96 protein-coding genes, 2 tRNA genes, 1 pseudogene and 1 riboswitch are annotated in these 107,125 nt (G+C 39.6%); of the genes and pseudogenes, 19 read left to right on the forward strand and 80 right to left on the reverse strand.

Annotation, left to right across the window (positions count from 1 at the left end; all coding sequences use genetic code 11):
- Positions 1–79: 79 nt before the first annotated feature.
- The 3 genes from E7L28_RS06030 (at position 80) to E7L28_RS06040 (ending at position 1,252) form a co-directional block, all read left to right on the forward strand.
- Positions 80–154, forward strand: a tRNA-Glu gene (locus E7L28_RS06030).
- Positions 155–158: 4 nt separating this feature from the next.
- Positions 159–234: transfer RNA gene (locus E7L28_RS06035), tRNA-Val, on the forward strand.
- A gap of 109 nt (positions 235–343) precedes the next feature.
- On the forward strand, positions 344–1,252 hold the full coding sequence (locus E7L28_RS06040; protein ID WP_105087017.1) for a hypothetical protein: 909 nt from the start codon (positions 344–346) through the stop codon (positions 1,250–1,252).
- Between the two features lie 47 nt (positions 1,253–1,299).
- Here E7L28_RS06040 and atpC read toward each other — a convergent pair whose 3' ends face one another.
- From atpC to E7L28_RS06120, 16 genes are all read right to left on the reverse strand, one after another.
- Positions 1,300–1,707, reverse strand: a complete 408-nt coding sequence (gene atpC / locus E7L28_RS06045; RefSeq protein ID WP_024060190.1) for an ATP synthase F1 subunit epsilon — start codon at positions 1,705–1,707, stop codon at positions 1,300–1,302.
- A gap of 3 nt (positions 1,708–1,710) precedes the next feature.
- Positions 1,711–3,135 (reverse strand): F0F1 ATP synthase subunit beta, encoded by a 1,425-nt coding sequence (gene atpD / locus E7L28_RS06050; protein WP_316711529.1) that lies wholly within the window; start codon positions 3,133–3,135, stop codon positions 1,711–1,713.
- Between the two features lie 18 nt (positions 3,136–3,153).
- Entirely contained in the window at positions 3,154–4,008 is an 855-nt protein-coding gene (gene atpG, locus E7L28_RS06055) for an ATP synthase F1 subunit gamma (RefSeq protein WP_004697537.1), read from the reverse strand.
- A gap of 3 nt (positions 4,009–4,011) precedes the next feature.
- Positions 4,012–5,550: a F0F1 ATP synthase subunit alpha gene (atpA, locus tag E7L28_RS06060; RefSeq protein WP_004697546.1), complete on the reverse strand. Its 1,539-nt coding sequence runs from the start codon at positions 5,548–5,550 to the stop codon at positions 4,012–4,014.
- A 16-nt stretch (positions 5,551–5,566) separates the two neighbouring features.
- Positions 5,567–6,118 carry an ATP synthase F1 subunit delta gene (gene atpH / locus E7L28_RS06065; RefSeq protein WP_021148537.1) on the reverse strand — a complete coding sequence of 184 codons (552 nt, stop codon included), beginning with the start codon at positions 6,116–6,118 and terminating at the stop codon, positions 5,567–5,569.
- A 4-nt stretch (positions 6,119–6,122) separates the two neighbouring features.
- Positions 6,123–6,620 (reverse strand): F0F1 ATP synthase subunit B, encoded by a 498-nt coding sequence (atpF, locus tag E7L28_RS06070; protein WP_012864787.1) that lies wholly within the window; start codon positions 6,618–6,620, stop codon positions 6,123–6,125.
- Positions 6,621–6,638: 18 nt separating this feature from the next.
- Complete coding sequence (gene atpE / locus E7L28_RS06075; RefSeq protein ID WP_004695064.1) at positions 6,639–6,866, reverse strand: F0F1 ATP synthase subunit C; 228 nt, start codon at positions 6,864–6,866, stop codon at positions 6,639–6,641.
- Between the two features lie 23 nt (positions 6,867–6,889).
- Entirely contained in the window at positions 6,890–7,564 is a 675-nt protein-coding gene (atpB, locus tag E7L28_RS06080; protein ID WP_004695063.1) for a F0F1 ATP synthase subunit A, read from the reverse strand.
- Between the two features lie 200 nt (positions 7,565–7,764).
- A complete protein-coding gene (locus E7L28_RS06085) occupies positions 7,765–8,001 on the reverse strand; it encodes a hypothetical protein (RefSeq protein ID WP_042986657.1) in 237 nt (78 codons plus the stop codon).
- A gap of 142 nt (positions 8,002–8,143) precedes the next feature.
- Positions 8,144–8,338: an AtpZ/AtpI family protein gene (locus E7L28_RS06090; RefSeq protein ID WP_012864790.1), complete on the reverse strand. Its 195-nt coding sequence runs from the start codon at positions 8,336–8,338 to the stop codon at positions 8,144–8,146.
- A 1-nt stretch (position 8,339) separates the two neighbouring features.
- Positions 8,340–9,482, reverse strand: coding sequence for a non-hydrolyzing UDP-N-acetylglucosamine 2-epimerase (wecB, locus tag E7L28_RS06095; RefSeq protein WP_021148539.1), 1,143 nt, complete (start codon positions 9,480–9,482; stop codon positions 8,340–8,342).
- A 57-nt stretch (positions 9,483–9,539) separates the two neighbouring features.
- Positions 9,540–10,691, reverse strand: a complete 1,152-nt coding sequence (locus E7L28_RS06100; protein WP_156697260.1) for a glycosyltransferase family 4 protein — start codon at positions 10,689–10,691, stop codon at positions 9,540–9,542.
- Between the two features lie 34 nt (positions 10,692–10,725).
- Positions 10,726–12,084 carry a PFL family protein gene (locus E7L28_RS06105; protein ID WP_004695059.1) on the reverse strand — a complete coding sequence of 453 codons (1,359 nt, stop codon included), beginning with the start codon at positions 12,082–12,084 and terminating at the stop codon, positions 10,726–10,728.
- Positions 12,085–12,093: 9 nt separating this feature from the next.
- The gene (locus tag E7L28_RS06110; RefSeq protein ID WP_156697261.1) at positions 12,094–12,369 is read right to left on the reverse strand and encodes an ACT domain-containing protein; all 276 of its coding nucleotides are present in this window, start codon (positions 12,367–12,369) and stop codon (positions 12,094–12,096) included.
- Between the two features lie 134 nt (positions 12,370–12,503).
- Positions 12,504–14,141, reverse strand: coding sequence for a phosphoglucomutase (locus E7L28_RS06115; protein ID WP_316711531.1), 1,638 nt, complete (start codon positions 14,139–14,141; stop codon positions 12,504–12,506).
- A 164-nt stretch (positions 14,142–14,305) separates the two neighbouring features.
- Complete coding sequence (locus E7L28_RS06120; protein ID WP_156697263.1) at positions 14,306–15,256, reverse strand: YitT family protein; 951 nt, start codon at positions 15,254–15,256, stop codon at positions 14,306–14,308.
- Between the two features lie 205 nt (positions 15,257–15,461).
- Between E7L28_RS06120 and ispE the strand changes: the two genes are divergently transcribed.
- The 4 genes from ispE to E7L28_RS06140 all read left to right on the forward strand — a co-directional run bounded on the left by ispE (position 15,462) and on the right by E7L28_RS06140 (position 20,273).
- Positions 15,462–16,358, forward strand: coding sequence for a 4-(cytidine 5'-diphospho)-2-C-methyl-D-erythritol kinase (gene ispE, locus E7L28_RS06125; protein WP_316711533.1), 897 nt, complete (start codon positions 15,462–15,464; stop codon positions 16,356–16,358).
- A complete protein-coding gene (locus E7L28_RS06130) occupies positions 16,355–17,047 on the forward strand; it encodes a GntR family transcriptional regulator (protein ID WP_004697535.1) in 693 nt (230 codons plus the stop codon). The genes ispE and E7L28_RS06130 overlap by 4 nt, the downstream gene beginning before the upstream one ends.
- Positions 17,048–17,186: 139 nt before the next feature.
- Positions 17,187–18,647 (forward strand): alanine/glycine:cation symporter family protein, encoded by a 1,461-nt coding sequence (locus tag E7L28_RS06135; protein ID WP_077707638.1) that lies wholly within the window; start codon positions 17,187–17,189, stop codon positions 18,645–18,647.
- A gap of 369 nt (positions 18,648–19,016) precedes the next feature.
- Positions 19,017–20,273 (forward strand): Glu/Leu/Phe/Val family dehydrogenase, encoded by a 1,257-nt coding sequence (locus tag E7L28_RS06140; protein ID WP_004695052.1) that lies wholly within the window; start codon positions 19,017–19,019, stop codon positions 20,271–20,273.
- Between the two features lie 170 nt (positions 20,274–20,443).
- Here E7L28_RS06140 and E7L28_RS06145 read toward each other — a convergent pair whose 3' ends face one another.
- From E7L28_RS06145 to E7L28_RS06175, 7 genes are all read right to left on the reverse strand, one after another.
- Positions 20,444–20,935 (reverse strand): QueT transporter family protein, encoded by a 492-nt coding sequence (locus tag E7L28_RS06145; RefSeq protein ID WP_105087027.1) that lies wholly within the window; start codon positions 20,933–20,935, stop codon positions 20,444–20,446.
- A 471-nt stretch (positions 20,936–21,406) separates the two neighbouring features.
- Positions 21,407–22,096 (reverse strand): 7-cyano-7-deazaguanine synthase QueC, encoded by a 690-nt coding sequence (gene queC / locus E7L28_RS06150; RefSeq protein WP_008602419.1) that lies wholly within the window; start codon positions 22,094–22,096, stop codon positions 21,407–21,409.
- Positions 22,097–22,164: 68 nt separating this feature from the next.
- Positions 22,165–22,920 carry an exodeoxyribonuclease III gene (locus E7L28_RS06155; RefSeq protein WP_101928473.1) on the reverse strand — a complete coding sequence of 252 codons (756 nt, stop codon included), beginning with the start codon at positions 22,918–22,920 and terminating at the stop codon, positions 22,165–22,167.
- A gap of 137 nt (positions 22,921–23,057) precedes the next feature.
- Positions 23,058–23,285 carry a hypothetical protein gene (locus tag E7L28_RS06160; protein ID WP_008602417.1) on the reverse strand — a complete coding sequence of 76 codons (228 nt, stop codon included), beginning with the start codon at positions 23,283–23,285 and terminating at the stop codon, positions 23,058–23,060.
- Between the two features lie 13 nt (positions 23,286–23,298).
- The gene (locus tag E7L28_RS06165) at positions 23,299–24,117 is read right to left on the reverse strand and encodes a sulfurtransferase (protein ID WP_316711536.1); all 819 of its coding nucleotides are present in this window, start codon (positions 24,115–24,117) and stop codon (positions 23,299–23,301) included.
- A 186-nt stretch (positions 24,118–24,303) separates the two neighbouring features.
- Positions 24,304–24,708, reverse strand: coding sequence for a (deoxy)nucleoside triphosphate pyrophosphohydrolase (locus E7L28_RS06170; protein WP_316691994.1), 405 nt, complete (start codon positions 24,706–24,708; stop codon positions 24,304–24,306).
- An 8-nt stretch (positions 24,709–24,716) separates the two neighbouring features.
- Positions 24,717–27,620: a DEAD/DEAH box helicase gene (locus tag E7L28_RS06175; protein WP_316691993.1), complete on the reverse strand. Its 2,904-nt coding sequence runs from the start codon at positions 27,618–27,620 to the stop codon at positions 24,717–24,719.
- Between the two features lie 314 nt (positions 27,621–27,934).
- Here E7L28_RS06175 and E7L28_RS06180 point away from each other — a divergent pair, with 314 nt between their 5' ends.
- Positions 27,935–28,864 carry a DUF3829 domain-containing protein gene (locus tag E7L28_RS06180; RefSeq protein ID WP_004695044.1) on the forward strand — a complete coding sequence of 310 codons (930 nt, stop codon included), beginning with the start codon at positions 27,935–27,937 and terminating at the stop codon, positions 28,862–28,864.
- Between the two features lie 67 nt (positions 28,865–28,931).
- Here the strand turns inward: E7L28_RS06180 and E7L28_RS06185 are convergent, their stop codons facing one another.
- The 10 genes from E7L28_RS06185 to E7L28_RS06230 form a co-directional block, all read right to left on the reverse strand.
- Positions 28,932–30,485, reverse strand: coding sequence for an ABC transporter substrate-binding protein (locus E7L28_RS06185; RefSeq protein ID WP_105087030.1), 1,554 nt, complete (start codon positions 30,483–30,485; stop codon positions 28,932–28,934).
- A gap of 386 nt (positions 30,486–30,871) precedes the next feature.
- Positions 30,872–31,687 (reverse strand): ABC transporter ATP-binding protein, encoded by an 816-nt coding sequence (locus E7L28_RS06190; protein WP_024061594.1) that lies wholly within the window; start codon positions 31,685–31,687, stop codon positions 30,872–30,874.
- Entirely contained in the window at positions 31,680–32,477 is a 798-nt protein-coding gene (locus E7L28_RS06195) for an ABC transporter ATP-binding protein (RefSeq protein WP_024061595.1), read from the reverse strand. Before E7L28_RS06195 ends, E7L28_RS06190 begins: the two co-directional genes overlap by 8 nt.
- A gap of 12 nt (positions 32,478–32,489) precedes the next feature.
- A complete protein-coding gene (locus E7L28_RS06200; RefSeq protein WP_024061596.1) occupies positions 32,490–34,058 on the reverse strand; it encodes an ABC transporter substrate-binding protein in 1,569 nt (522 codons plus the stop codon).
- Between the two features lie 153 nt (positions 34,059–34,211).
- Complete coding sequence (nikC, locus tag E7L28_RS06205; protein WP_316073229.1) at positions 34,212–35,033, reverse strand: nickel transporter permease; 822 nt, start codon at positions 35,031–35,033, stop codon at positions 34,212–34,214.
- A complete protein-coding gene (gene nikB / locus E7L28_RS06210) occupies positions 35,033–35,971 on the reverse strand; it encodes a nickel ABC transporter permease (RefSeq protein ID WP_004697516.1) in 939 nt (312 codons plus the stop codon). Before nikB ends, nikC begins: the two co-directional genes overlap by 1 nt.
- Before the next feature lie 144 nt (positions 35,972–36,115).
- Positions 36,116–36,300: riboswitch (cobalamin riboswitch) on the reverse strand.
- Positions 36,301–36,704: 404 nt separating this feature from the next.
- Positions 36,705–38,036: a putrescine-ornithine antiporter gene (gene potE, locus E7L28_RS06215; protein ID WP_004695037.1), complete on the reverse strand. Its 1,332-nt coding sequence runs from the start codon at positions 38,034–38,036 to the stop codon at positions 36,705–36,707.
- A gap of 590 nt (positions 38,037–38,626) precedes the next feature.
- The gene (gene argH / locus E7L28_RS06220; protein ID WP_316711537.1) at positions 38,627–40,054 is read right to left on the reverse strand and encodes an argininosuccinate lyase; all 1,428 of its coding nucleotides are present in this window, start codon (positions 40,052–40,054) and stop codon (positions 38,627–38,629) included.
- Positions 40,054–41,265 carry an argininosuccinate synthase gene (locus E7L28_RS06225; RefSeq protein ID WP_004697508.1) on the reverse strand — a complete coding sequence of 404 codons (1,212 nt, stop codon included), beginning with the start codon at positions 41,263–41,265 and terminating at the stop codon, positions 40,054–40,056. Before E7L28_RS06225 ends, argH begins: the two co-directional genes overlap by 1 nt.
- Positions 41,266–41,517: 252 nt before the next feature.
- The gene (locus E7L28_RS06230; protein WP_077707647.1) at positions 41,518–42,324 is read right to left on the reverse strand and encodes a transglycosylase domain-containing protein; all 807 of its coding nucleotides are present in this window, start codon (positions 42,322–42,324) and stop codon (positions 41,518–41,520) included.
- Between the two features lie 331 nt (positions 42,325–42,655).
- Between E7L28_RS06230 and E7L28_RS06235 the strand changes: the two genes are divergently transcribed.
- Positions 42,656–42,934: a metal-sensing transcriptional repressor gene (locus E7L28_RS06235; RefSeq protein ID WP_004695033.1), complete on the forward strand. Its 279-nt coding sequence runs from the start codon at positions 42,656–42,658 to the stop codon at positions 42,932–42,934.
- Between the two features lie 93 nt (positions 42,935–43,027).
- Here the strand turns inward: E7L28_RS06235 and E7L28_RS06240 are convergent, their stop codons facing one another.
- Together E7L28_RS06240 and ptsP are read right to left on the reverse strand one after the other, a co-directional pair.
- On the reverse strand, positions 43,028–43,288 hold the full coding sequence (locus E7L28_RS06240) for an HPr family phosphocarrier protein (RefSeq protein ID WP_004695032.1): 261 nt from the start codon (positions 43,286–43,288) through the stop codon (positions 43,028–43,030).
- A 136-nt stretch (positions 43,289–43,424) separates the two neighbouring features.
- Complete coding sequence (gene ptsP, locus E7L28_RS06245; RefSeq protein ID WP_316711538.1) at positions 43,425–45,152, reverse strand: phosphoenolpyruvate--protein phosphotransferase; 1,728 nt, start codon at positions 45,150–45,152, stop codon at positions 43,425–43,427.
- A 318-nt stretch (positions 45,153–45,470) separates the two neighbouring features.
- On the opposite strand from ptsP, the gene dapF reads away from it, so the two are divergent.
- The 5 genes from dapF to E7L28_RS06270 all read left to right on the forward strand — a co-directional run bounded on the left by dapF (position 45,471) and on the right by E7L28_RS06270 (position 54,868).
- Positions 45,471–46,304, forward strand: a complete 834-nt coding sequence (dapF, locus tag E7L28_RS06250; protein ID WP_004695030.1) for a diaminopimelate epimerase — start codon at positions 45,471–45,473, stop codon at positions 46,302–46,304.
- Between the two features lies 1 nt (position 46,305).
- The gene (locus tag E7L28_RS06255; RefSeq protein ID WP_270278933.1) at positions 46,306–47,703 is read left to right on the forward strand and encodes a Na+/H+ antiporter NhaC family protein; all 1,398 of its coding nucleotides are present in this window, start codon (positions 46,306–46,308) and stop codon (positions 47,701–47,703) included.
- 28 nt (positions 47,704–47,731) lie between these two features.
- Complete coding sequence (gene pfkB / locus E7L28_RS06260) at positions 47,732–48,646, forward strand: 1-phosphofructokinase (protein ID WP_101928485.1); 915 nt, start codon at positions 47,732–47,734, stop codon at positions 48,644–48,646.
- Between the two features lie 33 nt (positions 48,647–48,679).
- Positions 48,680–50,674, forward strand: a complete 1,995-nt coding sequence (locus tag E7L28_RS06265) for a PTS fructose transporter subunit IIABC (protein WP_316603828.1) — start codon at positions 48,680–48,682, stop codon at positions 50,672–50,674.
- A 447-nt stretch (positions 50,675–51,121) separates the two neighbouring features.
- Positions 51,122–54,868 (forward strand): subtype B tannase, encoded by a 3,747-nt coding sequence (locus E7L28_RS06270; protein WP_316692248.1) that lies wholly within the window; start codon positions 51,122–51,124, stop codon positions 54,866–54,868.
- A gap of 275 nt (positions 54,869–55,143) precedes the next feature.
- Here E7L28_RS06270 and cysK read toward each other — a convergent pair whose 3' ends face one another.
- The 15 genes from cysK to E7L28_RS06345 form a co-directional block, all read right to left on the reverse strand.
- Positions 55,144–56,079: a cysteine synthase A gene (gene cysK, locus E7L28_RS06275; RefSeq protein ID WP_012864824.1), complete on the reverse strand. Its 936-nt coding sequence runs from the start codon at positions 56,077–56,079 to the stop codon at positions 55,144–55,146.
- Positions 56,080–56,094: 15 nt separating this feature from the next.
- Positions 56,095–56,544: an RrF2 family transcriptional regulator gene (locus tag E7L28_RS06280; RefSeq protein ID WP_316603829.1), complete on the reverse strand. Its 450-nt coding sequence runs from the start codon at positions 56,542–56,544 to the stop codon at positions 56,095–56,097.
- Between the two features lie 482 nt (positions 56,545–57,026).
- A complete protein-coding gene (gene ahpC, locus E7L28_RS06285) occupies positions 57,027–57,590 on the reverse strand; it encodes an alkyl hydroperoxide reductase subunit C (RefSeq protein WP_004695016.1) in 564 nt (187 codons plus the stop codon).
- Positions 57,591–57,778: 188 nt separating this feature from the next.
- On the reverse strand, positions 57,779–57,994 hold the full coding sequence (locus tag E7L28_RS06290) for a hypothetical protein (RefSeq protein ID WP_060919048.1): 216 nt from the start codon (positions 57,992–57,994) through the stop codon (positions 57,779–57,781).
- 9 nt (positions 57,995–58,003) lie between these two features.
- Complete coding sequence (locus tag E7L28_RS06295) at positions 58,004–59,614, reverse strand: CTP synthase (protein ID WP_004695015.1); 1,611 nt, start codon at positions 59,612–59,614, stop codon at positions 58,004–58,006.
- A gap of 15 nt (positions 59,615–59,629) precedes the next feature.
- A complete protein-coding gene (gene argS / locus E7L28_RS06300) occupies positions 59,630–61,363 on the reverse strand; it encodes an arginine--tRNA ligase (RefSeq protein WP_024061367.1) in 1,734 nt (577 codons plus the stop codon).
- Positions 61,329–61,787, reverse strand: a complete 459-nt coding sequence (locus E7L28_RS06305) for a YwiB family protein (RefSeq protein ID WP_004695011.1) — start codon at positions 61,785–61,787, stop codon at positions 61,329–61,331. Before E7L28_RS06305 ends, argS begins: the two co-directional genes overlap by 35 nt.
- 51 nt (positions 61,788–61,838) lie before the next feature.
- A complete protein-coding gene (locus E7L28_RS06310; RefSeq protein WP_060919148.1) occupies positions 61,839–62,090 on the reverse strand; it encodes a GIY-YIG nuclease family protein in 252 nt (83 codons plus the stop codon).
- A gap of 124 nt (positions 62,091–62,214) precedes the next feature.
- Positions 62,215–62,856 (reverse strand): peptidylprolyl isomerase, encoded by a 642-nt coding sequence (locus tag E7L28_RS06315; RefSeq protein WP_004695007.1) that lies wholly within the window; start codon positions 62,854–62,856, stop codon positions 62,215–62,217.
- 213 nt (positions 62,857–63,069) lie between these two features.
- A complete protein-coding gene (locus E7L28_RS06320) occupies positions 63,070–63,978 on the reverse strand; it encodes a DUF3829 domain-containing protein (RefSeq protein WP_024061364.1) in 909 nt (302 codons plus the stop codon).
- Positions 63,979–64,114: 136 nt separating this feature from the next.
- The gene (locus E7L28_RS06325) at positions 64,115–64,891 is read right to left on the reverse strand and encodes an HAD family hydrolase (protein ID WP_004695003.1); all 777 of its coding nucleotides are present in this window, start codon (positions 64,889–64,891) and stop codon (positions 64,115–64,117) included.
- Positions 64,892–64,899: 8 nt separating this feature from the next.
- On the reverse strand, positions 64,900–65,136 hold the full coding sequence (locus E7L28_RS06330; RefSeq protein ID WP_004698254.1) for a DUF1653 domain-containing protein: 237 nt from the start codon (positions 65,134–65,136) through the stop codon (positions 64,900–64,902).
- A gap of 44 nt (positions 65,137–65,180) precedes the next feature.
- The gene (locus tag E7L28_RS06335) at positions 65,181–66,254 is read right to left on the reverse strand and encodes an iron-containing alcohol dehydrogenase family protein (protein WP_008602376.1); all 1,074 of its coding nucleotides are present in this window, start codon (positions 66,252–66,254) and stop codon (positions 65,181–65,183) included.
- Between the two features lie 149 nt (positions 66,255–66,403).
- The gene (gene brnQ, locus E7L28_RS06340) at positions 66,404–67,735 is read right to left on the reverse strand and encodes a branched-chain amino acid transport system II carrier protein (protein WP_008602374.1); all 1,332 of its coding nucleotides are present in this window, start codon (positions 67,733–67,735) and stop codon (positions 66,404–66,406) included.
- A gap of 210 nt (positions 67,736–67,945) precedes the next feature.
- Positions 67,946–69,949: a molybdopterin-containing oxidoreductase family protein gene (locus E7L28_RS06345; RefSeq protein ID WP_316692179.1), complete on the reverse strand. Its 2,004-nt coding sequence runs from the start codon at positions 69,947–69,949 to the stop codon at positions 67,946–67,948.
- Positions 69,950–70,529: 580 nt separating this feature from the next.
- Between E7L28_RS06345 and E7L28_RS06350 the strand changes: the two genes are divergently transcribed.
- Together E7L28_RS06350 and E7L28_RS06355 are read left to right on the forward strand one after the other, a co-directional pair.
- Positions 70,530–71,669, forward strand: a complete 1,140-nt coding sequence (locus E7L28_RS06350; RefSeq protein ID WP_004698291.1) for an Ldh family oxidoreductase — start codon at positions 70,530–70,532, stop codon at positions 71,667–71,669.
- A gap of 295 nt (positions 71,670–71,964) precedes the next feature.
- Positions 71,965–73,602, forward strand: coding sequence for an L-lactate permease (locus E7L28_RS06355; protein ID WP_008602367.1), 1,638 nt, complete (start codon positions 71,965–71,967; stop codon positions 73,600–73,602).
- Between the two features lie 144 nt (positions 73,603–73,746).
- Here the strand turns inward: E7L28_RS06355 and E7L28_RS06360 are convergent, their stop codons facing one another.
- Entirely contained in the window at positions 73,747–74,007 is a 261-nt protein-coding gene (locus tag E7L28_RS06360) for a PepSY domain-containing protein (protein ID WP_316708913.1), read from the reverse strand.
- A 243-nt stretch (positions 74,008–74,250) separates the two neighbouring features.
- Here E7L28_RS06360 and E7L28_RS06365 point away from each other — a divergent pair, with 243 nt between their 5' ends.
- Entirely contained in the window at positions 74,251–75,438 is a 1,188-nt protein-coding gene (locus E7L28_RS06365; RefSeq protein ID WP_004698123.1) for a multidrug effflux MFS transporter, read from the forward strand.
- 709 nt (positions 75,439–76,147) lie between these two features.
- Here E7L28_RS06365 and E7L28_RS06370 read toward each other — a convergent pair.
- From E7L28_RS06370 to pduB (E7L28_RS06475), 22 genes are all read right to left on the reverse strand, one after another.
- Positions 76,148–80,404, reverse strand: a complete 4,257-nt coding sequence (locus E7L28_RS06370; RefSeq protein WP_316691753.1) for an acyl-CoA dehydratase activase-related protein — start codon at positions 80,402–80,404, stop codon at positions 76,148–76,150.
- A gap of 470 nt (positions 80,405–80,874) precedes the next feature.
- Complete coding sequence (locus E7L28_RS06375; protein ID WP_316603834.1) at positions 80,875–81,993, reverse strand: 1-propanol dehydrogenase PduQ; 1,119 nt, start codon at positions 81,991–81,993, stop codon at positions 80,875–80,877.
- An 11-nt stretch (positions 81,994–82,004) separates the two neighbouring features.
- Positions 82,005–83,438 carry an aldehyde dehydrogenase family protein gene (locus E7L28_RS06380; protein ID WP_269450558.1) on the reverse strand — a complete coding sequence of 478 codons (1,434 nt, stop codon included), beginning with the start codon at positions 83,436–83,438 and terminating at the stop codon, positions 82,005–82,007.
- A 128-nt stretch (positions 83,439–83,566) separates the two neighbouring features.
- Positions 83,567–83,833, reverse strand: coding sequence for a EutN/CcmL family microcompartment protein (locus tag E7L28_RS06385; protein WP_024066335.1), 267 nt, complete (start codon positions 83,831–83,833; stop codon positions 83,567–83,569).
- Positions 83,820–84,311 carry a PduM family microcompartment protein gene (pduM, locus tag E7L28_RS06390; RefSeq protein WP_024066334.1) on the reverse strand — a complete coding sequence of 164 codons (492 nt, stop codon included), beginning with the start codon at positions 84,309–84,311 and terminating at the stop codon, positions 83,820–83,822. Before pduM ends, E7L28_RS06385 begins: the two co-directional genes overlap by 14 nt.
- Before the next feature lies 1 nt (position 84,312).
- A complete protein-coding gene (eutJ, locus tag E7L28_RS06395; protein ID WP_316055629.1) occupies positions 84,313–85,152 on the reverse strand; it encodes an ethanolamine utilization protein EutJ in 840 nt (279 codons plus the stop codon).
- A gap of 10 nt (positions 85,153–85,162) precedes the next feature.
- Entirely contained in the window at positions 85,163–85,783 is a 621-nt protein-coding gene (gene pduL, locus E7L28_RS06400) for a phosphate propanoyltransferase (RefSeq protein WP_316055468.1), read from the reverse strand.
- Between the two features lie 6 nt (positions 85,784–85,789).
- Entirely contained in the window at positions 85,790–86,065 is a 276-nt protein-coding gene (pduA, locus tag E7L28_RS06405) for a propanediol utilization microcompartment protein PduA (RefSeq protein WP_005385294.1), read from the reverse strand.
- A 26-nt stretch (positions 86,066–86,091) separates the two neighbouring features.
- Positions 86,092–86,535, reverse strand: a complete 444-nt coding sequence (locus tag E7L28_RS06410) for a BMC domain-containing protein (protein ID WP_316055469.1) — start codon at positions 86,533–86,535, stop codon at positions 86,092–86,094.
- 139 nt (positions 86,536–86,674) lie between these two features.
- Complete coding sequence (gene pduB / locus E7L28_RS06415) at positions 86,675–87,517, reverse strand: propanediol utilization microcompartment protein PduB (RefSeq protein WP_178885595.1); 843 nt, start codon at positions 87,515–87,517, stop codon at positions 86,675–86,677.
- A 2-nt stretch (positions 87,518–87,519) separates the two neighbouring features.
- Positions 87,520–87,801 (reverse strand): propanediol utilization microcompartment protein PduA, encoded by a 282-nt coding sequence (pduA, locus tag E7L28_RS06420; protein ID WP_008602344.1) that lies wholly within the window; start codon positions 87,799–87,801, stop codon positions 87,520–87,522.
- 44 nt (positions 87,802–87,845) lie between these two features.
- On the reverse strand, positions 87,846–88,853 hold the full coding sequence (locus E7L28_RS06425) for a nicotinate-nucleotide--dimethylbenzimidazole phosphoribosyltransferase (protein ID WP_119208955.1): 1,008 nt from the start codon (positions 88,851–88,853) through the stop codon (positions 87,846–87,848).
- Positions 88,854–88,871: 18 nt separating this feature from the next.
- Complete coding sequence (locus E7L28_RS06430; RefSeq protein WP_129823408.1) at positions 88,872–89,312, reverse strand: EutP/PduV family microcompartment system protein; 441 nt, start codon at positions 89,310–89,312, stop codon at positions 88,872–88,874.
- A 13-nt stretch (positions 89,313–89,325) separates the two neighbouring features.
- The gene (gene eutS / locus E7L28_RS06435; protein ID WP_038117203.1) at positions 89,326–89,688 is read right to left on the reverse strand and encodes an ethanolamine utilization microcompartment protein EutS; all 363 of its coding nucleotides are present in this window, start codon (positions 89,686–89,688) and stop codon (positions 89,326–89,328) included.
- A gap of 85 nt (positions 89,689–89,773) precedes the next feature.
- Positions 89,774–90,496 (reverse strand): MIP/aquaporin family protein, encoded by a 723-nt coding sequence (locus E7L28_RS06440; RefSeq protein ID WP_316603835.1) that lies wholly within the window; start codon positions 90,494–90,496, stop codon positions 89,774–89,776.
- A gap of 10 nt (positions 90,497–90,506) precedes the next feature.
- On the reverse strand, positions 90,507–91,562 hold the full coding sequence (locus E7L28_RS06445) for a cob(I)yrinic acid a,c-diamide adenosyltransferase (protein ID WP_316603836.1): 1,056 nt from the start codon (positions 91,560–91,562) through the stop codon (positions 90,507–90,509).
- A gap of 27 nt (positions 91,563–91,589) precedes the next feature.
- The gene (locus E7L28_RS06450; protein WP_119206722.1) at positions 91,590–91,964 is read right to left on the reverse strand and encodes a glycerol dehydratase reactivase beta/small subunit family protein; all 375 of its coding nucleotides are present in this window, start codon (positions 91,962–91,964) and stop codon (positions 91,590–91,592) included.
- On the reverse strand, positions 91,961–93,787 hold the full coding sequence (locus tag E7L28_RS06455; protein ID WP_316711539.1) for a diol dehydratase reactivase subunit alpha: 1,827 nt from the start codon (positions 93,785–93,787) through the stop codon (positions 91,961–91,963). Before E7L28_RS06455 ends, E7L28_RS06450 begins: the two co-directional genes overlap by 4 nt.
- Before the next feature lie 18 nt (positions 93,788–93,805).
- On the reverse strand, positions 93,806–94,342 hold the full coding sequence (locus E7L28_RS06460; RefSeq protein WP_316603837.1) for a diol dehydratase small subunit: 537 nt from the start codon (positions 94,340–94,342) through the stop codon (positions 93,806–93,808).
- A gap of 11 nt (positions 94,343–94,353) precedes the next feature.
- Positions 94,354–95,052 carry a propanediol/glycerol family dehydratase medium subunit gene (locus E7L28_RS06465; protein WP_265137864.1) on the reverse strand — a complete coding sequence of 233 codons (699 nt, stop codon included), beginning with the start codon at positions 95,050–95,052 and terminating at the stop codon, positions 94,354–94,356.
- 9 nt (positions 95,053–95,061) lie between these two features.
- Positions 95,062–96,723 carry a propanediol/glycerol family dehydratase large subunit gene (locus E7L28_RS06470; protein ID WP_316603838.1) on the reverse strand — a complete coding sequence of 554 codons (1,662 nt, stop codon included), beginning with the start codon at positions 96,721–96,723 and terminating at the stop codon, positions 95,062–95,064.
- 21 nt (positions 96,724–96,744) lie between these two features.
- Complete coding sequence (gene pduB, locus E7L28_RS06475) at positions 96,745–97,446, reverse strand: propanediol utilization microcompartment protein PduB (protein ID WP_038124004.1); 702 nt, start codon at positions 97,444–97,446, stop codon at positions 96,745–96,747.
- 489 nt (positions 97,447–97,935) lie between these two features.
- Here pduB (E7L28_RS06475) and E7L28_RS06480 point away from each other — a divergent pair, with 489 nt between their 5' ends.
- Positions 97,936–98,826: a PocR ligand-binding domain-containing protein gene (locus E7L28_RS06480; RefSeq protein WP_316603839.1), complete on the forward strand. Its 891-nt coding sequence runs from the start codon at positions 97,936–97,938 to the stop codon at positions 98,824–98,826.
- A gap of 138 nt (positions 98,827–98,964) precedes the next feature.
- Here E7L28_RS06480 and fucO read toward each other — a convergent pair whose 3' ends face one another.
- The 6 genes from fucO to E7L28_RS06510 all read right to left on the reverse strand — a co-directional run bounded on the left by fucO (position 98,965) and on the right by E7L28_RS06510 (position 105,829).
- Complete coding sequence (gene fucO / locus E7L28_RS06485; RefSeq protein WP_316603840.1) at positions 98,965–100,116, reverse strand: lactaldehyde reductase; 1,152 nt, start codon at positions 100,114–100,116, stop codon at positions 98,965–98,967.
- Between the two features lie 18 nt (positions 100,117–100,134).
- Entirely contained in the window at positions 100,135–101,028 is an 894-nt protein-coding gene (locus E7L28_RS06490) for a dihydrodipicolinate synthase family protein (RefSeq protein WP_316603841.1), read from the reverse strand.
- 15 nt (positions 101,029–101,043) lie between these two features.
- Positions 101,044–102,156 (reverse strand): L-rhamnose mutarotase, encoded by a 1,113-nt coding sequence (locus E7L28_RS06495; RefSeq protein WP_316603842.1) that lies wholly within the window; start codon positions 102,154–102,156, stop codon positions 101,044–101,046.
- A gap of 63 nt (positions 102,157–102,219) precedes the next feature.
- Positions 102,220–103,470, reverse strand: coding sequence for an L-fucose:H+ symporter permease (gene fucP / locus E7L28_RS06500; protein ID WP_316603843.1), 1,251 nt, complete (start codon positions 103,468–103,470; stop codon positions 102,220–102,222).
- A 25-nt stretch (positions 103,471–103,495) separates the two neighbouring features.
- Entirely contained in the window at positions 103,496–104,275 is a 780-nt protein-coding gene (locus E7L28_RS06505; RefSeq protein WP_270278957.1) for an SDR family oxidoreductase, read from the reverse strand.
- A gap of 36 nt (positions 104,276–104,311) precedes the next feature.
- Positions 104,312–105,829, reverse strand: coding sequence for a UxaA family hydrolase (locus E7L28_RS06510; RefSeq protein ID WP_316603844.1), 1,518 nt, complete (start codon positions 105,827–105,829; stop codon positions 104,312–104,314).
- A gap of 305 nt (positions 105,830–106,134) precedes the next feature.
- Here E7L28_RS06510 and E7L28_RS06515 point away from each other — a divergent pair, with 305 nt between their 5' ends.
- Positions 106,135–106,896 (forward strand): IclR family transcriptional regulator, encoded by a 762-nt coding sequence (locus tag E7L28_RS06515; RefSeq protein ID WP_316603845.1) that lies wholly within the window; start codon positions 106,135–106,137, stop codon positions 106,894–106,896.
- A gap of 146 nt (positions 106,897–107,042) precedes the next feature.
- On the opposite strand, the pseudogene E7L28_RS09840 reads toward E7L28_RS06515, so the two are convergent.
- Positions 107,043–107,125, reverse strand: a pseudogene (locus E7L28_RS09840) (IS200/IS605 family transposase); the annotation flags it as partial.

Below are 107,125 nucleotides of genomic sequence, written 5' to 3' on the forward strand. Positions count from 1 at the left end.
CCTCGATAGCTCAGTCGGTAGAGCAATCGGCTGTTAACCGATCGGTCGTAGGTTCGAGTCCTACTCGAGGAGCCATTTTGGCCCGTTGGTCAAGCGGTTAAGACACCGCCCTTTCACGGCGGTATCCCGGGTTCGATTCCCGGACGGGTCACCACCATGGACGATTAGCTCAGCTGGGAGAGCGCCTGCCTTACAAGCAGGATGTCGGCAGTTCGATCCTGTCATCGTCCACCAGACTAAAGAAGCAAGCTATTAAGCTTGCTTCTTTTTTTTGTATATATGATATAATAATATAAATTGTATAATTTGTAATTTTAAAAGAGTTTTATTAAGAGGAGGAATTATGTTACATAACTTCGGACTCTATAAACGTCCACTACTTACAGTACTTGCTGTACTACTCACAACTGCATTTACAACAGCCAGTGCCGCTATGATCGATTTGAGTCAATTAACACCAAATACAACACAACCTGTAGCTCTTAGCACTATACAAAGTAGCACAAGTAATGAAGCTCCTACATTAGCCCCTGAAACGAATATGGAGCCTGTCATAAAAGTGGCTGCAACACCAACATCTACACCGATTTCTGGAGCTCCGGAAAAAGCCACAATTAATACTTCTAGTACAAGTCATGATGGACACTTAGAAAACTTTCCGAGCCGTAAAGTTACTATTGTTGTACCAGCAAATTTGCGCAATGAAAACACAGCTCAATTTGGTCGCTACATGACAGATCGCTTATCAAATACACTTAAATATCCTTACTATGATACAACCATCGTAAGTACTAACACACCAACTGCAGAAATTAAAGCCGCTGATCTTGCTCAAATTGCAGAGGCCCAAAATTCTGAAATCGTTATTATGCCTGTACCATTACAAGACGTATATGTACAAGTTAATACTATTAATAGCCCAGATCCGTATAATAAGGATAATCATGAAATTTATATCGCCGCAAAGGTTAATGCCCTTTTATACTATTATGATGTAAACGATAAGATAATCCATACTGTTCGTACGGGCTTCAACCAAACTGATGACTCTTTGACTATGCCAACACATAAATCAGTTTGGAACAAAGTTATGACTATATTACTTGATAAATTACCATACAAACGAATTCCAACAGACCGTGACCGTTACCAAGCACCTGGTATCAATTCTGAGGCACCTGTTGTACTAGATTTTCAAGTAGAACAACCTAAGAATACTGCATACTCCTTAAAAGGTGTGAGCGTTTTATAATCAAAATTAGAAAGATAAAAAGGCTAGCCAGCTGGCTAGCCTTTTTCTTATAACATTTTTGTAACATGCAAGCGCAATAAGGCACGTTGCAATGCTGCTTCCGCTCTTTCTACATCAATATCAGGTGTAGGATTTGATAACCGACCTTCAGCACGCTCTTTAGCTCGACGAGCACGTTCCACATCAATGGATGTTGGATCTTGACAGTCAGGGGTTACAATACTCACCTTATTATGTTCAATTTCACAGAAGCCCCCAAATACAGCATATTCACGAGATGTTCCATCTGGTTGATCAATGCGTAAAGGTGCCAAGTCTAATGCGATAATCATAGGTGCATGGTTTGGCAAAATACCAAAAGCACCATCGATAGCTTTACCTACAAAGAATGTAGATTTGCCTTCGAATACAATCGCATCAGGTGTAATTATCTGTAGGGTCATAGGTTCCGCCATGGATTATTCCCCCTTCTCTTGCATTTCCTTTGCTTTTTGAACGGCTTCATCTATGGTACCAACCATGTAGAATGCACCTTCTGGCAATTCATCATGTTTACCATCCAAGATTTCTCTGAAGCCTCTCAATGTTTCGGACAATGGCACATATTTACCAGGAGAACCGGTAAATACTTCTGCTACGAAGAATGGTTGACTCAAGAAACGTTGAATCTTACGAGCGCGAGATACAGTGAGTTTATCTTCGTCAGACAATTCTTCCATACCGAGGATTGCGATAATATCTTGAAGATCGCGATATTTTTGCAATACTTCTTGTACTCCACGAGCTACTGTGTAGTGCTCTTCACCAAGTACATGTGGGTCCAAAATACGGCTTGTAGAGTCCAGAGGATCCACCGCTGGATAGATACCAAGTTCCGCAATGGAACGAGACAATACTGTTGTCGCATCCAAGTGAGCGAATGTCGCTGCTGGAGCCGGGTCAGTCAAGTCATCGGCAGGTACATATACAGCTTGTACGGAGGTAATAGAGCCTTCTTTTGTAGATGTAATACGCTCTTGCAATGCCCCTACGTCATTAGCCAATGTAGGTTGGTAACCTACGGCAGATGGCATACGACCTAAGAGGGCGGATACTTCGGACCCCGCTTGAATAAAGCGGAAGATGTTATCAATGAACAAGAGCACGTCTTGTTTTTTCACATCACGGAAGTATTCAGCCATTGTAAGACCAGTAAGACCTACGCGCATACGAGCCCCTGGTGGCTCATTCATTTGTCCATATACGAGGGCTGTTTTATTGATAACGCCAGACTCTTTCATTTCGTTCCACAAGTCATTACCTTCACGAGTACGTTCCCCTACACCGGAGAATACGGAATAGCCGCCGTGCTCTGTAGCAACATTGTGAATCAATTCCATAATCAATACGGTTTTACCTACACCGGCACCACCGAAAAGACCGATTTTACCACCTTTTACGTATGGAGCGATAAGGTCAACGACCTTAATACCTGTTTCCAAGATTTGTGTATCTGGAGAAAGGTCATCAAATTTAGGTGCTGGACGGTGAATAGGCCATTTTTCATCAGCCACAACTGGAGCTGGATCATGGTCTACAGTTTCACCAAGTACGTTAAAGATACGACCCAATACGCCTTCCCCTACAGGAACGGAAATTGGAGCACCAGTATCTTCTGCTTCCATATTACGTGTCATACCGTCAGTAGAACTCATGGCAACGCAACGAACTGTATCGTCGCCTAAGTGTTGCATAACCTCTACTACGATTTTTTGTCTATCGTGTGCCTTGTGGTCATGGTAGATGTGGATGGCGTTGTAGATAGCTGGTAAATGACCAGCATCAAAGCGCACGTCTACAACTGGGCCGATGACCTGCACAACTTTACCAATATTATTACTCATCGACAGATGTCTCCTTATCTATTGCAAGGCATTAGCGCCACCAACGATTTCAGAAATTTCGTTTGTAATGCTAGATTGACGCAACTTGTTATATTCAAGGCCTAAGGACTCAATGAGTTCCCCTGCATTATCTGTAGCCGATGTCATGGCCGTCATACGAGCACCCAATTCACTAGCTGCAGATTGCAACAATCCATTATAAACTGTAATTTCTAAGTATTTTGGCAGCAACGCCTCCAAGACGGATACGGCGGACGGCATAAAATCATACTCTTCGCCTTTTACCTCATCTTGTGGTTGCTCTATTGGCAACAAGCGCTCAGCCTGTGCAATTTGCGTCATAGAATTTACAAAACGTGTATAGATCATGATGACTTCGTCTACTTCATGACGTTCATATAGTGAAAGTGCTTCATGCATGATGGCACGCGCATGTTCATAGGACGGTTTATCAGAAAAGCCCGCATAGGACTTATCGATGCGAATACCTCTAGATTTCATGCTATCTCTAGGCTTTCTGCCTGCCGTGATAACACGGTATGTATCAGGAGATTTACCATGTAATTGTTCCATAGCAAATTTCAACACATTAGACGAAAATGCCCCTGCAAGACCTTTATCTGCACCTACTACAATATAGCAAGTGCGCTCTACAGGTCGCACATCTAAGAGAGGACTTTCAAAGCCTTCTAAATCACTATTAGACATATGACGCAAGATTTGCCCTATCTTTTCTGCGTAAGGACGAGTAGCTTCCGCTTTTGTTTGTGCCCTACGAAGACGAGCAGAAGCTACCATCTTCATCGCTTTTGTAATTTGTTGCGTATTGGTAACACTTTTTATGCGTTTTCGCAAATCTTGTGCACTAGCCATACATTACGCCTCCTTACGAGACACTAATGTATGTGTAGAGCCAAATGCTTCAACACATTCTGGGATTGCTTGCTTCAATAGATTTTCAGTTTCTTCGTCAATTTTCTTAGACGTTTCAATGTTAGTGATGATTTCAGGGTAATTTGCTTTTACATAACGTAAAAGTTCAGCTTCAAAGGACAATACATCTGCCACTTGAATATCTGCTAAGTACCCTTTAGTACCAGCGTAAAGGTTGATAACCATTTCCGCTACACTCATAGGCTCATATTGACCTTGTTTTAACATTTCAGTTAAGCGTTCACCACGATCAAGTTGAGCGCGTGTAGCCGCATCAAGGTCGGAACCAAACTGAGCGAAAGCAGCCAACTCACGATATTGAGCAAGGTCCAAACGCAATTGGCCCGCCACTTGCTTCATCGCTTTAGTTTGTGCGCTACCACCTACACGGGATACGGACAAACCTACGTCAACAGCTGGACGAATACCAGAATAGAACATATCTGTTCCCAAGAAAATTTGACCATCAGTAATAGAAATTACGTTTGTTGGAATGTATGCAGATACGTCACCTGCTTGTGTTTCAATGATTGGCAACGCTGTAATAGAACCTCCACCAAGTTCAGATGAAAGTTTCGCAGCCCGCTCTAATAGACGACTGTGTAAGTAGAATACGTCACCTGGATATGCTTCACGCCCTGGTGGACGGCGCAATAATAGGGACATAGCACGGTATGCAGCCGCTTGTTTTGTTAAGTCATCATATACGCATAATACGTGTTTACCTTGGTACATAAAGTATTCACCCATGGCAACACCAGCATATGGTGCAATATATTGAAGAGGTGCACCGGTGGAGGCACTCGCAGAAACTACGATTGTATATTCCATAGCGCCTGCTTCTTCAAGTTTTTGTACTACACGAGCAACCGTAGATTCTTTTTGACCAATAGCTACATAAATACAAATAACATCTTTGCCTTTTTGGTTCAAAATAGTATCTAAGGCAATCGCAGTTTTACCTGTACCACGGTCACCGATGATAAGCTCACGTTGACCACGGCCGATTGGTACCATCGCATCAATCGCTTTAAGACCTGTTTGCAATGGTTCGTTTACGGATTGACGATCCGCAATACCAGGTGCTGGATGTTCGATAGGACGACGTTCTGTAGCTTGGATAGCACCCTTGCCATCAAGAGGTTGACCAAGAGGGTTTACTACGCGACCAATCAAGGCATCTCCAGCAGGAACGTCCATAATTTTGCCAGTACGGCGCACTTGGTCCCCTTCTTTAATCAAGAAGTCATCACCTAATAGTACGGCACCCACATTATCTAATTCTAAGTTCAAAACCAAGCCATATACGCCGTGTGGTAATTCTAGCAACTCACCGGCCATGGCTCTTTCAAGACCATAAATATGGGCGATGCCATCCCCTACGTCGAGAACAGTACCCACATCATCGACATTGAGGTCAACATCATAGTCCTGAATCTGCTGTTTGATTATAGCAGTGATTTCTTCAGGCTTCATTTTCATATATACCCATTCACCCCTATCTAATAGAGTTCGTTCTTAATAAAGATTTTTCTAATTCCTCTAAACGACGAGATACAGAGCCATCAATGCGTTTATCCCCTACTTGGATAATAATACCACCCATAATAGATAGATCTTGACGCACAGATAAAATAACATCTTTCCCTGTTACTTCTCGTAATTTAGCTTGTACAGATGCTTCTACATCAGCTGTGATTGGTTCTGCTACAGTTACAGTAGCTTCCAAAATACCACGAGCCTCTCGTGATTTTTGAATAAACGCTGCAATGGCCTGTGCAATATAACGATGGCGCCCGCGTTTAATCATCACATAGATAAAGTGTAAAGCAACTTTGTCGATACTAGATTCAAAGATGGAACCAACTAACTTAATCTTTGCATCTTCTGTAACGATTGGATTTTCAAGGAATAAACGAAGTTCAGGCTGTTCCGCCATAACGGACGCTACATAACCTAATTGCTCCTCCATGAGTTCCAAAATATTTTGTTCTTGAGCTAATTCAAACATAGCCGAACCATATTTATCTGCTACAATTTCTATGCTCATCGTATCACAACCCTATCGTTTTACTATCAAGTTGACGAATAGCGTCTTCGATCAATTTTGTATTAGTTTCGCTGTTCATATCTTTAGCAACAACTTTACCAGCCATAGCTACAGATAAAGATACCACTTCGTTACGCAAGCTGTTCATAGCACGATCGCGTTCGATGGCAATATCTTGACGAGCACGATTTTTTTCTTGTTCAATTTGCTCGCGAGCTGTTGCCAATTGTTCTCGTGTAGTATTTTCTGCTTCTTGAATTGCTTTTTCAACAATTTGTTGTGCTTCTACACGAGCATTAGAAATTTGAGCTGCATAATCAGCTTTAAACTTTTCTGTCTCTGCACGGGCTTGTTCAGCAGCTTCTAAATCTTTAGCAATTCGTTCTTTACGTTCTGTCATCATAGCCAATAATGGTTTATATGCAAAACGCGCCAATAGCCAAACTAATATAAAAAAGTTCAACATTTGAGCAAGAATCGTTCCAAGGCTTAAGTCAACCAAGGTTATTCCTCCTCGTTATTATCTGAATAACAAAATAAACGCAACTACTACACCGATGATAGGCATCGCTTCGATTAAACCAATCGCAACGAACATAGTAGACATCAATTGACCACGCAATTCAGGTTGGCGTGTAATACCTTCGATTACTTTACTAGATACAAGACCGTCACCGATACCTGCACCAATGGCACCACAACCTACTGCGATCGCTGCTGCTAATGCGAATAAACCTTGAGCTTCCATAATATATCCTCCATATATAATAATTAATGTTCCTCACTAAGAGCCATCCCTAAATAGGATGCTGTAAGAACGGTAAAAATAAAGGCTTGAATAATGCCGATAAACAAACTAAAAGCAATCCACACCCATGGTACAGGTACAAACCAAGGCAACTTGTATAATACTTCTAACAAAATTTCACCAGCTACGATATTGCCGAATAGACGGAAAGCAAGCGTAACAGGTCTAGCGATCTCTTCAAAGATATTAAGTACTAGTAAAGCCTTATAAGGTCGTACAAAATGCTTAAAGTAAGATAAGCCTTTAACTTTAATACCCATAACCCATACTACTAATGTACTACATAAAGCCAATGCAACTGTAGTATTGATATCAGATGTTGGTGATGTTAACGCCTTAAGTGTAGGCATTAAGCCTAATTCATTTCCTACAAAAATAAATAAGAAAAACGTAAATAACAAGGAACTCACCATCGGCCAATGACGACCCAAGTTCGGAGCTAATTGCCCCTCTAAGCCTTCTAATATAGATTCCACTATATTTTGCAAGCCTACAGGCACCAATTTACGTCCTCGGGTGGCTAGTATTGTTATTAATATTACAATAGCCATAGTAACCCATGTAGCAATCAAGGTATCTATATTAAATGTCAACCCCAACCACTGCACGACCTCATGGTGTCCCGCATGTAATACCACGTTCTCAACCCCTTTCATAGATATAATAAAACCTAATATATTTACAATTAATATAAATATAACATATATGTATCATCATACATCGTTATAGATATATAATCAACACTTGAAGGGTAAGCAATTCCAATTAATCATAAATATAATGTATACAATGCATAATTGGAATACCTTTGTTGTTCCTATTTTAGGTCATTTTAGAACTAAAACTGGCAACTGAGCCACCAGTACACAGCATATAATGCAGGCTGAATAAGCGCGATACCTATAAACATGCTAACAGCCTCTACACCGGGAATTTTCAGACCTAAGACCACTAGAGAGCCTACTAACATAAGGCGCCAAATCATCTGTCTACGAGATTTACGTACGGCTTTATAAGGATCTCCTGACACAATAGATTGTCCATGCAAAGCTAGGCTAAGTAAGTAGAGAACCATTATAAAGATGCCCCAAAGCCATCCCCATAGATACTGTTCTAAGCCACATAAAACTTGTATTATACTGCCCAAAAAAGCAATAAAAAAACAAGTCAGCAGCACTCGCACTATGAATTTTATATATTGATTCATACATACCTCACTACTTAACTTGTTTATATAACATATAAAACCCTGTTATAGCTCCTATTAGGCCAAATATGACCATGCAGAGTGGTTCCGTTTGAAGCCAAGTATCCAATTTATAACCTAGCCAAATAAAACCTCCTATACAGGAGACCAGTGTGACCCCCGCTGATGTTGCCATGGCGAGGGCTTTCACAAGATCCTTATCCATATTATTTACCAAATCGTTCAGGACGATTAGGATTGCCTAAGAACTCATGGCGCAACGCTTGGATGATGCGTTCAGATGCTTTACCATCACCATATGGGTTAACAGAGTTAGACATCAACTTATACGCTTCAGCATTGCTCAATAATTCATAAGCGGCTTTATGTACCGCATCTTTATCAGTACCTACAAGGCGAACGGTACCTGCTTCTACTGCTTCAGGACGTTCTGTCGTATCACGCAATACGAGAACTGGCTTACCAAGAGCTGGGGCTTCCTCTTGAATCCCACCTGAATCAGTCAAAATCAAGTAAGATTTAGCCATCAAGTTTGCAAATGGTTCATAGTCAAGAGGATCGATTAATGTAACACGATCCACAGAGCCAAGCTCCTCTTGTACAACTTGGCGAACTTTAGGATTTTTATGTACAGGGAAAACAACTTGAATATCTTCAAATTCATTGATTAAATCGCGAATGGCTTGATATACATGGCGCATAGGTTCACCTAAGTTTTCTCGGCGATGTGTGGTAACAAGAACCGTACGTTTTTTAGGATCAAGAGCATTAATAGCTGCATCATCGAATACATAGTTGTCTTGTACCGTCGTATCAAGAGCATCGATAACAGTATTCCCTGTTACATAAAGATGTTCTGTATTAATATTTTCCTTTTTTAAATTGCTTTCAGAACTAGAAGTAGGCGCAAAGTGATACGTCGCAATAGACCCCGTCAATTTGCGATTCATCTCTTCAGGGAACGGAGAGTAAATATCACCTGTCCGTAATCCTGCTTCCACGTGACCTACAGGAATTTCTTGGTAGAAAGAAGCCAAGGCACCAGCAAAGGTAGTTGTAGTATCACCATGAACGAGTACCACATCAGGTTTTGCTTCTTCTAATACATCTTTAAGGCCCATCAAAGCACGATTAGTTACATCATATAGTGTTTGACCTTGGCTCATAATATTTAAATCATAGTCTGGGGTAATATTAAACAAGTTTAGTACTTGATCAAGCATATCTCGATGCTGTGCCGTAACGGTGACGATAGGTTCCATATCTGGTGCTGCTTGTAATGCTTTTACAAGAGGAGCCATCTTGATAGCCTCAGGTCTTGTACCAAAGATTGTCATAACTTTTAACATAGTTGCCTCCAACGTAGTAGGATAGAAAAAATGGGGCGCCAAGCGCCCCACAGATGGTTATTCCTTATGAGAATCATCAGTATTCTCCAAGGCTTTAGCCAATTCATCGCGATCAAAGGATATGGTATCATCCGAGTCGCTACGTTCAATTGTAGGACGTGGTAACGGATGCCCTGCCGCATCACTATGCATGATAACGCCAAGACGTCGTGCAATATAAATACTACACAAGAAAATTACTAATACCAAGGTCGCGCCGACCCAAGCATTAACCTCTGCAACGATAACAGATACACCGCCGAAAAGAGCTGTTACTGCATACATCAACAATACAGCTTGCTTTTGTGTTAATCCTTGTGCCAATAAACGATGGTGAACATGACCTTTATCGGGTTTAAAGATGGGACGTCCACTGATTTTACGGCGCACAATGGCAAATAAGGTGTCCAAAATAGGCAAGCCTAACACAATGGCAGGTACCACTAGAGCAATCATAGCAGCTGTCTTCACAGCGCCCATAACGGAAATAGCCGCTAATGTATAGCCTAATAACATGGATCCCGTATCACCCATGAATATTTTTGCAGGATTGAAATTATACCGCAAGAAACCTACAGTCGCACCTGCTAAGGCAAGAGAGATACAAGCAAGATCAGTTTGACCTAGTTGCAATGTCATTGCACAAACAGCGATACATGCGATAAAAGAAATACCTGCAGCCAAGCCATCAAGGCCATCGATAAGGTTTACAATATTTGTAAAACCAACTATCCAGAAAATAGTCAATGGGATAGCCCAATACTTGAGATATACTACACCACCCCAAGGAAGGTTGATGAAATCTACTCGAATATCATAAGCCACTAGGATAGCGGCGGCTATAATTTGGCCCATTAACTTAGTTTTTGGCTCAATTTGTTTAATGTCGTCCCAAATACCAACTAGCACCAAAATGACTGTACCAAGGACAAACCCAAACAATTTATGATCATGCGGAATGGAATCGTTAAAAAGAACCGATCCCACATAACCGAGAAAGATTGCTAATCCACCAAGTCGTGGAATCGCACCATGATGCACCTTTCGAGCATCAGGCTTATCTATTGCCCCAACAGCAACGGCAAAGCGTTTTACCAATGGGGTAAGTGCAAAGGTTATGATGAGCGCTACTGCAAAGGCCCACACATAATCGAGCACATATTCACTCATAAGACACCTCCAACAAGTAGGTTGTAAAAACGGATTAGTTCGTTAAGCTACGAATAGGAGCAGGAATTCTGCCACCGCGGGCAATGAACTCGGCTGCACTATATGGACTCACTTCGATAATAGGAGCATAACCTAATAATCCACCAAATTCAACAACCTCTCCAACAGTCTTACCAGGTACAGGAATTACACGAACCGCAGTTGTCTTATTATTAATCATACCAATTGCTGATTCATCTGCAATGATAGCAGAAATGGTATCAGCAGTAGTGTCTCCAGGAATAGCAATCATATCAAGCCCTACAGAACAAACACATGTCATGGCCTCTAATTTATCAAGTGTCAAACTGCCACAGGATACAGCATCAATCATGCCTGCATCTTCCGAGACAGGAATGAATGCACCACTAAGACCACCTACGTGAGAGGAAGCCATAAGACCACCTTTTTTCACCGCATCATTAAGTAATGCTAGTGCCGCTGTAGTGCCATGACAACCACAAGAGGACAAGCCCATTTCTTCAAGAACATGAGCTACAGAGTCACCTACAGCTGGCGTTGGCGCCAAAGATAAATCAATAATACCAAATGGTTTACCTAGGCGGCGAGATGCCTCTTGCGCTACCAATTGACCTACGCGCGTGATTTTAAAAGCAGTACGTTTAATCGTTTCTGCTACAACGTCAAAGGATTGACCTCGAACGGATTCAAGCGCATGTTTTACAACGCCCGGGCCAGATACACCTACAGAAATAGCACTATCCCCTTCTGTTACCCCGAAGAAAGCACCCGCCATAAATGGATTATCCTCTACAGGATTACAGAATATTACGAGCTTAGCACAACCAAGAGCATCATTATCCTTTGTAAGCTCTGCAGTTTTCTTAACAATGATTCCCATGTCTCGCACTGCGTCCATGTTAATACCAGTTTTAGTAGAGCCCACAGCAACAGAGCTACAAACGATATCCGTAGTTGCCAGCGCTTCAGGAATAGAGTCAATCAAAATGCGGTCAGCTCGAGTGGCGCCCTTTGTTACAAGCGCAGAAAAGCCGCCAATAAAATTAACACCTACAGTTTTTGCAGCACGATCCATAGCTTCCGCCACAGGAACATAAGATGTTAAATCACTACCCCCTGCAACTAGAGAAATGGGTGTTACAGAAATACGCTTATTGATAATAGGGATGCCGAATTCTCGCTCAATATCTTCCCCTGTAGATACAAGATGTTCTGCCTCTTTTGTAATACGGTCATAAATACGGTCACACAGCTCTTTACCAGAACTAGATGCACATTCTAGCAAGCTAATCCCCATCGTAATAGTACGCACATCAAGCTTGTTATCGTGAATCATCTGATTCGTTTCTAAAATATTGTCGATAGATAACATAAGTGCCTCCTATCCTACGCGGTGCATACTTAAGAAAATATCAGCATGTTGTGCACGGATTTCAACACCTAGTTCTTTACCTTGATTCGTCAAAGCCTCTTGGATAGCTGTAAGATTTTTCATATCTTCAGACTTAGTTTCACACATCATAATCATATTGAAAACGCCATCAAGGATGGTCTGATTTATCGACATAATATTTACACCGTAGTTAGCGAGTACGGTACTAACCCCAGCAATGATACCAACGCGGTCTACGCCGACAACGGTAACAACTAATTTCATAACATCACCTTCTCTAAGCACTACAAGCTATATAGCCAGTATAGGGCATTCAATAAACTATATTAATATATTATAACACATTTATTATTTTTCATGAGTGAAATCTTTATGAGTTTTCTAGTGAAAACAACATGTTACACTTCGTCAGACAAAGCACTTGTTACAATCTCTTCACCAGCAGTTAACAATGCGATAAGACCTTTATCCCCTTTATAGCTTTCACCATAAATTTTATATAAATCTTCAGTGCCAGATGGGCGTGCTACAAACCATCCTGTTTCCGTTTCCACACGAACACCATCGATAGGCATATCTTTATACAGAGAAGTAGTGCGAACATTAGTAATCGCATCACCATCTACTTCGGTAGCCGTAATGGAGCTTGCATTTAATTGTTTCAACTTAACCTTGGCCTCCTTTGTACAAGGCGCATCAATACGACCAAAACGAGGATCGCCACACCCTACAACAAGATTATTATAGAGTCGGTCAACAGTAGCCCCCATAACGGCATACATTTCCATCGCAAGGAGAGCCATTACCATGCCATCTTTATCAGTAGTCCATACGGTACCGTCTTTTTTAAGGAACGATGCACCAGCAGATTCTTCACCGCCAATACCAATCTCACCATCGAATAATAGGGAACTAAAATATTTAAAACCTACTGGAACCTCATAAACAGGAACCTCTTTACTAGCAGCCCATTTATCAATCATAGTGGTACAAACAACGGTTTTACCGACCCCTTTATTTGTCCAACCACGAGTCGTAAACAAATAATCCGCTGCAGTCACAAGAAATGCGTTTGGAGAAGCTAGCCCATGCGGACTAACGATACCATAGCGATCATAATCAGGGTCATTCCCAACAGCGAGATCATAATTACCAATTTGTTTAATTACGTCAGCCATGGCATATTCAGATGAGCAATCCATACGTACCTTACCATCATGGTCATAGGTCATAAAGCTAAAGGTTGGATCATACTCATCATTAATAATATCTAGGTTTAGATTATACCGCTCTTTAATAGCACGCCAATAACCTAGTCCACTACCGCCGAGGGCATTAACGAGGACCTTAGGTTTTGCACTTTGGATTGCCTCCATATTAATGATAGAAGATAGTTCTTCTACATATAGACCTTTATAGTCATATGGAACCTGTTGGTCGGGTTCAATATTGTCGATACTAATACGTTTAAATCCTTCTAATTCACAATATGCGTGAACATATTCATTGGCACGTGTTTCAATCCATTTAGTAATCAACGTATCCGCTGGACCACCATTGGTAGCGTTATACTTAATGCCACCATTATCTGGAGGATTATGAGACGGCGTAATCACGATACCATCCGCCTTATCATCGTGGCTTTCATTATAACGAATAATAGCACGAGATATAGATGGTGTTGGCACGAAATCCATATCGGAATCAACCATTGCCGTTACACCATTGCCAGCAAGGACCTCTAGAACCGTCACAAGGGCTGGCTGAGATAAAGCATGTGTATCTTGACCGACAAAAATCGGACCTGTAGCGCCGAATTGACCACGGCCATCACAAATAGCCTGTGTAATAGCGGCCACATGTAAATCTGTAAACGTACTATTTAAAGATGTACCGCGATGGCCAGATGTGCCAAAGGATACGAGTTGTGTCGGATCTGTAATATCCGAAGTATTATCAAAATATGCATCCACAAGGGTTTGCACATCGATAATATCTTGTTCTTGTACAGGCGTACCTGCTAATTTGTGAGTCATAGAAACCTCTAATCTTATCTTGAGGGCAAGCCCTCTCATTTTACAACCTTGATATTCAATCAATCACATTAAATTATTTTCAAAATGTATGTATCATTCATAAAATATTATATTTACGCATAATTAATATAAGATGACAACAGCCAGAGATTTATCATAATTCTTTATTTTAATTTGTTACAACTATTTTCATCTATTACAACATTATTGTTCGCTTCGGTAGTTATATCTTGTGATTTTAGCTGTTTAGATATTTCCGCAGGAACAATAGGTTGAGTAAAACCTTGACCGATAACCTCTTGGGCATCAGTAATCAAGATAAACACATTTGGGTCCGCTTCTTGAATAACCTCTTTCAATTTATTTACCTGCAGCAAGTTGACTGCAACCATCACAATTTGCTTAGGCGTCCGTGTATAGGCACCAATACCATTAATAATAGTGGCACCACGACCAACCTTATTGATAATACACTCACATACTTCATCGGTGCGATAGGTAATGATAAAAGCAACTTTACGTTGATTAAACCCGATTACCACCTTATTTGTAATAATAGTATACACATACACACTGATAAGAGTTACAGCTACCGCTTCAAGTCCAACAACGCCGACAGCAACTAAGAGGATGGCACAGTTGATAGCGCTATTAATGGACCCCATTTGAAGGCCATAATATTTGCGAACGATAAGTGCAATTGGATCAAGTCCCCCTGTATTACCACCTACACGGTAGACGATACCAAGCCCTAGTCCAGTTGTGATACCTGCCATCATAGAACTGAGTAGTGGATCCTTAATGATCATGTCATATTGCAAGAAACTAAACAGATCAATCATCCACGATAACATGAGCGTACCATACAAGGTATTAAGCACTACGCGTTTACCAAGCCACTTCCAAGCAGCCCAAAATATAGGGACGTTCAAAATAACGTTCCAAGAACCAACGGATAATCCCGTTAGATAATACAAAATCAACCCTACCCCACTAATACCAGTACTAACCAGTTTGTGAGGTAGTACAAAGGCATCTAAACCAGCACCAAAAATTGCACAACCAATAGCAACTATGACACATTGATAGACAACATCTTTATACTTGGCGAACATAGCTCCCTCCAAATTGCCATTTCACTATAAATATTCTATAATGAACTAATTAAAACATACGCTGTTTACAATGCTTTTAATAATCAAACAACAGGTATATACAAAATCATCATAAACCACTTAATGGTTATTTTCAATCACTTTATAACAGTATAAAATAAACATATTAACTGCATATAATTTGTACATTACAAACGAGGCTATTATGAGTAAAAGTTTTGAGCAACTCGGTTGCAGCAAAATTAATATTGGGCTTGCTATTACAGGTAAGCGTGACGATGGATACCACAACATCGATTCCATATTTCAATCGATTCGCCTTAGTGACTCTATTTATTTCGCTAAGCATCATTCCGTAGTATTTTCTGGTGGCGCTCCCGAATTGCCCGATTACATGCAAAAGCTCGTAAGCTATGGAGAAGATAATCTCGCACTCAAAGCTTTACGCGCCATACAGGCCTATACGGGTTGTAAAGCCGGTGCCGCCATCCACCTATTAAAACGCGTTCCTATTCAAGCGGGTCTTGGTGGCGGTAGTGCAGACGCAGCGGCCATGTTATTAGGTCTCAACCGTTTTTGGGACTTACGTCTTACGCAAGAGGAACTTTTAAACATCGGTACCTCACTCGGATCTGATGTGCCATTCCTACTACAAGGTGGTACAGCTCGCGGAACAGGTCGTGGCGAAGTGTTAACCTATAGTCAATCGCCAGAAGCACATTGGCTATTATTAGTAAAGCCAAAAGTATCTATTTCTACAGCGGTTGCTTATGATCGTTTCAACGGTAAATCTAAAGCCACCACAAAAACAATCGATACCGTTCTGAATCATCTTAAGAATAATGATTTACAATCTGCTTTCACTAGTAGCGCTAATACCTTCGAAGAATTATTATTTTTAGATCACAAAGAACTAGTAATATGTAAGGAATTCTTCACTAGCCGTGGATACCCAACTATCATGACAGGAAGCGGTCCTACTATGGTAGTATTACTTAACAAACCCATGGAAGCATTGCAGTTACAAGAAGAGATCAAAGCAGCTGGTCATGATTGGCTGTCACTCATTACTAAAACATGTACACAGGAGGACTTAGTATGACAAAACGGTTACAACCTATACGACTTGATGCGTATAAGCCACTAAGAGAAGTAGTAAGTGAAACATTGCGTCAAGCCATCCAAGATGGGGTGTTAAAACCTGGGGAGCGCCTCATGGAAATTCCCCTTGCTGAAGAGTTAGGCGTAAGTCGCACCCCAATTCGTGAAGCCATACGTAAACTGGAACTAGAAGGCTTTGTCGTTATGGTTCCTCGTCGCGGTACCTACGTTGCCAACATATCTTTAAAGGATATTACGCAAGTATTTGAAATCCGCTCTGCCCTTGAAGAACTTGCAGCAGGCCTTGCAGCAGAACGGATTACGGAAGAGGAAATCGAAACGCTGGAGAGAATGCTTGTAGAAATCGGCGATCATATGGAAAACAAAAATATGGAATCCGTTGTGGCTGCGGACGTAGAATTCCACGAAGTCCTCTACCGCGCATCTCGTAACGAAAGATTAGCAGACATCGTTCACAACTTGCGAGAGCAAACCTATCGCTTCCGTAGTTTTTCTATGAACCAACCAGGTCGTCTTAGAAAAACTTGGGAGGAACATCGTCAATTAGTGGAAGCCATCGCCTCTCACAATGCTGCACAAGCTCGTAAACTAGCTCGAATTCACATGGAACATTCTGAACAAACCTTGTTGCAAGGAATGGAAGAGTCACAAGAATTTACTAAGGCATAAAAAACATCCTACAAAATACTATATAAAGCAAAAATCCTTCCTATTTGTGAAGGATTTTTGTTTTACATAGTCTATAGAAATTGATACAATATCATTGATTATTATGAAATATGGATTTTTTATAAGAAAGGGAGTTTTTATGGAAGCAATGCTCAATGATGCTATATCCACCATAAACGGTTATTTATGGAGTTATTTCATCATTTTTATTCTTATCGGCGCAGGTCTCTTCTTTACGATGACAACGAATTTTGTACAAATTCGCATGATTAAAGAAATGATCCGCCTCGTAATTAACGGCGCAGGTAGCTCTACAGAAAAGAACCATGTATCCTCATTTCAAGCATTCTGTGTTAGTACCGCATCTCGTGTAGGTGTTGGTAACATCGCAGGTATAGCTATTGCCGTTGTACTTGGTGGCCCTGGTGCTATTTTCTGGATGTGGGTTATCGCACTCATCGGTGCTGCCACTGGCTTCATCGAATCTACATTAGCACAAATCTACAAAGAACCTGTTGCTAAGGGCGGTTTCTATGGCGGACCAGCTTACTATATTCGGTATGGTCTAAACAACAAGGCATTATCTGTTCTATTTGCTATTTTAATCAGTATTACCTATGGTTGGATTTACAATTCTGTACAAGCCAATACTTTGGCTGCATCTCTCCAGGTATTCAACCTTGATGTGTCCTATACAGGCGCTGTAGTAGCAGTCCTTCTTGGTATTATCATATTCGGTGGTATCAACCGCGTTGCAAAAGCATCTGAAATCATTGTTCCTATCATGGCGATTCTATACATTGCTACTGCATTATTTGTGGTAATTATGAATATCACCCAATTCCCACATGTAATCTATACTATTTTCTCCTCCGCATTCGAGCCTGTTGCAGCAGGTGGTGGCTTATTAGGTGCTACTGTTATGAATGGTATCAAACGGGGGCTCTTCTCTAACGAAGCCGGTGAAGGTTCTGTTCCAAACGCAGCCGCTACGGCAGCTGTTAACCACCCTGTGGAACAAGGTCTTGTACAAGCATTCGGCGTATTCCTTGATACATTCATCATTTGTACAGCTTCTGCTTTCATCGTACTCATCGTAGGTGATTACAGCACTACAGGTCTAACAGGTATTGCTCTTGTACAACATAACCTAGCTCAACAACTTGGTTCTTGGGCGCCTACAGCCGTAGCCATTTTCATCGTTATGTTCTCCTTTAGTTCCTTAATTGGTAACTATTACTACGGTGAAATCAATATCAGCCACTTAACAAACAAACGATTCTACCTACATTTGTTCCGTATTGGCGTAATTCTTATGACATTTGTTGGCTCTGTTGCCTCTCTAGATCTCGTATGGAATCTAGCCGATTTATTCATGGCTTTCTTAGTATTAACTAATGTAAGTTCCATCGTACGCATGGGCCGCACAGCAGGTCTTGCCCTTGACGACTATATCAAACAACGCAAAGCAGGTATTGAAACGCCTGTATTTAACCGTTCCATCCTAAATCACACATATGGCATCGTATGGTGGGGCGATGGTCAAACTACAGACTCCTCCGTACCTCCTACTCCGATTGAAGATACTGTGGAAAAATAAAATATATTGACCTATGAGGCTGGTGAAAGTATCTTTCACCAGTCTTTTTCGTATAATCTTTAAATTCGTATAATCTTTAAAATAGTTTATTAGTACATACATAAAGGTCTATATTGTTCAGAATATAGATCTTTATTTTTTTGTAAAAGTATCCATTTTCATAGATAAAAACATCGTTCATTAGCAGATTGTACTGTGATAAAGATCATAGTAATTATCTATATTTTTACAACTTTCAAAGGTCAAAAACTATAGAATATATTTATAAAAATATAAAGGGTATTCTGTTTACAATGTCGAATATTTAAGTATGCGATAAAATTAGCACTAATTCAACTATTAATTTACTCTATTATCCAGGAGGTAATTATGAGCGGTTATAACCCATATGAAAACATGTTAAACACGTTAGACGTAGCAGCTGAAAAGCTCGGCTATACTCGTAGCGAATACGAAGTGTTACGTCACCCAGAACGGGAACTAAAAGTAGCAGTTCCTCTTCAACTCGACAATGGTGAAGTTCGCGTATACGAAGGCTATCGTTGCCAACATTCCACATTGCGTGGTAGTGCTAAAGGCGGTCTTCGCTTCCATCCAGATTCTGATGAAAACGAAGTGCGTGCACTTGCGGCTTGGATGACTATTAAAAACGCTATCGCTAACATTCCTTATGGCGGTGGTAAAGGCGGCATCAAAGTCGATCCAAAAACGTTAAATCCTCGTGAATTAGAACGCTTAACTCGTAACTTCGTACGCCGCATTGCACCTATCATCGGTGTTAATACAGATGTTCCTGCACCAGACGTAAATACGAATGCTCAAATCATGAGCTGGATTGCTGACGAATACAGCACATTAAAAGGCGAATGGAGCCCAGGTATCGTTACAGGTAAACCAATCGAAGTGGGTGGTTCCTTAGGTCGTAATGAAGCGACTGGTCGCGGTTGCCTCATCGCATTGCAAAGCTACCTCGCTAAGAAAAACTTGGATATCAAAAACCTTACGGTAGCAGTTCAAGGCTTTGGTAACGTAGGTTCCGTAGGCGCTCGTCTCATTGCACAAGCAGGTGCAAAAGTTGTGGCTATCGGCGACGTAAGCGTTAACATCTACAATCCTAACGGTCTCGATGTTGAAAAAGCATACGAATATGCTAACTCCCATGGTCGTTCCCTCGAAGGTTACAGCGAACCGGGCATGACTACAATTGGACCTCAAGAGTTATTGGCTCAACCAGTTGATGTATTATACATGGCAGCCCTTGAAAACCAATTAAACAAAGACAACATGGAAAATATCCAAGCTAAGATTATCTTGGAAGGCGCTAATGGCCCTACTACTAATGATGCAGATAAATACTTCTATGAAAAAGGCATCGACATCATCCCTGACGTTCTTGCTAACGGCGGCGGCGTAGTTGTATCCTACTATGAATGGGTACAAAACAAAGCAAGTTTCTACTGGACTGAAGAAGAAGTTAATGAAAGATTAACTAAGAATATGCAAAATAGCTTCGAAGCTGTTTGGGAAATGCAACATAAATACAATGTACCTCCTCGTCAAGCAGCGTACATGGTTGCTCTTGAACGCCTCGTAGTTGAAACTAGATGGCGTGGCTATAACTGCTAAACTCCTATACCTCCATACATGTTAGCCATAAAAAAGGCGTAAGCTCGATTTGAGCTTACGCCTTTTTGTTTGCCTATAAACCTTTTTATTTACCTGCAAGTCGCAGTTGAAAGATCTAAAGATGTTCAATTACTTACTTAGTTTTATTAGCAAACTACTTATTATTAGTTTTATTTGAAAGCACCTAACAAAGCTGCCATGCTAGGACGACTGATCAAAGCTTTCACCAATACAGAACCAAGAATAGCCGGAATAGTTTGACCAACGATAAGATTCAACACTAATGGCCAGTATGGAATACCAAGTAATGGACTGAGCCACAATGGCACACATAATGCAGGCACAAAGACGATTGGAAGCATTACCCACCAAGCACTGAGGCCAAGCTTGCGCATTCCTACGATGATGCCAGTCGTTAATACGCCCACACCAAAGCCCCCCATCATATCGAGGATGCCAAGACCACCGAATAGGAAGTTAGAAATGAGGTTGCCAATCCCCATGGGAATCACCAAGAACGGAAAGGCATAAGCAAGTGCATATAATGATGTTGCTATACGAATTTGATAAGCCCCGAAGGAAACGCTTTGCGTTACATACAATACAACGATGTACAATGCCACAACCATAGCAGAAATAGTCAATTTGCGTGTAGAAATCATAACACTCACCTCCTCAAAATAAAAAAAGCATGGCAAAACTACCATGCTTACAATGCTTATGAATTTCCGTAGTTTTATTTAGAGACAGGATGGTTTCAAACTGTCTTATTTAGTTGTCGCCTTTAGGCAGTACTAATATATCATATATCTAATATTTTCGCAATTAATTGGGGTTAAGGCGGACTTGTATGATCATCTACGATTAGTATCAAGATTGTAAGGTGGGGGTGGTGGCAGATACCTTTCCTCATCGCTCCACTGGCGAACCGGTCATCGGCCTAGGGCCTTGACCTGCCAAAGTCGCTCTTTGAAAAGGTATCTGCCACCACTTCAAATTTAGCAACTCTACTTATACCCTAATACTAGTGACGTACAAGTCCGCCTTGAATTACATATACATGCTACTCTATTAGAATATATATAAAGTAGCCACCTAAAAGGCGACTGCTTGTCTAAGCCAGTTTATGGGTATTATAGTGCTGGGTCTTCGACTCCGTTTGCGTGGAAGGCTTTAGCTCTGTCGATGCAGGTACCGCAGTGTCCGCATGGTTTGTCTCCGCCTTCGTAGCAAGACCAGGTTAAGTGGTATGGTACGTTGAGGCGTAGGCCTTCTTTTACGATGTCAGCTTTGTTGGCGTTAATAAAGGGTGCTTCTAAGGAGCATTCTTTACCAGAGCCTTCAAAGATGGCGTCGCCCATAGATTTGTAGAAGTGTTCTGTACAGTCAGGATAGGCATTACCCGCCGCATCATCACTGTGAGCACCGTAATAGATATAACCGCAGTCTAGAGATAGTGCCAAGGATGCTGCCGCAGATAGGAATAGACCATTTCTAAACGGTACATAAGTGCTCACCGTACCCTTCCCTTCTGCATCTTGTTGTTCTTTGTAGGAACCTTGCGGAATGTCTTCACTAGATTGTACTAACAGGGAGCAGTTACTGAAGGCAAATAGCTTGGTAACATCCATCGTTTTACCTTTCATATTATAGTACTCTAAAATAGCTATGGCAGCTTCTAATTCTTTACTATGTTTTTGACCATATTGAATCGATAAGGGCACCACATTATCTTTACCAAATCGTTCAATGGCGAGGGCCAAACAAGTAGTACTGTCTACGCCACCGCTAAATAGAACAACAGCTTTTTGTTTTTGAGCCATAGTATCTCCTTTTCTATCACAACAGCCTCATCCGTAGATGAGGCTGTGCTTTTACATTCACTAAAATTTTATAGATCAATAACCAATTCTACTGGACAGTGATCGGAGCCAAAGATTTGTTGGTGAATCTTAGCTTCTTGGATTTTATCGTCAAGACGTTTAGATGTGATGAAATAGTCAATTCTCCATCCTGTATTTCGTTCACGAGCTTTCCCCATGTAGGACCACCAGCTGTATTCTTCAATCGCATCTGGATAGAGATGGCGGAATGTATCTGTAAAGCCTGCCCCTAAGAGTTCTGTCATCTTTGCACGCTCTTCATCGGAGAAGCCTGCATTTTTACGGTTCGTCTTAGGATTTTTTAGGTCAATTTCTTGGTGTGCTACATTGAGATCACCACATAGAATGACAGGCTTTTTCTTATCTAATTCAAGTAGATAATTGCGGAATGCATCTTCCCAAGTCATACGATAATCAAGGCGTGCCAATTCTCGTTGACTATTAGGTGTGTAGCAGCATACTAAATAGAAATTATCATATTCAGCAGTGATAACACGGCCCTCTTGATCATGCTCTTCAATGCCAATACCGTTAGCTACAGACAAAGGCTTAACGCGCGTGAATACGGCAGTACCACTATAACCCTTTTTCACAGCGCTATTCCAATATTGCTCATACCCTGGCAACTCCAAAGAAATTTGATCGGGTTGCAATTTTGTTTCTTGCAGGCAGAAAATATCTGCATCTAATTCATTAAAGGATTCCATAAATCCCTTTGTTACAGCGGCGCGGAGGCCGTTTACATTCCAAGAAATTAATTTCAATTCTTACTCCTTTATAATACTTCGCATCAATCTAATACTATTCACCGTATTTAACTTGGTGAAAGTCTCTTTCACATAGAATATACGTCAAGTTTTTGCTTAATGTAAGCTAATCTAAAGATTATATGTTAGCAATACTACTGCTTTTTATGTTTCTTAGCATGTCTTGCTTCTGCACGAGCCTTGCGGGCATTTTCATTTGCTTTAAGATCGCTTTCACGTTTCTCACGAAAATAGTTAGCCACCGCCGACAAGACAAGGATTACTAATACAGTTACATTAAACATACCAGGTCCAAAGGTATAGATATGATAACACAAATAACCAAAGGCAACGACTGTTAATAATTGTTTTAATAGATTCATTCGCCCTCCTAAGTTAGTTTAATGTTTCTACACCTGTACTAAGCGGGAAGCTTTCATACGTTACCCAGTCACTAGAACTACCAACATATAAAGCAGATTCAAGCCCTACTTCACTCATGGTTAACAACGCATTGCAGGCAGTCACACCAGACCCACAGTACGTTACAACTGGCCTATTTTGGTAAATTTCGTTGTAATACTCAGCCTCTAAATCTTTCAAGGATTTAGGACCATCTACGGTATAACCGCTTTCATAAAAGTGATTAACAGCGCCAGGGATATGGCCTGTCATGCCATCCATCGTATCTACTTGAGATCCATCATAGCGGAATGGTGCACGAGCATCAATGATAACATGATCTCCGCTTTCAATAGCCTTGAGTACCTCATCACGGCTCATAACCATATGCGTTTGCAACTCGTAGTTAAAGATAGATGGTTCAGCAGGTAATGGAGTAGGCTCTTTAGTTAGGAGATGGCCCTCTCGAACCCAACGTTCAACACCACCAGACAATACACGTACATCAGTTAAGCCCATGTAGCGCAACGTCCACCAAAGACGGCCCGCTAAAAATAGCCAAGAATCATATACTACAACCTTGGAGTTGCGAGTAATGCCATAAGACTCAAAGGTATGAGCCAATCGTTCCATATCTGGCAACGGATGACGACCACCATGCTCGCCCAAAGGACCTGTTAAATCCTTATCTAAATCTACCGCATAAGCCCCCTTAATATGGCCCTTTTTATAATCTTGATACCCTCGAGCATCTAAAATGATGACCTCATCGAAACAAGCTAATAATTCTTTAGGAGTGATAAAATTTGACATGTTGTACTCCTTTCTTTGATTATATCGAAAAATACAAATCTGATAATATTATTATATACGAGTACAACGGGATATACAATTTATTTTGGCACAGTAAAAGTTATTTATTTGCGTAATATTAAAACTAGATAAACATGAAAAAGCCCCTATCTAAGATAGGGACTTATACGTAATTTAATGTTTAACTTACAAGCGTTTGTATATGGCATCTACCGCATCAATATCGGCAGGTAACCAATCCACAGAATATAAACTATCTTTAGATAACCATTTTGCAGCTTCATGTTCTACTAAAGTAATATTAGAATCATTTTCCAACGAACATAAATAACAGTGCATTGTTAAATCAAACTTTTCATAACCTGTATATTCGATCGTAATAATATGCTCTTGAATATTAATATCAGCTTCTAGTTCTTCTTTGATTTCTCTAATAAGAGCTACTTCATGGGGTTCACCAGGTTCAATTTTGCCACCCGGAAATTCCCAACCATCTTTTAAATCACCATATCCACGCTGAGTTGCTAATATGGTATTATCCTTTTTTATAATAGCTGCTACAACTTCAATGTGTTTTCGTTGTTCACTCATAAATATCCTTATCCATTAACAATATAATCATATATATCATCCCGTACAGGTACTTCGAGTACATATTCTAACTCTACCGCCGCAGTACCATTAACCATAAAAATTTCTTTAGCATTTTCCTGACCAGTAGAATGAATCGGTCCCAAATAATAAAACTCTTTAGACTCTTCATCATCCTTGTTTTTTCTCACAAACAAATGCATAGCAACACCTAGTTCATCAGCATTAAACGCGGTTTGTACATCATCAGAAGCAAAGGTTCTCTTATTTTTAGAAATAGCTTTTAGTAATCCTGGATTCTCAAATCTATCCTCGTATTTAATGGTATCTTGAATATTATCTGCTTTATGATAATTAATAAAAACGGGATATGTCTTTGTTTCTTTATGGAATTTATAACCCCCAATGTTGAGAGGAACTTCGTTTTGAGGCCACTCTAATAATTGGCAAACCTGTTCATACGTATATTTTTCATATAATGCAAATGGTGTATTACCATAAATATTATCTTTGTACTTATCATTGAACTGCTTTAATCCATAAGCAATAAGCTCTTGAACTTGTTCCTTAAAATTATTATCCTCTAAAGCCTGTTTAAAGATTCGAGATATACCATATCTACCATTGGAAAATTCAATAAATTCACTATCGGCAAATGTCTTTTGTGCTACTTGAACACCAAATTGATTTGTCATCATATTGATGAGATTAACACGTCCATATTCCGATAGGTCTACATTATAACTATCAAATAGCTCTTCGGAAACATAATTAATCACATCATCACGACCATCTAGTAATGCTTGCAACAATAGAAGCTCTCTTACACGTATACCGGTCGTTAATTTCTGAGATATAAAATGTAGCATTCTCTCCTGAACCGGTGTAAAGGATATATCATAGTCCTTATCCTTAACCTTTATCAAGAAATGATGATATGACTTAAATTTACTGAAAATTCTACTAACATCAATCGAACCATGATCAGCAAAATCAGAAATTTTAGGAATACGACCTAATTTGAAGCGTAAATTAAAATAGGCTTCTTTAATTAATTTCATATCAGAAAATCTTGCCGTATCAATAGATTCATAAATGCGTTGTTTTGCAATTTTATCAAAATGTACAGTTGAGGTACCTGGAATAATACGATTACCAGCTTGTACATAACGACGCAATGTATCTTTGTTATAGCTCCTATCACCTGATAAGGCTAATGGAATCATAAAGTTATTAGTATAATTCCCAATAAAATCCAAGATAACTACATATTCTTTATCTTCAAATTTACGAAGACCACGTCCGAGTTGTTGAATAAAGATTATCGGACTTTCAGTTTGACGTAGCATAATAACTTGATTGATTTCTGGAATATCAACACCTTCATTAAAGATATCTACGGTAAAGATATAATCTAATTGTAGGTCTGAACGTCCCTGATAATCACCAGTTCCCGTTAATCGAGCAATTGCTATTTCCCTAATTTCTTGGCTATCTTCACCAGTTAAACATACAGTGCGATAAACACCACGCTCGTTAAAAGCATCAGACAACGCTTTTGCCTCAACTCGATTGCTACAGAATACTAGCCCCTTTACACGACTACCACTATGTCCAAAATAGCGAATCTTTTCTATAATTTTATCTACCCGCTCTTTTGTAGACAAGTTTGAAAAGGATACCTCCATATCAGAAATATCTTCTTGAATATCCACCCACAAATCACTAATGCCAAAATAATGAAATGGACATAGTAAGTCTTCTTCTAAAGCCTGTTGTAATCGGATTTCGTAAATAATATTATGGTCAAATAATTCATACAAATCATAGCCATCTGTCCGTTCCGGACTAGCCGTCATCCCCAATAAAAACTGAGGCTCAAAATATTCAATAATGCGTTGATAGCTATCTGAACCTGCGCGATGTACTTCGTCAATGATAATACAGTCAAACTCCTTTGGAGCATACTGTTTCATTACATCATTACGGCCCATCATTTGCATTGTAGAGAATACATGAGTCGCATTATAGTATTTAGCATTCCCAGAAACTAAACCAAATGTAATAGATGGATCATTATAAATCCGCTCAAAACTAGCGATCGCTTGTTTTGCAATTTGTTCACGATGTACTAAAAATAATATTCTTTTAGGCCTCATTTCTCTCATAGCAAAAGCTGCCGCATAGGTTTTGCCGGTACCCGTAGCAGAGATCAAAAGACCTCTTTTAGCATTATTAGCTCTTAGTTCATTGAAGTTAGCAATAAACTGTTGTTGCATACTATTAGGTTCCAGTTGAAGCAAATCTATTTTTCTAAATTGCTCTGCTACAGTCCTTTGTGAAGTTCGCTCTGGACGCACCCATCTTGGTTTATACCAAGGAATAAAATCTTCATAAGGAATAGAAAATTTTGAATTCCAATACAAGTCAAATTCTTCCGTGATTTCTCTAGCATAGGTATCACTGCAATGAGCTTCAGATCGAGTATTCCATTCACGATTTTTCTTTAATGCATTAATAGTTAAATTAGAACTACCAACTATAATCTGATAAGATTCATCTTTTCTAAAAATGTAGCCTTTTGTATGAAATCCATGACCACTACCTTGCGTGGTACAATACACTTTTAACTCAATATTATTTAAACTTCCTAAATCTTCCAAAACTTGTGGACTATTAAAACCAAGATAATCTGTCGTTAACACACGACCACGAACACCACGATCCTCTAATTCCTTTAAGATTGGCTTTAACGTCAACAAACCTTCTGATGTAATAAAAGCTACAGATATTAAAAACTCATCACAACTGCGTAATCCGTCCTCAATGGCAGATAGCACATTACGCCCTTCCCCATTAGCAATAAGTTCCGAAGATGTAGCAAAATTGATTAAATGATTCGATTCTGACATAACGAACTCCCCATATAATGAATACTATACTTGCTATTATACCAGCCACAGCTGCAACGTCTAGAGAGTATATAGTTTTACTTTTAAAAGTATATTTTTATAACAGCTTACAGCCTCATTCATCGTTTAATCGTTAATTATAAATATAAATACATGTTCAAATCTAACATTTTCATCTATTCCTTATAATTATCGTATCTATACGTCTTTTTTGCCACGTAAAGTTGTGATATAATGTAAATAATTACTCTTAGGACAGTAGTCTGTCCAAATGGATCCAAAAGAGTTAGTGTGTTTTCAAGGAGCGTGCGCAGTTGAAAAAGGGGTACATCAAGTTAATAGCAGCCATTGTGCTTGGTGCTGCTATTATCGGTGGTGGGATCTATGGGGTGTATACACTCTTATCATCCAATACAACGACAATTTTATATCGATCAACCGTTGACGATAAAATCAACGCCATACGACCTTATATTGTTGCATTAGATGCATATAACTCATACAGTGTAGCCTATGCTAGCCAATTACAGCCAACTCTTGAAGAGTTGCGCAATGGGTCTCATAATACGACGATTACCTTACCTAAATATAAGGAACTTAAAGCTGCATTAGAGGTAGCAAAACAAGATAGTTCTACACCCTACGAAGACGTAAACCAAGCGACAAATGACGTCCTCGTAGTACTTGATCAAATTATTCCTATTGCTGATCAGTTGCAATCTTACTATGTGGAACGTCGTTATGAAAAGGATAATTATAAAGGTAGCGATGAGCTAGCAGCTCAATATGTACCTTTAGCAGAACAGTTCTACGCTACATATAATGCATTAGACTTAGCTTTAGATAATCGTAATAATGAGCTTTATAACGAACGCATGACTGAGTATCAGGGAGAAAAGCGGGAAAATGCGGTTAACTTTATAGAGATAAATCTCATAACAGCACAAACTATTGACCTTATTGATCCAGATGGGAATACAGACACCCAAAAGGTAGAATCAAACTTACAACAAATTACACAACGCCTCAATAAATTACAACCTGGTACTACACCAGAAGTACAAAATGCGGTAAGAGAGTATCAAGACTCAGTAAAAGAATTTGTTGCAGAGGCACGCAACTACATTATTATCAACTCATCTTATGGCGAAGCTTATACGCAATTATTTACCAAGTATAATAAAATGATTGGCAAGGCCAATGCAGTTAACATGGCAGACTTAGATGTAACAGAAAAAAAATAATATTTAGATAACACAAAGGACTAGCCCATGCGAGCTAGTCCTTTTATTTTTATGTAAGCAGCAAACTTTATTTCTTTTTCAAATCTTTTGTAATGATGTAATATTCAGACGGTGTTATCTTGATACCATCAATATGTTTATTACCTACAATATTAATTTTAGGATACCCAAGGAATAATGCTACAGCGTTATCTAACATCAGTTGTTGGGCATTGATAACCGCATTACGACGCACCACTGGATCGCTACTACTTTCACCAAGAGCCAACAATTCATCGAAACGAGGATTAGAGAAGCCAGACCCATTAGTTTCAACGCCTATACCCCAATATTGTTTCAAGAACCATACTGGTTGACCCGTATTAGCGGTTACAACACTGGAGATAATCATATCATAATCACCAGATTGAGATAATGTGTCGATAACCGCATAATCTACGATTTTAATTCGTAAATCTACACCGATTTTTTTGTAGTCCGCTTGCAATGCTTCCGCATATAATGGCAATTCAGGACGAGTTGTGTAGGCATAAAAATCAAGTACGAGGTTTTCACCGTCTTTATCTACAATACCGTCGCCATTTGTATCTTCATAACCTTCACGTTTCAGTAATTCTTTAGCACGTTCTACATTATATTTATTAGGATCACGCAATTGGTTAAAGCCATAGTCTATGGATGGTGGCAATGGAGCCTTACCGGCTACGAACGTATCCTTCATGAGGTTCTTCGCATAAGACTCACGGTCTGCTGCTGCAATGAGGGCTGCACGAAGATTAGGATTCTGTAGTTTCCCTTTTTGCCCCATACGAACAAATACGTCACGCAAGGAAGACATTTCATAGATAGTGAATTTCTTATCATTTTGGAAGATACTATATTCACCAGGTCCAATGTTAACGGCCATATCTACATCGCCCGCTTGTAACGCCATAGCACGAGTATTCGCATCATTAATAGATGGGATTTCAACCTTAGCAAAGCCTGCCTTGCCATCCCAGTAATTATCATTGCGCTTTAGTTCAGCACGCTCTTTTGTGAAAGAGGATACTACATATGGACCAGTACCAATAGGACCTTCCTTTGCAATATCACGACCATTCGCCTCTGCTGTCACATCCATAATCAAAAACAATGGATCTCCTAACAAGTTGGGCAAATTATAATATTCCTTGTCAGTCTTGATGGTCAACTCCTGACCGTTAGCAGTAATTTCTGTATAGTTAAAGAACGTTTTTGCTCGTTTACTTTTAGCAAAAGTTCGTTCTAAAGATGCTTTTACCGCCTCAGCTGTCAAACTATTACCATTTGAGAATTTAACTTTATCATTGATGGTGAAAGTCCATGTTAACTTGTCATCACCTTGCTTCCAAGAGGTGGCAAGCCAAGGCGTTGCTTTCATTTGATCATCAAACTTGATAAGCGTTTCACCTATACCAAATCGTACAACGGCCCAACTAAAATAATTTTCCGTTGGTTCTAATGTGCCAGCAAAACTAATAGCCCCTACCTTTAATACATCATTAGATGAAGCAGAATCTTGATTCATACAACCAATAGTCCCGAGCATAGTCACACCAAGGGTCATACCAATTAGTAAAGACTTGCGTAATCCTTTCATTTATACACCTAACCTTTCTACACACATTAACTATCTATTTATACTCAGATACTCACTATTTTTTGCATTAACATAATCTAGTAAATATAACCTGCTTTTACAATAGTTAATATAAAGAGAATCTATGTACATCACTTCATATGAGCATATCTTATTATACCCATAGGGGTATATTTTATACAGTCAACTATACTATATATTAGGTGTTAACACAATGTATAATTTGAGAAACATTTCAATATATCTATTAAAAAATTTCATATCTTAACTATGCATAAAAATAGCAGTTAGTCTTGAAACTAACTGCTATTTTAAGTTTACCTATCCGATGTAACTCTCTACATTTCAAATTTATACTTTTGAAATTTTGAAAGTAAATTTTCCTATTAAGCTTCTAATGCAGCCTCATCCAAGGTAAGCGGCTTATGATCTTGACCAATTTCAAAGATAGAGCTCAATAAAACCTTTGTATATGGATGTTTTGCATCCGCCAAGTGGAAAGCATCTAGTTCTTCAACGATAGCACCTTTGTACATTACGACCACCTTGTGGCACATAGTACGAATAAAGGCAATATCATGAGCAATAAATAGGTATGTTAAATTTTTCTTTTTTTGTAAACGCGCCAAAAGGTACGCAATGGAGTCTTGTACGGATACATCTAGAGCACTAGTAGCCTCGTCTAATACGAGGATTTCAGGCTCTAAAACGATAGCACGAGCAATGGCAACACGTTGGCGTTGACCACCAGACATTTCATGAGGATAACGATGCATAAACTCACGTGGTAAATCTACCATTTCCAAATAGTCACCTGCGATTTGCTCTTCCTTTCCCTTTTCAAGAAGACCAAAATTATAGAGTGGCTCAAGGATGATATCTTTGACCTTCATACGTGGATTAAAAGCTGCAGATGGATCTTGAAATACCATTTGAATCTTTTTACGATATTCTTTCGTTTGTTCAGAGTTCATATGTTGAATCTCTACACCATCTACATAAATCTCGCCTTCCGTAATAGGAAGCATCTTCATGATCATACGAACCAATGTTGTTTTCCCAGAGCCAGATTCACCTACAATACCAAGGGACTGACCTTTTTCGAGAGTTATATTAATATCCTTACATGCTTCGAGCTCACCACCAGTAGGAAGTGGGAATCGTTTATATACATTCTTAATTTCTACTGCATAATTAGTCAATGTAACGACCTCCTCCCAATGTTGGCACAGCGTCTTTTAATTGTTTTGTATATTCATTAGATGGATTTTCCAAAATATCTTGCGGAGTACCAGCATCTACAACACGGCCCTTTTTCATAACAATGATATAATCGGACATATACGCTGCTACACCAAGGTTATGCGTAACCATTACAATTGCTGAATTATGCTCTTTAGCTAGTTCAAGCATTTGCATAACCACTTGAGATTGTGTTGTTACATCCAGAGCAGATGTAGGTTCATCACCAATGAGTAATGCTGGGTCCAAAGCTAATGCCATGGCAATACCCACACGTTGGCGTTGACCACCAGATAACTCATGAGGATAACGGCGCAAGATATCTGCACAATTAGGTAAGGCTACGGATTCCAATAACTCAATGGCTCGTCGATCACATTCATCATTGGAGATTTCAATATGAGATGTAAACAACTCTCTAAACTGTTTACCAATGCGAACAATAGGATCCAATGCACTACCACTATCTTGGAAAATCATGGCTATGTCTTTGCCACGTATGGATCTCCATTCAGACTTAGATAGGGTACGAAGGTCATGACCATTAAAGAGCATTGTACCCTCTGTTACCTCACCACCTACAGGCAATAAACCCATGAGGGCCCGGATCACGGTAGTTTTACCGGATCCGGACTCACCTACGATGGTTAATACCTTACCGCGTTCCAAGGTAAAGTTCACATCCATAACAGCAGGCACACCTTGGTACGCAATGTTAAGGTTTTCTACAGTTAGTATGTTTTCTGCCATTATAGCTCCTCACTATTTTGTAATTTTGTTAGTAATCCAGTAGTAATCACTTGGGTACATTACAGCACCTTTCAAGTAAGAACCTGTAACGATATTAGTTTTAGGGTAACCTAAGAATAATGCAGCGCCATCATTCATCAACAATTGTTGAATTTGGATTGCATAATCACGACGTTTTGCTGGGTCGAATTCAGTTTCAGCTGCATCTAACAATTGGTCAACTTGTGGATTGGAGTAACCAGAACCATTTTGAGGGTTGGAACCATTGTTATTAGTGTGCCAGTAGTTAGCCAAGAACCAGATTGGATCGCCTGTATTAGCTGTTACGATATTGGAGATAAGCATATCATAGTCGCCTTCTTGACCCATTTTATCGATCAAGTTATAGTCAACTGTTTTGATTTTCATATCGATGCCAACCTTTTTAAGGTCTGCTTGAACAGCCTCTGCATAAAGTGGTAATTCTGCACGAGAGTTATATACTACGAAGTTGAATGTTAATGGTTTGCCATCTTTATCAAGGATGCCATCGCCATCTGTATCTTTCCAGCCATCTTCTGCTAACAATTGTTTAGCGCGTTCAGGATTATATGCATTTGGATCTTTCAAGTCTTTGAAACCATAGTCCATGGATGGTGGAATTGGAGCGGAACCAGGAATGAATGTACCTTTTAACAATACATCAGCATAGTTTTTACGGTCTGTTGCAGAGATAACTGCAGCACGAACTTTGTCATCCCCAAGAATACCTTTTTGATTAATACGGGCCAATACGACACGAAGAGATGCGATTTCATCTACTTTGAATTTATCATTGCCTTGGAATAAACCAATTTCACCAGGACCGATGTTAACAGCCATATCTACGTCGCCAGATTGTAAGCTCAAAGCACGCGTATTAGGGTCATCGATGGAAGGAATTTCTACAGTTTTAAATGGTACTGTACCATCCCAGTAGTTTTCGTTCGCAGCCATTTCAGCACGTTCTTTAGTGAAGGATTTAACTACATATGGGCCTGTACCGATAGGACCTTCCTTCGCAAAGTTACGGCCATCTTTTTCAGCTTGAACGTCAACGATTAGGAACAACGGATCCGCTAAAAGGCCAGGCATATTAGGATATTCTTTTGTTGTATGAATAACTAATTGTTGACCATTAGCTTCCATAGAGTCATATTCGAAGAATGTTTTCGCACGATTAGACTTTGCAAAAGCACGTTCAATAGACGCCTTTACAGCTGCTGCATCAACTTTTTTACCATTGGAGAATTTCACCTTATCATTGATTGTGAAAGTCCACGTTTTATGGTCTGGGGATACTTCCCATTTAGATGCAATCCATGGTTGAGGTTTCATTTGTTCGTCAAACTTAGCCAATGTTTCACCTACACCATAGCGCATTACAACCCATGCGAAGAAGTTTTCTGTAGGTTCTAATGTGGATGCGAAGTTAGTAACGCCTACTTTTAATACATCTTTGTTAGCAGCACCATTATTATCAGACCCACAACCAGCTATGAAGGAACCCATCATTACAATACTAAGACCTGCTAATAGGGCCTTTTTCCAAGATTTTTTCATTTAAAATCTCCTTTTACAACTACATGTAAAACATAAAAACATTTAACATCATCACTATCTAAAATAGTTGTGATGGAAAAACCATAATTTCTTACCAGTCATAATGAAACTTTCACTAGATAAAGATTCAAATTTATGAAGGTAAAAACAATTTTATCCTTGATTTTTTGGATCCACTACATCTCGTAAGGAGTCAGACCAAAGATTAAAAATAGCAACCACGAAAAGGATGGACATACCAGGGAATGCCATGAGCCATGGACTCGTTTGCAAGTACTGGCGACCCTCGTTAAGCATAAGACCCCATTCTGGAGTCGGTGGCTGAGCACCAAAGCCAAGGAAGGATAAACCTGCTACCTCAATCATGATAGCCCCGATATCTAATGCACCTGTTGTAATAACGAGAGGCATAATATTAGGAATGATATGACGTCTGATGATGTCCGTCGTAGATGCGCCCATCATAACAGCAGCCGTTACATATTCCTCACCGCGCACCTTGAGCGTCATAGAACGTACAATACGAGCATATTTTGCCCAACCTACAACAGATAAGGCTAAAATCGTATTTACAATGCTACCACCTAGAATACCAGCAATAGCAATAGCCAATACGATACCAGGGAATGATAACATGATGTCTGCTAAACGCATAAGAACCATTTCAACTTTACCGCCAAAATAGCCTGCTATAGCACCGATGATAGTACCAATGCTCACCATGATAACGACGATGGATACGCCCATGAACAAGGATAATTGAGTACCATAAATGATACGAGATAATACATCACGTCCTAATTTATCTGTACCAAACCAATGTTGGCTGCTTGGTGCTTGCAATGCCTGACTTATATTTGAGGTGAAAGCATCGCCCGGTGCAAGCCAGGGTGCAAAGATAGCGATGAGAACAATGATAATCATCAACCCACTATAGAAAGAGAACAATTTATGTTTTTGAATAAATTCTGCCATTATGCTCTCTCCCTTTTCAATCTAGGGTCTAATAAGATATATGATGCATCAACCAATGCGTTAATACACATATATGCTAAAGCAACCCACAACACAAAACCTTCAATCAATGGATAATCGCGCATAGTAATAGCATAAATTGCCATATTCCCAAGTCCCGGCCAAGAGAATACCATTTCTACGACTGCCACACCACCTAGTAACCAACCAATAACAACACCAAGAATAGTGATGAGTGGTAACACCGCATTAGGTAAAATATGACCGAATAAAATTTTTATCTCACTAACACCGCGAGCACGAGCGCCAATAACATAATCCTTTTGCATTTCCTCAAGGATAACGAGCCGCACTTGACGCATGTATTTAGACCCAACAACAACTGCCAAAGTAATAGCGGGCAAAATAACACCAGACGCAGTCACTCGAGAGGATGCAATCGGTACAAGGCCCAATTTAAGACCGAAGATGTAAATCAGTACAAGACCTAACCAGAACGTAGGCATAGATACGCCTACGAAGGATAGAAATCTCAACACATAATCAACCCATTTGTTACGATTTAAAGCGCTTATAATACCTGCAGGCAATGCATAGAGCAGCGTAAATACTAAAGCCGTACCCGCTAACATTAATGTACCTGGTAAAGCCTCCAACATACGATCTACTACTGGTTTTTTAGCAGAATAACTCATCCCTAAATCACCTTGTGCGGCATTGACGACCCAGTTTGCATACTGTACTACAAATGGTTTATCTAACCCAAGCTGAGCTCGAGTTTCATCGATAAGCTCCTGAGATACGATAGTATCTGCCGTTTCAAGTAACATCGTTACTGGGTCACCTGGTGCTAAATAGGTGAGACAAAATGTCAAAAATGTGATGCCAAACAAGGTAACAATAAATTGCCCCAATTGTTTGACAAAGCGTTTGCCCATAGGCGCCTCCTAAACTCTCTAAACACTAACAACAATTCAAATGACAAACTAATGGTACTAGCTTTTTATATAGCGATGAAGCTTAAAGGCTAGGGAACGAAAAAAGGTTAGTCGCCCGACTAACCCAAATTAAGCACAGCATATGCATACCATGCCTTTAGAGCAGGCTTTCTGACTCTGATTCATTGCAACATTTCGGCCTTCCCAGTTTCCCAGTGACCCTATAATGAAACCTTGCTCCTCATTACAGCTATTTGCATAGTATAGGTTTTTCACCCATTTTCCTCTTTTACGCTCGGTAAACACCGACACTCACTAGTTTATTCATTTTTATCGATTATAATATACTATATTAATACTTTGTTTACAATACATATACCCCTTATGGGTATATGTATATCTTATTATTTCAATATTATTTTTATACTAACAAAAACAATTGATTAGTGATTAAATTCACAATACTGTATAAATTCATATAAATTAACTTATATAAATAATTTTTTATTATATTTACTGTATAAGACGGTATATATATTAATTTTAATAATAATAAAGTAATGTAAAACTTTATCATAAAATCTTTTTATGCACAGCAAAAATTTGATTAATAATAAAAATGCTCTTTAAGTTTTTTCAAATTAGGCACTCATGAATTATAAGTCTAATTTATGATTATCATAAAAAGAGGCTATTACCAAGTAATAGCCTCTATAAGACGAGATGTATTTAGTTAATCAATACTTTGTTGTAAGCGATGCGCTCTGCGTGTATCCCACGCTTTACGCAAAACATAAATCACCAAACCAATGCTTACTGCCACTGCACTACCTACCATAGCATCAAAGCCACATGCGTAGATTGCATATAGGCAGTACAGAACGCCTATACCGAACAAGTAATTAGAGCGTTTAATACGGCTTTCAGCTACGCCAGCCATACGCATCATTGTAGGTACTGCCAAGATGCACAATACATACGGTACTACGTTAGTTACAACCGCTAAGTTTACTAGGATTTCAAACTGCTCACGCAAGGATTCGCTTGCAGTAAATAAAGTAAGTAATGTTTCAACAGCGAGTAAAATCAATACCCCACGAACAGGAGCATCTTTACTATTTACACGAGCGAATATTTTAGGGAAGTAACCATGTTCTGCTGCGCTTTTGAAGACGCGAGACAATGTGAATTGCCAGCAAAGCAAAGCGCCAAAGCAAGAAATAACCATAGCAGCCATAACGATGTTTGCAATTGTATCATTGAACATGTATACGAATGTCAAACCGAATGGTGCGTTAGAATTTAATAAGTCAACGTTAGGCACAATACCTGCCATAACGTTTGTGGACAAGATATAAACCACTGCCACTGCTAATGTACCCGCCACAGTTGCGATAGGTACGTTTTTCTTTGGATTCTCAACAGCATCAGCATTAGCCGCTGCGGACTCAAATCCTAGGAAGCCCCATAAAGTTAGGGAAATAGATTCTTTTACCGCATCATAAAGCGGAAGATTATTTGGGTTCCAAGCCGCCCAATAAATAGATGGATCAAACCAATACCAGCCGATTGTACCGATTAATAAAACCGGAACAATAGAGCCCCAAATAGTCATATTGCTGAGTCGACCTGTGAAGCGATTCCCTCTGAAGTTTAGAATCGCTGCAAACCACAAGAGCACAATTGTTACCTGACTTGTTTGTGTCGCATTGAGGTCAACACCAAAGAAAGCTGCGCCATAACCTACGGCAGATACCGCGATGGCGATATTAGCAATGATGAGAGATATGCTGTAAGCATAGCTCGCCATAAAATGTCCAGTTTTACCGAAGCGATGTTCTGCATAACCGCCCATGCCCCCTTGTTTTTGGGAGAACATACCCGCTTGAGCAAAAATATACGCTAGTAAAAGCGCACCCACAGCTGTCACGAGCCAAGATAAAACTGAAATAGTACCAACTTGAGCCAAATTAGTTGGTAACATAATGATCCCAGCTCCTAGCATATTGGCTGCTACCATTGTGGTTAGCTGGAATACAGACATTTTTTTAGCGGTGGTTTTCATGTATCAATCCCCTTTCACTAAGGTGAATTTTTTCTCGTCCATAATTCACTTAAAATATATATACCGCTAAGTAAATCCAGTTCGTGCTGTGATGGGCTTGAATGTGAATTTACCGTTTTTATTCTTATTACGAGTTAAATAATAACACCTATGAAACCAAAATAAAAGTACTTTATTGGCGGACAAGGCATATTACACGAATTGAATAAATCATAGGTAATTTATCATCAAAATTGAAAAGAACTCATTTTAATTGTGACAAAGTATATTTTTACCCTATTTTATTCTGTGTATAGATGTAATTTTTCCTATCTATCACGGTTATAGTGTCCTAGTACAAGACTATTATTCTCTCGCAGTCCACTATACATGTACATATAAATACATCATTTTAATAGTGGATTATCAATTAGAATTTTGGGATTTATAGGTATCGTCTAGCTGTTAAATAAAAAATCGATATACATATAAGTATAATGGGCAATATTAGACCCTTAATGAAATCCTTATATGTATATCGATCTCAGACTTTCAAATTTATATTGATAATTATTCTTTACTTTTATTGTTGATGTATTCTTACACTACTTTTATGCCTGTACGGATTCAATAATATGTTTCCACTCAGCAATTTGTTTTTCTTCTGTAGCGATAATAGCTTTGCCATTATTACGTTGTCGTTCCACACACTCCGGAGCCGTACCAGAATAGTTGTTACGACCCGCTACACAAGCTTCGATGGAGATAGCGTCAAGAATATCTGCATCAAAATGGTTGGAAATAGCTTTGAAGTCCTCTACGGATAGATCAAGGAGTACACAACCTTTTTCGATGCAATGATGCACCGCATTACCTACGATTTCATGGGCTTCACGGAATGGAACACCTTTCTTCGCAAGATAATCCGCCATATCTGTAGCATTGGAGAAGTCGTCATCCAAGACTGCTTTCATATGAGCCCCATTGACCTTCATACCACGAATCATAGCCGCATTAATGGACAATGCGAAGTGTACTGTATCAATAGCATCGAAGATACCTTCTTTATCCTCTTGCATATCCTTGTTGTATGTAAGAGGCAAGCCTTTCAAAGTTGTTAAAAGGCCTAACAAATGACCATAGGTACGGCCTGTTTTACCACGAACCAGCTCGCAAACGTCAGGATTTTTCTTTTGCGGCATAATACTAGAGCCCGTGCAGTGAGCATCATCAAGTTCAATAAAATTGAACTCATTGGTAGACCACAAGATCAACTCTTCGCTAAGACGACTCAAATGCATCATTACTAGAGATGCAAAGGACAAGAATTCAACTACGTAGTCACGGTCAGATACGGCGTCCATACTATTTTCGTAAATACGAGAAAAGCCCAAAAGCTTTTGCGTATATGTTTGATCAATGCCGTATGTAGAACCAGCTAATGCGCCGGCCCCAAGTGGCATGATGTCAGCATGTTTGAATACCATCAACAAACGATCAAAATCACGTTCCAACATAGAGAAATAGGCCATCATATGATGCCCAAACAATACAGGTTGAGCCCGTTGTAAATGCGTATAGCCAGGCATGATAACATCACTATACTTTTCAGCTGTTTCGATGAGAGCCTTCTGCATATCTACGATGAGTTCACCCATTTCCACAACAGCTTTACGCACGTACATGTGCAAGTCTACTGCACATTGGTCATTACGGCTGCGGCCTGTATGCAAACGACCACCAGCTTCACCGATATCATCAGTAAGGCGTTTTTCAATATTCATATGAATATCTTCAAGAGCCACGGAGAACGGAAACTCTCCTTTATCAATCTGATTTTTAATCTTCGTTAAACCTACTAAAATAGCATCTCGATCTGCGTCGGAGATAATATGTTGTTTTGCCAGCATAGTCGCATGAGCCTTGCTGCCTGCAATATCTTCGGCGTACATCCGCGCATCAAAAGCGATAGAGGATGTAAAATCCTCTACCGCTTTATCAGTGCCTTTTGTGAAACGCCCGCCCCACAATTTAGCCATTATTTACCTGCTTTCTCTTTCATCAATGCATTAATTTTGAGAGGTAAACCGAACAAGTTGATGAAACCTTCTGCATCAGATTGATCGTATACATCATCTTCTTCGAATGTTACGAAATCTTCGCTGTACAAAGAATATGGAGAAGTACTACCTGCAGAAATGATATTTCCTTTGTACAATTTAAGTTTTACTTCACCTGTTACAGTTTTTTGAGTTTCGTCAACAAACGCTTGTAACGCGTTCATCAATGGTGCGAACCACATGCCATCATATACGAGTTCAGCGTATTTGTTAGCAATGAGTTCTTTGTAGTGGTATGTAGCTCTGTCGAGGCATAGGTATTCAAGTTCTCTATGAGCATACATGATGATAGAGCCACCTGGGTTTTCATAAACGCCACGGGATTTCATGCCTACCAATCTATTTTCGACGATATCTACAACGCCTACACCATAGTGTGCACCGATTTCGTTGAGTTTTTCTAATATTTGTAATGGAGTACCTTCTTGACCATCTACAGCTACAGGTACACCTTCTTTGAAGGATACAGTTACATAACCAGCTTCATCTGGAGCTTGTTCAGGTGTATGTGTTACCAAGTACACATCATCTTTAGGTGCATTTGCTGGATTTTCAAGATCGCCGCCTTCATGGGACAAATGCCATACGTTTTGGTCCATAGAATATGGATGAGATTTTGTAGCTACAACTGGAATATCGTGTTTAGCAGCATATTCCATACAGTCTGTTCTAGATTTCAAATCCCATTCTCTCCAAGGAGCGATGATTTTCATGTTAGGAGCTAATGCTTTGATAGTCAACTCAAAACGAACTTGGTCATTACCTTTACCAGTCGCACCATGAGCGATTGCATCAGCGCCTTCTTTTTTTGCAATATCTACAAGAATTTTACCAATTAAAGGTCTCGCGAAGGATGTACCTAATAAATATTTACCTTCATAAATTGCACCAGCTTTTACAGTAGGCCATACATAATCTTTTACAAACTCTTCCTTAGCGTCAACGATGTACGCTTTAGATGCGCCAGATTTGATCGCTTTTTTCTCAACTGCATCATAATCCTCAGGTTGGCCCAAGTCTACACACACTGCAATAACTTCAGCGCCATAATTTTCTTTCAGCCAAGGAATGATAACAGAAGTATCTAAGCCACCAGAATATGCGAGTACTACTTTATTTGCTTTACCCATGATAACACCTCATAAACCACTATCTATTTAGACTCATATAATCAATACAGTATCAGATAATTGTGAAAGTACCGTGGTATCTTCTATTACCGACAAGCATTTTCTCCTTCTGACAAAAAATAGTATACACCTGTATAATTATAAATGCAAGTATTATTTTTATACACTTTAATAATATATTTCGTTTCCGAACTAACAAAAAAGCTATATCTAGTAATCGAACACCAGATATAGCTTATTAAATATATTAACTTATTCCTCCACAAGTTCCAAGTCCTGTTCGTACGCATAGTCTGCTTCGGCTTGTGTAATCATGCCTTGGTCTACCATTTGTTCGAGCACTAGCTTTTGTCGAGCCTTTGCTCCTTCATAGTTCGTATAAGGATCTAAATAGGACGGTGCATTGGGTAATGCTGCAAGCATAGCACTTTGTCCTAATGTCAATCGACTAGGGCTTGTTCCAAAGTAGCCGTGAGCAGCTTCGTAGATACCGTAATAATTATGACCATAATATACGGTATTCAAGTACATGGTAAGGATTTCTTCCTTAGAGTAGTAATGTTCCATTTCACTAGCGAGGATGGCCTCTTCCACCTTACGACTCATGATACGCTTCGAGGAAAGGAACAGATTTTTTACAAGTTGTTGTGTAATAGTACTACCGCCTTCCAAGGTTTCACCTGCTATAGTGTTTGTGTACAAGGCGCGAATAATACCGAGTACATCAATAGCTCCATGTTTATAATACCGCTTATCTTCAATAGCGATTAGTGCATTTTTTGTATACTCAGGAATAACATCCCCTTTCACCCAATGTTCTTTTGAAACACGTTGATTAAGAGCTATCTGTACTTTATCTCTAAATGTAAACAGTCGTATAATTCGATCCGTACGACTGAGCGTGTCTTCACTTTGTTCTATTTGTTTTTCAACAATTGTATGAGCTTTACTCTCACGATTTGTCCCTTGAAAGCTATGGTATCCGTCATATATAAACATAGCCAAAATCATGACCACCACGAACACAACTAGATTTCGAAGGTAGCGAAATACTTTCATTTCTTTCACCTATTTCTTAAAGGTCTGTAATATAAACACATGTAACTATAGGTTTATAATCTAGCTATCTATACAATACCTTATATACATATACAAATATAAAGTATATTAAATGTATTGTATCACATCAATCAATAAGAAGATATGTAAAACACTAGTTTTTACGTCCACTCATACTACAAATATATTTAATATATCTTAATAATGGCATGATACCCTATATCTATATATACCGATTAATGCATATTAGTTATACTTATTAAGTTGTATTAAAAACTTTAAATAGAGTATAATGTATGAGATGATAAAAACATGCCTATGGAGGAGTAAAATGAAACAGTGTATGGATTCAGAAAATCTGCATCGTCGATTGCGTAAAATCTTAGGTCAAGTGCAAGCTATTGATCGAATGATTGAAGAAGACATTCCCTGCGAAGATGTGTTGAGCCAAATTAATGCAGCTAAGTCTGCACTACATAAAGTAGGACAAGTAGTTCTTGAAGGACATATCAACCACTGCGTACGAGATGGTATCGAACATGGTGACGTGGAAAAAACCATTAGCGACTTTACAAAAGCTGTAGAGCGCTTTGCAAATATGGGTAAATAAAAAAGGACTCTACAAATGAATTGCACCCAAAAAATTAGACATAATTTTGGGAGGTGCAGTTCAAAATGTAGGGTCCTTTTTATTACCCTCATATTAATCGTGGTTAGTTGTTAAGAATTCGCTCAATGCAGCGAGTGCCTCGTCTTCGTCAGCACCGTCAGCAGTCAAGGTAACGGATGTGCCTTTTGTAGCACCCAAGGTCAATACAGTTAAAATAGATTTAGCATCTGCTGTTTTGCCATTAGCAGCGATAGTCACTTTGGAAGCGAACTTAGCAGCCAATTGTGTGAAAGCTGTAGCAGGACGAGCATGTAAACCGGATTCGTTAGTAATTTCTACTGTTAATTCTTTCATGATAACCTCTTTCTATCTCGATAGGCGGTGCCTATCCATACGTTCTAATAGATATATTGTATCAATATCAAGCATTTCAATTCAAGTATATTACATCCTATTTGCTATGTAATAATCCTATTTAACAAAAGTAAAATTATAATAAACCTTTTTCAGCTAATACAGATTTAGCGTATTCTGTAATTTCTTCTGCTGTGTCCATAGTAAGTGCTTTATTTGCTACCTCTTCACATTCTGTTTTGGAAACAGAACGCAAAATATTTTTAATAAGAGGAATCGAAGAAGCCGTCATGGAGAATTCGTCGAGGCCAAGGCCCAACAGAATCATGGTCGCCACAGGGTCGCTAGCAAGCTCACCACACATGCCTGTAAATTTACCTTGTTCATGACTAGCATCAATGACGTGCTTAATAAGACGTAACACACCTGGATGCAATGGTTGATACAAGCTACCAATTGCTTCGTTCATACGGTCTACTGCCAATGTGTATTGGCAAAGATCATTCGTACCGATACTAAAGAAGTCTACATATTTAGCAAGAATTGGAGATATAACAGCTGCCGCTGGTACTTCGATCATGATGCCAACCTTGATATCCTTGTTAAAATCCTTACCCTCAGCCGCCAGCTCCTCTTTACATTCATCAAGCATAGCATTCGCTTGCTTCACTTCCTCAACGGAAGCAATCATAGGATACATGATGTGAATATCACCAAACGCACTAGCACGTAACAAAGCCCGCAATTGTACCTTAAAGATATCTGGACGATTTAAGGATATTCGAATAGCACGGTATCCTAGGAATGGGTTCATTTCACTTGGTAAATCAAGGCATTTCAATTCCTTGTCTCCACCGATGTCCATGGTACGGATAATAACAGGCTGTCCCTTCATATCTTGGGCTACCTTTTTATACTCTTCGAATTGTATTTCTTCTGCAGGCAATTCATCATTTTCCATGTAAAGGAATTCTGTACGGTACAAACCAATACCTTGTGCTCCCATAGTGAGCGCATGTTTAGCATCCTTCGCCTTACCAATGTTGCCGAATAGTTCTACATGATGACCATCAGTAGTAGTAGCTTCAAGATTAGCGGATTCGCGCAACCGTTTTAACTCCTCTTGAAACGCCAACGCTTGATTTGTATACTCCGTCCAATCCGCATCAGATGGATTGATTTCCACGATACCATCCGTACCGAGAACGACTGCCTTATCGCCATCTTCGAAGCTTTCAATATCACCAACGCCCATAACTGCAGGAATCTCTAAGGTGCGAGCCATAATAGCCGCATGAGATGTAGGGCCACCTGCTGCCGTAACGATACCTTTTACTACCGCTTTATCAAGGGATGCCGTATCAGATGGTGCCAAATCATGAGCCACCAAGATAACCTCGCCAGAAATATGTGATAAACCGCGAGGGTTCATGCCTAACATATTACGCATCAAACGATCACCGATATCCTTAATATCTGCGCTTCGTTCACGCATATAAGCGTCTTCCATGCCGAGAAAGATATTGGCAAAGGTTTCAATTGTTTGAGCCGTAGCCGCTACCACATTCATATGGCTAGACTCAACAAGGGATTTAATTCCGTCAGATAAGGATGGGTCTTGAGCAATTTGCATATGCGCTTCAAAAATAGCCGCCTCTTCTGGCCCCATTTCATCCAACGCTTTTTTACGAATAGTATCCAATTGTTTTAAGGTAGATGCCATAGCAGTTGCAAACTTGCCAATTTCTTCTTCTACCTTGTCTTCCGTTACATTGTAATCAGGAATGACAATTTCCTCTTGAATATATCTATATACATTGCCTACTGCAACGCCACGAGATCCAGAAATCCCTTGAATTCGCATATGTGTTCCTCTTTCTATTACGATTAACTACATTACTCTTTATTTTATCATTTCTCTGTTAAACAATAAAGTAATCCAAATACCTATACTCCCTTAAATAACCGTCCCATATGGGGCATTTTTTGTTTTACTATAACTCTCAATAAACGTTGTAAGCTTTCCTTATTTTCCCTTTATTTTGCTATAAATTTATACGATTCCATGCCATGCTTAGGACCTATTTATGATATAATATTATAATATAGAATATATAATAATAAACATATGAGACTTTCACGGGCTTCATGGTGAAAGTCTTACTTATTGATAGGAGACTTTATGAAATTAACGAAAATGCATGGTCTCGGCAATGACTTCATCCTCTTTGCCGACCCACAAGGGACGTCTAAAGACTACACAGACCTCGCCATCCGCCTTTGCGATCGTCGCACGGGTATTGGTGCTGATGGTCTTGCTATCCTAGTTCCTTCCGAAACCTGTGATGTGCGCATGCGCATCATCAACTCCGATGGTAGTGAAGCAGAAATGTGCGGTAATGCCATCCGTTGCTTTGCCAAATACGCTTATGAACACGGTGAAACAACGAAGGAGACTTTCACCATTGAAACCTTAGCTGGCGTAATGAAGCCTACATTGACTATCGAAAACGGTATAGTCACACAAGTTACTGTAGACATGGGCAAACCATTTTTTAAGGCCCAAGACATTCCTATGAATGTAAACATGGATAAGGTTATCGACGTAGACCTCAATGTAAACGGTGAAACCGTAACAGTGAGTTCTGTATTGCTCGGTGTGCCTCATACGGAGGTATTCATCGACGACATTACAAAAGCCCCTGTTACAACACAAGGCCCTATCCTTGAAAAGCACGATGCCTTCCCTGCCAACACCAATGTAAACTACATTGAAGTGGTAAACGACAAACACATCAAGGTGCGCACATGGGAACGCGGCGCTGGCGCTACTTTAGCTTGTGGAACAGGATCTTGTGCCTCTGCCGCTATGTCCTTTGAAAAGGGCTTAACAGGCCGCGAAGTAGATGTGGAACTCTATTTAGGAACATTGCATATTTCATACTTGGAGGATGGCACGGTGCTCATGACAGGCCCGGCTGAGGAAGTCTTCGAAACAGAACTTCCTATCGATTAAAATGAAGTGGTTACAACTTATATTAAATGCGTTCCTAAGGTACCAACAGGGTCGCACACTCATACCACGGAATATAGAGCCCCTTTTGGGACTACTTGCATCCATTCTCGTCATCCTCATAGCCGTAGCCAATAGCATCGCTATTGGTTATGCCTTGATTGTCGTATGGAGCATCATGGCCTACGTGTTCTACCGCAAAGGATATGCCCTAAAAGAATTATTAAACCTATCTTGGACAGGTGCGAAAACATCCATCATAGTGATGCAAATCTTCCTTCTCATCGGTTGGCTCATCGCCATGTGGCAAGCAGCAGGCGTTATTCCTATGATTATCGCCACAGGTATCGATTTAATTGATCCATCCATCTTTATCGTCTGTGCCTTTTTAATAACAGCCATAGTGAGTATGCTGTTAGGTACTGCACTGGGCACTGTAGGAACGATAGGCATCGTACTCATCACCATGGCAAGAGCTGGAAGTATTCCAGAAAATATCGTAGTTGGTGCCATTATTGCAGGTGCTTACTTTGGTGATCGAAACGGTCCACTATCCTCTAGTGCATCTCTTGTAGCGGCCTTGACCCATACAAAGGTATCGACGAATATTCCCATTATGTTTAAAGATGGTATTCCAGCACTCATCATCTCTACAGTGTTGTATCTATTACTATCTCAGTGGTACCCACTCAATTACGAAAATAGTTTACTATCCGATACAATTCACTTTATTTTCAATATCGATTGGACATTATGGATTCCAGTCATCATCGTCATTGGCCTATTGCCTTTGAAAGTATCTATCCGTTGGCCTATCGGACTCAGTGCATTAGCGGCGGCCATTCTAGCCTATACCAATCAGGATGCGAGCCTCTCAGAGTTGGGATGGTATACCTTAACAGGCTTTGAACTACCGCACTATAATCCACTAGCTAATATCATTCATGGCGGCGGTCTACAAACGATGTTTATCCCTACCCTTTCAATTTTTATGGCTACTGCCATTTCAGGCATGCTCGAAGGGGTTGGCTTCTGGAACGATATACGACAACTGTTAGAGCGAGCTAAAACACGGAGCGATGTATTTGCTGCCAATGTAGGTCTTGCTTTCTTAACAGGTGCGGTTGGATGCAGCCAAGCTATTGCGGTAGTTATGACGCACTCTATTATGCGTATTACCTACGCACAGCAAGGTATTCAAGACGAAGATGTAATGCTAGACTTTGAAAATAGTGGCATTCTCATCGCTCCATTACAACCATGGAATATCGCTGCCTACGTGCCCATTGTCATGATGGGTACAAGTTCAACAGGTTATGTACCATTTGCCTTCTTCCTATATCTAGTACCACTCATCTATTGGTTACGATTACGGAAGCAAGATCAACCAATCATACGCTAATTAGTATTATCTCAAAAGGGGAAATTGTATGATTTATACCATTACCTTTAATCCAGCTCTCGATTATATCGTGCGCCTTGATCACCTCAAGACGGGTACTATTAATCGCACCATCCAAGAATACGTTCTCGGTGGTGGCAAAGGTATCAACGTATCTATCGTGCTCAACAATCTTGGCATGGATACGACAGCACTCGGCTTCATCGCAGGGTTTACAGGCGAAGAAATCGTAACACAACTCAAGAAATTCGGCGTGAAAGAAGATTTCATCCGGCTTCGCGAAGGATTAACCCGCATCAATGTTAAGGTAAAAGCCTCTGATGAGGAAACAGAGATTAATGGCCGCGGCCCAATCATCGGTACCGACGAATTAGAAGCTCTATACAAACAGCTTGATGCGTTGACCGAAAAGGACACCTTAATCCTTGCTGGCAGCATTCCTTCTAGCCTACCAAGCGATATGTACGAACTCATTATGGAGCGCTTACAACATAAAAATATTCGCATCGTAGTCGATGCTACAAAGGATCTACTCACAAAAGTCTTGCCTTATAAACCATTTTTAATTAAGCCAAATAATCACGAGCTTAGTGAAATCTTTGGGCGCACTTTATCTACAAAAGATCAGCTTGTAGAAGCAGCAAAAACATTGCAAGAGAAAGGCGCACAACACGTGCTCATCTCCATGGCTGGTGATGGTGCTATTTTGGTGTCCGCTGACGGCACTGTATATACCAGTCCTGCCCCTAAAGGAACTCTCGTGAATTCCGTGGGTGCTGGCGACTCCATGGTAGCCGGCTTTATTACGGGCTATGAAAAGACGGGTGACTTACAAGAGGCGCTCTATTGGGGTATCTCCAGTGGCTCTGCCTCCGCTTACTCTGAAAACCTCGCAACCCTTGAAGAAGTAGAAACACTGCTTTCACAAGTACGAGTTAAATAGTTTTATATTTTATGTGCATCAAGGAGTACACATATGAAAATCACTGATCTATTAAAACCTCAATCTATCCTACTGAATGCAGATCCTGTCACAAAAGCTGACGCCATTTACACCTTAAGTGAATTGATGGACAAAGGAGGCTATTTGACAGACAGGGCAGAATATTTAAAAGCTGTCTTCGCTCGTGAAGAGTCTGGTTCTACAGGCCTTGGCGACGGTATTGCCACACCACATGCTAAATCTGCAGGAGTAAAAGAACCAGGCCTCGCCGCTATGGTTGTACCTAATGGGGTAGACTTTGAAGCATTAGATGGTCAACCTTCTCGCCTATTCTTCATGATTGCGGCTCCAGAAGGCGCCGCTGACACTCATGTTGAGGTATTGAGCAAACTAGCAACTATGGTGATTGACCCAGACTTCAAAGAAGCCCTAATTCAAGCGGCTACTGTTGATCGATTCTTAGAGCTCATTACAGCTAAAGAAGAAGGAAACTTTGACCCATCCGTAGAAGGATATATCAAACCAGCAGAGGATCAAAAAGCAACCAGCATTACCGATGCTATCGAAGCAAAGGCTACAGAAGCAATTGAAAAGGTAGCACCTAAGATTTCTGTAGATAACCCGCATTATGATGTACTTGCTGTTACTGGCTGTCCTACAGGCATTGCACATACCTATATGGCGGCTGAATCTTTAGAACGCAAAGCTAAAGAAATGGGTGTTTCTTTAAAAGTAGAAAAGAATGGTGCATCTGGTGTTAAAGACGCTCTTACAGCAGAAGAAATCGAGCACGCTAAATGCATTATCGTAGCTTCTGACCGTCAAGTAGAGATGGCACGCTTTGATGGCAAACCTATGATTCAAACTAAGGTTGCGAACGGCATCAATAAAGCGGAAGAGTTATTGCGTGAAGCTATGGCTGGTACAGCACCTGTATACCATGCTTCCCCATCTGACAAAAATGGTGCAGTGGCTGCATTCGATGCGGCAGATAACTTTGGTCGTCAAATCTACAAACATTTGATGAATGGTGTCTCCCACATGTTGCCATTCGTTATCGGTGGCGGTATCTTAATTGCCCTTGCCTTTTTATTCGATGTATTCGACCCAGCAAATCCTAAAAACTTTGGTTCCGGTACACCTCTTGCAGCTTTCTTAATGCAAATCGGTGGCGCTTCCTTTGGCTTCATGTTACCCGTATTAGCAGGTTACATCGCCATGAGTATTGCAGACCGTCCAGGTCTTGTAGCTGGTTTCGTTGGAGGCTTATTGGCTAACCAAGGTGGCTCTGGTTTCCTAGGTGCATTGATTGCCGGTTTCGCAGCAGGTTATTTGGTATTATTAGTTAAGAAATTAGTATCTGGTTTGCCTCAAGCCTTAGAAGGTACAAAACCGGTTCTCTTCTATCCTGTACTTGGCGTATTATTCATCGGTATCGCTATTACCTTTATCATCAATCCTCCTGTATCCGCACTTAACCACTGGTTGATGGACTCCTTGCAATCCATGGGCACAACGAGCCGCGTATTATTAGGACTTATCTTTGGTGCTATGATGTCAGTTGACATGGGCGGCCCTGTAAACAAAGCGGCTTATGTTATCGGTACTGGTGCTCTTGCAACTGGCGAATACGGTATTATGGCGGCTGTCATGGCAGGCGGTATGGTTCCTCCATTGGCAATCGCTCTTTGTACTACATTCTTCCCTAGCCGCTTCACAGAGGCTGAACGTAAATCTGGTATTACAAACTACATCATGGGGCTTTCCTTCATCACAGAAGGTGCCATCCCATTTGCAGCAGCCGATCCAGTTCGCGTATTACCAGCTTGTATTATCGGTGCTGGTACAGCCGGTGCGTTATCTATGTTCTTCGAATGCACACTACGCGCTCCACACGGCGGCATCTTTGTAGTACCAACAATTGGTAATCCACTTCTATACCTTGCATCCATCGCAATCGGTTCCGTTGTGGCTTGCTTCATCTTAGCACTTGTAAAGCCAAGCTTAAAAAATAGTATCACTAAATAAATCATTAAAATTAACCATCAATTATAGCTTATATATGATTGATTGATGGCTGATAATTGTTGATTGTTTATGATGAGTTTCGACGATTAGCGGTTAGTAACTAATAGTTAACATTTAGCGACTAATTGATTAATGACTCTTATCGATGGTGAAAACTGGTGTCACACCAGTAGATATAGTAAAAGGACTAGAATATACGTATTCTGAACTGACCTAAAATTGGACACAATTTTGGAACAACAGTTCAGAAGTATACGTGATCTAGTCCTTTTCTTATATTCAAAAATAATTAATATTATTTTATATTTTATAATCTAGACCACTTTCAAAAGTCGAAGCAAGTCCTCAAAATTGTACAATTACATCGATTTATGTTAAACTATATAAATATTAATAAACTTTAAAATTATAAATTATTATTAGAAATCTAGTTCGGAGAGCTAATTCATGAAATCATCCAAAAATTGTAAGGTTACTGCTGCATTTCTTGCTGCAGCTGCACTGGGTGGTGTTGCCCATGCAGAGCCTACACTTAACATGAATGATTTAGTAGGTACGAGTACCAGTGCTGAATCAACGACACAGAGTCCTACAAGTGTAGCAACTCCAGTCGTGAAACCAATGGCAACTCAGCCAGTCTTACCAGCTACACCACAACCGGCCACCGTTGTACAACAACAAACACCACCGATGGCACAACCTCAACCATCCTACGTGATGCAACCAGCAACGGTTAGCCCTGTACAAACTCAACAAGTTACACCATTGCAAGCAGTACCGCAACAAGTAGTACCAATGCAATCTCAACAACAGGTTCAAACTCAACCGCAGTATGTTGTCAATAAAGATACAAAAACTGTCATGGAACCTACATTAGCAATGCACAGTTTGATAAATGTACAACGAAAAACTGAACCTGTTACTGTAGAGAAACCAGTGGATGGTAAGCAACAAGTACAAACTACACAAGTACAGCGTACACCTGTTGTTATTCAACAAGAATCCATAGCTCCATTAACTGTATCAAATACTACAGTAACAAAAGCCGTGGTAGCAAAACAGAGACTTACAATTCGAGATATTCAACGAGCTGAGCGTGAGCGTCTAGCTCAACTAGCCGCTGAAGAAGCATCCCAACAAGAAAATTTATCACAAGCTGATCAACAACAACTTGCTCAAAAACAAGCTGAAGCCCAACGGCAATCAACTTTACAAGCGGAACAAGAACGTGTGGTAGCTCAACAAGCCGAGGCTCAACGCCAAGCGGCTTTACGTGCTGAGCAGGAACGTCTTGCGGCCCAACAAGCTGAGCAAGCGCATATTGCAGAAGAACGCCGTCAAGCGGCAGAGCAAGAACGCATTCGTATCCAAGAGGAACAACGCCGTATTGCCGAGCAACAGGCAGAGCAAGAACGTATTGCAACTCAACAAGCTGAGGCTCAACGCCAAGCGGCTATTAAAGCAGAACAAGAACGTATCGCAGCTCAGCAAGCCGAAGCTCAACGCCAAGCGGCTATTAGAGCGGAACAAGAACGTATCGCCGCTCAACAAGCTGAGGCTCAACGCCAAGCGGCTATTAGAGCGGAACAAGAACGTATTGCCGCTCAGCAAGCCGAAGCTCAACGCCAAGCGGCTATTAAAGCAGAACAAGAACGCATCGCTGCTCAACAAGCCGAGGCGCAACGTCAAGCGGCTATTAAAGCAGAGCAAGAACGTATCGCCGCTCAACAAGCAGAGGCTGAACGCCAAGCCGCTATTAGAGCCGAGCAAGAACGTATCACTGCTCAACAAGCCGAGGCGCAACGTCAAGCGGCTATTAAAGCAGAGCAAGAACGTATCGCTGCTCAACAAGCCGAAGCGCAACGTCAAGCGGCTATTAAAGCTGAACAAGATCGTATCGCCGCTCAACAAGCTGAAGCCCAACGCCAAGCGGCTTTAAAAGCAGAACGTGAGCGCATCCTCGCTCAACAGGCTGAAGAAGAACGCTTAGCGGCTGAAGAAGCGGCTCGCCAACGTGCTGAAGCTGCCGCTAAAGCTGAAGCAGAACGGCAAGCGGCTATTAAAGCTGAACAAGAACGTATCGCCGCTCAGCAAGCTGAAGCGCAACGCCAAGCCGCTATTAGAGCAGAACAAGAACGTATCGCGGCCGAAAAAGCTAAAGCTGAACGCGAAGCTGCTATAAAAGCGGAACAAGAGCGTATCGCGGCCGAGAAAGCTAAAGCTGAACGCGAAGCCGCTATAAAAGCGGAGCAAGAACGTATTGCTGCTAAACAAGCGGAACTTGCAAGACAAGCTGTGATCCAAGAAGAACAAGAACGTTTAGCTGCTGAACAACTAGCAAAAGAAGAAGCGGCAGCTGCAGCTAAAGCTCAGGCTGAAGCAGAGGCAAAAGCTAAAGCAGAAGCAGACGCTGCAGCTAAAGCTCGGGCTGAAGCAGAGGCAAAAGCTAAAGCAGAAGCAGACGCTGCTGCTAAAGCGCAAGCTGAAGCAGAGGCAAAAGCTAAAGCAGAAGTAGATGCTGCTGCTAAAGCTCAGGCTGAAGCCGAGGCTAAGGCTAAAGCTCAATCTGAAGCCGAAGCAAAAGCTAAATCTGACGCAGAGACTAAACAGGTTCAAGAAAGTAAATTACCGCAATCTTATGTAAACGCTCGTAATGAAGCTTCCACAAAGGGCTCTACTGTTACAGAAGAGAAAAATATTCTCTCCCAACCAATTGAACCCCCATTGCAAGCTGATGCGTCTGCAAAGATTAGTCTTGCTTTCGACGCGAAAAATTATGAATCCATGTCTACCACAGTAGATAATAAGGAAATTAAATATCGCGCCTTCGAGTATATCCCTTACGTGGCTAATCCAATCGACATAGATCAGCAATACATGAACATTTATGTACCAGAGGAATATTTCAACAACGGTACAATCAATGGTTACAATACCCAAACAGCCCCTATCTTCATGCCAAATGCAGTAGGTGGTTACATGCCGAGCCAAGCTATGACGCCTAAGGTGGAAAATGGAAAACCTAACAGTGTTCTTTACGCATTATCCCGTGGTTATGTAGTAGCTTCCCCATCTACTCGTGGTCGTACCAATAAAGCTTCCGATGGCAACTTCATCGGTAAGGCCCCGGCAGTAATCGTTGACTTACAAGCGGCTACAGCCTACTTACACGCTAACGATTCCGCTATGCCAGGTAATGCAAACCGCATTATCACAAATGGTACAAGTGCAGGCGGTGGTGTATCCTTGTTACAAGGTGCAACTGGTAACAGTTCCGACTTCCAACCATATTTACAAGCATTAGGTGCAGCTACAGCGGCAACTAATGTATACGCAGTATCTGCGTATGCCCCTATCACTAACCTTGATGCGGCTGATATGGCTTACGAATGGAGCTATAATGGTATCACATCCTTTAACAAAGTAACTATGGGCCAAGGCGAATTACCACAAGCTAATGTAGGTGGCAACTCTGCTCCACCACAACGCACGATGCAACGTGTAAACTTGAATGCAGACGATCTATCATACTCTAAAATGCTCAGCGAACACTTCCCTGATTACGTAAATAACTTACAATTACGTGACTCTCTAGGTCGTGTACTAAAACTTGACAAGAACGGTAACGGTACTTTCAAAAATTATGTAAAAGAATTTATTGTTGCTGCCGCTAATAAAGCAGCAGCTAAAGGTACTGATTTATCCAAGCATACATACCTTGTACGAGATAATAAAACAGGAACTATCAAAGACATAAACTGGGAAGCATATAACCACTTTGTAAGTCGCTCAAAAGCGCCTGGTGCCTTTGACTCTCGTGCTAATGATACAGGTGAAAACAATCTATTTGGTACAAGTACTACAGATAATAATCACTTTACCATTACTGCTGCATTACACGATTCAACAGCTAACCAAGATGTATACGTAGAAAATGCTAAGATCGTTACTATGATGAACCCAATGAACTATCTTGGTTCTCCTGCTGCGACAAATGCACGATTCTATCGTATTCGTTATGGCACAGCCGACAGTAATACATCTGTTGCAATTCCTTTAATCGTAGGTACACGTGCTCAAAACCTTGGGTACAGAGTAGATATGGCAACACCATTTAATGTAGATCACTCTGGTGACTACGATTTAGAAGAATTATTCAACTGGATGGATAATATCGTTAAAAACGGTAGATAATCACAATTAAATACATACCAAAATACTAAAGGAGCTACCTAGTAGTTCCTTTTTCATATACAATTATAAATTTTCTTGTGTATTCAATTATAAATGTTATTGTGAAAGTCCCTCTCCGACTATGAATAATCTGCACCATTATTTAATCAGTACATCACCCTATTATAATAATAAAAGAATTCAATCAAAAAAGGATGCCCCCTGTAAAATACAGGGGGCATCTATGTGTTTGAGCCAGGTAAAAGCAATTATTATGCTTTCACCATGATAGGCGATTAAACTTCAGGGAACAATGCTGTAGATAAGTAGCGTTCGCCTGTATCAGGGAGAATTACTACAATATTTTTACCTTTATTTTCAGGGCGTTTTGCCAATTCTTGAGCCGCCCAAAGCGCAGCACCAGAGGAAATACCTACCAATACGCCTTCTGTGTGACCGAAAGCTTGAGATGTAGCAAAAGCATCCTCGTTAGAAACTTGGATTACTTCATCGTAAATGTTAGTATCCAATGTATCTGGAATGAAGCCAGCACCTAAGCCTTGGATTTTATGAGGGCCTGGTTTACCATTAGACAATACAGGAGAATCTGCTGGTTCTACGGCAACCACATGTACATCAGGGTTTTGTTCTTTCAAGTAGCGACCTGCACCTGTCAACGTACCGCCTGTACCAACACCAGACACGTAGATATCTACAGTACCATCAGTATCTTGCCAGATTTCAGGTCCAGTTGTTCTGTAATGAATTGCTGGATTAGCTTGATTTACGAACTGACCTGCTTCAATAGCACCGGCTGTAGCCGTTACGATTTCCTTAGCTTTTGCAATAGCGCCTTTCATGCCAAGAGAACCGTCAGTCAATACGAGTTGCGCGCCATAACCAAGCATTAATTTACGGCGTTCAATGGACATCGTTTCAGGCATTACGATTACAACTTTATAACCAAGCGCAGCACCTACAGCAGACAAGCCAATACCAGTATTACCAGATGTAGCTTCTACGATTGTGCCGCCTGGTTGTAATTCACCAGATTCAACTGCAGCTTGAATGATTGCTGCTGCGATACGGTCTTTTACGGAACCGCCTGGGTTGAAGTATTCCAATTTTGCGAAAATATTAGCGTTTGCACCATATTTTTTACCAAAACGTGTAGCAGCTAATAATGGTGTTTTACCGATTAATTCAACAAAAGATTTTGCAATTTTAGACATAGTGGTCACTCCTTATTAAATAGAACCATCCCAATTATTATATTTTGTATCAAGTTTAGCATAGGTCCCATCGATTACATCTTGAAGGGTTACGTTTTCTAAATAATCATGAATATAGTTTTGTAATCCTGCCCAGAAACCAACAGTCCGTTCGTTGATCACTGTATCAGTACTCACCCCTTCATCAAGGGTAGAGATGATAGCCATAGATTCCTCTGTAGCAAGCAAAATTTCAATAATTGTATATTCTTTAGGACTTTTAGATAAGCGATAGCCGCCATACTTACCGCGGATACTATCCACTAGTTTTGCAGCGCCTAAACGAGCTACGATACCTTCTAGGTATTTTTCAGATATGCCTTGTCGTTCTGCCACAGATCGCAAGGAGACAGGTTTATCTTGACCTTGCTCTGCCAAATCGATGAGGACCATCAATGCATACCGACCTTTTGTGGAAATCCTCATATATTTTGCCTTTCTTTGTAAACGTTAGTGTTAAACACACCCCATATTATAAAGTACTTATATTATATTTATAAAACCTTTCATATTAATAGGAATTAATTTCATTATAGACCACTCACTATAAAAATGCAAGAACTTATTTCCTACTTTTATAAAGGGATATTTACTCATTCTATATTTATTGAGTTTATCCTATATTTTAACTTAATAACTTGCCTCGTAGAAAGCTCAAGTTATAATACTTTTGTTAATTCGCAACACAACGAAGTAAGGATAATCTTATAACACAAAAGGACCAGCCCGAAGGCCAGTCCTTTTGCGTATAGTTTGTAGTTTGTTATATGAGGTTTACCATGATGAATTGGAGAGGGTTCATCTGGTATTGGGACTTACCGTATCGTCAGGAAAACGATGCGCGCCCGTGTTTATGTCATTTGAGGAGTTGTCTAGATTACTCTAGCATTTAAGTATAAGTTTCTTAATTAGATTTTACCTACAAGATCAAGACCTGGTTTCAAAGTATCTTTACCTGGTTTCCAACGTGCAGGGCACACTTGATCACCATGTTTAGCTACAAATTGAGCAGCTTGTACTTTGCGAACTAATTCTTCAGCGGAACGGCCGATACCCATATCATGAATTTCTGCTGTACGCACGAAGCCTTCTGGATCTACTACGAATGTACCACGGTAAGCCATAGCAGATTCTTCTTGGAATACATCGAAGAAATCAGCCAATTCATGTTTTTTGTCAGCCAACATGTAGTACTCGATTTTATTAATGCTTGGAGAAGCATCAGACCATGCTTTGTGAACGAATTCGGAGTCACAAGATACGGAGTAAACTTCGCAACCCAATTCTTTCAACTCTGCATAAGAATTTTGTACGTCTTCCAACTCAGTAGGGCATACGAATGTGAAGTCTGCTGGATAGAATACGAATACAGACCATTTACCCAACACGTCTGCAGTGCTAACTTTTACCAATTCAGGTTTTTTGAAAGCATCAAGTGTAAATTCAGGAAGTTGTTTACCAATAATAGACATGTTATGTCCTCCTTATTTGAGTTCCATATGTAACGAATATATTTACATTGGTGTACTTAACACCATATCTATATCTATCTTTGTCTATATAATAACAAATATCATTCAATATTGCAAGCGTTATTTTTAAATTTATCGATATATTTTTTCAACATTTTCGATGTAGGCAAAAAAAAGAAGAAAAATGCTCATTTCTGAGCATCTTTCTTCTTTTTACGTACTACAACAGACTTACTGTTCACAGTAGCGTGATCAAAAGCTATTAAACCCGCTATATTAGCAAGCCCTCTCCGTGCTATGTGACCAGTTGTAGATTGTTCTTTTCCCGATTTACCATATACAAACTGCTCTAGTTTGAGTGCAGCTAATATAAATAAACCTATAATAGATAAAATAGATTCCATCGCTTTAATCTATTTTTTTAGTTCTAAGATTGCATCTACGAAACCACGGAATAATGGATGTGCATTATTTGGACGAGATTTAAGTTCTGGATGTGCTTGTGTACCAATGAAGAATGGATGATTTTTTACTTCAATACTTTCAACGAGACGGCCATCTGGAGATGTACCAGAAATTACGAGGCCTGCATCAGTCAATTGTTGACGATATTCATTGTTGAACTCATAGCGATGGCGATGACGTTCATAAATCAAATCTTCTCCATAAGCCTCGTGAGTTTTCGTACCGGCTTCCACTTTGCATGGATAGATACCTAAACGCATTGTACCGCCTTTTTTATCTACATCAACTTGATCACTCATCAAGTCAATTACTTTGTACTTAGCATTTTCGTCGAATTCGCTAGAGGTTGCTCCTTCCATGCCACATACGTTACGAGCAAATTCCATAACTGCAGATTGCATGCCAAGGCATAGGCCGAGATATGGAATATTGTTTTCACGAGCATATTGGATTGTACGAATTTTACCTTCTACACCACGAGACCCAAATCCACCAGGTACGATGATACCTTCAACACCTTCAAATACCTCTTTAGGATCTACAGATGTATCATCAAGTTCTTCAGAGTCAATCCAACGAATATTCACTTTAGTACCCGTAGCAATACCAGCATGATCTAGAGCTTCAACTACGGATAAATACGCATCATGCAACGCTACATATTTACCAACGATAGCAACTGTAATATCTTTATTAGGATTCAAGATCTTATGAACCATTTCTTTCCATGCAGTCATATCGCAAGGACGATCTTCAAGGCCTAATTTTTTGATAACAATATCGTCAAGGCCTTGATCTTGCATCATCAATGGCACTTCATAGATGGAGCTACAAGTTTGATTTTCAATAACTGCTTCAGGTTCTACGTCGCAGAATAAAGCAAGTTTTTCTTTCATATCATCAGAGATATGTTTTTCACTACGGCATACCAAAATATCTGGTTGAATACCAATGCTGCGCAATTCTTTTACACTATGTTGTGTAGGTTTTGTTTTCAACTCGCCTGCGGCATTGATGTAAGGCACTAATGTAACGTGAATGTAAAGTACGTCGTTACGACCTACTTCTTTTTTCACTTGGCGAATGGCTTCCATAAATGGCAAGCTTTCAATATCACCTACGGTACCACCAATTTCTGTAATAACTACATCAGCATTATCCTCTTTACCTACACGGTAAACATTTTGTTTAATTTCATTTGTAATATGTGGAATTACTTGTACAGTGCTACCTAGGTAATCACCTTTGCGCTCTTTATTGATTACAGACCAATATACTTTACCAGCTGTAATATTGGAACGTTTACTAAGGTTAATATCGATAAAGCGTTCATAATGACCCAAATCAAGGTCAGTTTCGGCGCCATCATCTGTTACAAATACTTCACCATGTTGGTAAGGGCTCATCGTACCCGGATCGATATTAATGTATGGGTCAAATTTTTGAATCGTTACATTGAAACCACGGTTTTTTAGTAAACGACCCAAAGATGCTGCTGTAATTCCCTTCCCAAGAGAAGAAACAACGCCGCCAGTTACGAAAATATACTTAGTTGCCATGATGCCTCCCACCTATTACATTTTTTCCGGAGCGGAAATACCTAAAATACCCAAGCCTTGACGAAGAACGAGGGCAATCGCTGTAATTAATCCAAGACGAGCTTGTTGTAATGCTGGATCTACACCAATGATACGACCTTGACGGTAGAACGAATGGAACATGCTTGCCAAATCGTATAAGTACCGAGCAATACGATGAGGTGCACGATGTTCAGCAGCTTGAACGACCTCTTCCGGATATTCAGCTAATTTCTTAATTAATTCTAATTCCATTTCACTTGTAAGCGTTGTGAAATCAGTTTCACTATAATCGCCAAATGCAATGCCAGCTTCACGCACTTGGTTGTAAATGCTGTGAATACGAGCATGAGCATATTGGATATAATACACTGGGTTGTCATTACTACGAGATTTTGCCAAGTTAATATCGAAATCAAGTTGGCTATCCAAGGAACGCATCAAGAAGAAATAGCGAGACGCATCTACGCCAACCTCTTCGATCAATTCATCTAATGTAACACTATCGCCACTACGTTTAGACAATTTAACAAGTTGTCCGTCACGGAACAATGCTACCATTTGTAATAACAATACTGTTAATTTATCAGGATCATAACCAAACGCCGCCATAGCCGCTTTTACACGACATACATAGCCATGATGGTCAGCGCCCCAGATATCAATCATTTCTTTGAAACCACGATCATATTTATTGCGATGATATGCAATATCTGCCGCTAAATACGTAGGAACCCCATTATCACGAATAACTACACGGTCTTTATCATCACCGTAGTCAGTGGATTTTAACCACAATGCACCATCTTTTTCATAAACTTTACCAAGGGCCTTCAAAGCCTCTACAGAATGATGAATTTCATCCGATTCATGAACTGTACGTTCAGAGAACCAATTATCAAAAGTAACGCGGAAGTTTCTTAATGTTTCCTCTAAGCGAGCTAATTTTTCTTTTAAGCCCTCTTCCTTAAACAAGGCTATACGATCTGCTTCGTTCATGGCATTTAATTTATCAAAGCCTTCACGTTCAGCAATCGCTTTTGCTGTTTCAATAATATCTGGGCCACGATAGCCATTTTCAGGGAACACTAACGCCCCTTCTGGAATATCGAACTCAGGCATAGAGCCGTCTTCATTGCGTTTAGGTGGGAATACTAATGTAGCACCTTGCAATTCTTGAAAGCGGTACTCAATGGAAATCGCCATGTTGTCGATTTGATTACCTGCATCATTGATATAGTATTCAGATTGTACATTGTAACCCGCTGCACGCAACAAGTTTACAAGAGCACTGCCATACGCAGCACCACGGCCATGACCAACATGCAATGGACCTGTTGGGTTTGCGCTTACGTACTCTACTTGAATCGTATCGCGCGCACGCAATGGTTGAACACCATACTCAGTGCCAGCATTCAAAATGGCTTTCAACGTATCGTACACCATATCGGATTTCAAAAAGAAATTAATAAAACCTGCGCCGGCAACCTCAGCACGTTCAAGCCAATCAAAATTCATATGACTAATCAAAGTTTCAGCAATAGCTCGAGGATTTTGACGAGCTACACGAGCGGATTGCATAGCGATGTTTGTAGAAAAATCACCGAATTCCTTTTGAGGTGGCACTTCGAGAACGATTTCTGGATATTCCCCAGCCGGCAAATCACCACTGTTAATCGTATCTTGTAATGCCTGTTCAATCCCCAATTTCAGGATTTCCTTCATGTCCATGCTCTATATCCTCCCGCACGTCTATATCTAACTGATTATAAAATTGCCATTCACCTTCGACGGAAATATCATATCCTAAATGAACATGACCTACGCCATCGTGAAAGTCTACTGTTAATTCATGAGTATTTACGGCCATATGTAAATCACCATATGGTGTTTCATATACGGCTTCGCGTTCTTCACCACGGACGTATTGATGACGCATATTGACCGCCCCTGTTCGGAGCAATACGATAGAATCATCATGGATTTTAATGGTCGTCTTAACCCCATCCAATCCAGTCACACTAGATTCTTCATAACGCACATATTGAGCATTACCTTTTTCATGTGACGTACCTGGGGAAATCAGTTCCACTACGGTATCCTTGCCATCCATATCTCGTTGTACACTCTTTACGGACACTAGAACCCGCTTCATTTTCAACCTCCGTGGTAGTAATTAATCATCATATTATACCATAATCAAGGACTATTTTGCACCCTTAATGAGTCTCAATTTCTTAGTCTTCGTCATCCGTTTAATAGCATATTCCCTGCGTTGTGCTTCTTGTTTTTGGTGAAAGCTTTCAGCATATACCAAGGTCACAGGGCGACGTCCTCGCGTATACTTTGCACCGCCTAAGATATGTCCATTGTGAGCATCTATTCGACGTTTAAGATCTGTAGTCCATCCACAATACAAAGAATCATCAGAGCAACGCACTAAATAAATATAGTGCATTTTTTTTGATTCATCGCCTTGAACACTTGCATCATTCAAGATTGTATCGCAATCTACAATTATACCTTGTACCTCTTGTGTAGATGCGCATTCAACAGAAAGAGACTCTTGAGAAGTACTTTTCTTATTTCCCATTTTTCGCATCATCAGTGATTGGTTCCAATGTAATGGTATTGATGATTACTGGTTCTACTGGCTTATCATTGCGGCCGGTTTTAACTTTGCCGATTTTTTCAACTACATCCATACCTTGTACTACAGTACCAAAGATGGTGTGTTTATTATCTAACCAATCCGTAGGTCCCAAGGTAATGAAAAATTGAGAACCTCCTGTATTAGGGCCACGGTTAGCCATGGCTAGAACGCCCATTTTATTGAAGTGTAAATCATTGGAGAATTCATCAGGAATTGTATAGCCTGGGCCACCAGCACCTGTGCCATCAGGATCCCCACCTTGAATCATAAAGCCTTCGATAACACGGTGAAATGTCACACCATTATAGAAGCCTTTTTTCACGAGATAATCAAAATTTTTGACCGTAATCGGTGCTTTAGACCCTAACAAACGAACCTTAAATTGACCATAGTTTGTATCAAAGATAGCATATTCATCAGCAATTGGTGCGTTTGTAAAATTGGGCATAGCTACAGTTTCTGCTTTCACGGTATTACCTTGTGGTTGTTCACCACTGTTTGTACCGCATGCAGTTGTACCAAGCACTGTAATCCCCAACATTGCGCATAAAGCCAAGCGTTTCCAGTTCATATGTCCCCCAAAATACTAATATTATATTTAACTAAAATGTAGATTTAAAATTTACATAGAAAAGCCGCTCAACCCATGAGCGGCTCTTTTTTAGTATATCATATTATGGCACTATTGAAATTAAAAATATAAAAAAATAATATAACAACAAAAAACAGAGCTTCAAAGGAGCTCTGTTTTTGTAATCCTCAAATAATCACGTAGTTAATTCGATTATTTAGAGTCAAATTGATCTGGAGTTGTATTGTTATAAGACTCAATATAATTATTGAAATTCTCAATCATGTCGTTAAGGTTGTTTTCATTTGCATCGTTAAGTACTTGACGAACAGAACCAACTACAGAGTTATAAGAGTTAACAAGCACTTCTCCACGATCATTATTTATGCTCTTAAGCAATGTTTGAATTTCATTAAGTTCTTTTTCTACAGCTTGTTTATCTGCATTCTTAGGAGATTTTTCTACATTTTCTACAAGAGTAGTCAAGCGAAGCGTAGATTCCATTGCTGCAGCATAGCCTTTTTTACCGTCTTTTTTCAATTTTTCGATTTGTTTCTTAGTTTGTTCGGTGTTAGCTTTGTTAAGAGCATCATTGAACTTCGCATAAGCTGCATCAAATTTTTCTACTTGTGCTACGTATTTAGCTGCTAGTTCTTTACCTTTAGCACCACCATCGTTCATGTAGGCTTTAGAATCATCATAAGCTTTCAAATCTTTGAATGTTGGTACTAATTCATTAAGAACATTTAATACATTATCGCGTTCTGTATCAACTTCTTTGAACGTAGAACCCTCTTTTTTAGATTGTTCCAAAGCTTCTTTTAAAGTATCATAGTGAGGTTGACGGCCAATAGCACCTTCTTGGAAACCACCTTTTAATTTAGCCAAACTGTCTGCATAGTTTTGACCCCAAGTAGCATTGTCACCATTGAAGCGATTTGTTGCATCAATAAGGGTATTAAGCTTAGCAGCTGCTTTCTCATCGCTACCGCCATCAACTACGGAGGAGACTACGGAGCCAATGCCACCCGCTTTATCACTGCCGCAACCAGAAACAAATAAACCTGCTGTCAATGCTGCTACACAAAGTAAAGTTGAAAATAATCTGCGTTTATTGTTCATATCTTCTCTTCTCCTTTTAACACATGAATATTGAACTAAGCGCATTATACTAACTATACTACACCAATTCTGTAGCCACAGCTACAAAAATAAATCTTCATATAAGCTTCACCTAACTTAGAGGAATTATCAATAATTAATCGATCCATTTAAAATGCTTACACGCATTATAAATGCCATCTTTATCACAGTCTGTAGTAATATAATCAGCCTTTGCTTTTAATTCAGGGCGCGCATTACCCATAGCAATATTTAACCACTCAGGTCTAAACATAGACAAATCATTATACCCATCACCAAATACAACAGCTTGATTTGGCTTCATTCCAAAGTGTTCAAGCATATTACGAATACCCAACGCCTTTTCCATAGGCTCATATAGAACACAGCCATCACCATAACGAATGAGCTTATGTGTCATATGCTCGATATCCTTCTCCTCTTCCTCTCCTTCCTTGAAAAACACATAAATCTTATAAAATTCTTCAACACTATGAAAATCAAAATTAGGGTCTACAGTTGTTTTAAACACATCCCAATTGGGATGCCACTCTAAAATTTCCTTATACGGCGTAATACGACCGAGTTTATTGCGGTCAGTTACGGCCCAAGGAATATTATGTGATTCTAAATACTCTAAATATTTAATACATGCATCACGATCCATACCTATCATAGATACCAATTCATTATTAACAGTGATACTGTGACCACCATCTGCTACAAAATCAGTAAGGCCCGCTTGCTCTGCAAAACGCTTAGCATCCACTTGAATACGACCAGTTGCTAAGGCTACACGGTGACCACGACGCTTTAACTCATCTAAACTGTATTGAGCACTTTCAGGGATTTTACCTTCAGGCCATACAGCTAAAGTATTATCAATATCGAAAAAGAAAAACTTCTGCTCCACGGCCCCTCCTAATCACGTCCACTCATTAACTTAAACCGTTCTTTTTGTTTTACATCTGGATATTTTTCATGGTCCACATCACTCAAAAACATATCTAGTGGTCGTACATATAAGTCACGTTGATCATATAATTTTTGATATACCACGAACTGTTCACTCGTTTCCGAATGAGTTGCAACATCTAACACGTAATAGTACATGCCTTTAAAATGACGATATAAGCCACCCTTTACAATTTCTTGCATTTATAACCTCATCACATAACATACACAAATAGTTACAAACCATATTAATCAAGAGATTCCATATATTGAATAGCCTTAGTCAACATATCTGCTGTAATTTTATATGGAGATACATCAATATCATGAACAGATGTAGCCTTTTCAACAATTCGAGGAATATGCGATGCAGTAAGATCTAATTGTGAAAGTTTAGTAGGCCAACCTAATTCGCGATATACTGGCAACCACCGTTGTAACTCATCCATTTGTTGGTCAACGGTTAACAAAATAAGTAAGCCATAAGCTACTATTTCACCATGCAAATGATTTTCTTCTGTTTCTTTATTAGTAACACAGCCATAACATACAGCATGAGCCATGTTGCTATTATATGCCATAGGAACACAACCTGATACAACACCGGTAGTAAAGATAACAGTCATAGCAATGGTATCAAAGGCATCACTACGTTTATTAGCTTGACTATCTTTATAGGCTTGTATACCATGTGCTAAAATTGGTTCACTACACATAGAAGCTAGAGTAAGGCCTAACTGAGTATTATAGTCTTGCTCGCGACTGCGAGCAGAAAGATGAGTTTCATAGTGTTTTGCAATAGTATCTCCCATTCCTGCCCACAAGTAACGGCTTGGTGCTTCTACGAGAATATCAGCATCAATAAAGCAGTGCACAGGAGGATGATTTACAAAAGCTACGTCATCAAAAGTATGATCTGCCGTGTATACAGCTGCCACTTCTGACGTTGCCGCACAAGTAGACGCAATGGTTGGAATTGTAAAGAATGGTTTATCATCTAACTCTATAGCTACTACTTTTACCGTATCCATGGCCTTACCACCACCAACAGCAAACAAAAAGTCCGCATCTTTTACAGATGCCATTTGTGCAATTTCCTTGCCTCGAGCAAAAGTACACTCTCCACCAAAGTGGATAATATCTAGCACCTTAATCCCCGCTTTATCAAGCACTGGACGAATGTGTGGCAAAGCTTTAGAAAGAGCTGTTTCGCCACCGATGATAGCTACAGACTTGCCATATAATTTTGTAAACTTTGGAATAGCGTCAAATACATCATGACCTCCAAAACTATAACTAGGTAAACAATGAGTACTACGCATAAAATTTCCTTCCTTCTTTTATCATTTATATCCTTATTTATCCTTATTATAGAAACTTCTACACACAAAATCAATTTTATATGACAACAATCAAAACATAAAAAGGCTCTATACTCTCACAAAATGAAAGCATAGAGCCTTTATCTTTATTACTTATTATCGGAAGCAAGACCTTTATGGATAAGACCCACAACAAAGCCTAATACCGCAAAGCTTACCCAGCCCATACCAGCACTTTGGAATGGAATATATTGAGCAAAGAGCTGTTCCAAAGCTATAGGTGCAATACCTGCAGTCTCAAGACCAGTCATAAGAGCAGAGATCATTGTGAACGCTACAGTCCATGCATATACGCAACGACGACCACCGAACACATTATGAAGAAGTGCCAACAAAATGATTACGATAGTCAACGGATACAAGAGCATCAACACAGGGATTGCTGCACTGATGATTGTTTTCAAGCCAAACATACTAAGGCCAAAGGCCGCTAGAGAGAAAATTACTACATATAATTTGTAACTAATCTTTGGAGTCAGCTTGTGGAAATACGTACCGCAAGAAGTGATAAGACCAATACTTGTAGACAAGCAAGCTAGCAGCACGATGATAGCCAAGATGATTTGACCGAACTCACCAAACAAATAGTTAGCACTTACGGACAATACAGGAGCCCCTGTCTCGAACAAACCAAAGCGTTCAACACTTGTAGCACCAATATTAGCGATAAATACATACACGATACCAAGAAGGCCTACCGCAATTGCACCTACCTCCATTACTGTTTTTGTAATCACAGCACGAGATGTAGCACCACTGAGGCGTACAAAATCGATTACAAGAATAGCAAATACTACGGAAGCTAAGGCATCCATTGTATTGTAGCCATCTAAGAAGCCTTGTAACACAGCCGTTGGTGCATCACCATATGCCGGTTGTGGTGCCGCATACCCACCAAGTGGAGTAATAAAAGATTTAACAATCAACAACAGAATTACAAGAAGTAAAGCTGGTGTCAAAATATTACCGATACGGTTAACAAGTTTTTGTGGACTAATAGATAACCACAAAGAAATACCAAAGAATAATGCCAAGAAAATTGGTTCCATATTCATGCTTAAACCTTCAGCAAAAGGTTTAATTGCGATTTCATAAGCTACAGTACCAGTACGCGGCGTCGCAAACATTGGTCCAATACTCAAGTAAAGAGAAATAGTATACAACAAGCCATAAATCGGATGAACACGGCTTGCTAGTTCTTCAACATCTTTACAGGAAGAATAGCCCATTGCTGCAACACCTAAGAGTGGAAGTCCTACACCAGTTAACACAAAGCCAAGCAAAGCCCAACCTACATTATCACCAGCTTGTTGACCTAAGGCCGCTGGGAAGATCAAGTTCCCTGCCCCAAAGAATAGGGCAAATAACATCATGCCTATAGCCAGATAAGCACGGGTCGACAGATTGTCGTTACCATTCATAAATGTAACCCCCTTTAGGTTATATAAAAATAATATTACTATTATAATCTAAAGGGGCTAGAGTATACAAGAAAAATATCCTCACTATTCTATATCCGTATAATGTTATTCCCATAAGTAAAAGAATTTAATTTTTAAATATAGCTGTAAAAGCATGTGACATCACACATCTTATACATATTCGTTCATCATATGGTAATAAACTATTATCTATGAAAAGTTTCTTATATGAACTTGCACATCATAGAAGGTACTACCCCACCCTTGATCTGTGGGACGAGCTGCGGTAAGCGCATTAATTGCCACGTGAGGATCACTCGATTGAGATTGCCACCATACACCTAGTGTTACCAATGTCCCTCTCTGTACTTCATCATCGTGGTATGCTTTAATTTTTACACTGCCACGATCGTTATAAATTTCTACCTCAGACCCATCACTTATATTATAAATTTTTGCATCTTCAGGATGAATGCGAAGTTTCATCAACTCAGGATCATCAAACTCTAATTCACAGAAACTGGAGTCCAATATCCGAATATCATTGCCAATTATGAGCCAAAACGGTGCATTGTCACCATAAGGAGGCATATACCGAATTAATGGTTCTACATCCTGCGGATTATATAATTCAATTTTTCCAGACGGTGTTTTGAAATCCATCTTATAACTTTCAGGTACCGTCATCTCCACAGGCTCACCTGTTAGAATCAAATCTTGGTCACTCTTGGATATACGACTCGAAGTGTGCACAATTTGTTCAATAAGCTCTCTTTCACTAAGGTTAAAGAATGCATCCTCCAACCCCATACGTTTTGCTAACTCGGCGATAACTTGCCAATTGGAACGAGACTCCCCAACTGGATCAATCAATTTGTAACCCGTACCAATTGTGTAATGACCATAAGAATTATAAATATCATCATGCTCTACAGATGTTGTGGCCGGCAAAATAATATCCGCATATTTACAGGTATCCGTAAAAAAACGCTCATGCACAATTGTGAATAAGTCATTACGCATCAAACCTTTACGAACCACATTTTGATTAGGTGCTGTAATAGCAGGATTTGAGGAAAACACATATAAGCTATGAACGCCAACTCCTTCGGAATTTGTAAGCATCTCCCCAAGTTTAATCATAGGCATCAATCGTTTAGCTGGCGCATGAACATGAGCCTGTTGCATCACATCTTTGCCAATAAATTTACTACCACTAGCACTCGACAACAATCCACCCCCAGGATATTGCCATGCTCCAACCACAGCAGGCAAGGCATTAATAGCACGGCATGTCATAGCACCATTACCATATCGAGACAAACCACTGCCGAGACGGATAAACGGCGCTTTTGATGTAGCGTAAGCATGAGCGAACTCAGTCATACGATCCACGGAAACACCACAAATATCAGATGCTTTCTCCGGCGTAAAATTAAGCAACACCTCTTTTACCAGCTCATCGTAGCCTTGGACATGTTCCTTAATAAAATCTGTATCCGCCAAACCGTCACGATGAATGATATGGAGCATACCTAATGCTAGCGCTCCATCACTACCTGGTTTAACGTAAATATGCTCATGAGCTTGGCTAAAAGTATAGGTTTTATGAGTATCGATAATCCAAACGCGGGTACCATTCTTTTTTGCTATGTTCACATCGTGTAAAATATGAACATCTGTAGCTGTCGCATTTATCCCCCACAAGACAATACAATCACTATGTTGCGCCTCTTGTGGTTTAATACCTAATGTTTCACCATAAACGGACCGGAACCCCGCTTGTTTAGCAGGAGAGCAAATACCTCGATCTTGGTCTGTAGCACCAATACGGCGAAAAAAATAATCTGCTGCAGGACTCTGAATAACCCCCATTGTTCCTGCATAAGAGTAACGCAAAATACTTTCACTGCCATAAGTATCAATAGTTTCTTTGAAATTATTGACAATTGCATCAAGGGCTTCATCCCAACTAATACGAGTGTACTGAGCTTCACCAATTCCCTTTTTACCGACACGCTTCATAGGGTACTTCAAGCGCAACGGAGAATGGATTACTTTTTCATAATGTGCCATCTTAGGGCATAGTGTACCTCTTGTGAAAGCATGTGCTCTATCCCCTCGAACAGATATTACTTTATTATTATCGACTGATACAATGAGTCCGCATGCATCAGGACAATCGTAAGGGCATACAGATTTATATTCTTTCATGATAAGCACCTCGCTTATAAATTGTATAAACTATAGGATGTATATTTATATTATATTATAGTATGACTCGTATAAGTATAACCTTTTGCACATATTCTGAATTAAAAAGGTTTTAGAATTGATTATTTTATGTATATCAATGCATTCAATTATCACATTACATTTATGACCTCATCATTTATTTTGATATATATAGTTAAACATTTCAAGTTTTATCGATATCTATCCATTATCATTCTTGTCCAATGCCTAAACAGATATACTAATAAGTTCTATAAAAATACCAAAATTCTTCAAAAAAATCATGTAATCATTACTAAAAGTCATAACCATATAGTTTTAGGTATAATCAGACATTTTAATAGTGTCGTATAGATTATGTGACAAAAATCACCGGTACGTATGCGTATTTAGTAATGTCGTTCAGACTGTAAGACTATTCAATCTCACTTGTTTCTGTGCTATACTGACAGTGTCATTTGAGAGGATATAGAACTCACAAGAAATCATTTTGAATTCATGGTTATCTAATGTGAAGTAGCTATATCAGGTACATATTTTCTGAAAAGAGGTTTTAACGATGGCAGACGCAAAAAACACTGTGTTATTCCCTTATGAAACACTAAAAAAATTGAGCATGGACGCTTTCCAAAAATTTGGTTTCTCCGAAAAAGAAGCTGACATCATCCAAGACGTACTTTTGACTTCTGACTTGTTCGGTATTCAAAGCCATGGTATGCAACGTATGGTTCGTTACCATAAAGGTATCACTAATGGCTTGATTAAAATCGACGCTAAACCTGAAATCGTAAAAGAAACTCCAATTTCTGCAGTTATCGACGGTCATGACGGCATGGGTCAATTATTGGGTCATAAAGCTATGGAAATGGCTATCGAAAAAGCTAAAAAATCCGGTGTTGGTATCGTATCTGTACGTAACTCCAACCACTACGGTATCGCTGGTTACTATGCTAAAATGGCATCCGACCAAGGCTTAATCGGTTTCTCTTGTACAAACTCCGAAGCAATCATGGTTCCTACATATGCTCGTAAAGCTATGCTTGGTTCTAACCCTATCGCTTGGACTGTACCAGCTGATCCAGTTGACTTCTTCTTCGATTGCTCCACTACAGTAGTAACTCGTGGTAAACTTGAAATGTACAACAAAATGGGCAAAGCTACTCCAGATGGCTGGGCTGTTAATAAAGACGGCGTTCCTTCCACTGATGCAGCTGAAGTATTGGGCAACATCTCCCGTCATGAAGGTGGCGGTATCCTTCCTTTAGGTGGTGCTACAGAAGTTCTTGGCGGTCACAAAGGTTATGGTAACGGCATGATTGCTGAGTTGTTCTCCTCTATCTTGTCCCAAGGTGGTACTTCCAACAAATGTATGGTTGGTGGTAAATCCAACATCTGTCATGGCTTCATGGCTATCAACCCTGAATTCTTCGGTGACCCTGCGGAAATCAAAAAACACTTCTCCCAATTCTTACAAGAATTACGTGAAGCACCTAAAGCTCAAGGTCAAGATCGTATCTATACTCATGGCGAAAAAGAACATGAATCCGTTGAAAAAGTTAAAGCTGAAGGCATCCCTGTACTTAACGGTACAATGCTTGAAGTTCAAGACCTTTGCAATGAATTAGGTCTAGACTTCAAATCCTACTTCGGCGATTATGTACCAGAAGCTCCTGCTACAATGTTCAAAGGTAACTACTAATACCTAAACTTAGTAATGGCCCTAACAAGGACTTGTAGTTAGTACAGAAGGGGACATAAACACTGTTTATGTCCCCTCTCTTATGTTTTTAACCTCATAGGCTATGAGGTTAAAAAATTTTATGTACTATATCAATTTTTATGATAAGTATATCTGTTATTTTATTGTAAGCTTTTATTTTAACTGAACTTTTACAAATTAACATCATAGCGATTTATTCATCAATTAAATTGATTAAACTACGTCGTCCTGTTGAGCATATATTTTTGTTTTACTTGAAAGGATGATCTTAGAAATGAGTGCTATCACCGTTCTATTAGCGCTATCTCCAATCATTTGGTTGATTGTAGCGTTATCCATCTTGAAATTACCTGCATGGCAAGCAACAAGTGTTGCTGCGATTGGTTCTTTCATTATCGCTATTACAGCATTCCAAGCTGACCCATTTATTATGGTCACTGGTGCCCTTGAAGGTGCCGCATTGGCAATCTGGCCAATCCTATTAGTTATTACAGCTGCTATCTTCGTTTATAACTTGGTAGTACATACGAAAGCAATGGAAACTATTAAAACCATGCTTTCTTCTGTAACATCTGATACTCGTGTACTTGCATTACTACTTGCATGGGGCTTTGGTGCCTTCATGGAAGGTATGGCTGGCTTCGGTACTGCCGTTGCAATTCCTGCAGCTATGATGGTTGCCGTAGGTTTTGACCCACTTAAATCTATCATCGCATGTCTCGTTGCAAACTCCGTACCAACAACATTTGGTTCTATCGGGATTCCAACAACTACATTGGCATCCTTAACAAACCTTGATCCAAGCCATTTAGGTACATTCATTTCCGTACAATTGTTCTTGCTTAACCTTATCGCTCCATTCTTTGTTGTTATGATTATTGGTGGCGGTATTAAAGCGTTAAAAGGCGTATTCCTTGTAACATTGCTTTCTGGTTTAGCATTAGCAGTTCCTGAAACTGTAATCAACGCTGTAATGGGTCCAGAATTATCCGTAATTTCTGCATCCATCGTTATCATGGCAGTTATCATTGGTTGTGCAAAAATCATGCCTCCTAATGATCCTAAATACGCAGTTAAACAAACTGGCGAAGTCCCTAAAGTTTCTGGTGGCGAAGGCCTTGTAGCTGCAATGCCATTCATCTTAATCTTCGTATTATTGTTATTAACTTCTAAATTGTTCCCTGCAATTAATGGTCCTCTTGCGTCCATTAAAACATCTGTACCTATTTATCAAGGTGCTGGTGCAAAACCTTACACATTCGTATGGATTGCAACTCCTGGTATTATGATTTTTATCGCTGGTATTGTTGGTGGTTTCATCCAAAAAGCAAAAGCTGGCGAAATCTTCGGTACATTGGGTAGCACAGTTAAAAACTTGAAATTCACATACCTTACAATCATCACAGTTGTTATGACAGCTAAATTGATGACTTACTCTGGTATGACTGCAGACATTGCAAAAGCAATGGTTGCTGGTACAGGTACATTGTATCCTCTATTCGCTCCTATCGTGGGTGCGTTGGGTGCATTCTTAACTGGTTCTGGTACAAACTCCAACGTATTGTTTGGTCCACTTCAAATCGCTGCAGCTCAAGGTTTAGATCCTACAAACTTCGAAGACCTTGGCTTCTGGTTGGCAGCAGTTAACTCCGGTGCAGCTGGTATCGGCAAAATGTTGTCCCCACAATCCATCGCGATTTCTATTGGTGCCGTAGGACCTGCTTTAAAAGCATACCTAGAAAACCACAAAGAAATCAGTGCTGAAGAAGCTCATAAACTAGAACATGAAATCGAAGCAAGCGTTATCATGAACAGCGCATTCAAATACTTTATTGTATTCATCGTTATGCATGGTTGTATCTCCTTCTTCGGTCAACATTTCATCCATGAAATTCACCACTTCTTCTTCTAAGAACTGGTAACAATACAAAAAAGAACAGCTTTTCACGAGCTGTTCTTTTTTTGTTGCCACATATGAGAATACTACATATAACATGGCTTAATGATAATACAGTTTAGAGTTCACTAATTTGCTATAAATAATTGTAACAATCTATTAATAAGCCGCTTGCTCTACTTCCCATTTAGTAAAGGTCCCAGTATCTGTATCAATTTCAAAATCATATTCATAACCGTTATAATGTATTTCACCTTCATACTCTAAACGGCCATTCTCATAATCACGATTGAATTCAGTTACATTTGCAACTGTTGCACCCGGCACACGTGCTAAGGCGCTTTGAACAGCCTCATCAGAACTAATTGCTTCTACAGATGAAATCGTAGCTGTCCCGATTACTACTATTGCAGCTAACACAAAACCTTTTAGTAAATATTTCATATAATTCTCCCATCTCCAATAAACACATTGATATTTTTAGATATAATTAATATACTAATTGTAATCTATAAATAGAGATATAGCAAAGTCAATATTTCATATAGATATTTTTTCTCAATCATGGTAAAATACATCGTATCAAATAGAAAAAATTAAATGCAGTCTGCGAAGTGCGATTCGCAGACTTTTATTTTTCTCACTTTAGTATAGGAGGGTTTTATGACTCAAGAAAATTCTGCTAAGGTCTCTTTCATCTTAGTAGTATTCCTTGGTCTGTTGACAGCCATCACACCACTTGCAACAGATTTATATTTACCAGCATTACCAATTATGCCTAGTGAACTAAATACATCTGCATCAAATATTCAAATGACCATTGGTGTGATGACTTTTGGTGTTGCATTAGGTCAATTATTTGGAGGTCCTATTAGTGATACTATGGGCCGCAAGTTGCCTCTTATAACAGGCAACTTACTTTGCGTTATCTCTAGCATAATCTGTGCTTATGCACCAAGCATTGAAATACTTTTACTAGGACGCTTTCTACAAGGTTTAACAGGATCTGTGGGCGTTGTAATTGCTAAGGCCATCGCTCGAGATTTTGCATTTGGTCAAGAATTGACTAAACTCTTTGCATTGCTCATGATGGTTAACGGTTTGGCGCCAGTAATCGCTCCGCTCATCGGAGGTCAATTATTACTATTCACTACATGGCGCGTTATCTTCGTTATTTTAGCAATATTTTCTGCTATTCTATTAGTGGGATCTCTTCTCTTCCGTGAAAGCTTACCTAAAGAAAAACGCGTTACAGGTGGCGTTGCAACTGCTACAAAGAACTACATTACGCTTATTAAAGATAAGCGATTCCTTGGGCAAACACTAATCCAATTCTTTGCTTTTGGTGGATTCTTTGCGTATATCTCAGGTTCATCCTTTGTATACCAAAACATCTTCCAACTATCTGCACAAGAATTTAGCTATCTCTTTGGTATCAATAGCTGTGGTATTATCTTAGCTAGTGCCATAAGCGCTAGATTAAGTAATGTAATCACAGTTCGACAATTACTAACATTTGCCCTCTGGCAACTAACAATCGGCTCCTTGCTATTCTTAATAGCTATGCTTTTCGAATGGCCACTTATTCCTGTAACGGCCATTCTATTCTTTACCGTATGTACAGTATCCCTATTTGGCTCTGCCTCTTTCTCTATGGCAATGGCTAAATACGGTAAAATGGCTGGAAGTGCCTCTGCAGTACTTGGCTTTGCTAGCATGTTCTCTGCAGGAATCGTATCTCCATTAGTTGGTATTGGTGGGGAATATACGGGGATTCCCATGGGGATTACAATGCTAGTATGTGCAGTGCTTTCCTTATTGTGCCTATATGGTTTGGTAGAAAAAGATTAATCTCTTTTACACATTTGTATAAGCCCCACAATGGGGCCCGACTACAACAAAATAATATTAGTATATAAATAAGATACCCCTTTCCTTGCTCAGTACTTCGTAAAATCGCTTCGGAAAGGGGTATCGTATTTATATTAACATTATCTATAGAGGCGTCCCATTGTTGGGCTTTACAAGCATATTTCAAAATAGATTAATTCTTTAACTCTACAAACACCTAGGCATAATAACGAAAACCACCTACACAACTGATTGTAGGAGAAAGGAGATGTGCCATAGGCACATCTCCACATTTCTTCCCCCTCCTCTATCCAGTTATATTTTCAATGGGACATCTTCATAATTAGCGTATATAGAAAAGAATACAGCCCTCTCTGCAGCGATTTTACGGAACGTAGTGACGTACTGAGCCAAGAGAGGGCTGTATTTTTTCTATACTAGTAATATGCAGTTGTATTCGGGCCCCATTATAAAATGTAAGGGACCTTATCGCTTATTCACTAAATTCCATCCCAACTTCTCCCCACTGCACTAGTTATATTTTCAATGGGACCGCTTCATAACAGGTGTATATAGAAAAGAACACAGCCCTCTCTGCAGCGATTTTACGAAGCGTAGCGCCGTACTGAGCCAAGAGAGGGCTGTGTTTTTTCTATACTAGTGTTATGTAGTTGTCACGGGGCCCCATTGAAAATATAACAGAGCACCCTTATTCAAACATTGTCGATAGTAGTAGTTTCAATCGGTTTGCTTGGTTAACCGCACTGGATCCTGGATCGTAGTCGATAGCTGCGATTCGCACGTCTGGGTAGGCAGCGGATAGTGTTTTTACCATGCCTTTACCTGTTACGTGGTTTGGTAAACATCCAAATGGTTGTAAGCATACGATTTGTTTAGCCCCTTTTTCGATGAGGTCAATCATATCGCCTGTGAGGAACCAGCCTTCACCACATTGGTTACCAAGTCCGATGAATTGAGCTGCTTCTTTCGCTACTTCTGTCATACGTTGTAACGGGTCAAAGTGTTTTGACGCTGCTACGGCTTTTGCATATGGCAAGCGGTAGAGTTCAAGGGCTTCACGAGCCAATGTACCGAAGAAGCCAGATAGCCATGTACCATCAAGGTGCTTAGCACGGTATGTGCTATCCATTGCACAATACAAGAAGAAATCTAGCAAGCCAGATGTAACGACTTCGCCGCCTTCCTTTTCAATGAGCTCATTAATATGATTGTTAGCACTTGGATGGAATTTAACGTAAATTTCCCCTACAACGCCAACACGAGGTTTCTGTACATCCTTGTTGACTGGCAAGTTATCAAAGTCATGAATGATTTCTTTAATATACTTGTTGTATTGACGAAGGCTTGCAGATGTAATGTTTTCACGGAGCTTTTTAAGCCAGTAATCACATAATGCATCGGTAGAACCAGGATTTGTCTCGTATGGCCGTGTGGCAAGAACACATTGCATGAGCGCATCACCGTATACAACAGCTTGAATCATGCGATGCAAGAAGCCTTTTGTCAACTTAAAGCCTGGTTGACGTTCCATATCACTCGCATTGAGAGATAGGATTGGTACTTGTTTCATACCCGCATCAATTAATGCTTTACGTAAGTAACCGATGTAGTTTGTAGCACGACACCCACCACCAGTTTGAGAGATGATAACAGCCGTCTTATCTACATCATATTTACCGGATAACAGTGCGGACATGAGCTGTCCTACAACGATAATCGCTGGGTAACATGCATCATTATTGATATATTTCAAGCCCACTTCAATATCGTCACGTGTTGGAGCTGGCAACATTTCAAAATTGTAACCTTCATGTTGAAGAACAGGCTCTAAAAGGCTGAAATGCAATGGTGACATTTGTGGCACCAAGATTTTATAAGTCTTACGCATTTCTTCTGTGAAGACAACGCGATTGTAATCGTAAGTTGGTAATTTCTCTACCACTATTTCTTCCGGCGCCTCAGGATTATGATGACGACGCAAGCTACGTTCCATTACAGATTGCAAGGAACGCAAACGGATTGTCACGGCTCCAAGGTTTGTACCTTCATCGATTTTGAGCAAGGTATGGATTTTGTGATTTGCTGAAAGTATATCTTTTACCTGATCTGCTACGATGGAATCGAGGCCACATCCAAAGGAGTTAAGCTCTACAATTTGGAATCCTTCAGTTCTACTTACGAATTCAGCGGCACGATATAGGCGACTATGGTAGGACCATTGGTCTACAACACGTAAATGCTTGATTTCATTGCCTAATGGTGCAACGCCATCTTCTGTAAGAACAGCCATACCAAGAGATGTGATAAGTTCAGGAATACCGTGGTTAATACCGGAGTCCAAATGATATGGACGGCCAGCCAATACGATTGTAGGAATTTGTTCTGCCACTAGGCGAGACACGGTTTTCTTTGTCGTTTCACGGTAAGACGCTTTACAGTTTTCCTGCTCTTCCCAAGCGAGGTCTACAGCCTTAGCAATATCCTTCTTCTTTAAGCCTAAGAAATCCAATGCTTTCACAAGAGCCGGAACAAGGGATTTTTTATCAGCTAGCGGCAAGAATGGTGCGTGGAACGGAGTATCGCCCAAAACCTCTTGCATATTATTTTTGATAAGTTCTGGATAGGAAATAACCATTGGACAATGGTAATTATTGTCGCGGCTAAATTCCTTAGGGCCATGTTGAATACAAGGGTACCAAATAAAGTCTACCTGTGCATTCGCTAAGTCGCGAATGTGACCATGAACAGCCTTTGCTGGATAGCAAGCCGTATCGGATGGAATCGTATCGATAGCCTTATTGTATTGATCCTTAGTCGTATAATCTGAAAGGATTACTTCATAACCCAAGCTATTGAAGAATGTAAACCAGAATGGGAAGTCCTCATACATGTTGAGAACGCGAGGAATCCCTACACGCATTTTACCTTCAAACTCTGGAATGTTTTTCTTCAAGTAGTAATCAAAGTAACGACGTAATTTTACATCTACCAAGTTAGGAACTGGTTTACGTTTCTCTTGGATCATATCGCCAGCACCGCGATCACAACGGTTGCCCGTTACGTACGTACGACCATCGGAGAAGGCGTTAATAGTAAGCATGCAGTTATTTGGGCAAAGGCCACAATTGCGCATTGTCGTAGATACTTGTAAAGAATTAAGGCCTTCACTATCTAGCAATGTACTTTCACCCTTTTGCAACTCTTCCGCCGTTTCCGCGGCAAGAAGAGCCATACCGTATGCCCCCATCAAACCAGATACATCAGGGCGAATCACCTCTACGCCCATCAATTTCTCAAAGGCACGCAAAACAGATTCGTTATAGAACGTACCACCTTGTACAACGATATGATCGCCTAATTCTTTAGGGTCTTTCACCTTGAGAACCTTATAAAGGGCATTTTTAATTACAGAATAAGCAAGACCTGCCGCGATATCTTGTACCGTAGCACCTTCTTTTTGAGCCTGCTTAACCTTAGAGTTCATAAATACGGTACAACGAGAGCCTAAGTCGATTGGCATAGGTGCCAATAACCCTTCTTTTGCGAATTGATCGATTGGAATTCGTAGACCAGATGCAAATGTATCAATGAAAGAGCCGCAACCAGATGAGCAAGCTTCGTTCAACACGATATCTTCGATATACCCATCACGAACCTTACAGCATTTCATATCTTGACCGCCAATATCCAAAATAAAGGATACATCAGGACAGAAGAATCGAGCCGCACGATAATGAGCCATCGTTTCTACTTCGCCTATATCGATGCCGAGGGCGCGTTTAAGAAAGGCCTCACCGTAGCCGGTTACGCCAGAGTGTGCAATATAAGCACCTTTAGGCAATAATGTATAAATCTGCTCGATAATTTCACGAGATTTTTCTAATGGTTTACCATGATTAGGACCATAGTGGGAGAAGATAATTTCCTTATTACTATTAATGAGTACTACCTTTAGCGTAGTAGAACCAGCATCAATCCCAAGATAACAAGGACCTTGAGCATCCTCAATATTCGCTTTTGGCGTTACCGCCTTAGCGTGACGAGCACGAAATTCTTCTAATTCTTGTTCATTCTTAAATAGCGGATCGACACGGTCTGTAGCTTCCATAGGAATACCGATAAGTGCACCGATTTCCTTTGTCAATTGACCGACAGTGATCTCACGGCACTCATCTTTCATCAATGCCGCCCCTAAAGCAATGAACAACTCACCATTCTCAGGGATAATGCGATGCGCTTCATCCAACTCTAAAGTATCGCAGAAGCATTGGCGCAACTCGGATAAGAATGTCAATGGACCGCCAAGGAATGCTACATTACCTTCGATTTTATGTCCGCATGCAAGGCCAGCAATCGTTTGGTTTACAATTGCTTGGAATACGGATTTTGCAATATTTTCATGAGATGCGCCTTGATTTAACAAAGCTTGTACATCTGTTTTAGCAAATACGCCACAACGTGCCGCAATTGGATAAATCGTATCAGCATTCATGGCTAATTGATTAAGACCAGATGCATCTGTCTGCAATAAGGTCGCCATTTGGTCGATAAAAGCACCCGTACCACCAGCACAGGAACCATTCATACGGTGTTCCGCAGTTTGACCTAAATACGTAACCTTCGCATCTTCACCACCAAGTTCGATGATAACGTCTGTTTCTGGATAGAGGGCTTTTACAGCTCGCGTTTCAGCAATCACCTCTTGTACGAATGGGATGCGCACCTTTTCGGCCATAGCCATCCCACCAGAACCAGTAATACATACATGAACAAGAGCGTCTTCATGACCAACTTGAGCCTCTTGTAGCAAGGTATATACTGTGTCCAATATGTTTGCATAATGGCGTATGTACTTTTTATACAAATAATTATCGTGTTCGTCTAATAGTACAACTTTAACAGTTGTAGAGCCCACGTCAATACCCATGCGTAGCATGTGTTGCATAAATACCTCTCTTTTCAAAAAACGTATGACCACACAAGATCATACTCATATTGTGAAAGTAGTACATTGAGCATGAATCTAAAATATAATGCACCAAACATCTAATTAAACTTAGATAAGGATAGACTTTCACAAAAACATCTAATTTTTTAAATATCCTATACATATTATACAACAAATGTAGATAAAATCTATGTTTTTCTATATTCCAATGAGTTATATGGAATATGACTAAACTTGAATAACACCTCTACATCAAGATAGGATGTAAAATTGATTATATCATTCTAAGATGAAAAAAGGTGTACCTAATAGCACATAACTTAAGCAATAAATAGGTAAATATTATTTCTATTTCAATTAACAAGAATAAGGGGATACAAAAAGAGGCTTCTATGAAATCATGGAAGCCTCTTGTATTTGTATTGTTCATTATATACTTTTGAGTTTTATTATTCACTCTATATAGGTTACAAAACCTTTTTATATAATCCGATAAGATCATCATGGTTAGCTGGGTATGGATTAAATCTATAACACATATCCTCTAGTGCTCTATCTGCCATGAGGTTAAGTTTTGGTTCAGATGTAGCCTTATCTACACCAAATTCACTCAGTGTCATTGGACATTCTAAAGTTCGTTGTAGTTTTACAATCGCCTCTAGTAATGCACCTATTTTATCTCCATCGGATGCTTTATGCGATGCAAAGCCCAACTTAGCAGATAGATGGGCATATTTCTTGGCCACCTCTTGGTTACGAGAGCAATTAAATCCAATCACATAAAGCAAAAGCATACTGTTAGCTAGTCCATGAGGTACATGAAATTGCCCACCCAACTGATGTGCCATGGCATGAACGAGACCCACGCCAGCCTTGTTAAAGGAAAGTCCTGCAAGGCATGATGCTTCGTGCATTGACATGCGATCTTGGTCTGTGGCTGTTGGCTTATAACATTTTGGTAGGTATTCAAAGACAAGCTCTATCGCTTGTTGTGCCAATGCGTCAGTAAAATTATTTGCCGCCGTTGCTACATAGGCTTCAAGCGCATGAACAAGAACATCCATACCGCTAAAAGCAGTAACATTTGGAGGCGATGTTTTTACAAATAATGGCGTTAATAATGCTTCATCTGGTGATACCGCATCATCCATAAGAGGATATTTAATTTGTGTTTCGCTATCTGTAAGAACAGCAAAAGAGGTCACTTCTGATCCAGTTCCACTAGTAGTAGGAACAGCAATAAAGGATTTGATATCCATATGCTTTAACTTACGACCAAAGTAAGCAATGCCCTTACTCATATCGATACAGGAGCCCCCACCTATGGCAATGATTACAGTTGGTTTAATGCCTTCCATAAACTCAATACCCTTTACTACATGCGTAATTGGTGGATCAGGTACCACATCAGTGTAGATGGTTACCTTATTTTTACTGTCCATTAACCCCATCACATACGTAAGGCTTGGAGAATCTTTTAAAAATGGATCGCATATGATAAGGATAGATTCATTAGAAAATGCTGTAAGACGATTTAACGAATCTGTCCCTGCATAAATCTGGGTTGGAAAAGTCCATTTATTCATATGCTCACCACCTATCGAATATTAAATCCTGTTGTTAAGCAACATCTACGACGTCGTGCAAAGCAACGAGCCGATGTAGTAGATTCCCCAGTAGGTGTAGCAATTGTAAAGGTTGTCGTACCCTCACCACTAAATCCAAGCCCTGCATAGGACGGACCATTCTTAACAAAAATGGAAGTTTTCATTTTACGAGCCATCCGGTTGAGGCGTTCCATATTCAAGGAATGCATTGTGGCCGTATGATGTAAGCCTGCTTCTAACATCAAGCATACATCAAGACCTTCGTCAAAGCTATCTACTGTAACAACAGGTAAAATAGGCATTAACATCTCAATTACTGCAAAGGGATGATTTTTTGGAGCCCGCATGATAATTAACCGTGGATCACCATTGTACGGAATATGTGCTGCATCAAGAATAACGCTTGCATTTTTACCGACAAATTTTTTATTTGGTGTCCCATTCGGCAACACTGTTAAATCGACTAGGCGTTGAATATCCTGTTGATTTTCAACGAGAATACAACCTGCTTTTACCATTTCTTGAACTAGCTGTGGCTCAATTTGACGCATGGCTACAACGCTCTTTTCAGCGATACATAGAATATTATTATCTAGACTAGCGCCGAGAACAATATCTTGAGCGGCCTTTTTAATATCTGCCGTTTCATCTACAAAGGCCGGTGGATTGCCTGCACCAGCACCGATAACCTTTTTACCACTTTGAAGCGCTTGTTTTACTACGCCAGGACCTCCAGTAACAACTAATAGGCTCACATCTGGATGTAGCATCATCTCTTGAGCAGACTCAATAGATGGCTCTCGAAGTGTAACAATAAGGTTTTCAATGCCAATCGATTTAGCAATAACTTGATTGAGCTCACTAACAAGCTCTCGACTCAAATTCTTGGCGCCTGGATGAACGCTAAAGAATATAGCATTTCCGGCCGCCAGCATACCGATGGAATTACATATTAATGTTTCTGCCGGATTCGTACTTGGCGTTATAGCACCGATGACACCATAGGCTGATAATTCATATAATGTCATACCATTATCACCAGTTTCACACTCTGTAACAAGGTCTTCTACGCCCGGTGTTTTATTTAGTGTAAGGTTTAATTTTAGTACTTTATCCGCAACGCGACCCATCCCCGTTTCGTCAACGGTTTTCTGAGCCAACTCTTGCACTCGTGGACGCATAGCAGCACGGATGTCTGCTATTACCTTTTCACGGGTTGCCAAGGTACAATCTTCAAAGCGTGCTTGCGCTGCTTTTGCAGCTTGAATTGCTTCATCAACCGTATCAAACACACCTGGCTCAACTTGACCTCTAGGCGCTTGTTTAATAGGTTGTGATGAGGCCATTTCTTGCTTTTGCCCCTGTAATATATCTATAACCATGGAGCGGATCATTTCTTTCAACTGTGTATTGTTTTCCATCATGAACCTCCATATAGGTTGCATTGCTGATGCAATGACCATGTCAACTAACGGTGTCCACAATCAAGGATACATTCATGATGTGACACAATAACTAGGTTTAACTCTGGCACCAGCTATTTCCTATACAATTATTTTTCAAAACTATCAATAATACCCACAATAGCGCAATCTACTGCGGTGCCTTTATCATCTTCGAAAATATGCCGTGCCGATGAGCCTCGAGTTAGAAGCACATATTCACCTTCACCAGCACATACTGTATCGACGGCGATTTCTATGCGCCCCGTCAACTCTTGTTCTCCATCGAGAATATCTACCATCATCAGTTTCATTCCCTTTAGAGATTCATGCTTTTGAGTAGATACGATACTACCCACAACTTTACCGACTTGCATACTTCTCGTTCCCTTCAATTATTGTGATACCTAAGCGCTCGATTTCATCTCGAGCAGCCATGGTGAACCGTTGTCCCCTATATATGACGATAATAGACTGACTTTCACAAGATCTAACAAAAGAGGTCGTTATCCACGCTTGATGACTGGCATATATAGGACGACCAAATTTATCTAGAAATTTGATAGGCCAATCTAGAATGACTGATGGATTCATCAACGAGGTTACAGGAACTGCTAGGTGTATCGTCACCTCACAGTCATACGCTAATGCACGATGTAAATAGGCAACCCAAGGCACCAATGTATCGCACATTAACTCTCGTAAATGACCATAATCTATACCAGCGAAAGAAATGAGTTGGTTCTGCAACAATATATGCTCATCATAGCTATTGCACTCTGTGACCATAAAAGTAGCAGTGGATGTCATGCGCTTTTCTAGGCGTTCTAGCACCAGTTTAACTAATGCATCCATATTAATGCTCACTTCCCATGGCAATCCCTAAGGGCGTTACAAACTCTGGGTATAATGGCTTATCTACGGATAATCCTATATATTGACTGAAAGTTTTTGTAAACTCCTCAAAATTAGAAGCACCACCTACAACAACAATAGGAGTCCCCTTTTCATAGCCACCCTCTTGTAACGCACGCTTAGAAATAGCTGCCATTTTTTCAACCACAGGCCGTATGGTTGCATATACATCGCGTTTATTCGCTTCATTGCGCTTATAAGCTTCCGCTTCAGGAATAGAGATGCCATAGGCCCCGCTAATAACAAGATTCATATGGGTGCCTCCTGTAGGCTCATCTACGGTATATACAACTCGGCCATCTTTTAAAATGCTTATGCCCGTAGTACCACCTCCGACGTCGATAACAGCGCCATCGGTGATTCCGAGCACATTAGCAGCAGCGGTAGGCTCGTCTAAAATGCAGGTTACTTCAAAACCGGCACTTTCAAGAACATGACCTACTACCTCTTTATTCTTGCCTATCGTTCCAGGTGGAACAGCTGCTGCGGCATATACAAGCTCTGTGCATAAGGCGGCTTCCGCCTTAGCCTTTAAAGCTCTCGTAATTGTAACAGCTCCCACATAGTCAACTACAAGGCCATCTCGAATAGATTCGTTGTATTCAAAAGCACCATATATAGGTTTACCTTTATCGTTTACTACGGATAGGACAATAGATGATGTACCAAGGTCAATGCCTACGCGTAAATTCTTTTGATTATGAGAGCTCACTTGTTTGGACTCTACAAGATCAGAGAACTCTTGCAAGGTATTATTTGCCTTTTTCAAACCTTTCATCATATCACCTACTTTACTGTACAATTCTCGCCATCACTGTACCTTGTACATTGGCAGCGTTTGCCTCATCTGTATCAATATGGAGTTCTAGGACAAAACCGGGTACGGCTCGAACGATGACATCACCAAATACAGTGGTGCGCTCTGGCGTTTGAAGTTCAACATTAACGCTATCGCCATCGTTTACATTAAGCCGTTTTGCATCATCAGGTGACATATGAATATGTCGTTTTGCAACGATGCAAATAGGTTTTGTAATTTCCCCATTTTCAGTACATAGAGTAATCTCTACGGCTGATTCTAAATGACCAGATAGCACAATAGGAGGTTTTATACCCAATGTACGAGCATCGGTCAAAGATACCTCTACTTGTGACTGTTTTCTAAGAGGACCTAATACGCGGACGTTTTGAATGACCCCTTTAGGCCCCACTAAAGTAACCGTTTGTTCTGAAGCAAATTCTCCAGTTTGTTTTAAGTCACTTTTTTTAGTAATAGCCCGGTCAGGGAATAATATATCCCAGTCCTCCTGACATAGATGGACATGTCTATTGCTCACACCTACGGGAATGGACGATTCGAACATGGCTTCGATCACTTCTCGTACGATAGCACGAATCTGTTCCCGATCCATAAGCTATTATCCTTTCTTAGGTAAGATCAATTCTACATCGCTATGAGGGCGTGGAATTACATGAGTAGATACTACTTCACCTACTTTTTGTGCTGCTGCACAGCCTGCATCAACAGCTGCTTTTACAGCGCCTACATCACCGCGAACCATTACTGTTACAAGACCGGAACCGATTTTTTCAGTACCTTCTAATGTAACGTTAGCTGCTTTTACCATTGCGTCAGCCGCTTCAATTGCGCCTACTAAACCTTTTGTTTCTACCATGCCTAATGCGTTATTCATGATAATCTCCTTTATTATTTACTACTTTATTTCTTTTTAGTGTTTTTCTTTGGTGTTATTTTCTTTGTACCTGTTGATTTAGAACTTTTCGGTTCTATGATCTTAGATACTATCTCATCTAATACCTCAACAACCTTTTCATCTAATTGGGGTTTCTCTGTTTCATCAGCTACCTTAGCCGGCTTATCTGTAAAATCATCATTAAAGGATTCTACTAAGCCTTCTGCAGGTCGAGGAATTACTTTGTGAGCTACATACAAGTTCATACCTTTTGTAATCGCCACACCTGTTTGAACAGCTGCTTCAACAGCTGCCACATCACCAGTTACCTTTACGGTCATCCAGCCAAGACCTCTCGCCTTTTCTATTCCCATGAGCCGTACATTTGCAGCTTTAACCATTGCATCTGATGCGGTGATAGCCCCCAGCAAACCAGCTACTTCTAGTAACCCTAGTGAATCTTTCACCATGCCACCTCCCGACGTTTATTCCTTTGCTAATTCGCACCTAGAATTCATGCATTCCTATAATGTTAGCTACGTTGCATATCTACTAACATTTGACGAATCAAATATTTTAACTCTGGTTCTTGAGTCAAAATATCATTCATTAGATGATGTAAGCATTACCTTTGTTTTTAGGTCTTTCTCCCATAGTTTCTAGTAACGCTAACCCCACATCACGTGCTGCTTTTACAGCTTGTTTAACAGCGCCAGAGTCACCAGAAATTAGTAAAACAACTTCATTTGACATATCTGAGCTCGATGGAGACTGATAATCTACTACATCTACATTAGCTGATTTAACTGCTGTATCTGCCATAACTACACCTATTGCTGCTGGGGCACCTACTAATAACCCAAAGGCTTTACCTTCTGGTGTCCCAAAAGCAGTGACTAAGGCTTCTCCTGCACGCGCTGTATATTGCACCTCCACATGGCCTGCGTCATTCATATATACTTCGCCAAAGGTGCGTTCTAATTCACGTAATGCTACTTCCACAGAACGTCTTACATCGGATACGTCATCGCCACCAAATATGATAAGGGAACCAGAACCAGCGCCACCTTTCATATCACGGGCCAGTTCAATGCTAACAATCTCTGTATTCGTTGCTTTTACAGCTTCATCAGCGGCCATAATTTGCGGCCCTGCACCTGTACGTGAACCTAAGATACCGATGGATCGATATGACTTAGTGAGCTTCATAGCTTCCAATACTTGACTGTCTACATTAGCAATTACGAGACCAATTGTATCGCCTGTTGTAGTGCTACCTACGTGTTCAGTAATCATAGAAGTTTGTAGTTGACTTACAGCAGGTGAACTTACAGGTGCCGAAGCACATGATGCATTACTAGTCGCGCCTGAAGTTGTGCTTAAATCAGCACTATCGATACGCATCAATACGCGCTTTAAAATCTCATCTACCATACTTTTAGTATCGGCCATAATTATTCACCCTTTGTTGGTAAAATACCTTCTACATCTTTATGTGGTCTTGGAATTACATGAGTAGAGATAACAACACCTACCCGTTCTGCAGCAGCTGCACCTGCGTCTACAGCAGCTTTTACAGCACCTACATCACCACGAACCATAACAGTAACGAGACCAGAGCCAATTTTTTCATTGCCTACGAGTTCCACATTAGCTGCTTTAAGCATTGCATCAGCTGCTTCAATAGCGCCTACTAGACCCTTAGTTTCCACCATACCTAATGCTTCTTGTGTCATCTGTTTTCTCTCCTTTTACAAAACATAGAATAAAGATTACAAATTTATTTTTCTAATAGTTCCACCATAGTACCTATATTCATAAAGGCAAAGTGCGCTGTTTTAAGTAGTTGTACCATGAGTACAGCACCAGTACCTTCACCTAACGCCATTTGTCCATGGATTGGAACTTCATCAAGACGAATATTTGCATAAGCCAATGCTGCGGCCATCCCTACCTCGCGAGAATAATGAGATGGAATACCGTATAATGGAGCGTCTCCATTCATTTGAGTAGCACAAGCCATGGCAACGGCTGTAATATATCCATCGATTACAAATGGGATATGTAAGTCTGTACAAGCTACCATAGCACCTGTAATAGCGGCTATATCAAAGCCTCCTACGCGGCTAATTACCTCTTTAGGACTATTTAAGTGTCCCTTATGATGAGATAGTGCAGTACGTACAAACTCTCTTTTTTGATTCATGTACGCCTCTTCATCAGGGCCAGATCCAGGACCTACAGTTATCCGTGGGTCTAGTTTTGTAAGACCACTCAGAACAGCTGCTGAAGTAGTTGTATTACCAACACCCATTTCGCCAAAGGAAAATAGATTGATACCCGATTCTGCATAGTAAACAACTCGGTTATATCCAGCTTGGTATGCTAGGTCAAACTCTTCATCACTCATAGCAGCACCATCTAATATATTCTTTGTGCCTTGAGCTACCTTTCGATTGACTCCAATACCTTGTGGATAAGCAATGCCTACATCTACCACTTCATAAGGAATATGGTTAAAGATACAGTAATTAGCAACTGCACTTTTACCATCAATCATATTCTGAGACTGTTTACGAGTAATCTCATAGTTATAACCGATTAGACCATCTACGGAAATACCATTATCTGCAGAAAAGATAATATGCTGAGCCTGAATCTCAGGTTTCATATCTTGCCAAGCGAGACACATTTTTTTGAAATATCGTTCCCATAGACCCAAGCTTTTTGGAATGATCGCCTTATTTAAAATAAATTGATTAAGTTGTTCTTCAAACACTTTGTCCATGGAAAAACCTTCTTTCAACTAACCGTATATGTAGTTACATAATTGTTTTAACGACTCTTCGTCGTGAACTGATATTTCAAAAATATTAGTGGCTCCCGCTAGTTTAAGATTGCGCCGAGGCGCCTCAACATCTTTACCCGTGTCCACCTTTGATACAACCCCTATAACCTCGCGATTTAAGGAGTTTCCAAAGTTTGGTGGGAATATGGTTGTTTCATCACCTGCAGGAATCATGAAAATCACTACGTCCGCATCATAGGCGTGCAAGATAATGCCTCGATAGTAATTAGGATTCTCCATATATTCTCCAGGGGTATCGATGAAGTTTCCCACTCTCGTTATGGCTTGTGTCTTATGATACGTAGCCGAGCCATGAGTAATCGTATCTGCTAATGTGGTCTTACCACAACCGCTACGACCTACTAGAAGGATGCGTTTTTCTTTCTTTTCGGTGCTCATAATTACCCTTTCATTAGGATCTTGTTAAATCCGTTGGAAAGAATCCTAATATGCGTTGCAGACCTTCAATTACGCTGCGCAAAGCAGATTCAACAGCAGATACATCACCAGTTATGAGAAGTGCCCCCGAAAATCTATCGATGAAACCGATTTCGATATCACCAGATTTACTTGCAATATCGGCTGCAATAATGGTCCCTTCGCCAGGTGTTATGGTAAGAATTCCAATAGCATTGCGTCCTTTTTCCTCAAGCCCCATTTTTCTAAATAGATCTGGCTTAGGATTGGCAATAACATGAGCTATCGTAACCTGCTTTCCGGGTACAAACTCTTGAATGATGCGCTGTTTTGCATCAATTACCTCTTGAAAGGCCATATAATCTCCTCCTAATGTAATATGTATTCTTTAAACTATACTGACATGTTATAGTTTGTCGTTGTTTTATATACTCTAGCTATAGTTAAGGTGCCACTAATTGGAAGAACAACACAGCTAAACCTGCCCCAATCAATGGGCCAATAAATGGTACCCATGCATATTGCCAGTCCGCAGTTCCCTTATTAGGAATCGGTAATAAGAAATATGCTAACCGTGGACCAAAGTCACGGGCTGGATTTAATGCATATCCAGTAGTTGCACCAAAGGACATACCAATGGATGCTACCAAAATACCGATGACCATAGGTGCCAAACCATCCGCCATTTTGCCTAAGCAGAGAATTGCTAGCATAAACATAAATGTTGCTATAATTTCAGATAATAAATTGAAAGGTTTATTATCGATTGCTGGACCTGTTGCAAAAATCCCTACACAGTTTCCTTCGTCAGGACCGGTTACTTTAAAGTGTGGATAATAGAACAATGCAGCAATAGCAGCACCTGTAAAACCACCTGCAATTTGAGCTATAGACATTGGAATGACTTGATCCCAAGGGAATATACCTGCCACGGCAAGGGCAAAAGTAACGGCTGGATTCAAATGACCCGGGCCACCAAGTGTAATCCCTACATATACACCAAAGGCTACGGCAAATGCCCATCCGAAGATAATGTGTAGCCAGTTAGTACCAAAAATACTAACAATGGTTTTCTTTAACAAGATAGATGCATTGGTAGTATTACCAAATGCAATTAAAACGGCAGTACCAACAAACTCACTAATATACATTTGCGTTACGTCCATTGTTTTCACCTCATTGAGTTAACAGAGATTGTAATGCATGAGATGCAATGTCCATATCCTGTGCCACGGTACCACCGCTAATGCCGAGTCCACCAATTATCTTTCCATTCATGATGATTGGATAGCCTCCACCAAAGGTGCAAATTTTACGGTTTACCATGGATTCTATGTTGAATAGATCGCCATCAGGCTGTGCGTTTAAATGTATTTCATGAGTTGCTGATTTAAGCGCCACTGCGGTGTACGCCTTTGCCTGTGCGATGTCGTTACTGATGAGCAATGCATCTGACATACGTTGGAAATACATTAATACACCGTTTGCATCTACTATAGATACAACGATAGGTACGCCTATGGACTGAGCGTAGTCCATTGCCGCTTGTGAAAGCTTCGTCATAATATGCTCTAACTCTGATCCAGTTGTCATATCATTAACTCCATTTTCAGCAGTCTGCTCTATATTACCTACGCATTGATTGCTTCCTGTTAGTATTTCCTCGCAACTAGTTGTTACACGTTCTGAAACGCGTTCTACAATTGTTTCCACAAATTGTACATAGTCTTCCATGCGAGCCATGATATATAGAGCATCAGATAGTCGATTAATAAATTTACGAACCTCATCGCGAATAGGTTCTACAGAACCTAAGCTTATAAGCAATCGTTCACCGCGACGACAAATGGTGCGCGCCACGTGTAGCTCTGCAGCAGATAGATAATTTCCGCTTAATATAAAGCTATGTTGCTGTGGCAATCGCTTTGTATAGTCATCAATCATGTGTTCCAATTCGCTTATATCTTGTTGTGAAATTAGATTACTACTTTCACTAAGATTTTCCACATGAGGCGTGGCTACCTCCGCACATAAGCGGAATAGCTGATGTTGTAATGTGTGAAGCACATGTTTATTGTCTGGTGAGACGACTAATTTCTCACATACACTAACCTGTGCATTTAATTCATCAAAGGTTCCATATGTGTCCACACGAAGTGAATTTTTTGGTACTCTAGTGCCATCAAAGAGGGCTGTTGTACCTGTATCACCGGTTTTCGTATAAATAGCCATATGCACCACCTCTAAAGTTAGTTAGATTTAAAAAGCTACTTCCAATCGTTCATCAGAAACGAAAGGATTACCTTTTACAAGGCGGGCTGCATTGACACCTAAGGTGCGTAAGCTATCTGGATATTGAGCATAGCCCGTAAGTCGATAAATAAATTGATGCATTGGTATGTTTTTATAGGTCAACACAATCGCCTCATCATCAACGCCTATCCCAACAGATAAAGCTGAATTACGAGATGCTAGGTCGGCCAATGTCATATGCGTACCACTATGGGACTCAATGACAACAGGTAGACCTTCCTCTTCAATTCCATATAGAACGGGTTTTAGTATATCCTCACTGATATGCTCTGTAGCATACAGCAATATGGTTGGCTTACTGACGATACTTTGATCCATCATAGGCCTCCCTTCTGTGCATAGGATAATACCAATCCTGTTGCTACCGCATTTCTTGCCCCTTCAACGCCTCGAATATTACCTCGCCCCGCTACTAATGCATATTGTGAAAGTGCATCAGTTACGAGTTGAGGAATTTCAAAGTCTAATGCAGAACCACCTACGATAACTACGAATGGTATATCTCGCACATTATGAGTAGGACTAACAGATGCCAAAGCGCGGAGTGAGTTTGTGACAAATACCCGTTTCTTTGCAGTTTGACGAACACGCTTAATCTTTTCTAGAGGGATATCTCGCTCTACAGGAACGAGCCCATCTGGCGTTACGATAACAACGCGTCCAAACAATGCTGCCGAAAGTGGTTCATTAAAGAACTGCACCGTTCCATCTTCGTGACGAATGTGATATACACTGAGTACTTGAGCCAATGGATCTCGTTTGATGGCTTCTGCAATATGCATATCCTCTAAACCAAGTTCAGAATTGATGAGCATAGTTACCATATTTCCTGCTCCTGCAAGATGAATGGCTTTAATTTTTCCTTCTTGGTTAATGATGGATGCATCAGTTGAGCCTGCCCCTAGATCGAGTATGGCCATTGGTTTTGCTGTCCCCGGTGTAGTCAAAGCACCTAAGATAGCTGATTCAGCCTCTTCACCACCGATTTCAACTGGTACGCCTAACTCTTTTTCTACCTGCTTTGCAATGATTTCCATTTGTAGATGATCTGACTTAACCATGGAGGCAATGCCTACGGCTTGTTCCATAGAGAACTCACCTGCAAGGCCACCCTTTACATTGATAGGGACAGCTACATCTACGGCTAGCAAGTCTTGGATGAATACATCTTGCGGGGATTTATTTGTCAATTGAGCCATTGTAAGGCGAACCTTTTCAAGCATGCCACCTACGTTCGTACCTGCTTCACCACTGATATCATCGATAGGATGAACAGATTCGAGGGTTTCCATAATTCTCTCTGCCCCAGCAGATACATCGACGGATACAGTTCGATCATTCCCCATAACAATGATGGATCCTGCCGGTATTACCCGCTCCTTAACGTCCCCTGCCGGTGTTTTGATGACTACAGCTGAGCGATTTCCGATAAGAGCTCTAGCGATAGGTACAATATTCTTTGTTTCCTCTGGTGAAAGCTCAAATACAGTGGCAATCCCATAAGGATTCGATAATTGTGATACCACTTGCCCCAGTTCTACAACCTCTACCGCAGAAAGCATGCCCATTGGAATTTTATCGATATACGCAACCTCATCTACGATAGGAATTTTATGATCCAATCGATTGTTAACGAGTACGCCGTCATCGGCTTGAAGGATAGCAGCTCGAATATCATAACCGCGCTTACAGTACGCATTAATTAGCTGTGCTACCAATTCGAAATCGATAATCTTTGGAGCTACCACGATGTATGGCTGACCTTGTGGCTTATCAATCAGTTGCTCAATGGGAACCGTATAGCCTACGCCAAGACCTAAGCCACCGGGTGTTTTAGGATTATGACCGATCATGGTGGATTCTGTAATTATGGTTTCTGTAATCGTTTCCATAGCCACATCACCGATAACGGGTGTAGCCTCATTAATACGAACTAAGTCAATGTCCCGTAGTGTAAGATTAGCAGATCTGATTAGCGACTTGAGGGAATCCATGAGACCTACGATATTTTCGCGTGTTCCTTTAATACCTGTAGTACTAGCAATGGCAGAAGATAAGAACTTTACCTCTCCATTGCTATGAATTTCGGCCAAGGCCGCTTCTGTTGTAGAGTTTCCAATATCGATGCCAACAATTCGTTTCATAATGACATCTCCTATAGATTAATTATCACCTTTGAGCTTTTTACGACGTTCGTAGTTTTCTGCAGCTTCTCGTACAAAGTTTGCACAAATCGGAGCCCCTAAACCATCAAGTTCGCTAGCAATATCTAATAATTCTTGTTTGGAAGAACGATATGGACGAAGTGCATTGTACATTTCAAGTAAGCGTTTATCACTTACCTTTGTCATTTCTGCAGCACGAGAGAAGTTGAGTTCAATTTGATCTCGGCCCCCAGCCTTAGCAATTTGACCTTGAGCTTTCAAAATGGATGGAGAAATTTTTAAATCGTCCATTGTGATATGACCGGCCATTACGTTATCCATCGTAATGTGGCTCAAGTCTCGACCCTGACCAAGATCAATCCATTCTGGGTGTTTTTTAGAAATTGGATAATCTTCGATGGTAACCACTCTATCTACAACTGCTGTATTAGGTGTAGAAGATGTATGAGGCGCAGAGTATTGTGTAGCACTTCCCTTTGCCCCTTCTATTTCAGATACGATCTGCTGAATTAAGGCTTCTAATTCGTTAGCCATAGTAAACCTCCTTATACAGTGACACGAACTTCATCAGCTGGCTTACCTTTTACTACATGCTTAGTTTCCTTGATATGAAGCAATGCAGATAATGCTTGGTATTTTGGACGAGCCATTTGATCGTTCAATGTTGGTACTGGTGTTGGGGATTCGCCCTTAGCGTATTTAGCAGCGTTTTTACCGATAGCACGATATGTTTCAGCTGTTAATAGCGGTGCTTGAGGGAATAATTCCAAATTTGAAAGTGGTTGTAAATCGCGTTGGTGAATCAAAGTAGTACCTTTAGATTGAATACCGATACATACACCAGATCCAGAAATAGAATCGCCTTCAACTGCTACAGCAGCTACGTCAGAGGAACGATATACGCGAATTACACGAGCTTTTAAACCTTCTTCTTCGATTCCAGCTACTAATTGGCGAATTACTTCTTGATGTGGTACACCAACAATAGTTTGTCGTTGACTACGGCCAAAGGCAGGACCAACAGCAATAACTACTTCATCTGCGCTTGTACCAGGTTGTGCAGGGCCACCAGTTTGGAGCCAGCTATCGTCACCAGTTGGATCTTCATGTCTAGGAGCCGCACTTGATGTTGTGCTTTCACCAACACTAGCCTTGAATTGTGGTGCCTCATGAACACCACCCATTTCTTGTAAAACGTCTAGGATAATAGAACGTAATACATCTTTGTTAATTTCAGCCATCATGACACCTCCTTATATATCCCGTGGATCAATGGCGTTTGGAATATTTTTAATGCGTTCCCAATCTTCACCTTCCACACGATAACCTGTGCCAGCACCTTGATAGTCATTTTTATTGTTAATCGCGGAGATAACGTTGAAGTCACGGTCAAAGATAGCCGATGTTTGTAAGTAATCACCGGAGATTTTTTGTTTTAATAGATTCAAAATACTTTGTGCTACATCTTGATGACCTTCTTTAGCTAAGCCTTTTACGAAGTCAACGCCTGTAACACCGCGGTTTAACAAGTCTTGAGCCGCTTTAATATCTGCAACCTTATCGCGAGGAGGCATGTCTTTAGAGCCATTCGCATAGGTAGCAGCCTCTACCTCTTGATCTGTAATCGGAGGCAAACCTAAAGCTTTGAACAAAGCTTGTAGTGCACGAGCCGCTTTATTACGAACCGCTACTACTTCTTCTTCGCGAACAGGGATAAGACCGCCATTTACCTTGAGGTCACGTTGGATAACTGTCCAGTCATCATAGTCCTCTGCATCCCAGTTGGAGCCAGCAAACATGTTGTCATAGTTTGGTGTAGAACTATAACCAGAGCAAATGAAGTCAGTACCTGGTGCAAATTGCATCAATGTACGAGCTGTTCTACGCAAATCAGAATGACTGAATGTTTGGTCATTACTAGATGCACATTCTAGGTCGAGCATAGCTGCTACAAGGTTTTCTGCTAATACAGCGCGGATACCAGAAGGTACAGCTGCTGGAATACCGATACAGCTTACAGAACCATTTTGGATACCTTGTACGCCAGCGCCTTTTGTGATATATAGGCAACGGATTTCAAGGTACAACATAGATTTACCTTCTGCTTGGCCCATTTGTACTTCAGAACCTGTACCAGAGGTGAAGCGCATTTTAAGACCACGAGAGGCATAAGCAGATGCGAGGAATCCTTTAGACCAAGGTGTATCATCACCATCGGTAAATACGTCTTCTGTACCATATACGGAAATTGTTTCTGCATATGCTGTGAAGCCACGCATGCCAAGTTCCAATTCTGTCGCTTCTTCCAAGGAGCATTGTGTCAATACACCTGGACGACCACATTGAGAGCCTACGAGTAAGCTAATCGCATTGAGTGGTGCGTAACGAGCAACGGCTACTGTTGTTTCTTCTTCTGCGAACCCACGAAGTGCACCTTCCGCAGCATCGGCTGCGATTTGCACTGGATTGTCGTTTACGTTCGTTACATGGGCTTGGTTAGCCATTGTACGACGAGCACGCATTTTTTGCATACATTGCATCATCTCAACAACGTTCATAGAAGAAACAACTTCCAACATTTTCGCTGGAGTAATAGATTTACAAATCTTAACGATTTCTTCACGAGGTACTGATGGTGTAAGCATCATATTAGCAATCTCTTTTGAATCCTTTGCCATTGCTTGTTCAGCACCATCGAGAACGATACCGTAATTTGCAATAAATGTATCGATAAGATCAAAATCTTCGCGGCGTTTACCATCGAGTTCAACGATGCGACCACCTTCGATTTTGAGGCTAGGCTTTGGATCTTGAGGAGATTCCATGGCTATAAAACCTTCCTCTACCCATTCCTTTACATAACCATCCTGATTGACAGGACGTTGACTTAAGACTTCGAAACGTTTTGATTTCATAGGGCATACCATCCTTTCAGATTAGATATAGGAAGGGGCTCCGTTCACTGGTTCGTCACCCATAGTACCGAGCAATTGTTTACCTACTTCACGAGCAGAAATAACCGCTTGTCGTACAGCCCCAGAATCGCCAGAAATCTGTAAAATTACTTCGTTAGAATTACTTGTACCTGCAGAAGGAGATGCATAACCGATTACATCAACGTTTGCAGATTTGACAGCTACATCGGCCATAACTACGCCAATAGCTGCTGGAGCACCTACGATAAGACCAAAAGCTTTACCTTCGGGAGCGCCAAATGCTGCATTTACTGCATGACTAGCGCGTGCTGTATATTGAAGTTCAATATGACCAGCATCGTTTGCGTATACATCGCCAAAAGTACGTTCCACTTCAGCTAATGCTACTTCAATAGCTCGTTTTACATCGGATACATCATCACCACCAAAAATGATTAACGACCCATGGCCTGCGCCACCTTTAGTATCACGAGGTAATTCAATGCTAACAATTTCAGTATTAGTTGCTTTTACTGCTTCATCAGCAGCCATAATGTGTGGGCCTGCACCAGTACGAGCACCTAAAATACCGATGGAACGATATTTTTTCTTTAGTTTCATCGCATCTAATACTTGTTGATCTACGTTAGCAATTACGAGACCAATAGTATCACCAGTTTTACTAGTCCCTACAAATTCAGTTAATCCACATGTTGTCGCCATAATACCCTCCATACGTATAATGAAAGTATCAAAGTATCTATGTACAGAAAACTATGTTGCGGTATACCATTTTATATTTTTTATCATTTCTTTAACCATTCATATGTATGCAACCCTAGATTCTGTACACCATATATTGCTATAGAGCATGCCTTGCTATTCAGTCACAACCCATCGGACTCAATCCTTTCTAAATACATGTACTATAAGGCTTTTATCTACCTTTATTATAAAAATTATTAAATGTAACTTTTTTATGTATATTCGAAAAATGCGATTTTTCTATTACTAAAATACGACAATCCTGTTATACTTATACATATAAAAGCAAGAAATAACTTAATTTTATAGGTATATGAATTTTAGGTGGTATGTCACTTTTCTCTTTTCTCAGGTTTAGAGACGACCCTTTAGCTAGAGAGCAAGTAGAGCTATTTTAGCGGGGTGCTTACTAGACCTCTTAACACATTTGTGATTGGAGGTTTCACTATGATTTGTACGAAAGAAGATACTAAGCTTATCAATGAAATCATGCGTGATTTCACAAACATAACAAAAATCGCTGCTATTTTTGTTAATAATCGTGGAAAAGTGTTATCTCAAGAATATAACTTTTCTCCATTTTGTAAGGTCGTAAGGCGCAATCCAGCCTACGCCAAACGCTGCAATCAATGCGACCTATATGGTGGACTAGATGCCACAAAAGAACTATCCTCTTGTCCGTACCGCTGTCATATGGGCCTTATAGATTTCTCCGTGCCCATCATGAAAGATGGCGCCATCTTAGGCTTCATCATGGCAGGCCAGACAAAAACAGAAGATACAACAATCAAACCTATTTTGCCTACCCAAACCGATTGGCATGATGACACTAAACTTCGCGCCTTATATCGGACCTTACCAGTTTTGACTGCGGAACAAATTTACAGTGCTACAAAGGTGTTGAGGATCTTGGTAGAACATTACTTCCCATTTAACGATGCCATAGCTGAAGAAATGCCCTATGAGCAATTACCGGACTTTGTAGAATCGGAACGCCCTATTAATCGTCCAGAAATCCGAAAAGCCATGCTATACATAGAAAAAAACCTGAGCAAACGCGTGTCGCTCAGGAGGATTTCGGAACATATTCATTTAAGCGAGTCCTACTTCTCTAAGATTTTTAAAGATGATACAGGACTTTCAGTAGTGCAATATATAACACTATTACGCATACAAGAAGCAAAAAAACTATTAGTATATTCCCAACTAACAGTTAATCAGATCAGTAAAACATTAGGTTATAACAGAACTAGTTATTTCTGTAAAATTTTCAAAATGGCTACCACTGAAACACCACATTCATATCGGAAAAAATATGCTAAGCCAATAGATATGTAATATACTTAATATTAGCTGTTTCACTATGTAATAAAAAATAGAGTGATGAGATCCTAAATATAGGATTTCACCACTCTATTTTATTTAGAAATACTAAATTTGAGAGGAGGAGTGCAGACAACTAAAAAAATACAAATGCTACATAATAGACTTATAAATATTAATTATATCTTCTAGTGTTGGATCTTTTGGATTACCTGGTGTACAAGCATCCGCCATTGCTGACTTAGCTAAAAATTCTAAATCTTCTTCTTTTACACCAACATCCTTAAGATGTTTAGGAATATTAACATCATCAGCTAATTGTTGAATTGCCGCAATAGCAGCACTATCAGCTTCCGCTTTACTCATTTGCTCTAGATTTTGAACACCAAAAGCTCTAGCAATTTCTTTATACTTATTACCGGTAGCACTAGCATTATACTTTAATACAGCAGTCAACATCATTGCGCAAGCTTTGCCATGTGGAACATCATAAAGTGCACTAAGTGGATGAGCCATTGAATGCACAATACCTAATCCAACATTAGAGAACCCCATACCTGCAATATACTGTGCCAAAGACATTTCTTCCCTAGCGTCATAATCACCAGCTACAGATTTACGTAAAGACTTTGCAATTAATTCGATAGCTTTGATGTGTAGCATATCGGTTAATTCCCATGCACCTTTAGTAATATACCCTTCTATTGCATGAACTAAGGCATCCATACCTGTTGATGCACAAAGACCTTTCGGCATAGAAGCAGACATATCTGGATCAACAATCGCAACTACAGGAATATCATGTGGATCAACACAAACAAATTTACGCTTATTCTCAACATCAGTAATAACGTAGTTAATAGTAACTTCAGCAGCCGTACCCGATGTAGTACTAACTGCAATAATAGGTAGTGACTTATTTTTAGTTTCAGCTAAACCCTCTAGACTTCTAACATCAGAGAATTCTGAGTTTGTCATTATAATACCAATAGCTTTACTAGCATCAATGATACTACCTCCGCCAATAGCTACAATAGCTTGAGCACCGAATCTTTTACATACATCAACACCATTTTTAATATTTTCAATAGTTGGGTTTGGCTTAATATTTGTATATATTTCGAAATTAACGCCCGCATCACGAAGCAAATCTGTAACCTTCGTAGCAACACCGAATTCAAGAAGATCTTTATCAGTCGTGACTAAAATCTTTTGAAAATGTCGTGCTTGAAGTTCATTTATAATCTCTTTAATAGCACCTTTTCCAAAATATGAAGTTTCATTGAGAATTATACGTTTGCTCATATTATCATCTCCTAGGAATCATTTTCTCCAAAGTCTTTTGGCAACCATATCTAGATCAGATTTTACAGAATCTGTTAGTTTTGAAATAGGAACTCTACAATTTTCTTTGATTGAGCATCCCATCTCACTCAAAGCCCATTTCATAAGTGGGTTAAACGGAGTATACGCTTCATAGAATAAAGCATATGTGTCAATCTTACGCTGAATTTCTACAATTTGACTAAAATTACCTTCATTCAAGGCAATAACTAAATCATGACACAATTTAGGATATACATTAGATAATGCACCAATACATCCGGCACCACCGGAGATAACTACAGGAACACAGTTAGTATCATAACCAGTATATACTGCAAAGCTTGGATATAGAGTTAAAATTTCATTAATATATTTCTGACTATGACGAGAAACTGGATGTGTATCTTTAATACCAATTAAATTTTTATGTTTTTCCAATAATCGCAATACAGTATTAACAGATATATCATATCCTGTGCGATCTTGATAATTATAGAGATAAACATTACCAGAAATATGGCCTAAGATATCATCAAAATAATTGTATACATCCTCTTGGCTGCATGCACTATAATATGGTCCAACAATAATAACTGCATCAGCGCCTTTTTTTAGAGCAAAATTAGATAGATTTATAGTTTCTAATCTATTCATACGGCCTGTACCAGCTATTACAATTCCGCGATGATTAATATATTGAACTGCATCTGATATTAATTGTTCAGCTTCATTATAATCTAAGGCATAAAATTCGCCTGCACTTCCACCTACTAAAATTCCATCAATACCATTTTCAAGTACATGATCATACAATGAATGCATATCATCATAATTAATAGTACTATCATCATTAAAAGATGTTAATATTGGACAAAAATATTTGCTATTCATATATAATACTCCCCTCTATTTATTTAAATCATAAACTAAATCCATATCTGCCCACCATTCACTTTTTAATGCACCATCAATACGTTTTTGGCATGGGTCTGTTTCTTTCCACCAACGATTTGTTTCAGGATCTTGTGCCATTTTTGCCATATCATACTTAAAATCATCACCACAATATTCCATTACAGAAAATAGTAAGTCATCACGATTCCAAATCTTATATTTAGTAATACCACATTCTCTAATCATTTTATTAACACTCGAGAATGGATTCGCATGTAACTTTTTATAATATTCTGCTTTTTCTGGACGTAGTTTAATAACCGATGCAAAAAGTTGTGGACGATTAATTTTATATAATTTTTTAGCATTTTTACTAAAGATATCTAGATCATCATTAAAATACTCACGCACACAATTTAAATGATCCTCAAAAGATGAATATAAATTAACTACAGGATAGTTAGATGCATACATTAGTTTTGAGTGATCAAAGGTTCCAGAAATAAAGTCTAAAAGATTTTTTACAAATAACTTATTATCCGTAGGGAAGCCTGAAATCTTACAGTATACATTAGGCAGTGATGCTAATTTTGTCATTGCCTTTTTATAACTTTCATCTAATGTGCTCACATTACCACAATGATTAATTACTACTTTAGCCTCTGGGACTTGCTTAATCGAATTATATAAGTCTTCTAATTCATCTACTCGATTACAACTTTCAAATAATAAATCTTGTTTAGCTAGTACTTCCAAACCTTGAATAAAACTTCGTTCTAAACATCTCCCTCGAGGAGAGCTATCTATATGAAGTGGTTCTCTTACACCAACAATACCGATTGGTAATCGCATATGCTCACATAAATGTCTAGCTCTCATTACACGAGCTAAAATATATGGGCTTTTCAATTTAAAGATATAATCATCTTCTTGAATTGCGTTATCACAATCTACCTCTACATACACACCACCTTTAAAATTGAAATCATACTGCCCATAATCCTTTGCAATATCATCTATTGAAAAGCTTCGTTTTATAATCCCTGCGCAAGAATTTAGCCAAGGAAGATTTAATATATTTAAATCCCAAATGTGAAAATGACTATCTACAATTTCAAGCATCATGTGTCTCCTTTAACGTGACTATCCGTCGAATAGGATAAACATTTAATTATCCAATAAAGTAATTTAGTCTCGTTTCATTACTTTTGGGCAACTCCCAAAAAATCCATACCAAGCAACAAATAAGAAACATGGTATTAATAATAAAAACGAAGTTTCAATATTATGAAGATCTGCAACTAAGCCCATAAAATATGGCATGATTGCACCACCAACAATAGTCATGATTAGTACACTAGAGGCTGTCTTAACCAATGCATCTGGTATGTCTGTAATAGAAAGTGCAAAAATAGTTGGAAAACTAATTGACATAAAGAAGAAAGATGCAATAAGCGTGAATACAGAAACGCTACCAGTCAAGATATTTAGTAATATCATAATGCATACATTAATAAGAGAATAAATACCTAAGATACAACCTGGTCTAAACTTCTTTAATAAAGGAGTAGTAACAACACGACCAACCATAAATGCAACTAAAGCGATACTAAAGAAGAATGCTGCTTGAGAATCAGTTACTTCTGACCACTTATCTACACTATAATTAATGAAAAAGGCACCTGCACCAACCTGTGCGGCAACGTATAAAAATTGAGATAATGCACCTAATCTAAAATGACGGTAACTAAAAAGTTTCGCATAACTTACTTCATTATCTACTGATGACTCTGTAGAACCAGAAACCTCAGAACCTTCTGGTAATTTGTTAAAAACAAAAAGTAATAACATAATAATAATAATCGCTGCAATTCCAACATATACCATTTGTACGCTACGCATATTATCAGCTACATCACCCCCATGAGTAACTGATAAAAATAATGCACCACCAATAATTGGTCCTAAAAATTGACCTACACCATTAAAAATCTGTGCAATATTAATACGGAATGCAGCATCCTTGTCACTACCTAATTTTGTGATATAAGGATTAGCATTTGTTTCTAAGCTACCTAGTCCACAAGCAAGAATGAAAAATGCGCCAAGGAACATATGGAAACTATGGGCATTACTAGCCGGAATTATTAATAGTGCCCCAATAGCATAGAGTGCCAACCCCATGATAATACCACCCTTAAAGCCAAATTTTCTTGCTACTAAAGCAGCTGGTGTAGCTATTACAAAGTATCCTCCAAAATATGCAGCTTGTAATAAACCAGAAGTTGCTTTTGTAATGCCTAATTGATTTTGAAAGTTTTTATTCATTACATCAATTAATCCATAACTAACCCCCCACATGAAGAATAAAATTGTAACTAACCAAAACGCTAATTTAATATTACTAGCACTTACTTTTATAGTTTTATCGGTATCCATAATACACCTCCTGTAGCCGAGTCATTTAACTCAATGCTCGATCCAAATGCACATAACCACCATCAACATAAATCCATTGACCTGTAGTATGTGAAGATAGGGAGGAAATTACAAAAACTGCAGTATTTGCAATCTCTTCAATTGTAGTAAAACGTCTTTCAAATGGAATTTTATCAGTAATAACTTTTTTTCTTTCTTCTGGATTATCAAAAGTCTTAATCCAGTTTGCATATAATGGTGTCCAACATTCACTTACAACAATCGCATTACTACGAACACCATAAGGTAAAAAGGCTGCAGCCCATTCACGTGTCAAACCTAAAATAGCACCTTTTGCTGCAGCGTAAGCACTAGTTTTACCTTGTCCAGTCAACGCTGTTTTAGAGCCTATATTCAAAACACAACCTTTTGCTTCTTTTAAATATGGTAAAGCACAACGGACTAATTCATAGTAATGTGTCAGATTTCCATGTAAACTCTTTTCAAAGTCTTGCCAAGTCGTATCTTCGATGGATTTATTGTCATTGGCACCAGCATTATTAACTACAGCATAAATACCACCATATTTTTCTGCTACGGAGTCAACAATTGATTTAATCTTATCTGCTTCATTTAAATCAATTTGAATGAAATCATATTTATCTGTAATCTTCTCCATCTCAGTTATAAATTCATTTGTCAAAGGAGATCTTGCTAAAATAACAGGTATTGCTCCCTCTGCAGCTAAACTAAGAGAGATTCCACTACCAATACCACTGCCACCACCTGTAACTAAAACAACTTTACCTTTTAATTGCAAATCCATGATACTTACCTCCTAAAGATAATTAATGTAATAAATTTATACTGTAGTTGCTAATCGCCAAATAGAAAAATCATTTTGTTCATTTATTTCTGCTTTTGTTTCTCTTCCATTTCCTACCTCTACAATAAAATCTATTATTTCTTCGCCCATTTCTTGTATTGTTTTTTGTCCACTAACAACAACGCCGGCATCCAAGTCAATTGAATCATTCATATTTATATAAGTATCGGTATTAGAAGATACTTTTATTGTCGGAACTATTGGACTTCCTGTTGGTGTTCCTCTACCTGTAGTAAAAACGACTATATTACAACCACCAGCTGCCATACCACTTAATTGTTCTATATCGTTTCCCGGTGTATTCATGAAAGTCAAGCCTGTAGCAGTAATTGGTTTTGCATAGTCAATTACTGAATTTACAGATGTATTCCCAGCCTTATAAATACAACCTAGAGATTTTTCTTCTATACTACTTAATCCACCTTCGATATTTCCTGGGCTAGGATTGGCGCCCCTAATATCCGCATGTGAATCAATAACAGTTTGTTCGAATCCTTTTATAGTATCTAAAATTTGTTTTTTTACTTCAGCATTAATAGCTCGTTCTGCTAATATATGTTCAGCTCCAATTAATTCAGTAGTTTCTGCCAAGACAACCTTTCCACCATGGCCAACAACGATATCGGAGGCAGCACCTAAACTTGGATTAGCACTCAGTCCGGAAAAACTATCACTACCTCCACACTCTGTGCCTAATACAATATCTGCAAGACAGCCTTCACTCCTTTTCACGAGCAAAGCTTCATCTAACATTTTTTTTACAATTGTTACACCTTTTTTTACACTCTCATTAACACCACCACATTCTTGTATATTAAAGTATTCAACCTTTTTATAAGGAGTATACTTTTTTATTTGTTCTGCTATAGATTTAGCTTGAACAACTTCACAACCTAATCCGACTACTAATACACTATAAACATTCGGATTTGTACCTGAACCAACTAATACATCTTGAGTTTGGCTCGCATCATAACTTAATTCACTACAACCATGTTGATGATTAAAAAAAACTACTTTTGAATCAGGTTTCATTGCAACAGAACCATATTTAATCTCATTTGCAATGCGTTCAACCACTTTATTGGCACAATGTACGCTTGGAATAATCAAAACATGATTTCTTAAACCAAAACTACCATCAGGTCGTCTAAATCCCGATAAAGTATAATTTTTTTTATTATTTAGTATTACATGATCTCTAATCCCATTTTGGCTAATTTCTTTTGTTTTTGAGTCTAAATCACCTCTACCTCTTTCTCCATCTATATTGTGAATATGTACCCATTCTCCAGATTTAATATTTCGATTTGCAACGCCTATATGCGCACCATATTTTATAATTGGCTGCCCTTTTAAAATATCTTCGGTTGCAAATTTATGCCCTTTAGAAACATTTTCTTTTATAACTACACCTAAAGCTTTATCACCTTTATTCAGTGTAGTTAGTGCTGTTCCTACATTATCAGAGTTATTCACATGAATTGCATTCATATTAACGTCTCCTTAAAATAATTAAACTTACATAACTTATTAAGAATTTATCATCTTTATTAATCTCATAGTATCTCTATTGTTCGCAAATGTCAATATTATTCGTATATGCGAACAGATAATTATGAATAAAAAAAATAACACTTCAAAACTAACTATATTTGAAATGCTATCTAGTCTAATAGACCCCCTACTATTTAATTTTATTCTGTACTCAGATAATGTTATCTATTCAAATTTTAAGAAAAAAAAGATATTATAAATATTAGAAAGCAGATCATTTATCAAAAGGAATACTCAATAATATGAATATGAAATTACATAATCCAACGCTACGAGTTATAGAAGTAATTGAAACTGTTGCTGAAAATCAGTCTGGCCTTAGTTTATCTCAAATATCAAGCAAAATAAATTGTCCAAAAAGCACATTAATGCCAATATTAAAAACATTATGTGAAAAAAATTATCTCTTATTTTCTGAAGAAACATTACTTTATACTATGGGAAAAGAGATTTTATTTATTAGTAGTATGTATGAATCAACTAATACTAGTTTAGATCTAATACAAGAACAGATGAAACGATTATCTACAGAATGTAATGAAACTTGTCATTTAGGCATTCTAACTGGTAATGAAATTATGTATTTACTAAAAATCTCTACTACCAATCCAATCCAATTAATCTCTTCTGTCGGTAAAAGATTACCAGCTTATGCTACAGCACTCGGTAAAGCTTTATTATTAGATAAAAGTATAAATGAGCTAGAAGAACTATTTCCTAATCCATTTAAAGCATTTACAGCACAAACTATAAGATCTCCTATAGATCTATATAATGATATTCATAATAATAATAGCTTTACTTATGAAAACGAAGAAATTACTAATCATGCATGCTGTATAGCACTACCAATCCGAGAAGATGGAAAAATAGTCGCAGCCCTTAGCGTTAGCTTTTTAACATTCACAACATCATCTGAAAAAGTACTAAAAATAAAAAAGGAACTATTAAAATCAGCATCAATTATAGAAAGAATAATTAAAAACAAAGGTTTTTCATATTAATCATAACCACCACCCGTAGAACGGGTGGTTTGCTCTGACCCTATAAGGGTCTTTCTCTAGTGGTGGCCCTCTAAAGAGGGCATTGAATGATTTGACAACCACTCTATTACCACTGGCTGCCCCCTACTCGGGGGCTTTTAATTTGCCTACTTTACCGGCTCACCCGTAAACGGGTCGGTATATTCTTTAAAGTTTAATGTATCTTGTGCTATATCTTCTTGTAACTGAT

The sequence above is a fragment of the Veillonella parvula genome (genome assembly GCF_032575955.1).
GTDB classification, from domain to species: domain Bacteria; phylum Bacillota; class Negativicutes; order Veillonellales; family Veillonellaceae; genus Veillonella; species Veillonella parvula_J.

What these genes read in the sequence shown, in the direction of transcription:
- E7L28_RS06105 (WP_004695059.1), bottom strand. Translation starts at nt 12,084, where the DNA reads ATGTTATCTATCGACAATATTTTAGAAACGAATCAGATGATTCACGAT.
- E7L28_RS06515 (WP_316603845.1), top strand. Translation starts at nt 106,135, where the DNA reads ATGAATATGAAATTACATAATCCAACGCTACGAGTTATAGAAGTAATT.
- E7L28_RS06240 (WP_004695032.1), bottom strand. Translation starts at nt 43,288, where the DNA reads ATGAAAGAATTAACAGTAGAAATTACTAACGAATCCGGTTTACATGCT.
- E7L28_RS06165 (WP_316711536.1), bottom strand. Translation starts at nt 24,117, where the DNA reads ATGTCAAATTTTATCACTCCTAAAGAATTATTAGCTTGTTTCGATGAG.
- E7L28_RS06380 (WP_269450558.1), bottom strand. Translation starts at nt 83,438, where the DNA reads ATGATGGAAAACAATACACAGTTGAAAGAAATGATCCGCTCCATGGTT.
- E7L28_RS06365 (WP_004698123.1), top strand. Translation starts at nt 74,251, where the DNA reads ATGACTCAAGAAAATTCTGCTAAGGTCTCTTTCATCTTAGTAGTATTC.
- argS (WP_024061367.1), bottom strand. Translation starts at nt 61,363, where the DNA reads ATGGACATGAAGGAAATCCTGAAATTGGGGATTGAACAGGCATTACAA.
- atpD (WP_316711529.1), bottom strand. Translation starts at nt 3,135, where the DNA reads ATGAGTAATAATATTGGTAAAGTTGTGCAGGTCATCGGCCCAGTTGTA.
- nikB (WP_004697516.1), bottom strand. Translation starts at nt 35,971, where the DNA reads ATGGGCAAACGCTTTGTCAAACAATTGGGGCAATTTATTGTTACCTTG.
- wecB (WP_021148539.1), bottom strand. Translation starts at nt 9,482, where the DNA reads ATGTTAAAAGTTATGACAATCTTTGGTACAAGACCTGAGGCTATCAAG.
- E7L28_RS06265 (WP_316603828.1), top strand. Translation starts at nt 48,680, where the DNA reads ATGAAAATCACTGATCTATTAAAACCTCAATCTATCCTACTGAATGCA.
- fucO (WP_316603840.1), bottom strand. Translation starts at nt 100,116, where the DNA reads ATGAGCAAACGTATAATTCTCAATGAAACTTCATATTTTGGAAAAGGT.
- E7L28_RS06140 (WP_004695052.1), top strand. Translation starts at nt 19,017, where the DNA reads ATGAGCGGTTATAACCCATATGAAAACATGTTAAACACGTTAGACGTA.
- E7L28_RS06315 (WP_004695007.1), bottom strand. Translation starts at nt 62,856, where the DNA reads ATGAACTGGAAACGCTTGGCTTTATGCGCAATGTTGGGGATTACAGTG.
- eutJ (WP_316055629.1), bottom strand. Translation starts at nt 85,152, where the DNA reads ATGATGAAAGGTTTGAAAAAGGCAAATAATACCTTGCAAGAGTTCTCT.
- E7L28_RS06160 (WP_008602417.1), bottom strand. Translation starts at nt 23,285, where the DNA reads ATGAATCTATTAAAACAATTATTAACAGTCGTTGCCTTTGGTTATTTG.
- E7L28_RS06350 (WP_004698291.1), top strand. Translation starts at nt 70,530, where the DNA reads ATGGCAGACGCAAAAAACACTGTGTTATTCCCTTATGAAACACTAAAA.
- E7L28_RS06280 (WP_316603829.1), bottom strand. Translation starts at nt 56,544, where the DNA reads ATGAGGATTTCCACAAAAGGTCGGTATGCATTGATGGTCCTCATCGAT.
- fucP (WP_316603843.1), bottom strand. Translation starts at nt 103,470, where the DNA reads ATGGATACCGATAAAACTATAAAAGTAAGTGCTAGTAATATTAAATTA.
- E7L28_RS06230 (WP_077707647.1), bottom strand. Translation starts at nt 42,324, where the DNA reads ATGAAAGTATTTCGCTACCTTCGAAATCTAGTTGTGTTCGTGGTGGTC.
- E7L28_RS06170 (WP_316691994.1), bottom strand. Translation starts at nt 24,708, where the DNA reads ATGAGTGAACAACGAAAACACATTGAAGTTGTAGCAGCTATTATAAAA.
- pduA (WP_005385294.1), bottom strand. Translation starts at nt 86,065, where the DNA reads ATGAATAACGCATTAGGCATGGTAGAAACAAAAGGTTTAGTAGGCGCA.
- ahpC (WP_004695016.1), bottom strand. Translation starts at nt 57,590, where the DNA reads ATGTCTATTATTGGTAAACAACTTCCTGAATTTACACTTGATGCTTTC.
- atpH (WP_021148537.1), bottom strand. Translation starts at nt 6,118, where the DNA reads ATGAGCATAGAAATTGTAGCAGATAAATATGGTTCGGCTATGTTTGAA.
- E7L28_RS06330 (WP_004698254.1), bottom strand. Translation starts at nt 65,136, where the DNA reads ATGCAAGAAATTGTAAAGGGTGGCTTATATCGTCATTTTAAAGGCATG.
- E7L28_RS06445 (WP_316603836.1), bottom strand. Translation starts at nt 91,562, where the DNA reads ATGGCTATTTATACGAAAACCGGTGATACAGGTACAACAGCCCTCTTT.
- E7L28_RS06175 (WP_316691993.1), bottom strand. Translation starts at nt 27,620, where the DNA reads ATGTCAGAATCGAATCATTTAATCAATTTTGCTACATCTTCGGAACTT.
- E7L28_RS06145 (WP_105087027.1), bottom strand. Translation starts at nt 20,935, where the DNA reads ATGATTTCTACACGCAAATTGACTATTTCTGCTATGGTTGTGGCATTG.
- E7L28_RS06305 (WP_004695011.1), bottom strand. Translation starts at nt 61,787, where the DNA reads ATGAAGCGGGTTCTAGTGTCCGTAAAGAGTGTACAACGAGATATGGAT.
- E7L28_RS06200 (WP_024061596.1), bottom strand. Translation starts at nt 34,058, where the DNA reads ATGAAAAAATCTTGGAAAAAGGCCCTATTAGCAGGTCTTAGTATTGTA.
- E7L28_RS06130 (WP_004697535.1), top strand. Translation starts at nt 16,355, where the DNA reads ATGACAAAACGGTTACAACCTATACGACTTGATGCGTATAAGCCACTA.
- E7L28_RS06495 (WP_316603842.1), bottom strand. Translation starts at nt 102,156, where the DNA reads ATGATGCTTGAAATTGTAGATAGTCATTTTCACATTTGGGATTTAAAT.
- eutS (WP_038117203.1), bottom strand. Translation starts at nt 89,688, where the DNA reads ATGGCCTTTCAAGAGGTAATTGATGCAAAACAGCGCATCATTCAAGAG.
- E7L28_RS06295 (WP_004695015.1), bottom strand. Translation starts at nt 59,614, where the DNA reads ATGGCAACTAAGTATATTTTCGTAACTGGCGGCGTTGTTTCTTCTCTT.
- E7L28_RS06040 (WP_105087017.1), top strand. Translation starts at nt 344, where the DNA reads ATGTTACATAACTTCGGACTCTATAAACGTCCACTACTTACAGTACTT.
- E7L28_RS06355 (WP_008602367.1), top strand. Translation starts at nt 71,965, where the DNA reads ATGAGTGCTATCACCGTTCTATTAGCGCTATCTCCAATCATTTGGTTG.
- E7L28_RS06425 (WP_119208955.1), bottom strand. Translation starts at nt 88,853, where the DNA reads ATGGACAAAGTGTTTGAAGAACAACTTAATCAATTTATTTTAAATAAG.
- cysK (WP_012864824.1), bottom strand. Translation starts at nt 56,079, where the DNA reads ATGTCTAAAATTGCAAAATCTTTTGTTGAATTAATCGGTAAAACACCA.
- ispE (WP_316711533.1), top strand. Translation starts at nt 15,462, where the DNA reads ATGAGTAAAAGTTTTGAGCAACTCGGTTGCAGCAAAATTAATATTGGG.
- potE (WP_004695037.1), bottom strand. Translation starts at nt 38,036, where the DNA reads ATGAAAACCACCGCTAAAAAAATGTCTGTATTCCAGCTAACCACAATG.
- E7L28_RS06455 (WP_316711539.1), bottom strand. Translation starts at nt 93,787, where the DNA reads ATGAAACGAATTGTTGGCATCGATATTGGAAACTCTACAACAGAAGCG.
- pduA (WP_008602344.1), bottom strand. Translation starts at nt 87,801, where the DNA reads ATGACACAAGAAGCATTAGGTATGGTGGAAACTAAGGGTCTAGTAGGC.
- pduL (WP_316055468.1), bottom strand. Translation starts at nt 85,783, where the DNA reads ATGGATCGGGAACAGATTCGTGCTATCGTACGAGAAGTGATCGAAGCC.
- brnQ (WP_008602374.1), bottom strand. Translation starts at nt 67,735, where the DNA reads ATGAATGGTAACGACAATCTGTCGACCCGTGCTTATCTGGCTATAGGC.
- E7L28_RS06490 (WP_316603841.1), bottom strand. Translation starts at nt 101,028, where the DNA reads ATGAATAGCAAATATTTTTGTCCAATATTAACATCTTTTAATGATGAT.
- E7L28_RS06235 (WP_004695033.1), top strand. Translation starts at nt 42,656, where the DNA reads ATGAAACAGTGTATGGATTCAGAAAATCTGCATCGTCGATTGCGTAAA.
- E7L28_RS06345 (WP_316692179.1), bottom strand. Translation starts at nt 69,949, where the DNA reads ATGAAAGAATATAAATCTGTATGCCCTTACGATTGTCCTGATGCATGC.
- pduB (WP_178885595.1), bottom strand. Translation starts at nt 87,517, where the DNA reads ATGGCCGATACTAAAAGTATGGTAGATGAGATTTTAAAGCGCGTATTG.
- E7L28_RS06310 (WP_060919148.1), bottom strand. Translation starts at nt 62,090, where the DNA reads ATGCACTATATTTATTTAGTGCGTTGCTCTGATGATTCTTTGTATTGT.
- dapF (WP_004695030.1), top strand. Translation starts at nt 45,471, where the DNA reads ATGAAATTAACGAAAATGCATGGTCTCGGCAATGACTTCATCCTCTTT.
- E7L28_RS06135 (WP_077707638.1), top strand. Translation starts at nt 17,187, where the DNA reads ATGGAAGCAATGCTCAATGATGCTATATCCACCATAAACGGTTATTTA.
- E7L28_RS06465 (WP_265137864.1), bottom strand. Translation starts at nt 95,052, where the DNA reads ATGATGGCTGAAATTAACAAAGATGTATTACGTTCTATTATCCTAGAC.
- E7L28_RS06100 (WP_156697260.1), bottom strand. Translation starts at nt 10,691, where the DNA reads ATGAGTGAATATGTGCTCGATTATGTGTGGGCCTTTGCAGTAGCGCTC.
- E7L28_RS06480 (WP_316603839.1), top strand. Translation starts at nt 97,936, where the DNA reads ATGATTTGTACGAAAGAAGATACTAAGCTTATCAATGAAATCATGCGT.
- ptsP (WP_316711538.1), bottom strand. Translation starts at nt 45,152, where the DNA reads ATGCGAATTCAAGGGATTTCTGGATCTCGTGGCGTTGCAGTAGGCAAT.
- E7L28_RS06255 (WP_270278933.1), top strand. Translation starts at nt 46,306, where the DNA reads ATGAAGTGGTTACAACTTATATTAAATGCGTTCCTAAGGTACCAACAG.
- E7L28_RS06450 (WP_119206722.1), bottom strand. Translation starts at nt 91,964, where the DNA reads ATGATGGATCAAAGTATCGTCAGTAAGCCAACCATATTGCTGTATGCT.
- E7L28_RS06290 (WP_060919048.1), bottom strand. Translation starts at nt 57,994, where the DNA reads ATGGAATCTATTTTATCTATTATAGGTTTATTTATATTAGCTGCACTC.
- E7L28_RS06090 (WP_012864790.1), bottom strand. Translation starts at nt 8,338, where the DNA reads ATGGATAAGGATCTTGTGAAAGCCCTCGCCATGGCAACATCAGCGGGG.
- E7L28_RS06110 (WP_156697261.1), bottom strand. Translation starts at nt 12,369, where the DNA reads ATGAAATTAGTTGTTACCGTTGTCGGCGTAGACCGCGTTGGTATCATT.
- argH (WP_316711537.1), bottom strand. Translation starts at nt 40,054, where the DNA reads ATGGCTAAATTGTGGGGCGGGCGTTTCACAAAAGGCACTGATAAAGCG.
- E7L28_RS06195 (WP_024061595.1), bottom strand. Translation starts at nt 32,477, where the DNA reads ATGGCAGAAAACATACTAACTGTAGAAAACCTTAACATTGCGTACCAA.
- E7L28_RS06085 (WP_042986657.1), bottom strand. Translation starts at nt 8,001, where the DNA reads ATGGTTCTCTACTTACTTAGCCTAGCTTTGCATGGACAATCTATTGTG.
- pduB (WP_038124004.1), bottom strand. Translation starts at nt 97,446, where the DNA reads ATGGCGACAACATGTGGATTAACTGAATTTGTAGGGACTAGTAAAACT.
- atpG (WP_004697537.1), bottom strand. Translation starts at nt 4,008, where the DNA reads ATGGCTAGTGCACAAGATTTGCGAAAACGCATAAAAAGTGTTACCAAT.
- E7L28_RS06375 (WP_316603834.1), bottom strand. Translation starts at nt 81,993, where the DNA reads ATGAATAAATGGACTTTTCCAACCCAGATTTATGCAGGGACAGATTCG.
- E7L28_RS06270 (WP_316692248.1), top strand. Translation starts at nt 51,122, where the DNA reads ATGAAATCATCCAAAAATTGTAAGGTTACTGCTGCATTTCTTGCTGCA.
- atpA (WP_004697546.1), bottom strand. Translation starts at nt 5,550, where the DNA reads ATGAAAATGAAGCCTGAAGAAATCACTGCTATAATCAAACAGCAGATT.
- E7L28_RS06370 (WP_316691753.1), bottom strand. Translation starts at nt 80,404, where the DNA reads ATGCAACACATGCTACGCATGGGTATTGACGTGGGCTCTACAACTGTT.
- nikC (WP_316073229.1), bottom strand. Translation starts at nt 35,033, where the DNA reads ATGGCAGAATTTATTCAAAAACATAAATTGTTCTCTTTCTATAGTGGG.
- E7L28_RS06410 (WP_316055469.1), bottom strand. Translation starts at nt 86,535, where the DNA reads ATGGTGAAAGATTCACTAGGGTTACTAGAAGTAGCTGGTTTGCTGGGG.
- atpE (WP_004695064.1), bottom strand. Translation starts at nt 6,866, where the DNA reads ATGGAAGCTCAAGGTTTATTCGCATTAGCAGCAGCGATCGCAGTAGGT.
- E7L28_RS06115 (WP_316711531.1), bottom strand. Translation starts at nt 14,141, where the DNA reads ATGACTCACAAATTAGCAGGTACGCCTGTACAAGAACAAGATATTATC.
- E7L28_RS06440 (WP_316603835.1), bottom strand. Translation starts at nt 90,496, where the DNA reads ATGGACGTAACGCAAATGTATATTAGTGAGTTTGTTGGTACTGCCGTT.
- E7L28_RS06470 (WP_316603838.1), bottom strand. Translation starts at nt 96,723, where the DNA reads ATGAAATCAAAACGTTTCGAAGTCTTAAGTCAACGTCCTGTCAATCAG.
- pduM (WP_024066334.1), bottom strand. Translation starts at nt 84,311, where the DNA reads ATGGATGCATTAGTTAAACTGGTGCTAGAACGCCTAGAAAAGCGCATG.
- E7L28_RS06460 (WP_316603837.1), bottom strand. Translation starts at nt 94,342, where the DNA reads ATGGCTAACGAATTAGAAGCCTTAATTCAGCAGATCGTATCTGAAATA.
- E7L28_RS06510 (WP_316603844.1), bottom strand. Translation starts at nt 105,829, where the DNA reads ATGAATGCAATTCATGTGAATAACTCTGATAATGTAGGAACAGCACTA.
- E7L28_RS06430 (WP_129823408.1), bottom strand. Translation starts at nt 89,312, where the DNA reads ATGAGCACCGAAAAGAAAGAAAAACGCATCCTTCTAGTAGGTCGTAGC.
- E7L28_RS06225 (WP_004697508.1), bottom strand. Translation starts at nt 41,265, where the DNA reads ATGGGTAAAGCAAATAAAGTAGTACTCGCATATTCTGGTGGCTTAGAT.
- atpC (WP_024060190.1), bottom strand. Translation starts at nt 1,707, where the DNA reads ATGGCGGAACCTATGACCCTACAGATAATTACACCTGATGCGATTGTA.
- E7L28_RS06335 (WP_008602376.1), bottom strand. Translation starts at nt 66,254, where the DNA reads ATGCGTAGTACTCATTGTTTACCTAGTTATAGTTTTGGAGGTCATGAT.
- E7L28_RS06385 (WP_024066335.1), bottom strand. Translation starts at nt 83,833, where the DNA reads ATGCAAGTCGGTAAAGTTGTGGGTAGTATCGTATCTACTCAAAAGCAT.
- E7L28_RS06185 (WP_105087030.1), bottom strand. Translation starts at nt 30,485, where the DNA reads ATGAAAGGATTACGCAAGTCTTTACTAATTGGTATGACCCTTGGTGTG.
- pfkB (WP_101928485.1), top strand. Translation starts at nt 47,732, where the DNA reads ATGATTTATACCATTACCTTTAATCCAGCTCTCGATTATATCGTGCGC.
- E7L28_RS06320 (WP_024061364.1), bottom strand. Translation starts at nt 63,978, where the DNA reads ATGAACAATAAACGCAGATTATTTTCAACTTTACTTTGTGTAGCAGCA.
- E7L28_RS06505 (WP_270278957.1), bottom strand. Translation starts at nt 104,275, where the DNA reads ATGGATTTGCAATTAAAAGGTAAAGTTGTTTTAGTTACAGGTGGTGGC.
- E7L28_RS06120 (WP_156697263.1), bottom strand. Translation starts at nt 15,256, where the DNA reads ATGTTCGCCAAGTATAAAGATGTTGTCTATCAATGTGTCATAGTTGCT.
- queC (WP_008602419.1), bottom strand. Translation starts at nt 22,096, where the DNA reads ATGGCTCAAAAACAAAAAGCTGTTGTTCTATTTAGCGGTGGCGTAGAC.